The sequence below is a fragment of the Brevibacillus fortis genome, assembly GCF_046196545.1.
GTDB lineage: Bacteria > Bacillota > Bacilli > Brevibacillales > Brevibacillaceae > Brevibacillus > Brevibacillus fortis_A.
The window spans coordinates 4,768,358-4,883,700 of sequence record NZ_CP176370.1 but is presented as its reverse complement, the minus strand read 5'-3'; the positions used below and the strand labels follow the sequence as shown (position 1 = coordinate 4,883,700).

The window sequence follows — 115,343 nt, the reverse complement described above, 5'->3', positions numbered from 1 at the left end:
GAGCTGGACATTTTGCTATCCAAAGCAGAAGAATTGTACCAGCTGCAGACGCGCGTCAAATGGCTAAGCGAAGAGCTGGATAAGCTGTCCGACAGCTACGGTCTGATCGGAAACAGCAAAGCCATGCAACAAATCCTTGATCTGATCGACAAGGTCAAAGACATTGACTCCAGTGTGTTAATCAACGGCGAAAGCGGAACAGGCAAGGAGCTGGTCGCCCGAGCGATCCACTACCAAGGACAACGCAGAAACAAGCGGTTTCAGGCAGTCAACTGCGCAGCTATTCCCGATAATTTGTTGGAATCCGAGCTGTTTGGCTATGAAAAAGGGGCTTTTACCGGAGCCATGCAGAGCAAGCCTGGGCAGTTCGTGCTAGCTGATGGCGGCACGATCTTTCTCGATGAAATCGGGGAAATGGATATGTCCCTGCAAAGCAAGCTACTGCGGGTCATCCAGGAACGAACCGTGACCCCGCTGGGAGGACTGGAAGAGAAATCAATCGACGTGCGGATCATTGCGGCGACCAATCGAGACCTTTGGAAGGAAGTCAAAGCAAACCGTTTTCGCGAGGACTTGTACTATCGGCTCAACGTCATCCCGATTCAGCTCGCTCCTCTGCGCGAACGAGAAGGGGACGTGCCGCTGCTCGTGCATTCCTTTATCAAAAAAATTAGCGAACGAATGGGCAAGCCGATCGACGGTATCTCGCAGGAAGCGCTGCAAGTGATGGAAAGCTACGATTTTCCCGGCAACATCAGAGAGCTGCAAAACATCGTAGAACGGGCGATTGCTTTGACGAGCTCATCCCTGATCGAAAAGCGAGATTTGCCAAAGGAACTGCAAGGGACGCAGCCTAAGCAGGTCACGAGCAAGCAAAAGCTGATCCCTGTCTACGTCGGGGATACGCTGGAGCAGATCGAAAAAAGGGTCATCCTGCACACCCTCGCCCATCAGGAAGGAAATCGCCGTAAAACAGCGCAAATGCTGGATATGGGCGAGCGAACCTTGCGGGATAAGCTGAAAAAATACCAAGATGAACAAGTAGAGGAATAGACGAGGCGGCAGAAATGGCCGGCGGCAATTTTCGCAGGGCGGCGGATTTTGCCGCCTTTTTTGTATTTTCAAAAGACTCTCGCAACTCATGGCAAACGACCTGAGAATGGCTTTAGACAGCCCCTCGTTTGCTATTGCTTCTACTTTTCCTCTTCGATTTCTCGCTTGGCACGATATATGAATATAGCTAATATTCGAAATTACTAAAATATATTTGGTAGGGGGTCTACAACATGAAGGGATTTCGTAAGGGACTGTTCTCTCTGTGTGCACTGCTGGTCACCGGGGCTCTGATCGCTGGCTGTGGTGCCAAGCCTGCAGAGCAGACAGCTGCGTCGGGCAATGGTAGTCAAGCTGCAGCACCAACAGATGAAGTGCTGCAAAAGATCAAAGACACCAAAACCTTGTTGGTAGGAACGGACGCTACTTTCCAGCCGTTCGAATACAAGAATGCACAGAACGAATATGAAGGCTTTGACATCGAACTTGTGAAAGCGATCGCATCTGAGCTGGGCGCGGAGAAAGTCGAATTCGTAGACACCGACTTCAAAGGCCTGATTCCAGGACTGCAAGGCAAGAAGTTCGATATGATCGTATCCGCGATGTACATCACGGATGAGCGCAAACAAACCATCGACTTCTCCCAGCCGTATTATCCAGGCGGTCTGACTATCATGGTGCAAAACGGAAATGACACGATCAAAGGTGCTGATGATTTGAAAGGCAAAAAAGTAGCCGTCCAAATCGGTACCAAGTCTGCCAAATTCCTGAAAGAGAAATACCCGGAAGTAAAACTCGTGGAAGTCGAGAAAAACGTAGAAATGTTCCTCGAGCTGGAAAGCAATCGCGTAGACGCTGTTGTTACTGGAATGCCTGCTGCCAAGGTGTACGCAAAGCAGAGCCAAAAGGTAAAAGTTCTCGATGTTGAGCTGACGCAAGAATACTACGGTTACGGTGTACGCAAGGAAAACAAAGAATTTGTAGCTGCTCTCGACAAGGCACTGAAAACCTTGAAAGAAAACGGTAAGCAAGAAGAAATCGTTAAAAAATGGTTTGGTGAATAACAACATCAGGAGGTGCACCAATGGCGCTTGATTTTATGGTAATTTTTGAAGACAACAATTTATATGCGCTTCTGGAAGGGCTATGGGTTACGGTTTCGATGACTTTCATGGCACTGATTCTAAGTGCGGTTCTGGGTCTGATCATTGGTCTCGGAAGGATGTCCAAGCAAAAATGGATATCTATACTCTGCTCCTTGTATCTGGCATGGTTTCGCGGAACTCCGCTGTTGGTGCAGCTCATGATTCTCTACTATGGCTTGGCGATCGGCTTGCAAGTGGATTTGAGTGCATCTGTAGCTGGGGTGCTGGGACTCGGGATGTACAGCGCCGCTTACGTATCGGAAATCGTGCGCGGAGCGATTCAATCGATTGATAAAGGACAAATGGAAGCTGGACGTTCTCTCGGGATGAGTCATTTCCACACCATGGTGAAGGTTATTTTGCCGCAAGCTGTACGCCGCATGCTTCCGCCGCTGTGCAATGAATTCATCGCGTTGACCAAGAACTCTTCGCTTCTGTCCGTCATTACGGTGTCTGAATTGATGCGCGCAGGCAATCTGATCGTATCGAACAATTTCCGTTACTTTGAGATCTACATCGGCATCGCTGTTCTGTACTTCCTCGTCAACTACTCCATCTCGGTCGGCATCGGCCGTCTGGAACGCAAATTGAGTGTAGAGGGGGCGCGTGCCTGATGATATCCGTCAAACGAATCCACAAATCGTATGGAAGCCTGCACGTCCTAAAAGATGTGAGCCTCAATGTCAGTCAAGGCGAAGTCGTGGTAATGATCGGGCCAAGCGGTTCCGGAAAAAGCACGTTGCTGCGCTGCATGAATTACCTGGAGCAGATTCAAGAAGGCTCGATTGAGATCGAAGGAAAGCCGATCGGATTGATTCAAAAGGACGGAAAGCTCGTGGAAATGCCCCAGAAAGAGCTGGACAAGGTTCGCGCTGAGGTAGGTATGGTGTTTCAAAACTTCAATTTGTTCCCTCATGTGAACGTGCTTGAGAACGTCATGATGGCCCCGATGACTGTGAAAAAAACAAAGCGGGAGGAAACCGAGAAACAGGCACGCGAGCTGCTGCGCAAGGTCGGACTTGCTGAAAAGGCAGATATGTATCCGGACCAATTGTCAGGCGGACAAAAACAGCGTGTGGCCATCGCTCGCGCCTTGGCAATGAAGCCGAAAGTAATGCTGTTTGACGAGCCTACCTCAGCCCTCGATCCTGAATTGGTAGGGGAAGTGCTGGCCGTCATGAAACAGCTGGCTGCAGAAGGGATGACCATGGTGGTCGTCACTCACGAGATGGGCTTTGCCCGAGAGGTAGCTGATCGCATAGTCGTGATGGACGGCGGTACGTTGATTGAAGACGGGCCACCGGAGAAGATCTTCTCCTCACCTGACCAACCTCGAACACAGGCATTCCTGAGCAAGGTCTTATCGCACTAGACAAAAGGAGGACTCTACATGCTTTCGTAATTGACCCAACCTCCATTCCGGTTTACCCAGGGAAAAGGAGACCCCTATGTCACCCGTTTGTTTGAATGGGTCGAGCAGACCTTTCAACCGGGCGAAGCCTATGATTTTGCGGTCATTGGAGTACCTCTCTCGAAAAGCTCCATCAGCTTTTCCGGAGCGCATGCCCACCCGCTGCAATTCCGGCAGCTGCACAGCTCATTTACCACCTACAATTTTGATGAGGATATCGATCTATCCAGCTCGCGTGCTGTCGATCTTGGCGATGTCGCCATGCATGTTACTGACATTGCCTGCTGCCAGAAAAACATCGAATCGGCTCTCGAGGAAATCACCAACGCCTGGTAACACGGGCGTTTTTTGTTTGTGCGAGGGGGAAGTGTTGTGTGATAACATGGAAAATATTGCTGAGTCATTCTGTAGAGAGAAAATTACATTGGCGTATTTGGAAAGGGGAGAAGGAAATGTCCACGATCGAACAGATTACCGAGCATATCTTGATTATGCATGCAAGTCATGACACGGATCGCCCCATCCTAGCAGCCGTTACAGGGGGAAGAAAAACCCTCTTGATTGATGCTGGAAATTCACCGGCGCATGCCGCGTTGTTTCGTCAGGAGTTGCAAAGGCTAGGTGTTCGTCTTCCAGATCTGCTCATACTGACTCATTGGCACTGGGATCATACATTCGGAATGTCAGCATGGGATCTACCTACCATCGCGCAGGCAAAAACCGCACATTCATTGAGCAAACTGATAGGGCTGGAATGGTCGGATGAAGTCATGGAACAGCTCTGTAAGGAGAAGATCATCAATGCCAGCACGATGGCGAACATCAGAAAAGAGTACGGAACGAACCGGGACTTGATCCGAATAGTCGAGCCGGATATCCTATTCGATGAATCGATTACGATCGACCTTGGTGGCGTGACATGTCAGGTGAACCATGTCGGAGGAGATCATTCGGAAGATTCGTGCTATGTGTACGTAAAAGAGGATCAAACGCTGTTCCTGGGAGATGCCTTGGGTCCCTCTGTCTATGGCGGACCGCGCAGTTATACAGCTTCCCGTTTTCTGCGCGTGTTGAAGCAAGCGTACCAGTCTGAAGCAATCCTTTTCGTGGAATCGCACGGCCGGCCATTGGATCGAGCTACCTTTCAAAAGGAGCTCAGTGATTGGGAGCAGCTAGCTCTGCTCACAGAGCAATACGGGCAAAACAGAGAACGGATCGTAAGCGAGATGTGTACCTTCCTCCAGGTGTCAGAGCTTCCTCATGAATTTTCAGAAGCTCTCGAATGGTTCATGGTAGGGGCTGCCTACCAATGATCCGATTCATCGGGTTGGTACATTTGTAACATCACGGCGAAGATCGACACCGTGAAGCTGCGGTTTTTTGCATGGCCGTATACGTGAAATTTCATGTACTGAACTTTAAAAAAGCTTTTTTCTCTAAAGGGTAAAGCTAATCCAAAATAAAAATTCCATTTATGCTAGCGTAGGGGTAAATTGATAGTAAGGTATATTATTGGCAATATTGTACAAACTGATAATAGATACGGAATTGCAGATGTGTTTCCTATAACCCACGGCTGGTTAAGCCTTACACAATTAGTTAGGCCATTTGATTTCGTACGTGACCCGTAATTCTTAATGGAATGATGGGTTTTTTTCGATTTGTAATAGTAATATCGTTTTGATTGTTTCAAGTGAATGCCTGTTGGTTACAAAGTTGGTAGGATTGTAATAAGATGTGCGACAGCTAAAAAATTGAAAGCCTTGGGGTTTACCTATAAATAAGACTTATGAAAACAACGCTTTTTCATAAAGGTGATTGGACTATTTATGCCTCGCTCTAGATGGGGGATAGTGGTATATTGGGTCATAATGGAAATGGAGGGAGACTGCCATGGAGGAACACCGAGTATTGTTGCTCGGGGGAAGCGGCTACTTGGGGAGTCAAATCTATCATGAGCTTTTGCAGGACAAGGCTATTGAACTCCTAGGTACATGCTTTTCGGCATCAATTGCTGGTCATCTGCTCCAAATCGATGTAACTGATACCCCTTCTTTTACAGCGAGGTTGCAAGAGTTTTCACCACATGTTGTCATTTGGGCGTTGATGAGTGCAACAGATGAACGAGGGCTAATAGAAAAAGGCTTGGAAGTTCTGCTTTCTCATTTGCCTGAAGAGAGCAAATTGATTTTCATCTCCACAGACGGTATTTTCGGAAAAGGCACAGGCTCTTATCGGGAAGAAGATCCGTCTGAGCCATTAGATGAGAGAAACCCGTTAGCTACTTATTCGAATGCCAAAATACGAGGAGAAGCACGCATCCGCGAGCGGCATCCCAACCATGTCATCGTGCGAGTGGGCCCGATTTATGGTCGAAATGCGGCTGGACAATGGGATAAACGTATCGCTACGATGTGTGCAGACCTGAAAGCTGGCAGAGAAGTAAGCCGGACAGGCAATTTGTACAAGACGTTTGTCCATGTGGAAGACGTGGGGAATGCCATCCGCGAACTGCTGCATAGTTCTTACCTCGGAACGCTTCATCTCGGTCCTGCAAAGAAAGAGAGCTATTATTCCTTTTACAAAAAGATGGCTCTGGCATTAGGGCTGAATGCCGATGGTGTAAAAGAAACCTTGATAACAGAAGCGGAGGCGCTAGAACGAGGAATTCCGTTGGATACTTCGTTGAATACGAACAAGGCGCATGAACTGCTACAGACCCGTTTTCGTCAGGTGGGATGGGAAAACGCAAATGGCAACGATAACGACAAAGGAGACTAGAGAACAATGAAAACAATCGGATTAATTGGCGGCATGAGCTGGGAGTCCTCCTTGGTCTACTACCGTTTGATCAATGAAACCGTCAAGGAGAGGCTGGGCGGTTTGCATTCGGCGAAAAGCATTCTGTATTCTGTTGATTTTGCCGAGATTGAAGAAATGCAACGAGAAGGACGATGGGAAGAAGCAGCAGAGCGGATGGCGAGTGCGGCTAAAAGTCTGGAAGCGGCAGGAGCCGACCTGATCGTTCTCTGTACAAATACGATGCACAAACTGGCGTATGCTATTGAGGAAGCGACCAGCCTGCCTTTTCTTCATATCGCGGATGCGACAGCACAAGCGATCACGAACCACGGGTATAAACGAGTGGCACTGCTTGCTACGCGATTTACCATGGAGCAGGATTTCTACACAGGGCGTCTGCGAGATGTTCATGGATTAGAGGTACTGCTGCCGGATGAGCAAGAGCGAAAACTTGTCCATGACATCATTTATCATGAGCTGTGCGTCGGAACCATTCGCGAGGAATCCAAACGTACATATCAGGCGATCATTGAGCGACTGGTAAAGGAAGGTGCAGAGGCCGTTATCCTCGGTTGCACGGAAATCGGTTTGCTGATCTCCGCCCAAGATTGCACCGTTCCGGTATTTGATACGACAGCAATTCATGCAGAGGCGGCTGTGGAGGCTGCTTTGCAGTAAACGATAGGCAAAAAACAAAAGACTTAGCGCATCCTATTTGCTACTAGAATGGATGTCTGAGTCTTTTTTTTGTGCAAATGTGCATGTCCTTTATTACCCAGTTGTTTTTCTACTCTCCCAAGGGATTTTATAAAACCAATAAAACACAACTAAAAACACACAAAAACAATCAATTTACGTTGCGTTCACATCCGCTTAACATTTTCCCCGTAAGATTGGTCTCATAGGAACCAAGAAATGAACATTCCGCAAAGAGGAGAGGTTCTCATGAAGAAATGGCATTATCCTTTACTTGCTTCCGTTCTATCAATCGCGTTTTTAGCAGGATGTGGACAATCACCAGGGTCACAACCAAACACACAAGCTTCCACAACGGAAAGTACAACCGCCTCAGGAGAGATTACAGTTTATACGGCGCTGGAGGATGACCAGATCAAAACGTATTTGGAATCCTTCAAAGCGAAATATCCAGATGTAAAGGTCAATATCGTCCGCGATTCTACAGGGATCATCACAGCAAAGCTGCTGGCGGAAAAAGACAATCCACAAGCAGACGTTGTATGGGGAACAGCAGCGACAAGCCTGCTTGTACTTGAACAGCAAGGCATGCTCGAAGGGTATTCGCCAAAAGGAATCGAGAGAGTGTCCCCCGAGTTTAAGGATGCCAAGGAACCTGCAAGCTGGGTAGGAATCGATGCGTGGGAGACAGCGATCGCGGTCAATACCAAGGAGCTGGAAAAACGCAATTTGCCCATCCCGCGCTCATACGAAGACCTGATCAAGCCGGAGTACAAAGGATTGATCGTGATGCCAAATCCGGCGTCTTCTGGAACTGGGCTTTTAACGATTAACGGAATCATGCAACTGAAAGGGGAGCAAGAAGGCTGGGCGTACCTCGACAAACTGCATGAAAATATGGCGATCTACACGCATTCCGGTTCGAAGCCAGCGAAAATGGCCGCATCGGGCGAATATCCAATCGGCATTTCCTTCGGCTACCGTTCGATTACCGAGAAGAAAAAAGGCGCACCCGTTGAAGTCGTCTTTCCAACAGAAGGCTCGGGTTGGGATGTAGAGGCGAATGCCTTGATCAAAAAGAGTGAGATCAAGCCAGAAGCCAAGCTGTTCTTGGACTGGGCTATCTCCGATGAAGTCATGAAAGCTTATAACCAGAACTTCGCCATCGTCAGTGTCAAGCAAGAAGGCGCGACACTCCCGGAAGGCTACGCAGTAGATCCAATCAAGCAATTAATCAAGCTCGACCTGAATCAAGCCGCACAAAATCGTGACAACATCTTGGGTGAGTGGGAAAAACGATACGCAACCAAGAGTGAACCCAAGTAAGCAGCGAGGAGAACAGCATGACACAATCCTATCTATCCATTCAAGGGGTCAGTAAACGCTTTGGTTTGTTTGCCGCATTGGAGCACATTTCCATCGAAATTGACAGGAATGAATTTGTTTGTCTGCTCGGTCCCAGTGGCTGCGGTAAAACGACATTACTGAGAATGCTGGCTGGATTGGAGCAGCCGACGACAGGCAAGATGATCCTGGGAGGCAGGGAGATTACTTCCCTGCCTCCAGCGAAACGAAACATAGCGATGATGTTCCAGTCTTACGCCTTGTTTCCCAATTTGACGGCTGCCGAAAACATTGCCTTTGGCCTGCAAGAAAAGAAGCTGGGGAAAAAAGAGATCGCAGCCAAAGTAGAAGAGGCGCTAGACATGGTTGATTTGTCTCATGCCGGAGCCAAATATCCCAGCCAGCTCTCAGGCGGTCAACAGCAGCGAATTGCCTTGGCGCGAGCGATTGCACTATCGCCGGATGTCCTGCTTTTAGATGAACCACTATCCGCATTGGATGCAAAAGTAAGACAAAAGCTGCGCCGGGAGATTCGGCGCTTGCATGAGCAGTACGGCATGACAACAGTGATGGTCACGCATGATCAGGATGAGGCATTGACCATGGCTGACAAGATCGTCGTCATGGATCACGGCGAAGTCGTTCAGGTAGGTACACCTGAGGAGATCTATAATAAACCAGCCACTCCGTTTGTTGCTGATTTTATCGGAGCGGTCAACTTTTTTGAGTACAGTCGCTTTGAGAATGCGCAATCTGATCCGAATCGCTTACTTGCGATCAGACCGGAGCATGTGCGGATTTTGCAGAACGAGTCCGAATGCGCTATACCTGCGACTATTTCCGAGATAGAATTTCGCGGTGCTTTTTACCGAATCTTTCTGGAGTGGCAAGAGGAAGGTCAGATAAAAAAAGAGCTTCTGACAATCGATTTAATAGCTGCCGAGGCACAAAGACTTGGAATTGCCCGAGGCAAAAAGGTGTGGCTGGAGTTTCCGCTGGAGAATTTGCTGACCTTTGAGCATGCTCCAGCCATAGAGGAACAGGGGTGAGCAGCATGAAGGAAATGACATCGATCTTCGATGGAAAAGCCATGCAAAAGTGGCTCATCGCTCTCGTCGTTCTTGGATTGTCAGCAAGTGTTCTGTTGCCACTTGGCCAGCTGTTTTCCAAAGCATTCTATAACAAGAACGGTCAGTTCATCGGCCTGGACAATTTCGTTACGTACTTTTCCACCCCGGCACTGGCAGGGTCGCTGAATAACACCTTGTACATTTCTGCGATGACGACACTGATCGCAGTCACACTCGCTTTTCTGTTCGCGTATGCCTTGACGCGTAGCGGGATTCGCGGAAAACGAGTCTTTCGGGCGATCGCGCTGCTGCCGCTGTTTGCGCCCACGATGATGCACGGAATCGCCCTGACCTACCTTTTTGGGAATCAAGGGCTGGTGACGACGGGGATCTTCGGGTTGCTCCCGTTTCAATGGGACATCGATCTGTACGGCCCAGTGGGAATTATTTTGGCGGAGATCGTTTATGTTTTCCCGCAAGCGTATTTGATTCTCGCTGTTTCGCTTGCTTTTGCCGACTATCAACTGTACGAAGCGGCGGATACGCTCGGGGCGAACCATTGGCGCAAGTTTTTTGTAGTGACGATTCCCAGCGTGAAATACGGTATCGTCAGCGCCTGCTTTGTCTGTTTTACTCTCTCGTTTACTGACTTCGGAGCACCAAAGGTTGTCGGCGGACAGTTTTCCGTACTGGCGACAGACGTCTACAAGCAGGTTATCGGTCAGCAAAATATGACGATGGGAGCAACGGTTGGGCTGCTTTTGATCATTCCCGCTCTCGTGGCGTTTGTTGTGGACCGGATTGTTGAGCGGAAGCAGCACGCGGCTGTAACAGCCAAATCCAAACCGTATCGAATCAAGGAAAATCGTTTGCGCGACTTGTTTTATTTCATTCTTTGTATGAGCGTCAGCGGATTTTTGCTGCTTCTCATGGCTGCGGTGGTACTGGCTTCTTTCATCAAAGTATGGCCGTACAATCTGACTCTCGGCTTGGATCATTACGACTTTTCCAACGTAGCCGGAGAAGGAATCGAGCCACTGTGGAACAGCATTCTCGTCGCCTTGCTGACGGCAGTGATCGGGACGGCAGTCACGTTTATTACCGCCTACACGATTGAAAAATCCCAAGTGTGGAAGGGGCTTCGCCAAGCTGGATACTTCCTGTCGATTCTCCCGCTGGCATTGCCGGGGATGGTCATTGGACTAGCGTACATTTTCTTCTTCAACAATCCGTCGAATCCATTTCACGGCATGTACGGGACGATTTGGATTTTGATTTTGGCGAACGTTATTCATTTTTTCGCAGTTGGCTTCATTACAGCAACGAGCGCACTGAAAAAGCTCGATCCCGAGTTCGAGCAAGCGGCAGAGTCCATGGGGATCTCACAGACAAAGCTATTGTGGCGCGTCACGATTCCCGTCTGTATGCCAGCGATAGTCGAGATGGCGGTGTACTTTTTCATCAACTCGATGGTGACGATCTCGGCGGTTGTTTTTCTGTATGCAGCGGATTTCAAATTGGCATCTGTCTCCATCGTCAACATGGATGACGCCGGGGATGTGGCTCCGGCAGCAGCGATGTCGGTATTGATCGTCTTCCTCAACATCATCGCACGTACTGGCGCAGAATGGATCGCATCCAAACTTCGCAAACGGACAACAGGGTCCTACCAAGAGAAAGGTCAGGTGGCATAAAGCATGAAAGCAGTAGTATTTGATTGGGCAGGAACGATGGTAGATTACGGATGTTTCGCTCCTTTGGCTGTCTTTTTGCAGGTGTTCAAAAAACGGGGGATTGAGCTGACAGCAGCAGAAGCACGTGAGCCGATGGGGATGCTCAAGCGCGATCATATCCAGGCACTTTGCAAAATGGAGCGGGTAGCAGCGCTATGGCAAGAGCGTTACGGTCGACTTCCGAATGAAGCGGATGTGGACGAATTGTACGCCGACTTCGAACCGATGCTGATGGCGACGTTGCACGAGTACGCTACTCCTGTTCCGGGAGCAATTGAATTGGTAGGACGACTTCGCGAGCAAGGAATCAAAATTGGCTCGACCACAGGCTACACGAGGGAAATGATGAATGTTGTAGCAGCATCGGCTAAGCAACAGGGTTACGAACCGGACGCACTTGTCACCCCAAGTGAAGTGCCAGCTGGACGTCCATATCCATGGATGTGCTATCAAAATGCGATCCTGCTGGACGTATTTCCAATGAACGAGATCGTCAAGGTCGGCGATACGACGAGCGATATGAAAGAAGGAAGAAACGCTGGGATGTGGACTGTTGGCGTTCTGAAGGGCGGAAGCGAGCTCGGCCTGTCCTTGGAGGAAGTGACGAGCATGCCACAGGAAGAGCTGGATAAAAGGCTGACTATCGCAGCGGAGCGATTGATAGCGGCGGGTGCTCACTACGTGATCGAGGAGATCGGATGCTTGGATGAGGTGCTGAAAAAGATCGAGAAGCGTCATGCAGAAGGAGAGAGACCATGAATCAGACACGACCAACGGACAATCCGTACTTGTTGCTCACCCCCGGACCATTGACGACTTCATCAACCGTTCGCGAGGCAATGCTGCGGGACTGGTGCACGTGGGATCGCGATTACAATGAACTGGTACAGGCAATTCGCCAAAAGCTCGTCCGATTGGCAACCTCACAGGTAGGGGAGTATACCAGTGTTTTGATGCAAGGCAGCGGGACCTTTTGTGTCGAAGCGGTGGTGAGCAGTGCGATTCCCGCAGACGGCAAGCTGCTAGTACTCACGAATGGCGCATACGGGGATCGGATCGTGGAAATGGCACGTGTTCATGGAATCGCGACGGAGGTAATTGATTTTGGCGAAGTGACAAAAGCCGATGCAGAGGCTTTGGAACAAAAACTCGTAGCAGATACAACGATCACGCATGTGGCTGTCGTGCATTCAGAAACGACTACGGGTATGCTCAATCCCATCAAAGAAATCGGTGAAGTCGCCAAGAAGTACGGAAAAGTCTATATCGTAGATGCGATGAGCAGCTTCGGTGGCATTCCTCTGGATGCAGCAGAGCTCTCAATCGACTTCCTGATCTCAAGCGCTAACAAATGCATCCAAGGCGTGCCTGGCTTTGGCTTTGTCGTTGCCAAAACGTCAGCGCTCATCCGATGCGAAGGGATTGCCCGTACGCTGTCCCTCGATTTGTACAGCCAGTGGAAAACGATGGAGGAGCACAACGGAAAGTGGCGCTATACTTCTCCGACTCATGTCGTGCGAGCCTTTTATCAAGCACTGATAGAGCTTGAGGAAGAGGGGGGAGTTGAAAAACGGTACGAGCGTTACCAGCGAAATCAACAGCTACTCGCAGAAGGCATGGAGCGTATCGGTTTTCGTATCCTGTTGCCAAAAGAATCGCAATCGCCCTTCATCACTTCCTTTTATTATCCCGAAAGCGAGGCGTTCACTTTCGCGGAGCTGTATGAACGTTTGAAGCAGGCAGGCTTCGTCATTTATCCGGGCAAAATCTCGCAAGCGGACACGTTTCGGATTGGCAATATCGGAGAGGTTTACCCCGAAGATATCGAGAGATTAATCGTTGCAATGGAAAACAATCGTTTCTGGCTGGACTAAAGAAAAGGAGGCTATCGTGATGAAAGTATTTTGCTTGGGTGGAGCGGGAAATATTTGTCGGGAAGCTGTGCTCGATCTCGTGATGCATTCGGATTTTGAGCAGATCACGATCGGCGATTTTAATGAAGAAGAAGGTCGCAAGGTAGTCGAGTGGTTGAACGATCCACGCGTAGATTTTGTTCCTGTAAATGTACGCGATCATGCGGATACGGTCCAAAAAATGCGCGGTTACGACATCGTCATGGACGGAACCACGATCACACTGAACGGCCTGTCTACTGCTGCGATTGCGGAGGCTGGCTGCCATGGTATCAATTTGAACGGTTTTGGGGAAGAAAACGCATCGGATGCGATCTTCCGCGACCATGGGAAGACCTGCCTGCCTGGCTTTGGCATGACGCCTGGACTGACCCAAATGATGGCGATGCATGCAGCGAACCAGCTCGATGAAGTCGACGAAGTCCGCGTCAGCCACGGCTCTTTTCGTCCGATTGCCTTTTCCAAATCGATCACAGAGACGACCACCTATGAGTATGATCCAGACTTGCCAGGGCGTGTCGTGTATGAAAATGGCGCATTCATTCAAGTCCCGCCATTTGCTCGCCCACGCGAGATAAAGCTTCCCGAGCCTTATGGAAAAACCATTCAGTACATCATTCCTCATGCAGAGACAAAAACGCTCGCACAGGCTTTGTCTCCAAAAGGGGTAAAGCTGATCGAGGTGCGGGGAACATGGCCGAAGCAAAACATGGAGCTAGTCAAAGCCCTCTATGATTATGGCTTTTTACGGAACGATTCGATCACGGTAGGGGAAACAAAGGTGGGAATCCTTGATTGTATCTCCCAATACCTCTACAATTCTAGGGAGGGAAAAGAGACGGAATTATACGGGTATTCGCTTCATGTCGAGGTAACAGGTACCAAGGACGGCCGCAAAGTAGGACACACTCTGTACCATACACATCCGGCATCTGACGGCTCTGTAGCTGACTGGGCAGGGCTGCGCGCTTATACCCGCAACGTAGGAATCCCGCTGGCGATTGCGACTGAGCAGATCGCAAAAGGAAACGTAAAAGCTACTGGCGTCATAACACCAGAAGAAGCATTTGATCCGGCTGTGATTTTTTACGAGCTGGCAAAACGTCAGATTTACATCCATGGAGAGAAGATCGAACTGGCGTAAAGTACGATATAGGGGGACATTCGGCGTGTCGTTGTTCGGGGAAGAGCGTAAGCAAATCATTTTGCAGTTGATCAATTCCAATGGCAAGGTGCGGACCAATGAGCTGGTCGAAAAGCTGCAAGTATCGTCTGAGTCGATCCGCAGATATTTGGAAGAGCTGGAAGCGGAGAAAAAGCTGAAGCGCGTTTATGGCGGGGCCGTAAAGCTGACAGTGGAGCGCTCCGAGCCCTCTCATTTTGCCCGTGAAGTCTTGCGAGCGGAAGAAAAGAAACGAATTGGGCGGTTGGCAGCGGACTTGGTGCAAGACAGCGATACCATTGTCATCGATGAAGGGACAACGCCTTTGCAAATGATCAGCTTTCTCGTGACGAAAAAAGATTTGACGATCCTCACTAGCTCGATCACGGCACTGAATCGTTTAATCGAGTACCAAAACAATGGAATGCTTTCGGCAGACATCTATTTCCTGGGTGGAAAAGTGAGCGCCAAGCATCATCGGGTAAGCGGGACCTACGCCGAGAAGATGATGAAGCAATTTTATGTGGACAAGGCGTTTATCGCAGCTGACGGCATCCTGCTCCATAAAGGCTTGACCTGCTATGAACCAGACCGAACGGAACTCGCCCGTTGTTTCATCGAAAATGCCAATGAAAGCATTGTGCTAGCGGACCACTCCAAGATCGGGGTCAGCACATTGTGCAAGATCGCAGACTTGGGAGAGGTCGACATCGTGATCAGCGATACGGCAGCACCCGCAGAATGGAATAAAGGACTCCAAGCAAAAAACGTAGCATGGATGGTAGCAGAGGAGCAGTAGTAAGCAGGCCAGCGATTCCCCACGACAGGGAAGCTGGCCTGTTTGCTTCAGGAAGAATGGTGCAGCAAAAGTGGTAGCATATGCAGCAATCTCTCTCTGGTAAGAGCAGCGCCCCAATTCCATTTATGCGCTTCTACCAAATAGACATAGCCGTTCTGAACGGCAGGCAGACTGTGCCACCTATCACTTTGCATGAATGCGGCGGTAGCCTGACGCGATTCGGGGTCTTCGGACAGCAGCATAAAGATCCGATCGCCTGCGTACAGGGGGATGTCCTCCTCTTGAATTTCGATAAAGCCGTAGCCAGCTTGCAGCACGTCTTGAATTTTATCCACAGGAGAAAAACCGTTTGGATGGTAGAGGGCGGAGGATAGTCCTGAAGTGCCCATTACGAACAGACGCTCGCCATGCTCATGGATAAAGACGGATGCAGTCTCACCCGGCACAAGCTCGGCGTGGAGCTGATTCCACATGGTGACAGCATTCGTGTGGTATTTCCTGAGCCATTCTCGCGCCTCGTTCTTTTTCCCCAGCCAATCTCCGAGTGTATGCAACCGTTCCTCCAGCGAAGCAAATGAATTAAACGTGAGCGTTGGGGCAATTCGGCTCATCTGCTTGTATTTGTCTTCTGCTGCGTTCGCGAAAATGATTAGATCTGGCTTCAATGTCGTCAAATGGTCATAGTCAACGGGAAAGGCAATATCCTGCATGTGTCTTACCCTGTCTCGATAGATCGTTCGTTCCATCCAGGTAAAATTCCCGCCGACGATATTTTCAACATGGAGCGCGAGCAAATCATTAAACGTCTCCCCAATATAAATGATGCGTTGTGGTTGAAGGGGGATCTCGACCTCATGCCCTTTCCAGTCCTGCACGAGCTCCATGCGGTGAGTCAGCCTGGAATATTGCCTTGGCGTGTAACCGGTCGTCTTTCGAAAGCGACGATTGAAATAATACTCATCCGTGAAGCCGACCTGCGAGGCGATGTCCCGCAATGAATCGTTCGAGCTTTTCAGGAGCTTTTTCGCATGATGAATACGCAGCGCTGTCACATATTCCAAAGGCTTTTTACCCGTCAACTGGCGAAAGAGCAGCGTGTACTGCCACGATGGCACATTGGCCTGTTGTGCCAACTGCTTGACCGTAATGTTCTCTTGATAATTTTGTTGGATATAACGAATGCTGTTCTCGACCTCTTTGCTCTTGCTAGGGATAAGGTCAGGAGACAGATTTTGCTCCAACAAAAATCCGAGCAGCTTCTGAAACCGAAACTGTTGCCAAAAGCTGTCCATTTCAGAAGAAGTTGAATTGCCCAAGAGCAAAGCGTCACATAAGCGCAAGAGTCGAGCAGAGGGGTGAGTGGACAGCTCGATACGGCCGTCAAGCAGTTCGTATGGGTACGGCAGGGGGATATTGTCTGCATCGAACTGGATGACGGTAAACGAGATTTGGTAGCACTCAGTCGCGCTGTCGTACAAGGATTCGATAGCAAAAGGAGTAGACGGTGAAAGCAAAAAACACTTTCCTGCCAAAGGTGAAATCGTTTGGTCGTGAATACGGAAGCTACCGTAACCTTTTGTGAAGAAGAGCAGGGTATGGAAGGGAGTGGGTGAAGGGCTAGCCGTCCGCTCTACTTTACACAACTGAAAATGAAGGGAACCGAGCGGGGGATGAGGTGGTATGGAGTGAGGCATCGGTTATGCCCTCCCTTTTTTGAGAATCATTATCATTTTATCTATCAATCGTATACAAAAGAAAGAAGCTTTTCAATCCTTGTTGAAAAGCTTCTCATGTTTCATATAGGCGAACATGAAGGATTACTTCGCCAGGATTTCTGGAATCTTTTGCAGGAGCCATTCTCTTGTTGTCGCATCACTGCTAGATTTTTCGATGTCGATAAAGTAGACAACCCCGTTTTTCACGGCAGGAAGGTCTTTCCAGATGCGTGATTTTAGCAGCTCCTGCGTTGATTTTTCAGCTTCCTCGCTCGGAGTATTCAAAATAAAGACACGATCTCCCGCTATTCGGGCAAACGTTCTACAGAGATGAGTTCAAATCCTTTTTGTGCATCGAGAATTTCCTGAATGGGCGCAGTGGGCTTGAACCCGTTTGTATCGTAGAGGACTTGGGAAAGCCCTGTTCTTGCCATGACAAACAGCCGATCACCCGGATAATAGGTAAAGACGGAGGCGGTTTCGCCTTCTTTCATGATGCCAGACTCCTTCAGCTTCTTCCACATTTCCTCCGATTTGAGTTTGTAATCGGCAAGCCATTTGGTGGCTACTTCCGGTTTCCCAATAATATCACCGAGCTGGGTCATCCGCTCTTCCAACGGCGCGAAAGTATCAAAAATGACAGTAGGGGCGATTTTGGCTAGCTGTTCATATTCTTTTTCTTCGGTATTTGCATGGATGATCAGGTCGGGCTGTAATTCCAGGACCTTTTCGAGATTAATAGGAAAACCGACATTCTCGACATCGTGCAGTTGGTCTTCAAAGATTTGGTTGGCGTACCCGAATCCCCCAATCGGCTTCACGCCCAACGCGAGCATATCGCCAAATGTCTCACCGGAATAGATGATTCGTGCAGGGGAGACCGGGATGTTGCCTGCATGCCCGAGATAATCCGTATATGGACGTGTCTGGCTTTTCTGACTTGCCTCGCTGCTCGTTGCGCTCGTTGTTTCTTGTCCAAGCGTGGGAGCGGTGGTTGCTTGTGAAGCGGATGGACTGCATCCAATGAGCAGGCTGCCAGCCAGTATGAAGATTCCTAGCGTTCCGCTTATGTTGTGCATGTGGTTCATTTCTATTTTCCTCCAGTAGTCGTTTGAATCTGTTTGCTATCAATGATAATCATTATCAGATATACCTTACCAGCTCAATGGACAAATGTCAGATAGTCATCATTGATTTTGTACAAAGGGGAGGATTTCACAACGGACAGTTATGGAGTTTGGACAAAAAATAATGGAGAAAATGCATTGTCAGATAGAGAGGAAACAACTATGATCAGGATGCGAATGATGAGAATGAGAATCAATTCGATAATCATCAACAGATGCGAGAGAGGGTAGAAAGATGGTCAGAACGGTTCGGAATGCAGGAGTGGCATGGATGGCATTAATATTGATCATGATGCTCGTGTTAACTGCGTGTGCAGAAAAAGGAGCAGAGCCAATATCCACTGAGCAGAAAGCATCAACAGAGCAACCAGCATCGACAGAGAACACCGCTGCGAAAACCAAAGTGGTGAAAGACGCCTATGGCGATGTAGAGATTCCGGTAAAGCCAGAGCGGGTAGCGGCCATTTATCAGGAGGACTTCTTGACAGCACTGGGTGTGACCCCGGTTGTTCAGTGGTATCACCCGGCGTGGGGCAAACAGGATTACCTCGGGCTGGACGTGCCGCTTTTTGATATTACAGGAAGTATTGAAGCGTTGCTTGCAGCCAATCCGGATATCATCATTGTGGATGGCTACGCTGATCCCAAGAAATACGAGGAATTCAGCAAGATAGCCCCTACCTACAAGCTGCCGGATGAACTCCGCAACGACACGATTGGAAGGCTCAAGAAAATCGCCGAGGTGCTAGGCATTCCAGAAAAAGCAGACGAAGCGATCCAAAAGTACAATGAGAAAATTGCGGATACCAAGGCAAAGTTGGAAAAGGCGATTGGCAATGAAACGGTGGCTGTCATTCGTTTGAACGTGGGAAATAAGCCGAATTTGGCCCTCTTCGGAGATGGCAATGTTTACACAGGCATGCTCTATAAGGAGTTGGGACTTGCGCCGTATTCCGCTGCCAAAAATCAAGATACACACGTGGTATTATCAGAAGAAGCCATCCCGGCTATCGATGCAGACCATATCATTGTGTTCCCGTCGAACGGTACGTGGACTTCCGAAGAAAACAAGGATGCGCTCAAGATTTTGGAGAGCCCAATCTGGAAATCTGTTCCTGCTGTGAAAAAAGGTCATGTCTACCCAATGGAACGGACACATTGGCAATCCGGTGCCATTACGGCCAATTTGAAGAAGGCAGACGACTTGGTCAAAGCGTTTGTAAAGTAATCGAGTTCAGTAGAGAAAGCGCGTCATATCTGTTGATGCGCTTTCTTTTTCATTTGTGGAGCTTGTCGTCGGGATGTTTACTCATTATAATATTAAATGATAATCATTCTCACGAGAAGGGTGAGGGAGATGAATAACGAAGCATCTGGGGCCAAGCTATCTCCACCATCATTCTTTGCAATGACGGCCATCCAAAAAGTAAATGTGGAAAGATGGCAGGACTATCAAGAGACGGAAGACTACACGATGATTGTAGCAACTGACGGAGAAGGGCTCATTGAAATCGAATCATCGACATGTCGATTCACTCGGGAGCGTTGCTGGATTGCGGCACCGCGTCAGAACGTTCGGATCAGTTGCACGAGTCATGTTCTCGACTATTATTATCTGACTTTTCGTGTCGTCCACACGGGAGCTCCGACGAAGGAACAAGCTTCCGAGGCTTTTTTCTGTGTGGGGGAGTTGGCCTGCACGCCTTTTTCACGTGTTGTTGAATCGATTGCGGAGATTTACAAGCATCGCGATGCCACGGAGGCGCTGCAACTATTTTTAAATCACGTGCGGTTTGAGGAATTGCTATGCGTTTTGGCCCAGCAAAATGTGCCAGGCAAAACGAGTTTGGACCCGAGGCGAGCTGTTGAACGTTCGATTGCGTATGTAGAGGAGCACTATCAGGAGCCGTTGACCGTTGAGCAGTTGGCTGAGGAAGCGCATGTTGCACGTTGGCGATACACACAGCTTTTCAAAGAAATGACAGGACAACTACCGCTTGATTACATCCATCAGCTGCGGATGAACCAGGCGAAGCAGCTACTGCTCATGACAGGTGATCGGATCAACGAGATTGCCCAAAATGTCGGATTCAACAGCGAGTATTATTTCAATCGTCGTTTTAAGAAGAGTGTAGGGCTCGCGCCAGGAAAATATCGCAACATTCATCGGGATGATTTACGAGTCGTCTCTCTTTATATGGAGGATTATTTGCTGGCTCTTGGCATTCGACCCGTCGTTCAATGGGCGCATACATATTGGGGGCAGCAGGATTATTTGGGTCTGCATGATGTACCGACGTACGATGTGCTGACAGATGACGTGCAGCTCTTGTCCAGTCGTGCCCCAGATGTCATTATGCTTCGGGAATGTACAGGCTGGAAGGAGAATGTGTATGCCAAATGTTCACGGATTGCCTTCACATGCGTGATTCGGCAGTTCGGCCCTGAGTGGCGAAAAACATTGCGCACCCTCGGTGATCGGTTGGGCAGAAGTGAATTGGCAGAGCGGTCAATCGAGCAGTATGAACAAAAAGTAAGAGCTGCCAAAAATGTAATAGGACGCGGTCTCAAAGGGCAGAGAGTAGCCTTCTTGCGCATATCGGCCGATCAAATCCTCGTGGAGAAAAACTACACATCGCAGGTGTTGTTTCAAGATTTGGAAATGGAGCAGGCCCCGCTGGTAAAAAAACAATTTGCCAAGCAGGCGAGAGAAGGGGTATCGTGGGAAGAGTTGTCTACGCTGGATGCTGATCATCTTTTCTTCGCCTTTGACAAATGGCATCAGGGAAAACCAGGTGCTGAACAGCTACAGCTCGACCATCCCGTGTGGCAAGCGCTTCCTGCTGTCCAAAATAAGCGGGCGTACCAGGTGGATTTCATGACCTGGATGAATCACGGTGTGATCGCCAACGGGAAAAAAATCGATGATGTCTTGAAAGTATTAGCGTAAATGTACAAAGGCAAAGTACGCGTTTATCCATTGACACTGTTTTCATACATCGCCTAAAATTCTTTTATGATAATAAGAATCAATATCATCAAAAACAACTCAGCTCCATACTAACGAAAAAAAGGTGGCACGTATGAGTCAACACGCACATTCCCTGAAAGAGGGGAATAACGGAAAGCCGGTTACGTTTCGCTCTCGCCCTTGGGCAGCAACGCTAATTTTGACCGGCGGAGTTTTCGCATTAATACTGGGGATGTTTTTGTCTGTGTCATTTGGAGCAGCCGACATCCACTTTGCTGTCGTATGGGAAGCTATTTTTCAATTTAATCCTGATATTACGCAACACCAAATTATTCAGGAGATTCGTTTGCCGCGCTTGCTCGGCGGTGCAATGGTCGGGGCCAGTCTCGCTGTTGCAGGTGCCATCATGCAAGGGATGACACGCAACCCGCTGGCGGATTCTGGATTGCTTGGTTTGAACGCAGGTGCCGGATTTGTTTTGGCACTCTGCTTCGCTTTTTTCCCGGGTCTGCCGTTCATGTACCTGATTCTCTACAGCTTTTTGGGTGCTGGCGTCGGGGCAGGTATGGTTTACGGGATTGGTTCCTTGGCAAAAGGCGGCTTGACTCCCGTGCGCCTCGTTTTGGCGGGTGCCGCATTGACCGCATTATTGTCTGCGTTAAGCGAAGGGATTGCCCTTTACTTTAAAATTGGACAAGATTTGGCCTTCTGGTATGCAGGCGGTGTGGCGGGAACCAAATGGTTTCAGCTCGAAGTCATGTTTCCGTGGATTCTCGCAGCCCTTATTGGTGCCATGATGCTGTCGCGTTCCATCACGATGCTCAGTCTTGGTGAAGATGTTGCAAAAGGATTGGGGCAGCGCACGGCGTTAGTGAAACTGGCAGGCATGATTATCGTTCTGATTTTGGCTGGATCAGCAGTCGCCGTCGTTGGGGCAGTAGGCTTTGTTGGATTGATCATTCCGCATTTGACCCGCTTTTTGGTTGGGGTCGATTACCGATGGATCATTCCTTGCTCAGCCATTTTGGGCAGCTTGCTCGTCGTTTTCGCCGATTTGGCCGCAAGAATGGTAAATCCGCCGTATGAGACGCCATTAGGGGCACTTATTGCGCTAATCGGTGTACCGTTCTTCCTTTACTTGGCGCGTAAAGAAAGGAGGGAGATGTAATCATGCAGCATATTGTTTCCCATTACCAAACCCGCAAAAGAAATAGAGCCTTTGCGGTTATGACGATACTCGCCATCCTCATTTTCATCGCGTTTATCATCAGTATGAACACAGGCTACATACGATTGTCACCGAGCGATCTGCTGATGACGCTGATCGGTTCTGGAACAGACAAACAAAGCCTGATCTTGTTTGAGTTCCGCTTGCCGCGGATTGTTATTTCCCTCCTGATTGGGGCAGGGCTTGCCGTATCCGGGTGTATTATTCAAGGGATTTCCCGCAACGCATTGGCCGAACCCGGTATTTTAGGGATCAACGCTGGTGCTGGCTTGATGGTGATGCTGTTCATTTCGTTTTACCCATCAACGTCTGCGGCACCTGTTTTTTTGCTGCCGGTGTTGGCTTTGCTGGGAGCCAGCGTGACAGCAGCGCTGATCTTCGTATTGTCTTATAAAAGGCACAAGGGATTGTCTCCGACCCGTATCGTATTGACGGGGATTGCTGTGGCGGCTGGGATGAGTGCCGCGATGATCGTCTTGACGCTGAAGCTGAGTCCAGACAAGTACCAGTTTGTGGCGACTTGGCTCGCCGGTAGTATCTGGGGGACCAACTGGAAGTTTGTTCTTTCGCTCTTGCCCTGGATCGCCATTTTAATCCCCTATGTTTTTTACAAAGCACGTGTCATGAACGTGCTCAATTTGGGAGAAGAGTTGGCGAAAGGCTTGGGTGCACCCGTTGCCAAAGAGCAATTGAAGCTGCTGGCTGCCGCAGTCGGGCTTGCTGCTTCTTGCGTGGCAGTGAGTGGAGGCATCGGCTTTGTCGGATTGATCGGTCCGCATTTGGCTCGCAGACTAGTGGGACCAAAGCATGAGATGCTTTTGCCTACATCAGCGCTAGCGGGTGCACTATTGGTCATCGTGGCTGATACCATCGGACGCTGGATCATGCAGCCGTCAGAGATTCCGACTGGTATCGTTGTAGCCGTTATCGGTGCTCCGTATTTCTTGTACTTGCTGGCACGTTCAAAAGCATAGTTTCGCATATTGTGGATATGGCGAGCGTTTTCCTGTCTAGTTACGAGGGAGACGCTCGTTTTTGTATACAGCGAAGTGGAGATCAGGCAATTTGGGAATTGAAAAGAGGGAAATGTTGGAGGACAATGGGGGGGAAGAAGCAACCGCCTTGTGTTTGCTATAATAACAACATGAGCTTGTATCGGGACGAGAAGGAGTAAAGGCCTATGATCGATCGATTAGACCACTTGGTTTTGACGGTAAAAGACATCGAAGCAACCTGTCACTTTTACGAAAAAGTCCTGGGAATGAAGGCAGTAACCTTTGGAGACGGCAGGAAGGCCCTGCACTTCGGCCAGCAAAAAATTAATTTGCATCAAATCGGACAAGATTGGGAGCCAAAAGCGATGCATCCAGTCGCAGGCTCCGCTGATCTATGTCTTGTCACATCGCTTCCACTGGAGCAAGTCATCCAGCATATTCATGCATGCGGCGTCCATTTGGTAGAAGGACCTGTTCAAAAAACAGGCGCCATTGGGCCGATTCGTTCGGTGTATTTACGTGATCCGGACCATAATTTGATCGAGGTCTCCCAGTACTTGCCACAGGAATCAGGGGCGGCTTCCCTTGTTCCTGCAATCAAGGAGATTTCCAAGAGATTGCAAGAACATGAACGAGGGACGAGCGGCGCATACAGTGTCTTGCTCCCGCTCGTCAAAATGGCTGACAACCAGCTAGGCATTTTATTTGAAAAAAGAGCCAGTACGATGCGGCGACAGGCGAACGAGGTATGTTTTCCGGGAGGGCGAGCGGAGAAGAGCGACGAATCCCGTTGGGCGACGGCTGCTCGGGAAACAAGCGAGGAGCTAGGGATTCCCCTGGAGCGGATTCATTATGTAGGCGAGCTCGATCAGGTGATTGGGCCAGGCTCATCTATTATTACGCCCTTTATTGGATACGTGGAAGGAATTCCCGATATGAAGCCGAATCCAGACGAGGTCGGAGAGGTCTTTATCCTTCCACTTGATCGTCTGTTGGCAACACAGCCAGCGAAGTATCTTTCCTCTGTCATGACCGAGCCTGAAGAGGATTTTCCTTATCATCTGATTCCGGGTGGCAAGCGATATCCGTGGCGAAAAGGGACAGTCGAGCATTTGTTTTACGAGATGGACGGGCGTGTCATCTGGGGGTTAACCGCCCGGGTGTTGGCGCAGTTTCTTGAAATGCTTCGCAACGAAGACCAATCAACTAGTAAACAAAGATAGAGGAGTGGATTTACTATGTGGACAAGCAATCCTATCACTTCGCGTTTACATTTGAAATGGCCGATTATTCAGGCACCAATGGCAGGGGGAGCGACCACACCTGCTCTGGTAGCCGCTGTCTCAGAAGCAGGGGGACTTGGAACGCTCGGTGCGGCATATATGTCACCTGAGCAGATTCGTGAGGCGATCAAGTCCATTCGGGCGTTAACGGACAAACCGTTTGGCGTGAATCTGTTTATCCCGGAAGATTTCGATGCCGACCAGCCGATCGCAGAAGGCGTTGCCCAGGCAATGAATGATGTGCGAGATCGATTGGGCATCCCGCACAATCCACAGGTGACGCAATTTACAGAGCCGTTTGCTGAGCAGATGGCTGTTGTCTTGGAGGAACAGCCCGCCGTTTTCAGCTTTACCTTTGGTGTTCTGGATCATCGCTTGATGGCAGAGTTGAAGCAGCGGGGAATCACTGTCATCGGAACAGCGACAACCGTTCGCGAAGCGATTGCTTTGGAAGCGAGCGGAGTCGATATGATTGCGGCCCAAGGCAGCGAAGCAGGTGGGCACCGTGGTTCCTTTTTGCCGGATTCACCAAGCAATATGATTGGAACAATGGCGCTCGTCCCGCAAATCGTGGATCGGGTCAAGATTCCCGTAATCGCGGCTGGAGGGATCATGGATGGGCGAGGGATCGCAGCAGCGCTTTCGCTCGGGGCACAGGCGGCGCAGCTCGGAACGGCTTTTCTGACGTGCAAGGAGAGCGGAGCACATGTCCTGCACAAGAAAGCCATTTTGGAGACGAGCGAAGAGTCCATTGTGATGACACGTGCTTTCTCTGGAAAATGGGCAAGGGGCATTCAAAATGAGTTTATGACAACGCTTGCCCCACTCGATCACGAGCTCCCGACCTATCCGGTACAAAATGCCCTGACGAAAGACATTCGAGCCGCTGCGGGCAAGCAGCAGCAAAGTGCGTACATGTCGATGTGGGCGGGGCAGGCAGCTCCACTCAGTCAGGAAATAAGCGCGAGTGAGCTCGTTGAAAAACTGGCAGCAGAGACGACGAGGATTTGCAGCAATCTGGGGCAACGCAAGTAGAATAAACGCGCAAAGAAAGCCACGCGAAAGACGGAGGAAATCAAATTGAACCAGGAATACGCTCTCAAGGGTAACCTTGTCGTAGATGGACAGGAATTGCATAATGGTCTCGTAGTCGTGGGAAATGGAACGATCAGCTATGCTGGCAAGGCTGATGAGTATGGAAAAGCTTTGCCAGATCATGTGGTGATAGTAGAGGATGGCTGGATTTGCCCTGGATTCGTCGATATGCACATGCATGGGATTGATGGATACGACACGATGGACGGGACGCCGGAATCACTTCAGGCCATCTCGACTGCACTCGCACGGCATGGGGTGACGTCTTTTTTGGCGACGACGATGACGGCTCCTTATGATCAATTGGAGCAGGTGCTGGTAAACATCGCGCATAACAGCAGGGAAGGGCTTCCGGCGGCACAAGCGATCGGGATCCATCTGGAAGGCCCGTGGATCAATCCTCGTTACAAGGGAGCGCAAAAAGAAGAAAACATCGCGATACCCAAGCTCGATGCCGTGCAAAAGCTTTACGGGCTATCAGAAGGTCTGATCAAGGTCGTGACGATTGCGCCTGAACAACCGGAAGCCCTTGAAGCGATTGCATGGTTAAAAGAACGGGATGTCATCGTGTCTGCTGGACATACAGGCGCTACATTTGCCCAAGCGACGGAAGCGGTAGATGCGGGCGTGCGCCATTTTACACACTGCTTCAATGCCATGACAGGGCTGCATCATCGGGAGCCGGGCGTAGTGGGCGCCGCGATGTATCATGAGCAGTTGAGCACAGAGCTGATCGCAGATGGCATCCATGTGCATCCAGCAGTCATGAAGATTTTGTATCGGGTCAAAACGGCTGAACGACTGGCCCTTGTCAGCGATTCCATGCGGGCAGCCGCGATGGGCGAAGGGACTTACGACCTTGGTGGGCAAGAGGTTCACGTCCAAGACAATCAGGCAAAGCTCGCAGATGGAACACTTGCTGGAAGTATCCTGACGTTGAATCGGGCGGTCGGCAATATGGTGACGCTGAGCGGCGTCTCTTTGCCAGATGCAGTGGAAATGGCTTCCCTGACACCGGCAAGTATCCTTGGCTTTGGCGACAGAAAAGGACGTCTGGCAGTAGGGTATGATGCAGATATTACCGTATTGAATACACAATTTGACGTGACCATGACTTTTGTTGCGGGTAAGGAAGTCTATCACCAGTCAAAATAGTTTCTCATTAGAAAAAAGCAGTCCAAGGTCGCTCTTGGATTGCTTTTTTTAGCATGAAAGAATAAAGATGTCCTAGAACGGTTGTGGTCGGGGAGAAGCCCTGCCACATGTTTTCCAGTCGCCTATATCCTCTCTACGTTCGGGCGGTCTCCTTCCAAACATGTGACAGGACTTTCGTACAGCTATTGTCTTCTACCTGGTTAACACCGTTTTCGAAGGTCAACTCAGGGAGAGCTTTCATAACGCCTTTCTTCCAGGATGTCCTTTCAAAATGGTGTTAACAAAAAGCCGCGTAGGAAGAAGGGCATTTCCAGTCCAAGCGCCTCTGGAGCCCTCCCCAGCGTAGAAATGAATGGCGGGGAATTTCAGCTTCACTTATGAGATACTTCCTCGCAACTGTCTACGTTTGAAGCGCTCGCGCCATTCATTTCGGAGCGGACAGTCTTTCCCCCCTACGGGGCGGAGGCCGAAGCGTAGACTGGAAATGCACTTCTTCCTCCACCACAGCTCCTTCTTACAACTGCTGCTGCAACGCATCCGGCTGAAACCATATTTTATGAAAATCCAGCCAGCCCGAGGAATTGATCGACACGCCTCGTAGAGACTTGTGGAACGACGTAAGGGTCTTTTTCTGAACCAGGTACAAGACAGCATAGTTGTCCTTGATCATGGCTTCGATCCTGGCGAGATGGTGTTCCCGAGCGAGCCGGTCTGGCTCCTGAAACGTCAAGCAAATCTCCTTGTTGATCGCCCGAGCCAATGCTTCATCAAATGCGGGGAGAAAGTAATTCTTTTGCAAATACATCTCCAGCTCGCTAATTTGATCGCTGCTGAACACATTGCCGTACAGCTGGCAGTCATGTTCGGGCAAACAATCGCGATTCGAAAATTCCCATGGTTCTCTCACGGCGACTTCCAGATTAATGCCATAAGCGGCGCATCGTTGTTGAATCCATAGTGCATCTTCTTCATGGTAGGCTGTGGTCACAAGACGCAAGGTTTCTCCCTGATAGTCGCTTTCCTGTAGCAGGGACATAATTTCAGCATGGCAGAGCTGCTCGTTCTCTCTCACTCTTACCTCCCTTAAAACAGGGTGATACGTGCGGAAGCCTTTTGCCGGGTAGATGCGATCACCGCCCAAATCGGCAATCATTTGATCCCGATCGATCAGCTGATCAAGTGCTTGACGGAATTTGAGGTGATTATGCGGGCCGCTCTTCCATTGATTAAAAACAAGCAAATTACAGCAGGAAAAAAATGCCTCCGTATCGCACCAGTCCTGCCCGTCCTGAATAACTACCTCCTTCAATGCTTGTGCTTTCGACTGAACCCCGTGCGACACCATCACTGACGCCCAATTTGGCCCCATATCCAACTCGGGGAAGATCAAAATTTCCACACGATCCAACTGCGGTCTCCCGAGAAAATGAGCTGGAAATGCCTCTAGAATACAAATCCCTTCGTCAAGGCGGGTCAGCTGAAAGGGGCCTGTTCCAATTGGTCTTTCTCCAAAGCCTTTCTCATCCTGCCGAACGATTTCTTCTGGAACAATGCTTGCGGGTATCGTCGCCAACAACCTCAGAAGCAAGTAGTTCGGTTCTTTTAGCAGGATGCGTACGGTTCTGTCGTCAATGGCTATAAGCTGTTCTATGTCACGAAACATCCAGCTTGCTTCATACGTGTCTGGATGCAAGCGAAGCCGATTCAGGGAAAAAACAACATCATGAGCAGTCAGTTCCCGTCCGTGATGAAAAAGCACGTTCTTTTTCAAATAAAAGGTCCATGCTGTGGCATCTGGACTACTTTCCCATGAGTGGGCGATGGAAGGTAAAATCGAACGACTATTCAGATCATAATGGACGAGTGTATTGAAAATTTGTCCCGCCAGATGTGCATCGAAGTGGTAGTAAACCAGTCCAGGGTCAAGCGTCACAATCGTGCGGTACACCGGAAAGCGCATGATATCTTGGGAACGGTTCGATACCGAGTGGCGTAAGAAGCCCATTCCTTCCGAGAGCCAATCCATGATCTGGTCTTTGACGGCTGCTTTGCCGTAGCGATTCATGAGCTCCATCGCTTCTTTGACGTCGCCCTTGTCTATTTGCAGCTTGACCTCGGCGAGGAGGATTTCATCGGAATCAGCATGGAGGGTCATGACTGAGACATTCCCTCGCCCGCGTCCTGCCTTCCATTCGACCCAACCCAGCTCGACTAGCTTACGGACAATCAGCTTGGCGTAGCGAGGCGTACAGTGCCAAATCCCAGACAGCTTTTCGATGGTAACAGGGAACGGTTTCCCGATTTCTTCTTGATGAAAAAACGAACGAAGCTCTAAAAAATGCAGAACGGTAACCATGCAGGCCCCCATTTCTCAGATAAGAATGTATGTGCGAAAAGGTGATCGAATTCAATCAAACCGAACCCTTTTTCCCTTTTTTCTAGTTCCCTATACTGAAGATAACACGAGAGATAACAAACGGGAATGGGAAAGAGAGATGGGGAGTATGAGATTTCATCCGGTGGCATGGGGTGTCATTATCGGAACATTTTTGTCACGCACAGGCTTTTTTATGACGCTTCCGTTTTTGGGCATTTATTTAGGAAAGGTAAAAGGAATTGATCCGGCGATCGTTGGCTCGATCCTCGCACTCAGCTTGCTGGTCGGAACGATTAGCAGCTTTGCTGGGGGAGCAATGTCAGACCGATTGGGCAGATATCCAGTGATGATCACGGCGATGGGAGCTTGGAGCATCGTCTTGATCGGATTCGTTTTTGCGACGGAGACGTGGATGTTCTTTGTTTTAAGTGCTTGCAACGGCCTTTTTCGTAACGTATTTGAGCCGACAGCCCGCGCCCTGCTGGCGGATGTCACACCGGATGATCAGCGGGCAGCTGTTTTCAACGCCAGGTATTTCGCGATTAACGTGGGTGGAGCAATCGGTCCGTTAATTGGCTTGCAACTGGGAGCAGGAAGCACATCTTTATTGCCGTTCCTCGTCACAGCTATCATTTTTGCCGTGTACGCAGCCATATTGGTGGTATTTATGGTCATGTTCAAGGAACAGCTGAAGAAGGACGTGGCTGCTGAACCGGTCACCATGAATCAGATGGCACGCATTGTTTTTACAGACAAAGTATTCCTTTACTTGTTGCTCGGGAATTTGTTTGTCGCTGGTGCCTACTCGCATCTGGACACCACACTCTCCCAGTACATTGGGCATGATCGAATCGAGGCGTATTCCTTTTTATTTGTGGTGAATACCATCTCTGTTTTAGCGCTTCAATATCCACTCGCGAAGTTTATGAAGCGGTACTCATCGATGACCGCGTTGAAGCTGGGCTGTCTATTGTTTGGGCTGGGGCTGTTCGGTTTCGGGCTATTTACGAATTTGTTTTGGCTCTCCGTGTCGATGGTGGTGTTTACGATCGGCGAAATCTTGTGCTTTGTCGTCGGAGATATCCTGATCGGGGAGATCGCTCCCCAGCATTTGCGAGGAGCGTATTACGGTGCCAGCGGCTTTGCCTTCCTTGGACAGAGTGTTTGTGCGTGGATCGGCGGGGTGTTGCTTCAGGTACTCGGCTTTGGACAAGGGCCGCTCATCTTCGCGATCCTTATGCTGTTGACCTTTATCGCGCTTCCGTTTTATCAGCGCGGCCAGTACTTATGGGATCAGCGGCAACATCAAAAGAAAAGCTGTGAAAAATCCTCACAAGTTATGATTTAGCTAGTTGTTCTTCTGAATGACTCCCCACATGTTTCCGCTCGGGTCAAAAAACTTGAGCACCCATCCGAAGCCATCGTTTTGGTAGTGGGTAATCGAGACTTCATGGGCCTGCAAATAATCATGGAGTGCATGCACATCGGAAGTGGTGTACAAAAAGACAGGCATGGGTTGATGATCAACGGTAAAGGTTGTGGACGTCTGCTCATCCGTTTCCCATATCATCAAGGTGGGCCCCGCAGACAGGGCAAGAAAAGCGGAAGTACGATACCGCGCCTGTAAGGAAAAGCCAAGGTGATTGCAGTACCAGACAATGGCCTCTTCCAAATTTTTCACGGGAACTTGTACGTGAAGCAACGATTCCAAATGTGCCATGATCAATCATTCCCCTCTCCATACTTTTTCTTTATATTGCCATAATCCCCCATCTTTCGTTATCATTTTTTGAGAGGAAAGATAGGGGAGGCCATGACATGAGACAAGTAGAACGGGAAAGAGGTCTGAAAAAAGGCACGATCCTGCAAAAAGCTTATCGGATCAAAAAGACCATTTCCACAAGTGAGCTGTCGAATGTGTATGTGGTCTACCATATGAAAAGCAAGCGGACACTCATTCTCAAAGAGTTTTTCCCTCAAGCATTAGCTATGCGAGATTTGGATCACGTGAAGGTCATTTGTCGCAGACCATCGTTACAAACCAAATTCGACATGCTGCTAGACAGCTTTTGGCAAGAGGCGTCTCTGCACCAAGAACTGAATCATGCAACTATCATCGGATACATCGACCATTTTGCCGAAAATGGCACAGGTTATCTCGTCGTGGACTATTGCAAAGGGAAGACGCTGGATGAATATGTATTAGCCCAAACCGAGCTTGATCTGGGAGCATTTTTGCATCAGACGGTACTTCCGGTATTTGACGGATTAGACTATTTGCACAAAAAAGGCATCATTCATCGCGATATCAAGCCCAAAAACATCTTGGTCACCGAAGCTGGCCAGCCTGTGCTGATCGATTTTGGCTCCGCGATCTATTTTGAAAAGGATGAACCCAAGCCGATCGTGACGACAGAAGGATATTCACCGCTAGAGTTTTACTCGGGTCAATCCAAGCAAGGAGTAATCTCGGATATTTACAGCCTGGCTGCCACGCTGTATTACTGTCTGACCAAAGAGCGTCCCGTTGATGTGGCGGCAAGAGTGATTGAGGATCGATTGCCATCGCTTCGAACGATCAACCCTGAGGTTCCGCTGCTGCTGGCGAATGTCGTTATGTGGGGATTGGCCGTCGACTCAAAAAAAAGATGCCCCACACTCAAGCTGTTTGCGACAGCGATTCGTGCAGAGCATCTGATTTGGAAGGGAAAGGCGCGCTTCTCTCTTAAGAAGCTTCCTCACTAGACGATTTCTTAAAGCGAATTTCGATCTCGGTCATCCGATCCTCGAAGGTCACATACACCTTGTCGTTGTATTGGAGGACGAGCTTTTTATGTCGGGGCATGGTTTCCTTGCCCCGCTCGACTGTGCAGTGACTATGATTGACCAAGAGCAGCGTATGATTTTTTCCTGGCTGGAAGTAAATCTTCTGCGCTTCGGGCAAATGCTCATTCACATCCAAGCTGGTGAACAGCTCCTGCAACGTGATCCGCTGTTTCTTGCCAAAGGAGGCGAGAGGCCAAAACTTGACAGGGATGTCGTTGCCACTAGCTGTGTGCAGGAAATATCCCTCTAGACGACCCACAAAGGCAGGCTTGGGACGTGTAAGCAGGTAAACACCATAGCCGATCGCTGCTACGAGCAACACAATCATGCCGATGGTGATGTAGCGATCCCATACCGAGTGCACGGTAATGACGAGCGGGCCTGTAACGCTTGCTCCTTCTGCATCCGTGGCGGTGATGGTGATTTCTGATGTACCACTTTTCTCTGGTGACAGATTCAGAGCCGCGTCTTGAATCGTGGCGACAAATCGTTCGTCTGGATCAGCAGTGACGATAGTATAGGTCAGCTTGTCGTTATTGGCGTCCGTGAAGAACGAACCCAAATCAATAGCCTGCTCGCCGTTTCCCTTCTCGATCGTCAAGGTATTTACCGAGGCAGCAACTGGCGCGATATTCGTGATATCAAAAATGCTCGAAGCCGTCTCGCGATAAAAGTCCGGGCCGTTCATAAAAATTCTCCACTCGTACTTGCCTGTGTGAGGGAAGACGTAGTCGACTGTAAAGCTATCGCCAAGGTTCTTCATCGGGATCTCTTCTTCTTTTTTCCCCGCGAGATCGGTTACGATCAGTTCTGCTTGCATGGATGCGTACACATCCTTGTCATCCAATCGTTTGCCACCCTCCAGATGGTGGAGATAGGTAGTAAACGTAGCAGGATTCCCCTTGATAACAGGTTCAGGCTTGACCTCTACACCAGCCGTCAAGCTGTAATTCCCCAGTAAATTGATTTTCACCAAATCCCCGGGTTTGCCTCTAAATTTTACGAGATAGTTCCCCTTCTTCGGCTTTTCTATTTTCATCAGGGAGTATTTTTTCGATTTCATAAAATGCACATTTTGCGATTGATAGTACACTTGCGATTCCAGCAGCGGATTGTTCGACAACAGGATGATGTTCGCTTCCTGCATGCTGGCGTTAGGAATGGTCACGGTCACTTCCTGCAAGCCCCCGGTAGCTGTCATGGCTGCCACTGATACGAGCTGCGATTGAATATGCTTGGCAAAAATCTGATTGAAGATTTCGGGCAGATCATCCGTACTTTGTGTGACAAAGGAAGTTCCGCCTGTTGCCTCTGCGATTTTTTTCAATTGATCCTTTTGGACGGAGCCATCGCTATTGAGGCCAATCGTATAGATCGGATAGCCTTGCGCTTTTGCTTTTGAGATAGCTGTCTCTACGTCCTTGTTGGATGCTGCCACACTCCTGCCACCCGCATTTTGCCGCAAATCGGTTCCCCCGTCTGACAGAAGGATCAAAAATGGCTTGCGAGCCGGGTCCTTTGCTTTTTCAATCATATCTGCCCCTCTGCGCAAACCGAGTCCCAAATCAGAATACCCAGAGTAACGCAACCCTTGAATGGTTCGCTTGAGCTGTTCCCGATTTCTTGCTTCGGCCATGCTCGCTGGAGACTGGGCTTGTACAATTCGATCATTATAAGCGACAAAGCCAATGCGGGTACGCGTGGCTTCACTCATATCAATGAACATACTCATGACCTCTGCGGCTGTTTTGCCAGGGTCCGTTTTGTTCATGGAATTACTCGTATCAATGACAAAGACCGCGTCTACTCCCGCATCTGCTGTTCCATTTGCCCCCGCAGTAAGAGGGGCGGACAAGAAGAGCATGGGAAGGAGCAGTCCGATGACCACCATTCGAAAAAGTGGCTGCAGAGAGAGGGTTGACTGACGATTTTTGTACATACATTCACTGAAGTTTGTGACAGTGGAAAAGATTTCGTTCCTAAGAAGGCTACAGATTTATTTGTAGCTTTATAACCTGTAATGGAGTCATCATGCGGATTGTATGATGAAATTGAGATTCTAAAAATTATGGATACGGCTGACAAAATAGTGGATAGAATCAGAGGATGCATAACATAAGTAGCAGGCAAAACTTAATGAAAATTATGCAACACTAACTTACGTACATAGAAAGTACATTTAGTGACTGGCTTACAAAGAAGAGTTATTCATATAATGAAAAGAAAAAATAGGATCAGGGGGAATAGCCTAATGGAAAAAATAATAGAATTTCTCACGTGGGCTGAAGAAAAAGGATGGGAAGTTAAAAAACGGATCGATCATGAACTAACATGGACGAATGAAATTGTTAATCGATATCCAGTAATACCAGAACAATTTGTTCAATTTCTTAAACTGGTAGATATTTGCGTAGCAGCAGACGAAAAATCTTGGTTTCTATGTGTAAACGATTATAACCGAGAAGTAGAACTAGCGTTTAGTTGGGATGAGTTTGAGAAAATAAGTTTAGAATCGGCGTGCGACGATGACTCGTGGAAACAAGAGATTACTAAATTTTGGGACAGGTATTTGCCTGTAGCTTTATCTGTAAGAAATGGTTATACCTATTATGCAATAGATCTCGGGAGTGAATTTGGTTCAATAGTATGCGGTTATGAACCTGAATTTGAAGAAGTTGAACAAATTGCATCTTCATTTGATCAGTTTTTAGATAAAATCATGAAGAATAGCGTAAACTTTTAATCATTTTAATCTAGCAGTATGAGGTGAGGCTGTAACCTTTGATTGTACACAGTTCATTTCATTTGATTCCGATAATGAAGCTGATGTTGTTGCATCTTTGAAAGAATTTGAAGTTACCAGTTATTTCAAAGTGTTACCGAAAGATAAAATTCTGCCCAATAAGATAGCTCATCTGAGACATTTTCTTCATTCAAGCGTCTTTGAAATGGTGAATCAAGAATTCATTGGAGAGTTTGATGAGTGGTTGGTAAGAGAGGAAGTACCAGCTGATATTCTAAGTTTCAGCCGCAATATTCAACTGTTCACACAAAACAAGCATGTGCAGAATGCCACAGTAATCCTTGTTCGATACGCTAATGATCAAAAGAATGAAGATCGTATATTTGTTGGGGAATTTCATAAAGATCATATTTTGGAAGGACTGTACCATGCTTCTTGTTTTGGAAACGCTGGAAATATTGTTGTTTTGAAAATGAAATCGAACGACTATCGAAGATGATTTTTACCATGAAGCCAAATCATTATAAAATAGGAGCTAAAACATATATAATCTGCTCATCATAAAAGAAAAATGCCCCAGATGTGGCGTAATCGAGCGTGCTGAAGCAGAATTTAAATTGGGCTATATGAAAGTAGATGCTTACAACCTTAGTAGGTTTCAATAAGTGACAATCCAGATCAGTCTAGGACCTTCCTGGGCTTTTTGTGTTTTTCCCAAATCCCACACTTTCCCCTTACTTTTCACGAGGTTATCCCGAACATTATCAATGCTCGTACGGTACGATTTGTTTGTAAGAAAGAAACCATATGAGACAGGGAGTGTTCACACATGAAAAAAATGCTTTCCGTATCTGTAATCGCAGCGAGCTTGCTGGTAACAAGTGCAGTTGGAGCTTTTGCGGCTGAAAAAGAAGGGAAAGAAGCAGGTTGGAAGAGCCTGCCTGAAGTTCAAGCACTAAAAGCATTGCAAGTAGAGCAAAAAGCTTTGCAAGATAAATTGAAAGCACAATCGGAAATCAACAGACAAGCATGGGACGTTCTTTGGGGCGATGTGACGAGAGAAGTACGTGAAAAGGTAAAAACTGCGTTAGCAGAGACAAAGCCACTGCGTGAAGAGAACAAGGCGCTGTCTGCTGAATTGAAAGAAGCGAAGAAAGCTAAGGATAAAGAAAAGGTAGCGAGCATCAAGGCTGAAATGGCTGCAAACCACATCGCTATCGAAGAAAAACTGGCGCATATCCAAACAGAATTGACCCAAGTAAAAGAGAAAAAAGCGTCCTTCAAAGAGATGAACCAAGAATTGAAGCCAATCCGCACAGAAAAGAAAGAGAACAAAGAGCAAGCAAAAGAGCTGAAAACAAATGAGAAGAACACAGTGAAAGAAGCAAAAGAAGTATTCAAGTCCGGCGACAAGGAACAAGCAGCTGCATCCTTGCAAGAGGCTGCTGATCTGTTGAAAGAACTGATCGAGGTACAAAGCGAGATTTTGGAGCAAAAGCAATCAATTTCCGAGATTATTCAATAAGGAACGTCTACGAGAATAGTGACAGCCCGAATCCTGTTATTGACTAGACAGATGTTCCCCCTCACAGAAGAGACAGAAAGCCCGTTGCACGCCAGCGGGCTTTTTTCATTCCCCAATTCGTCAAACTCCTTTGAAACATCTATACTAAAATGGCAGATAAATACATAGGGGTAGGAGGAGTTTCGCATGGAACCAATCTGCGAAACGTCTACTGGGCCATGCAAGTACCTGCTGTAGATTGCCTTTCCATGGAGACGGTGTTTCATTTGAATGGAACGGTAAAGAGGCTTGTATTAGATTCCGATAAGATAAAGGCACATCATTTCTTTAAAGTTCAAGGGATTTTGGAGCCGTATATCGTGGTGAGTCTGGATGCTGCGGAAAGCTTCCTTCGCAGAAGCTTGAACGGATTTGTTTTGCAAAAAGTGGAGCAGGCAATGCGGAGGGAGCCATGACGATCTACTGGGATGAAAAGATTTTGGATGTATGGAACAGCATCCAGGCACAGCGTCAACTTGCTGAGATGGAAGAACAGCAGGTACAATTGACGCTTGAGGAGTGTCTGGATGGAGTGCGAAAAGGCTACCTGGAGTACGAGGGACGCAGATTCGAATTCGAGGAGAATGTCCTCTTTGGCGGACACCTCGTTATTCAGTTGCCCCGTTCGATGCAGCTCTTACCGAGGGGACGCGGGTCAAATAGTGGGGGGAATCATCAGCACGAGCAAATTTCCTATAAAGAGGAAGAGAGCGCGGTCATGCTAGGCATGAATCATATGGCACATCAGTTGCCGATGAGCGGCGTGGAACCGTTTGTGCAGGCGATGACAGCATAAGTCAAAAAGGTGCAGGCAGGCTTGCAGGTCGTACATAATGAGCTGATCGAGCTGGATGAATGCAGAGTTGCCTGCAGCGAATTCATCATTCCGCTCGAGGACAAAACCTACTTTCAAATCTTGTTCGCGACATCAGTAAACGGGCGGGCATTACTCGGGAGCTTTCATTTTGAATCCGAAGAAGTGCTCGTATGGCGGCCTCTGGCCCATGCGTTGATTCGCACGATACGGGTTGAGCAAAATGTGAACATGACATAACAGGGAGGTTTCCAATTGGAACAGCAGCAACATCAACAGCAATGGCAAGTGAACGTACCTGAAAATGAGCGGGTCATGTCGGTCAAGGAATGGGTGATTACTTTTTTAATTATGATGGTGCCCGTGGTCAATCTCGTGATGTATTTTGTTTGGGCATTTGGCAGTGAAGGCAATCTAAACAGAAAAAACTGGGCAAAAGCGAACTTGCTGATCATAGGTGTTTGCATCGGGTTGTACTTGAGCGTCTTCTTTTTAATTCTGATGTTGGCATTCATTGGAGCAGCGGTTGAACAATAGGAAACGGTGATATAGGCAAAAAACGTGGAGGGTGCATAATGGATCACCAAACGTATGTGGAAGGAAGCGTAGCGGAAAACGAAAAGGTCATGACAATGAAAGATTGGATACTCGTCTCGTTGTTCATGATGATTCCGATCGCGAATATTGTATTGTTATTTATGTGGGCTTTTGGTTCAGATGGGAATCTGAATCGTAAAAACTGGGCTAAAGCTACCTTGTTGTTAATGGCCATTCTTTTGGGTTTATACTTCGTCATTGGTACGATAATCGCAATTATCACGTTTATTTTACTCGCCATGGAAGGGCAATAAGGGACGATACTAAGACGTCTACAAGGCATATTCCAACTCGAATCACTGAGGAGGAATATGCCTTGTTTTTTTACGCAGAGCATTACACCAGCTTTGCTTTTTTGACGTGCTTTTTCATCAACAGATTGCCGAAATAGCAGCCAAGCAATCCGCCGACAAACGAAATCGAGCACATAATGAGAATCATGCTAGGGGTCTCAAAGTAATAGAGCATCGCAGAAAGCTGCTCAGGTGTATAGCTTTTTTCCAAGGTCGCGAGATACGATTCGCGGAAGAAAATAAGCGGGACCACCCCGCAAAGCGAATAGCCGACATAAAAAACAGAATAGCTGATCGCATTGCGCACAGGATTCAGATAAGAGCCTTTTCCCCATAGGATCAGTTCGCAGATGAGTCCGATAACAGCTAGGGTAAGTAAGTAATTCGCGTAACCAAAACCGACAAAATACAATCCAGTCAAGACAGCTGTAAAAAATAGAGTCCCGGGCTTGGCGATTTTATTAGACATGACCATATAAATCGGACCGTTGAGTAGCGCGGTAAAGCCGCCAACCAGTAAATGAGAAACAACGGTAATGATCGGGGCAATCGTCATCAGTATCAGCATGACGACGTTAAAGATCGCGAGCGTAATAATATCCCGCATGGTCCATCTGCCGCTTTGGGCAGCTAATGATGTTTGGGCTTGCATGTAACATCCTCCCTCAGACATAAGTAGCCGATCTGCTTGACGAACTCTCTCTACTTGCGATCCCCCTTTTGCAGGAATGCTGGAAAAAAGTTTGCTAGCTGTACACACGGTTGTCAGTATAAGAACACAATATTGATAATGAGAATCGTTGTCAAAATAAAAAAAGCCCAAATTTCAATATTTTGGGATATATTTCGAGCTTTTTCGCCTGTTATCTCCGTATTTTTCCGTTTTTCTTGAACAATCGCCAAAATATTACAAGTTGGAGGTTCTGCAAAATAATCATTCTGGTGAACGTAGGATGAGATAATCGGGGAAAATCACGGAAATGTACCAGAAAACGGAAGAAGGAGAGGCTTGTATATATTTGGCAATTATATGTGAGAATCATTATCATGTACGTTGTGTCAAATCGTTTTAGCAAGAGACGCAATCGAGGAGGAACAATAAGCATGGAAACGATAGCGAAATCTTGGCTGCTTACTCAGCCGCAAGTAAAAGACAGCATTCGCCTGTTTTGCTTCCCATACGCAGGGGGAGGGGCCTCGATTTACAGGGGATGGGCACAGGCTTTTCCTAGTGATATTGGAGTTTACCCTGTTCAGCTGCCAGGGAGGGAAAACAGAATTGCCGAGCGAGCGTACTCAGATATGGGAGCGCTGGTGGAAGAGCTGGCCCAAGTGATTTATCCGTATTTGGATCGCCCGTTTCTATTTTTCGGTCACAGTATGGGAACGCGAATCGCCTTTGAGCTGGCACGTACTGTACGGAGTAAATGGGGGCGTCTTCCGCTTGGCCTCATCGTTTCAGGAGGACGAGCTCCACACTTCCCGGAGCCCAAGCCTATTTACCATTTGCCTGAAGATGAATTTGTCGCAGCGCTGCGACGCTTTTCCGGGACACCAGAGGCGATCCTGCAAAGCAAGGAGCTCATGGAGTTGTTCATGCCGCTGTTGCGTGCGGACTTTACCCTCGACGAAACCTACGTGTATGGCGAGGAGCCTCCGCTTGATTGCCCAATTGCTGCGTATTGCGGGACAGAGGATCAGGAAGCTACGCAGGAAGAAATGGAGGCTTGGGCTAGCCATACAAGTGCTGGATTTACGTTGGAAATGGTAAACGGCGGACATTTTTTCCTGACAACAAACAAAGAGGTGCTCCTGCAATCTGTAACCAAAATGGTCGGACAATACCGGAGTGCGGTAGCAGGAAAAGGGGAGCGCTAACGGGATGCAGCATATGCAGCAGGTGCGAATAACCTACTTGTCTGAGAGGACAAAATCAGCTCTGGAGGAATCGTCCTCTTTGGTACTGGCAAAAGGGGAAGTACATATTTGGCTGACGTTTGTGCAAGCATGGGAACACAGTATGCAGGAGCTGGAAGGTGATCTGTCTGCCGAAGAACTCGATAAACGGGCACGATTTCATTTCCACGCAGACAGGGAGCGCTATGCTGTCGCACATGGACTGCTGAGAAGGATGGCTGGGCGGTACCAAGGGATTTCTCCTCGCGCGGTTCAATACGAGTGCAATTCGAACGGGAAACCGTTTTTATGTGGACCAAACAGTGATACCGAAGCACTTTTTTTCAATCTGTCACATTCGCATGAGCTTGTGGCGGTCGCTTTTTCTCGCGATCGCCTTCTCGGCGTTGACGTGGAGCATTTGCGTCACATCCCGGAAATGGAACAGCTCATAAGCTACTTTCATCCTGTGGAGCGAGAGGGAATCTTGCGTTTGCCCTCTGATGAGCAGCAACAGGCTTTTTTTGATTGCTGGACACGCAAGGAGGCTTTTGTCAAAGCGACAGGGGAGGGCCTGAGCCGTCCTCTCGATTCTTTTTTCATGGAAAAGCAGGATAGCGGCTTCACGGTAAACGGAGATGGAATCAGGAGCGGGGATTGGAAAATTTACGGGTTTACGCCTGTCAGAGGCTATGCGGGAGCAGTTGCAATCGGGATAGGTAGACCGTAAATCGGAGTAATTGAAACGAGAATCTTCTATTATACTGATAAACTTTATCGGGTTTAATCGGACTATATAAGTGTGTAAGAATATGGAAATCTTACAGTGAGAAACGAAGAAATCGTGAGAAAACGGAAGATAATCCAACCTATTTTTCCCAAATGTAGAAAAAACAGCTTACAGATGATATTGACAATGAGAATCACTATCAATATCTTGTTGTTAGACAAACCAACATGATGCGTCACCGACAAGGCAGTACTCTGCATGATCCGGCTTCGGGCGCAAAGAGTGACCCGCAGTTACACAGGAGGAGGACGGAATGAAAGTAAGTACGGAGTGGTATGAGCAAGCTGCAATAGCTTATGAACAGTGTGGTTTTTGGGAGCCGCTGACACTTGGGCAGCAATTGCGCAAATGGGCGGAACAGTACCAAAACAATGAAGCGCTGGTGGAGGACGAGGAGAGACTCACATATAGCGAGCTCGACAGCAAGGTGGATGCGCTTGCTTCCGGTTTTTATCACATGGGAATTCAAAAAGGCGACAATGTAGCCGTCCAGCTTCCAAACCGAATTTCTTTCGTACTGACTTGCTTTGCCCTGTTTCGCATCGGCGCTGTGCCGATTCTCGTATTGCCTGCCCACAGAGAGGCTGAATTGGACGGGATTTTTGCACTCGCGAGGCCAGTTGCCTACATCATTCCAACGACGTTTCTCGGTTTTGATTACACGAAGATGGCAGAAGATTTAGTCAAAAGACATGCGTCTGTCAAATTCGTCATGACGGATGGGGACAGTCCGATCGGGAGGAACTTGGCTGAGATAAGCGGACCGCCAATCGAGCTGGAAGCCCCTTCGTACAAAGACACTGCGCTATTGCTATTGTCTGGCGGTACGACAGGGATACCCAAGCTGATTCCTAGAACCCACGCAGATTACGTCTACAATGCAAAAGCAACCGCAGCCCGTTGCCAACTGACAGAGAAGAGCGTCTATCTCGCAGTTTTGCCGATTGCCCATAATTTTCCTCTGTGCTGCCCAGGCATCTTAGGCACACTGTCCGTTGGCGGCAAGATCGTGCTATGTAAAACGACCAGCTGCGACGAAGCTTTTCCGCTTATTGAGAAAGAGCGGGTGACCATTACCGGCCTCGTGCCTTCGATCGTGCAAGTATGGCAGGAAGTGCTGGAATGGGATACAGAAAGCGACCTGTCGAGTCTGGAGGTTCTTCAGGTGGGAGGCTCCATGCTGGATGGTAATCTCGCCAGCCGTATCACGCGAGAATGGAAATGCAAGCTCCAGCAAGTGTTTGGAATGGCAGAGGGGCTCATCTGCTGCACATCACTGGATGATCCAGAGTCGATCATTACCAGCTGCCAGGGCCGTCCGATTTCCGAAGGGGATGAAGTGCGAATCGTGGATGAGCATGGAAACGATGTCGCGCCAGGTGAATATGGAGAACTGATTGTGCGGGGACCGTATACGATTCGCGGCTACTACAGAGCGGAGGAACAAAACCGCGAGAGCTTCACGCCCGATGGCTTCTATCGCTCTGGGGACAAGGCTAGGATCACGCCAGAAGGAAATATTCAAATCGGTGGGCGGATCAAAGAGCAAATCAACCGAGCGGGTGAAAAAATCATGCCGGCTGAAGTAGAGACGTACCTGCGCATGCACCCAGCTATTAAAGACGCAGCGCTGATTACACTTCCCGATCCAGTATTGGGCGAGAAAAGCTGCGCATTTTTGATCACGGACGGCGAAACGATCAGCCTGGCGGACGTCCATGCCTTCTTCCAGGAAAAAGGGGTGGCACGCTACAAAATGCCAGACCAAATCGAACTCATCGATTACTGGCCGCTAACCAGCGTCGGAAAAGTCAATAAAGCGAAGCTAAAAGAACTGGCGTCAGCGCCAAAGTCAGAGGCGAAGCCAGCGGACATCGCGTATCTGGAAGAGACGTTTGCTTTTGCGGGTGATGCGCATATGGCAGCAGCACTCATTGCAGAGCGCAGCGGGTATGAAAACTACTTGCTCTATGAAAATGGAGATGAGCTGTCGCTGGGAATGGGGATTCATGCGCTTCTCTACGTGGATGGGGAGCAGACGACGTTGACTTATCGCAACGAGACTCTCCGTTTCGACAACAACGAGCTTAGTGAGACGCTCGAAAAAGCAATGGCACAGGTGCCGATTCAAAACTGGCGCGCTTATGGAACTGTCAACTTTGGCATGGCGCGTTATTATCAAGGCTTGCCGCTCATGCCAGAAGAGGATTGCTTGCTCAAGCTGTTTATTCCTGAGGTCGAGCTGCGTTTCAACAAAGGAACGGTCCTATTGAGAGCCTTGCGTGAAGAGAAGCGGAGCGAATTCAGTCAATTGCTGAGTGAGCTGTCGATGAATACGCAAGGTGAGCAACAGCTGACCCAAAGAGTGGACAAACCAAAGCTGTCCGTCCCGCAAGCCGATACATACGACGCGGAAGCCTACATGCAAAACGTGGCCGAAGCTGTACGCGAGATACAGGAACGCAAATACCACAAGGTCATCTTGTCACGAAAAATTCCGCTTGACCACGAGCTGGATCTGGTTGCGAGCTATATTGCTGGCAGACGAGTGAATACGCCGGCACGCTCTTTCCTCGTTAGCTTGGACGGTCTCGGTGCGGCCGGTTTTAGCCCGGAGACGGTCGTAGAGGTCGATAGCGACGGATGGGTGAGTACCTTCCCACTCGCGGGAACACGGGCAAAAGGCAGCAGTGAGGACGAGGCGAACAGACTCAAAGCAGAGCTGCTGAATGACCCGAAGGAAATTGCCGAGCACGCTGTTTCCGTCAAGCTGGCATTCGAAGAGCTGAAAATGGTTTGCGACTCAACAAGTATCGTCTTGAACGATTTTATGTCAGTAGCAAGCCGAGGAACGGTTCAGCATATCGCTTCTCGCTTGAAAGGGAAACTGAAACAAGAATGTAATTCATGGGATGCCTTCCGCGCATTGTTCCCAGCTGTTACCGCTTCGGGAATCCCGAAAAAGGAATCGATCGAGGCGATTGGCAGATTAGAGACTGTGTCACGAGGTCTGTACAGCGGGTGCGTCATGACTTTTGACAGCGACGGTGCCATGGATGCGGCGCTTGTGCTGCGAACGATTTATCAAAAGGACAACCAAGCTTGGCTGCATGCCGGAGCTGGTGTCGTTGAAATGTCTTTGCCGTCCAGAGAACTGGAAGAAACGCGTGAAAAACTAAGCAGCTTCTCCAGGCAGCTGATTGGAAAAGAATAGGGGCTTGCATGAGAGAGGAGGGAACGAGGATGTCCAAAATGCTCAATGACAGTCAGACCGCAAGTCCCGCCGCTTCCTTGAGCTATGAGGAGATGAAGAGGCAAATTCAGGCGTTGCTGCCCGCGCCTGTTGCGTTTTCCGATGATCAAAACCTGATCGAGCTAGGGCTGGATTCCTTGCAAATGATGAGGATGGTCAACAAATGGCGCAAGGAAGGCGCAAAGGTTACGTTTGCCGAGCTAATCGGTGCTCCTACCTTGCGTGATTGGCAGGCGTTGCTGCAAAAAAGCAGCGCCTCGCTTCCACGGGTGGACGAAAGGAAAGCAGATGTGGCAGTGGAGGTGAATGTGCCCTTTCCACTCACAGATGTGCAATACGCTTATTGGATTGGACGCCAGGATGATCAGCCTCTCGGGGGAGTCGGGTGCCATGCGTACTTGGAAATAGATGGTGTGGGCGTAGAGCCGGATCGATTGGAAACAGCGTGGGACAAGCTGCTGATGCACCATCCAATGCTTCGGGCCAGATTTTTGGCGGATGGACAGCAAGAGGTGATGAGTGCCCCTACGGCCACTGGAGTAGTGGTCCATGATCTGCGGTCTTTTTCTGAGGACGAATTGGCACGGAAGCTAGACCGAATACGGGAGCGGCTGTCTCATCGTCGTCTGGCGGTGGAAGCGGGAGAAGTAGCCGGTATGGAGCTGAGCTTGTTGCCAGAAGGCCGCACCCGCATCCATTTTGATCTGGATTTGCTGGTGGCTGACGTACAGAGTCTGCACATCGTATTACGCGATTTGGCGGCAGCATATGCACGAGGCAGCAAGCCTCTTGCCCCGACCAACTGGAGCTTTGCCCATTATCTCGGGCAAGAGGCAGAGCGTCGGGCACAGGACAGACAGGAAGCAGCCCGTTATTGGCAGGAGCGCCTTTCCACATTGCCGGGAGCGCCAGGGCTGCCGCTGAAGGAAAAGCCGGAAATGATTAAGTCGCCTGTTTTTACGCGACGGACGCATTTCATGAATGCAGCCGATTGGGCACTTTTGCAAAAACGATCCGCAGCACAGCGGGTCACACCAGCGATGGTGCTGTTAACGGCTTATGCAGAAGTACTGGATCGTTGGAGCACCCATTCGCAGTTTCTCATCAACATTCCGCTATTCGATCGCCAAACCGGAGACGCTGGCATTGAAGACGTCGTTGCCGATTTTACCAATCTGCTACTGCTTGCGGTTGATATGCGGGAGCAAACCTCTTTTCTGGCGCGGGTGCGAGCTGTCCAATCGCAGTTTCATCAGGATGTAGCACATGCGGCTTATTCCGGGGTTCAGCTACAGCGCGACCTGGCGCGTGTCCGTCAGGGAGAGCGGGATTTTGCCCCTGTGGTGTTCGCGTGCAATTTGGGTACGCCACTGATTAATGACGAATGCCGAGACACACTGGGCAAGCTCTCTTACATGATTTCGCAAACGCCGCAAGTATGGCTCGATTTCCAATCGTATGAAATGGACGGTGGGCTCCTGCTGGCATGGGATGCGGTGGATGAGCTGTTTCCTGACGGGATGCTTGACCAAATGTTCGGCGCTTTTTGCCAGCTGATGGACTCCTTGGTGACCAAGGACAATGACTGGCTAGCCACATCCGTGCTGCTTCCCGATTTGGAACAGAAGAGGAATGATCAGGCAGTATACGATTTACAAATGCAATCGAGTCGATGCTTGCACAGTGCCTTTTTTGCCTATGCAAGAGAGAATCCGCACGAGCTGGCAGTAATCGATAGTCATGCTTCTACTACTTTTTCGTATGGCGAGTTAGCGACGTACGCGTTGCAGATCGCAGCGTATCTCCAAAAGCAAGGCGTTGAAGCTGGAGAACCTGTGGCAGTCAGCCTGCCGCGCGGAATCGATCAATTCGCTGCGGTTCTTGGTATCGTGGCACGAGGAGCATGCTACGTCCCGGTTGGAATCGGGCAGCCATCTACAAGGCGTGAGCGCATTCATCAAAAAGCGGGGATTCGCTATGTGCTGACGGATACGGAGCTGGCGCAGACGCTGGAGTGGCCAGAAGACGCAGTTGTTCTGTCAGTTGCAGATGCGTTGAATGTTTCACCGCTTGCCGAACCCGTACCGATTTCTTTTGACAGTCTTGCCTACATCATCTTTACTTCTGGCTCCACGGGTGAACCAAAAGGGGTAGAAATCAGTCATTCCGGGGCTTGGAACACCATTGCAGAGATAAACAGACGCTACGGAATCGGGCATACGGATCGGATTTTGGCGGTTTCCTCGCTTGATTTTGACCTGTCTGTCTATGACCTGTTCGGATTGCTCAGTGTAGGCGGCTCGATTGTACTCATTGGCGAAGAGTTGCGACGGGATGCGGCTCATTGGGCGAGACTGGTGGATCAGCATCAAGTGACGCTGTGGAACTCTGTGCCCGTGTTGCTCGATATGCTCTTAATTGGTGCGGAGAGCGGACCGTACGAGAGCTTGCCGCTTCGCCTGACCATGCTTTCCGGGGACTGGATCGGCCTCGATTTACCGCAACGATTGAACCAGCTCGCACCGAACAGCCAGCTTGTGGCGATGGGCGGAGCGACAGAAGCGTCGATTTGGTCCAATTTTTTTGATGTGACGCTGCCCTTGCCCGCTCATTGGACATCGATTCCGTACGGTCGACCGCTCGCGAATCAGGCTTATCGGGTTGTCGATGCACATGGACGTGATTGCCCTGACTGGGTAGAGGGAGAATTGTGGATCGGCGGAGCAGGTGTGGCAGTAGGCTATAGGGGTGATCCTGCACTGACCGCAGAACGCTTTGTCAACTGGAACGGTTCACGCTGGTATCGGACTGGTGATCTCGGACGTTATTGGCCGGATGGGACCATTGAATTTCTCGGGCGCAAGGACTTCCAGGTGAAAATTAGGGGGCATCGCATCGAGCTGGGTGAAATCGAATCAGCCTTGAAGCAGCATCCGGGGATTCGCGATGCGGTAGTGACAGCAGTAGGCGATCCGCGCGAGAACAGGCAGCTGGTTGGGTATGTGGTGCCAGAACAAGAAAGCGAATCAGCGCTGTTTGATCGTGTAGAGGCTGATCCGAAAAAGAGCGAAGAACTATGGGCAGATGTTATGGATACGAATCGTATGCAGACCTTGTCGGAGCATTTTGCAAGCATCAGACCGGAAGATTCCACCTCGTTTTGGGCGTACATGGAGCAACTTGCTGTTCAATTCATTTACCGCTCATTGGAGATGGCGGGAGTGAAATTTGAGCAGGATGTCAACTACTCCCTCGATGATTTGATGCAGAGCTGCAGGATTCAAGAACGTTATCGCGGGCTGGTCAGACAGTGGCTTCAAACATTGGAGGACGAAGGTTTTGTCCGTAAAGACAAATCGGATGTCTACAGCATCACGCAGGCGAGCCTGACAGAATGGTTGGAAAAGTCGCAGGCGTCCGCATGGGAACAACAAGCACAAGCCCTTATGCGTTACTTGGAACAAGTCAATGACGAAAGTGTTGCCCTGTTGCGTGGCGAGCTTGAACCATTGGCCCATTTCTTCTCGGAGGAAGTAAGTCTGACTCCGAATGATCTGATGCAGATGCTCCCTGGCGCAAAGCATCGTGACAGCGCAGTGTTGGCGTTGGTCGAAAGGCTGGTCCATCGCCTTGGAGAAAGGTCTGAATCAGAACCGATACGTGTACTGGAAATCGGGGCGAGAAGCCTAGCGCTGACGGAATCATTGCTGGCTGTGCTTCCGGCAGATGCGACACATTTTACATGCACAGACACCTCGACTTTCTTTACGAATGCAGCAAAGACGAGGTTCCGGGAGTACCCGTTTGTGCACGATCAACTGCTGGATATCAATCAAAGTCCACAAACGCAAGGCTTTGAAGCACATCAGTTTGACGTTGTTATTGCCGCTGATTCCCTGCATCGTGCGAAAAACATCGGTATGGCCCTCTCACATGTACAAAGCCTTTTGGCTCCGGGTGGCATGCTGATTTTGCTGGAGATGACCCGCAACAGCCGATTGCAGCAAATCAGTACGGCATTTCTCGAAGATGGCTTTACGCATTTCGAAGATGAGCGGCGTATTGAACAACGCCCCTTGCTATCGGTGGAAGCATGGCAGCAGGCCTTGCAGCAGCAAGCCTTTGCAAAAGTGTCAGTTTTCCCGGAACAGAACGATTTTGGTCAGCATGTACTGGTTGCGCAGGCGCCACTTCAAGCCAAGCGCTTCAACGCTGCACAATTATCGGGCTTCCTGAGTCAAAAGCTGCCTGATTACATGGTTCCGACTGCTTTTCTTTTGTTGAACGAACTGCCGCTTTCTGCAAACGGCAAGGTAGATCGGCAAGCTCTGCCGACTCCTGACAGCCTCATGAAGGCCAAAGCAGAAAAAGCGTATACAGCTCCAACGACACCAATCGAAACAGCACTCGCGGCTATTTGGTGCCAGCTATTTGAAGTGGAACGGGTAGGCGTCACAGACAACTACTTCGAGCTCGGCGGGGATTCGCTATTGGCAACCAGACTCAGTGCGATGGTTCGCAACAAGTTGGAAGTAGAGCTGTCGTTAGGGCGCATTTTTGAAAAGCCGACGATTGCCGGACTTGCCCAGCATGTTCAGATGCTTCTGGAAGAAAAAGGGGCATCGTCAGACTTACCAGCAATTGTACTGGCCCCACAGGACAGGCATCAGCCTTTCCCGCTAACGGATATCCAGCAAGCCTACTGGGTCGGGCGCAGTGGTGTTTACGCCTTGGGTCATGTCTCCACGCATTGCTATTTCGAAATCGAAGGGCAGCACTTGGACCTTGCGCGGATCAACCTGGCTTGGCAACGGTTAATTGACCACCATGAAATGATGCGAGTCGTGATTTTGCCGGATGGCTGGCGTCAGCAGATTTTGGAGCAGGTTCCTGCTTACCGGATCGAGGTCACTGATTTGCGGAACCAATCGGCTGAAGAAGCTGAGTCCGAGCTGCAAGCGATTCGGGAAGAAATGTCCCATCAGGTGTTGTCTACGGATGTATGGCCGTTGTTTGAGGTGCGCGCTTCCCGCTTTGGAGACGAACGGGTTCGGTTGCATATCAGCTTTGACAACCTGATTTTTGACGGATGGAGCATGTTTCACCTCTTGAGCGAGTGGACGAGGCTGTATCATGAGCCGGATGCGCCTCTGACACCACTGGATCTCAGCTTCCGCGATTATGTACTCGCGCAAGAAGCGCTCAAATCTACAGAGCTGTACCAACGCGATCTGGACTATTGGATGGATCGTCTGCCTGATTTGCCGCCAGCACCACAGCTGCCTTTGGCGAAAAATCCTGACACGATTATCGAGCAGCGCTTCCATCGTTTAGAAGCCAGAATCAATCGTCAAGCATGGCAGCGGCTCAAAAAGCGGACAGCAGAGGTCGGTCTAACACCTTCCGGGATACTGCTGACAGCGTATGCCGAAACCCTCGGTGCATGGAGCAAGAGCTCGCGTTTTACGATCAACCTGACCCAATTCAATCGATTGCCCTTGCACGCGCAAGTAGGCGAAATCGTGGGTGACTTCACTACGCTGACCTTGCTAGCAGTCGAGTTGTCCGCTGGCGAGACGATCTTGGAACGCGGCCGTAATTTACAGCAGCAGCTATGGCGCGATTTGGACCATCCTTATGTGGGCGGAGTTCAAGTCCAGCGCGAATTGGCGAAGCAAACAGGAGAGCACAACGGTGTTGCCATGCCGATTGTCTTTACGAGCGCATTGGGTGTAGAGCAGTGGAGTGGGTCTGACTCCGATGGCAAATGGCTGGGCAAGCTCGTCTACAACATCACGCAGACGCCGCAGGTATGGCTGGACCATCAAGTGGTTGAGCAAGACGGAGAACTACTGTTGATCTGGGATGCCGTCGAAGGACTGTTTCCAGAAGGACTCCTTGCTGACATGTTTACGGCTTATTGCGAGCTGCTCCATCGACTGACAGAAGAGGATGCGGTATGGCAAGAGTCAGTACCAAGCCTGATCGCTGTTCCTCGACTGGAAGAAAGAATCGCCGCAAACGATACGGCTGCGCCTGTATCCTCAGAGACACTCGTCGGACTATTTGATAAACAAGCTGCATGCCAAACCGATCAACCTGCCGTGATCTCTACTCAGCGGATGTTGACTTATGGGGAGCTCGCCGATGCTGCTGATCAAATCGCGAAGTGGCTGCGTTCACAAGGAGCTCAACCGAATACGTTGGTCGCTGTCGTGATGGAAAAAGGCTGGGAGCAGGTCGCAGCCACGCTCGGGATTATGAAGTCCGGGGCCGCTTATTTGCCGATTGATCCGCTGCACCCAGAGGAACGACGTTCTCAGCTTTTGCATGATGGACAAGTACAGTTCGTGCTGACGCAGTCTTGGCTGGATGAGCGATTGGGCTGGCCTCTGGATGTGGAGCGGCTGATTGTGGACCAGATGATGGCAAGGGACGAGGCAAGCACGGTGAACCCAGTGGCACCAGTTGCCGGGCAGCCGGAGGATTTGGCCTATGTCATCTATACATCCGGGTCAACAGGCCTGCCAAAAGGAGTCATGATCGACCATCGAGGCGCAGTCAACACGATTGAAGATATCAACCAACGATTTGCAGTGGGGGCGCAAGATCGGGTGCTCGCTTTATCCAATCTGAATTTCGATTTGTCGGTCTATGACATTTTCGGCATGCTTGCCGCGGGTGGAACGATCGTCATGCCAGATGCTGATAAAGCCAAAGACCCTGCACACTGGCTGGAGTGGCTGGAAGCCGAGCAGGTGACGGTGTGGAATACAGTTCCGGCGCTGATGCAGATGCTGATCGAATACGCCGTGGGGAGAAACCTTCACTTGCCGCAATCGTTGCGTCTCGTCTTGCTGAGCGGTGATTGGATTCCACTGGATTTGCCAGACAAGATCAAGTCGTTTTTCCCTCACGTTCAGGTGATCGGTTTGGGCGGCGCAACGGAAGCCTCGATCTGGTCAAACCTTTTCGCAATCGAAGAGATCGACCCTAGCTGGAAAAGCATTCCGTACGGTCGTCCCATGGTCAATCAGCGCTACCATGTGCTGAACGAATCGATGGGGGATTGCCCCGTTTGGGTGCCGGGACAGCTGTTTATCAGTGGCATTGGGCTCGCCAAAGGCTACTGGAGAGATGAAAACAAGACAAATGAAAAATTCATCACGCATCCGCGGACAGGAGAAAGACTGTACCGCACGGGGGATTTGGGCCGTTACTTGCCAGATGGCACGTTGGAATTCCTCGGTCGGGAAGATTTCCAGGTGAAAATCAGAGGGCATCGGATTGAGCTGGGCGAGATCGAGACGGCACTGAAACGCCATGAAGGGCTCAAAGACGTTGTCGTGGCCGTGCCAGATGACGGTGCGGATGAAAAGCGCTTGGTCGGGTATGTGGTGGTGGATCGTGAAAAGGATTCCGCGTTATTCGAAACAGAGCAGGCCGACCCCGCTGCAAGTGCTGCTCGATGGCAGGCGATCAACAGCATGGGTCACGCTCAGGCCGATACCATACCTGCAAGTGTCGATGTGGAAGTCGTTAAGCAATTCCTGATGGAGGCTGATCGTGTAAGCACCACCTACATATGCCGCACGCTGGAGCATATGGGGATGTTCGCGCAAGTTGGAGAAAGCACTTCAATTGCGGAGCTCTTGCATCGTTTTCAAATTCATCCCCGTTATCAGACTTTGCTTGCGCATTGGCTGGGAGTGCTGGCAGAAGAGGGCTTGCTGGAAAAACAAGCTGCGGGTACGTACGTGAGTCTGCGTTCATTGCGTGAAGGTGTGCCGGATGTTGTTCTGTCAGCTTCCCCGCTTCGTACGGAAGCAGCACGTGAACTCGAAGCCGTTTTCCGCCGCGACTATCCGTTGTTTATTGGTCTGTTAACTGGTGAGCTCGATCCGTTGGAGCTCTTTCTGGCAGACGATGCCTTCTTAACACCTGCTGGATTGAGCCGCTTTGACCTGACGCGGGAGTTTTACAGCAGTCTTGCCAGGACGATGTTCGGCAGTATCGTAAACCACCACCCGTCTGACAAGACACTTCGGGTGCTAGAGCTTGGCACGAGGGCCGGAAGCTTGACGCAAACGCTGGTGTCCACCTTGCCTGCAGAACGCAGTCGCTATTTATACGTCGACGAGTCCTCCTTTTTTACCGACAGGGCAAAGCAGGAGTGGGGAGAGCAGGCCCCGCTGGAATACGGTCAGCTTGACATGAACGTAGCACCGCTTGCGCAAGGCTATGATCCGCATTCGTTTGATGTCATTGTTGCGGACAATACGCTGCATCGCTCCCGTGATATTGGGAAAACGATAGCGTACTTGAAAGGGCTGCTCGCACCTGGGGGGCTTCTGTTCCTGGTCGAGTCGACGCGCAACAGTCGTCTGCTGCTGACCACTGTTGGCTTCTTCGAGGATGGGTTTAGCCATCTGGAGGATGAGCGAAAAGCCAATCATCTTCCTCTGCTTACGGTAGAGCAATGGCGAGCGGGCTTGGAACAACAAGGCTTCGCTAACGTCCTCGCCATTCCGGATAAAGCTCAGGTCGCAGAGGCGTTCGAGCGCCATCTGATTGTGGCGCAAGCACCGGAGGCGGTTCGCTTGTTCCAGCCGGAAAGATTGTCCGAGGCCTTGCGAAATAGCTTGCCTGACTACATGGTGCCAAGCGAGTACGTGCTGCTAGATGAACTCCCGCTATCCGCCAATGGAAAAGTAGATCGAAAGGCAATCACAAAGCTTGGCAAAAGAAAGGCAAGTATGCCGAAAAAGACGCATGTACCGCCTTCCACCGAGCTCGAAATCAAGCTCGCCAAGGTCTGGGAAGAGGTGCTTGGTGTAGCGGAAATCGGCATCCACGACAACTTTTTTGCGCGAGGTGGAGACTCATTGCGCGCGATCCAATGCCTCAATCTTATCAAAGAGAGATACCAGATTGATTTGTCTCTGCAAAGTTTGTTTGAAGCTTCCACGATCTGCACCCTTGCCGAGCTGATCAAGACGAGCATACAGGTAACGGAAGATCTCGCAGCGGATTTTGATGAGGGGACCATTTAAATAAAGAAAAACCGCCGAGGAGAGAGGTGGGCTGCGACTCAGTGGCAGGCGCAGCCCCACCTTTTCTTGGAAGAAGAATGCGGAGAGCAGGCCAGGAGGAAGAGAACATTGGGTATCAAAAAGATTGGCATTTTGGGAGCGACAGGTGTTGTAGGCCATACAGCCTTTCAAACGATTTTGTCTAGGACGAACAATCCGATTTTGCTGGGCGGTAGGAATCCTGAGAAGCTAAGTGAGCTTTTTACTGGGACGGATGGTAGGCTGGAATGCCATCAGGTGGATGTATTCAACGAAGAGGAACTGCATGACTTTTGCAGCCGAGTTGATCTCGTCATCAATTGTGCAGGGCCCTCCAAGCAAATCGTTGATAAAGTTGCCGTCGCATGCCTCAAACATGCGGTTCATTACGTAGATGTGTCCGGAGATGAGCATCTGCATCAACAATTGCTCACGCGAAAGCAGGAAATCGAGGAAAAGGGACTGCTGTTTATCATCTCTGCTGGCGTTTACCCGGGGCTGTCGGAAGTTTTCCCAGCTTACGTCGCTGAAAATGATTTGGACGAAATGGATTTGCTCGAGGTCTTTTTTGCAGGACAGGGCGGGTTTTCACTCAATGCGGCATATGACATCGTCTGCAGCATTGAAGAAGATACCGGATGGGGAATGTCTTACTTCAAGCAAGGCGAGGTTAAAAAAATAGACGGGCCGTTCCATCGCAACTACACGCTGCCGCATCCCGCTGGCAAGCGCGACACGTATCCAGTAGTGACAAAGGAATTCGGTCTCATGACCAAGCAGCATAAAATCGAATCCGCTTATTTTTACAACAGCTATCAAAGCAATGCCATCCTGAATCAATTTGTGATGATCAAGGCTTTGCAGCAATACAAAACCGAGGAACAAAAAAGAGCGTCAGCCAAGCTGCTGCTGGAACAGTTTGAGGCGAAGAAGCCAGGTGTGAAAGATTTTACGATGTTCCACTTGCATGCTACCGGAAAGCGTGACGGCAAAAAAGTGCGAGTCTTCTCCACTCTTCTGTACCCGGGCGACTGGAATCGGATATCTGGCATCATCGCGGCTTCAGTGGCCCACTTGATCGCGGAAGATCAAAACAGAAAAACAGGCTGCTTTTTCGTGGCAGAAGGCGTATCGGCGACACGTCTAATTGATGAACTTCGCGGGCAGCAGGTCGAACTCATGCATTCCATCATGGAAATGAAGTAGGGGTGACGTATGACAAAGAATCGTAAGTTGCGTACCGTGGTATGCGGTTCCCGCTTTGGACAGTTCTACTTGGAAGCGGTGAAGGCATTGCCTGAGCAGTTTGAATTGGTAGGGCTCTTGGCAAAAGGAAGTGAACGCTCGCGTCAATGCGCCGAGCGAAATGGCATCCCGCTGTACACCGATGTCAATCAATTACCTGCTGACATTGATTTGGCTTGCGTCGTATTGCGTTCCACCGTGATGGGCGGCAATGGAACAGAGCTGTCGATCCAACTGCTTGCCAAGGGCATTCACGTCATTTCGGAAGAGCCGATCCACCATAAGGATTTGGCGCTGTGCCTAAAGCATGCCAAGCAGAATGGTGTTCATTTTATGACGGGCGATCTCTACGTACATTTGCCTGCTGTTCGTCGCTTTATTGCTTGCGCTCGTACGATGCTGGCTGTGCAGCCTGCCTTGTATATCGAGGCTGCTTGCGCTACACAGGTTTCCTTCCCGCTCATGCACATTTTGCAGGAAGCCCTCCCTTCTATTCGCCCGTGGAAAATCAGTCATGTCATCAAGGATGAGGGGCCGTTTCAAGTGTTGATCGGACAGCTGGGCAAAATTCCGATTACGCTGCGCGCCCACAATGAAGTCGATCCGGATGATCCAGACAACCATCTGCATTTGCTGCATCGTGTGACGATTGGCGTAGCTGGCGGGAGCTTGTCGCTTACAGACACGCATGGTCCCGTCGTGTGGCAGCCGCGTCTGCATGTACCGGATATTCCCGACATTCACGGTGAGCTGACAGTGTCTCCACCCGCATACATGCTGGAAAACAGTACACATATACTGGGGCCGCAGGAGACGCCGACCTATCGGGACATTCTTACGAAGCAGTGGCCGCAAGCTATCGGACGCGATTTACTCATCATGCGAGATTGGATCATGGGGCAGGTCGATAAGGCTGCGATGGAAACACGCGCGCAGCAGGAGCTATTGTGCTCACGACAGTGGCAAGAATGGACGCAGGCATTGGGATATCCCGTGTTGCGCTCGCATGGCAGCCATGAGCCGTTGTCGTTAGCGTCTCTCGAACAAGCAGCCTGGAGCATTCCGGACGACGAATTCCACGGCACTCCATCACCTAATGATACGACTTTGGCGGAAAACAACGATGTCTTTGCATGCACGGCGTCTGCCGAGAGTGAGCTGAAAGGGATCGATGCTGTGCAGGTAAATACGTGCATTGAGCGCCTGGATGCAGCAGCGGTGGCCTCCATGCTGCTTGCGCTGCAATCTCAAGGAGCGCTGACAGCGGGACAACATTCCTATACGACATCAGACATTTTCATTGCTGCAAACGTAGCAGAACGTCATCAACCAGTCATCAAGCGCTGGCTGCACATCTTGACGGATCGTGGCTACCTGAAATATGCCGCTGGGGAGTATCAATGCGGCATTCAGATGTCGCGAGAAGAAGTAGAACGACGGTGGGATTTTGCCAAAAACGCTTGGAATGGCAAGCTGGGCTCACCGCTCGTCATGGACTATCTCAAGGACAATGCGGATCGGCTGCCACAGCTGATGGATGATACACAGCAAGCTGCTTTGCTGCTATTTCCTGAGGGTCGCATGCATGTTGCCAATGCGCTTTATCGGGAGACCCTTGTGGCGCGTTATTTGAACAAGTCAGTCGCAGAAGCCGTAGTGCGGATCGCGTCTACGACCAACTCGCTTCGCATCCTGGAGGTAGGCGCTGGGACTGGAGCAACTAGTGATGTGGTGGTGGACCGCCTGAGGGCGTCTGTTTCCAAAGGACTGAATGTAGAGTATGTGTACACGGATGTGTCCCACTTTTTCTTATCCTCTGCACGTGAACGGTACAAAGATTGCCCATGGATGAAATATCAGGTGGTTGATATCGACAAAGATTTGACTGCACAAGGCCTCACAGAAGGCAGCTTCGACATCGTGATTGCGGCAGGGATGTTGAACAACGCGCGGGACACGGATGAAGTCATCCAAGGGCTGTTGAAGACCCTTGCTCCGGGAGGCTGGATGATTATTACTGAGCCAACTCGAGAATTCGTAGAAATGCTCATCTCCCAAGCTTTCATGATGACTCCACCAGTAGATGACAGGAAAAATACGCAATCGACCTTCATGACTGTCCAGCAGTGGCTCGATGTTTTTGAAAGGGCAGGCGTCAAGGAGCTTGCGGTCTTGCCTGAGGAATCTCACCCATTGGCACCACTTGGACAAAAGCTGTTCCTCATCAAGAACAACATCGATGTTGGCGTACGTCAGCAGCTTTCCCCAAACGAAAACGAAATGGCCAAGCTCATTTAAATAGGAGAGTGTGCATATGCCCCAAAACCTCAAGACGAATAGCGTCGAGCTCTTGATGCGCCTACGCAGAGATGGAATTTTTTTATGGGAGGAAAATGGGAGCCTGCGTTACAGAGCCCCAAGAGGAACACTTGCAGCCGATGATTTACAGGCGTTAAAAGAACAGAAAGCAGGCATTCTCGCTCTTTTGCGAGCCGAATCCCAACCGGTGACAGTCGTACCAGATCCAGCAGCGCGATTTGTGCCTTTTCCCCTGACAGATGTGCAGTCTGCTTATTTGCTGGGTCGGTATGAGCTGTTTGGCTATGGTGGCGTAGCGTGTCATATCTACATGGAGCTGGACTATCCCGAGCTTGATCCGAAACGGGCGGAGGATGCGTGGAACCTGCTCATTGCAAGACATGACATGCTGCGTGCAACTATTGATCAGAACGGTCAGCAATGCATTCTGGAGAAGGTTCCGCATTTGACGATTACCTATACGGATACGAGTCACATGGATGAGCAGGAGGCAGGAAAAAGGCTCGATGACATACGCGAAGCGATGGGACATCGCGTGTATGATACAGCCAAATGGCCGTTGTTTGATATCGGCTTGACGAAAACGAGCGACAGGGCTGTGCTCCATGTATCGATGGAATTTCTCATCGCGGATTGGGCGAGTATTTGGCTCTTGCTAGGTGAGTTTGAGGCCCTTTACAAGGAACCGGGAAAAACATTGCCCGTTTTGCCGATTACGTTTCGCGATTACGTCTTCGCCGAACGCAGCCTAAGAGAGACCACGGCATATGGCAGAGACAAAGCCTACTGGCAGCAACGGATTGATGAATTGCCACAGGCTCCAGACCTGCCAATGACGAGACAGCAGACCCATAATGGAGACGCACGCTTTCGCCGTCGCTTCATTCGCTTACATAACACTTCGTGGGATGCTTTTAAGCAGCGTGCCCAGCAGCGAGGTTTGACGCCAACCTCCGCCGTAATGACAGCCTTTGCCGCTGTGATCGAGCGCTGGAGTCGAAATCGTGCGTTTTGCCTGAATTTGACGTTGCTGAACAGACAGCCGCTTCATGAGCGAGTCCATGAGATTGTCGGAGATTTCACGTCCGTCAATTTGCTTGCGGTTGATTGGGGATTGGAGCGTTCTTTTCAGGGGCGGGCGAAAGCCATTCAAAAGCAGTTGTTTGAAGATTTGGATCACCGTTTGTATTCCGGCGTGGAGGTCATGCGCGAGCTAGCACGGAGGCGCGGGCGTGAAGCCGCTCTGATGCCAATCGTCTTTACGAGCGCGATTGGGTTAGTGGAACCAGTGGAAGGCGGACAGCTACAGGGCAAAATTGCTGGGCACGGAATCAGTCAAACGCCACAGGTTTTCATCGATTGCCAAGCCATGGACAGCTCAGCAGGCTTGCAGGTGAACTGGGACGTACGTGAGGGCGTTTTCCCAGAGCATGTCGTTGACGACATGTTTGATACTTTTGCAAAATTACTGCAATCTTTGGCGGACAGCGAGCAAGTGTGGGAGGGAGTTGACGAAATTACGTTGCCAGACTGGCAGCGGGAAGAGCGTCAGCAGGTGAATGCAACCACAGCACCTTTACCTGAGTACGCCTTGCATCAGCCAATCGTCACACAAGCAATGTCGACGCCAGATCGTCCGGCTGTAATTGACAGTGAAGGACAGATTTCCTACGCGGAACTTGTCAAACGAGCTGCCGCAGTAGCAGGGAAGCTGAAAGACCTGGGCTGCCGAGAGCAGGACCGTGTCGCCATCGTGATGGAAAAAGGTGCGCATCAAGTCACAGCCGTGCTCGGTACTTTGTTTGCCGGAGCCGTCTATGTACCCATTGATCCGAAGCAACCCGAGATGCGCCGACAGGCCATGATGGAACAGGCGGACATCCGCTATGCCTTGACGGTATCTACCAACCAGTTGCAATGGTCTGACTCCGTTCAAACGATTGCAGTGGATCAAGTGAGCCCGCAGCATGAACCATTGATACTGCCTGACCTAAACCCGGATTTGCCTGCGTACATCATCTATACATCTGGCTCCACGGGACAGCCCAAAGGGGTCGTCATCAGCCACCGCGCAGCTGCAAATACGATCGAGGACATGCTACGTCGTTTTGCGATCACGGAAAATGATCGCGTGCTTGGCCTTGCCCAGCTGAGCTTTGATTTATCTGTCTACGATATCTTTGCCACGCTCTCTGTTGGTGGTGCGATCGTGTATCCTCATCCCGACCGTCAAACAGATCCATCCCATTGGACAGAACTGATAGCCGGGCATGACATCACCGTGTGGAATTCCGTGCCGGCCCTGATGCAGATGCTGGTCACGTATTTGGATTCCACGCCAACTGTCAAAGTAGACAGCCTGCGACTGGCCTTGCTTTCCGGCGACTGGATTCCGTTGACACTGCCTGAACGGATGCAAAAATATCTCCCTTCTGCACAGATCGTCAGTCTCGGCGGTGCCACGGAAGCATCGATCTGGTCGAACTACCATCTGTACAAAGGATTGGAAGCAGACTGGAACAGTATTCCGTATGGCCGCCCGCTCGCCAATCAAGGCTTCCGCATCCTCGATTCGCAGATGCGCGATTGCCCGGTGTGGGTGATCGGGGATCTGTACATTACTGGAGCTGGCTTGGCGGAGGGCTATGTGGGAGATCAAAAACTCACGGAGGAAAGATTCTTCTCCCACCCTGTCGATGGAGAGAGATTGTACCGAACGGGTGATTTGGGCCGCTACACACCGGGCGGCGAAATCGAGTTTATCGGCCGCGAAGACAATCAGGTCAAAATCAGAGGGCATCGGATCGAGCTCGGTGAAATTGAATCGGCCCTGCTCAAACACCCTGCTGTCGCCGCAGCTGGTGTCGTGCTGGATGGATCGAGTGACGAGCCTGTTTTGCTAGGGATTGTGGAAAGCGCCCGCAAGATGGATCGGGACCTTGAAGCGGAAAGAGCGGAATCCGCGATGCTCGTAAATGGGATCGGTGAAGAAACGGACATCGAGGTCAATCAGCGCATTGTCATGCTTTTGCAACAGATTGCACGACAGCATACGAGCAAGCCTCTTCGGGTATTACAAGTCGGCGCAGGGAACGGCGCGTTGACAGAGCATGTCTCGCAAGCGTTGGAAGGCTATGATGCAGCGTATATACGCATGGATACAGTTGAAGAAGAGTATCGGGCACAAGGATTGGCGCCGAACTCGTTTGACGTGGTGTTCGCTACGGGATCGATAGATAGCTCCGACATGAACAAGCTGAAAGAACTGATTTGCCCGGGCGGGTGGCTCATTCTTGCCAAGTGGACAGAGGAAGAGAATCATCTGCTCGCTCATCGCGTGAAGCTGGACAGGGTGAGGGTGAGTGCTGCAGAGCTGGAAAATTTCCTTTCCCTACACCTGCCTGCCTATATGCTGCCTGCCCACCTGCAAGTCGTAGACGCACTGCCGCTTACCGGGAATGGAAAAATAGATCGCCGCGAGCTGGCAAAATGGCGTCCTGCATCGTCGTTCGGACAAAGTGCTTCTATGGACGCTACAGAGGGGGCTGAATCTGATCCGTTGGAAGCGCAGCTGGCTCACGTCTGGGCAGAAGCATTGGGAGTCTCAAGAATCGGCCGAACACAAAGCTTTTATGAGTACGGTGCAGATTCTCTCATCATGGCGCAGGTAGCCGGAAAGTTGCGCGACAAGCTGGCGGAGGACCCGACACATGCTGCCATCCCCTTTGATGTCTTGCTCCGACAAATGCTCAACTTCCCCACTGTGGAAGCACTGGCTGGCTTCATACACATGCGCAATCAGGAGATGCAGCAGAGTGAGGAAGTCGCATTGCCGAAAAAACGCAACAAGTCGAGCAATGCCGTGCTGATTCCATATGGCGGTGACGAATCTGGGCCGCTGCGCGTTGTATTCCATGCCGTTTTGGGGACGATGGACAGTTTTCGTCCATTGATTGAACAGCTCAAAGCCCAGCAGACAGGAAGCATCCTCGGGATCGCCATTGACGATAGCGAGCGTTATTGCGCACTAGAGCCGTCTGAGCTAATAGAAACGGTTGCCGATGATTATGCCGAATGCTTGATCGACGTTTTGCGTGAAGGAGATCAAAGGCCTGTACAGCTCATCGGCTATTCCTTGGGCGGATTGATTGCCATTGAAGTGGCGAGAAGACTTGGGGAGCAAGGCGTCCCTATTCTGGACTTGGTTTTGATCGACATTCCCCCGATCCTGACAGAAGTGAATGACGAGCTCTTGATTGAGGCACTGTTTGTTCCAAACCTGAACATCACGCTGGAACAGGCTGATTTTGGAAAAGTGGATGAGCATGATTTTACCCGAGCGATTTTGCAGCTTGTAGAAAAATACGGGGATTGCATCCCACAAGGCTCAGCGTGCACCATCAGTGGAGACGAGGGGCTAGACCAGGTGGGAGAGATTTTCCGCAAATTATCCACGTTTGACAGAAGAGAACGCTTCACTGCTTATGTCCATGCGCAAGGCAAAACATCAGGGGAACAGATGCCAGTGGAAATGGCAGAGGGCTTGTGCAAGGTGTTTGGGCAGAGCTTTAAAGCAGCTCGCTTTACTCCTTTGCCCTATATGGGAGACATTCGCTTCCTGCTGGCTCGCGAGCCGTTTCAATTTTTGCCAAGCACGAGCGAACAGACCATCGCTTTTTGGCAAGATATATGCATTGGAGAACTGGAAGTGACAGAAATCGCCGGTAACCATTACAGCTGCATGGTAGGAGAGAATGCGGTCAAGCTGGCGGAGCTGTTGGCAATACCACTTAGCACCAAATAACTTCTTTGGTAACAATCAAGACAGCGGTAGACAAGGAGGACAAAACAACGTCCTTTGTCTACCGCTGTTCCTTTTCCTCTCAGCAAGAATCATTCCTAAAAAATAGAAACCCTTCTTTGTTCATCACGTATTACTACAGTGAAATCCAGCCCGAACAAAGTGAGGTGCCGTACAATGGCAATAGAGATATCGAAAGTAAGTACTTCAAAAGGGAAGATTCAATATCATTGTAGCGGAAACGGCAAGCCCAATATCGTTCTCATTAACGGTGGCTCAGGACCCATAGAAGGTTGGATGAGAATACTACCTGATCTTTCAGAGACGTCATCTGTATTTTCCTATAATCGATTTGGTGTTTCGGGTAGTGATAAGCCGCAAGAACCCCAAGATGGACTCACGATTGTAGAAACGTTACGGGAGACATTAAAGATAGTAGGTTTTGAACCCCCATTTTTGCTAGTCGGACATTCATTAGGGGGACTATATGCAAATTTGTATGCCAGGCGTTACCCAAACGAAGTAGCTGGAGTCGTCTTTTTAGAATCCAGCCATCCGAAAGATATCGGCCTTGAAAAATATCAAGGTAAGGTAGTCAAAACCATTAACAAAATGTTCGCCATGTTTGATTCCTGGTCTTCCCATAAACAATACAATGAAGTTCATTTTGTCAAAAAAACAGTGGAACAAATCCATGCCATCGATTATTTTCCCGACATACCTGTTTATGTGATTACAGGTGGAAAAGAAAATCGTATGATGCCAGAAGAAGTACGCAAAAAACGAATCGAGCATCAGTTGGAACTGCTTTCATTATCAAGCAACAGCAAACATATCCTCGCTGAAAAAAGTGGGCATTTTCCTCAATTTACCGAGCCAAGAGTTGTCATAGATACGATCAAAGACTGTGTTAAACAAATCCAACAAAGAACGTTGTAGCGCCAGTTTTTCCATATCCGTTGTAGCAAATGTGTAACGGAGTTTTTCCCCCTATTCGTGGTATCCTGAAGATAGCAGCAATTCCGATCACACAGAAAGGAAGAGGTCCATGTCAGCTGAGAAAGAGTCCCGACTCTGCCAACGCTCCAAACAGATTCATAACCGCACGTTTGTCGTGACCTGCAAAGAGTTTTTGGTGAAGCAAGCAGACTTTCTGTTGGACGTATTCGCCGATGTAGAAGACGAGATTGGTCCTATCAAGAACGGTGCGAAAATTCAGGTAGGATGGACCATTCTGCTGGTTCTTGAACGGGATGGGTATATGGAGATCGCGGCACCGGACTACGACGCAAATCCTTTTTCCGAAACAACTTCTGACCTGTCTGTGTCCTTGGTCGTGCAAATGGCGCAAAACAACTGCTTGCAAACCGTGCGAGCAGAAGGGGAAGCTGCTTTGTTCCAAGATAAAATTGTGGTGGCAAAAGGTGCATTTGAACAAGAACGCGTCTATTTGCAGCGTGCAGAAGATGTTCGAAAAGGTGACTCCGGGTGGTATCTTGGGCCGGTGGAAGGCGAAGTAGACAGTGACCAGCTAGAGTCCTACTACGTTTACCAACTGCTAAAGCTACGTCCGTCTCTTTTGCAAGCATTGGCTCTTCCACGAGGGTATATCGTCGTGTTCCAAGGAGATCAGATTGAAGCAGTTTTGGATGAGCACGATGAAAATGTATGGCCGACACTCCATTAGCGGCTGCTATTTAACTGTGCCGATACTTTATTCACGAGCTGATCCGCTTGCCGCGTCGTTTCGGGCAAACGATATTTGGGAGAGAGCCTGGTGATCCATGCGCATGCAGTTGGTAATGAGATTCCGTGTCCGATCGAGACGAATATCGGTTTAATATTCGGTTGTGTGCGCAAGACTCCACCGATGATCTCACCCTGATCGATCAAAGGGGAATACGCACCTCTTTCCTGTGCGGGTTCTTCGTATTCACCTAACAGTCTCGTTTTTCCACAACCGATGGTAGGCATGTCAAACAGGACGCCCAAATGACTGGCTAGTCCGAATCTTCGCGGGTGAGCGATCCCTTGCCCATCGCAGACGACGAGCTGCGGTGTTGTTTTGAGCTCCTTGAATGCACGCACCAACGGAGGGAGCTCTCGAAAAGAGAACAAGCCGGGAATATACGGGAATTCGACGGTGTCTTGAATGACGACAGACTCGACGACTTGCAGGGAAGTGGAGTCGAGGATCACGACACCAGCGACTAACAAATCAGACTCGGCATGATAGGCGACATCTACTCCGGCGATAAAGCGTACGTCCGCTAGTTGATCTTCTTGTTTCACTTGCTGGGCGAGTTGTCGCTGCAGGTTGATGGCCTCTTGCTCATCAATGTTCCAAGGATGTTGGATAATCGGCTCCATCTGGTTACCTCCGGATGATAGAAGATTTGTTCATTATATCCAATAGAAGCATTGCGCTCCAAGTCTTAGGAACAATCCTGAGAAAATACGTTGACTTCTCGGATGAAAAGCACTATTTTGTAACCGACAGAATGATCATGTTCGAGATGGAACTAGGAGGGCTCGTCGTGAAAATCGCAGTAGTAGGAAGCATCAATATGGATCTCGTAACCCATGTACATCATTTGCCCAAAGCAGGAGAAACGATCGCAAGCCATCACTTCGAGCTGATCCCGGGTGGAAAGGGAGCGAATCAGGCAGTAGCAGCATCTCGCCTGGGGGCGCATGTCTCCATGATCGGAATGGTAGGAGAGGATGAGAACGGCCGAGTTATGCTGGGAGGGCTAACGGATGCGCACGTTCACATAGAGGGGATCAAATGCTCGGGTACAACAGGCATGGCTTTTATCAATGTAAGTGATGATGGCGAAAATAACATCGTGCTCGTACCTGGTGCGAATGCGCTCGTCAGCACCGAGCATATTGCAGACAATGAGTCTATTTTAAAGGACAGCGACGTCATATTGCTCCAACTGGAAATCCCGATGCCTGTCGTGGAATATACAGTCAAAGAGGCTGCTCGACTCGGCAAGCTGGTCATTTTAAATCCGGCACCTGCACGCGAGCTATCCAGTCAGCTATTAACCCATGTACATACCTTAACCCCAAATGAAACAGAGCTATCTATTCTCACGGGAATGCCTGTATCCACGATAGATGAAGTGCAGGCCGCAGCCAAAAAGCTTTTGTCTGGCGGACCAAAGCGCGTCATCGTGACGTTGGGGGAAAAGGGCGCTCTCTTGGTAACCGCTGATGAGGCGACCCATATCCCAGCTTTCCGTGTAGAGCCAGTGGATACAACTGCGGCAGGCGATTCCTTTACCGCTGCTTTTGCGGTCGGGATCACGCAAGGAATGACAGAAACCGAAGCGGCCACTTTCGCCAGCAAAGTAGCAGCGATTGTCGTTACACGGAACGGCGCTCAACCATCCTTGCCTACTTTCGATGAAGTACAAGCATACTCTTTTTAATGGGGGAGAATAATGGAGAAGGTCAATTTAGCTGAAAAGTTTACGTTATTCCATGAGTATTGGAATCCCAAAATTGCAGGAGAAATGAATGATTCCTATGTAAAGCTAGCGAAATTAAAAGGAGAGTTTGTCTGGCATCAGCATGAAAACGAGGATGAGATGTTTTTCGTAGTGAAAGGGCAACTGCTTATTAAGTTTCGTGATAAAGATGTTTGGTTAAATGAAGGAGAATTTCTCATAGTTCCAAAAGGTGTAGAGCATATGCCAGTTGCAGAGGAAGAGGTTCATGTATTATTGATTGAACCAAAGACGACGTTGAATACAGGAGATCAAGTAAACGAAAAAACAGTAACAGATTTAGAGTCGATATAATCAATGATCAAGCCTATTTTGAGAGATGATTTTCAAAATGGGCTTTTTCTATAGGCATGGTCTACAGTTTCAGATGTTTCAATTGTTGACCGAACGGTACATAATGTGTAAGATTTCCATAACAGTTGGAAACGAAAGGAGGATTCCGGTGAGCAAACGCGGCAGACCTCGTGATTTTGATTACAAGTCCATCGTAGATGTGGCCATGAAAACATTTTGGTCAAAAGGCTACAATGGTTGTTCAACACATGATTTATGCAGTGATACTGGATTAGGAAAAGGCAGCTTGTACAATACGTTTGGCAGCAAACAGGACCTTTATCTGGCGGTGGTGGAACACTATCACGATACCGGGATTCGTGAACAGCGGGCATTATTGGAAAGTACGGGTTCCGTGAAAGAACGGTTGCAAAATTTTTTAGCTTGGGCATTGGTGGAAGACTTTGAATCTACGAATCCAAAGGGATGTTTGCTGATCAATGCGGGATTGGAACGGGCAAAAGACGATCCCAAGATTGAAGAAATAGTCTCCAGACATGTTGAGCTTTTAAAGCAAGCCATGGAAAAAGTGATGGAGGAAGGCTTGCGAACGGGCGAAATCTCCAAAAAACGATCTGCTGTGGATTTGGCTAGCCTATTTTTAAGCAGTTACTACGGCTTCCGTGTGTTGAATACATCCACACAAAATCGGACATTGGCTGAACAAATCATGAACGGCACTATGGAATCAATCTTCGGCGCGTAAAGCGCTCTTTTTTTGAGTGATTTTTTTACCGATTGTTACAATAATAAGTGAGGAGTGTTCCTTCATGCCGTCGATGATTTATTTGTTAGCGGTAGCGATTTTTGCGATGACAACTTCAGAATTTATGGTGGCTGGGATGATGAATGAGCTTGCTGATGATTTCGGCGTATCGATCCCATCCATCGGGTATTTCATTACGGCGTACGCAGGGGCAATGGTGGTAGGAGGTCCCATCCTGACAGCAGCTCTCTTGCACATTCGCCGAAAACAAGCGCTGCTTTCATTGGTTGCCGTCTTCTTTATTGGTCAAGCGTTAGGAGCAATGGCTTGGAATTACGAGTCGATGATGCTTGCGCGTATCCTAACGGGTATCGCCTCATCCGCAGCGTTTGGCATCTCCGTCAGTATTTCAGCCAGCTTGGTTCCCCCTCATTCACGGGGAAAGGCCGCTTCGATTGTTTTGGCAGGCTTAATGATTGCTACTGTCATCGGGCTCCCTCTGACAACCGTGATTGCACAATATTTCGGCTGGAGAATGAGCTTTTGGGCTGTTGCGGTAGTCGTATTATTATCAGGGACCTTGATTCAATGGTTGCTCCCTTCCTCCGCACAAAAAGACCAGATGAACGGAAAGGATGAGCTTGCCAGTTTTCAAAATCCACACCTTTGGGCCGCGTATGCGACAAGTATGCTAATCATTGGCGGTACGTTCGCAGCGTTTAGTTATTTTACTCCGATTCTTACCGGTGTAACGGCATTTTCGGATGCGAGTATCCCGTATTTGCTTGCCCTTTACGGCATCGCGACCGTGATCGGAAATGTCCTGATTGGCAGACTTGCTGACCGTTTTACCATGCGAATCCTTGTAACAGGATTAAGCATACTTTTAGCGGCATTAGTTCTGTTTGCCGTAGGTGCCGAAAATAAATGGATCGCTGTGCTGTCCATTGTTCTGATTGGGTTGACGGGTGTAGCGATGAATCCGGCCATGATCGCACGCGTCATGAATACAGCAGGCAGTGGGACGATGGTAAACACGGTGCATACTTCCTTTATTACACTGGGTGTTGCCATTGGTTCTTCCTTAGGCGGGATCGGGATCAGCAGTGGCTATGGACTTGTCTCACCATTGTGGGTAGGTGCTTGTTTAGCTGTTATCGGGTTACTTTCAATCGTTCCCTACCTGCAAAAGAGCAAAGTGTAAAAAACCATACAATCCCTCTTGAAAGTCAAAAAAGGTCAAACTATAATAAGATCAACGAAGGTCAGAAAAGGTCAAAGATCTTCTGAATTCCAAAACAACGCTTTTGGGGGGATTGAATATGCATTGTGAAATCTGCAAACAACGAGAAGCAACTGTGACTGTCCATATACGCGTACAAAATCAGCAACAAAAATACGATCTGTGCAAAGACTGCCAGACAAAGCTGACCAACAAAATGGGAGTGGGTATGGGCTTTAGTCCGTTCTCCTCCTTCTCTGGGCTGGATGAGTTCCTGCAAGGCTTTGCCCAAGGCCGGGTGAATCCGGGCAAACCTTCCAGTCAGCCGCAGCCACAAGCACCAGAGCGTGGCGGAGGTATTCTCGATGACCTGGGCCGTAATCTAAACGATGCGGCACGTGCCGGACTAATTGACCCTGTGATTGGACGCGAACAGGAAATTGAGCGTGTCATTGAGATTTTGAACCGACGCAACAAAAATAATCCGGTTCTGATCGGGGAGCCAGGGGTCGGGAAGACGGCAATTGCGGAAGGCCTCGCCCTGCGTATTACGGAAGGGCAGGTACCGACCAAGCTGAAAAACAAGCAGGTGTACATTTTAGATGTCGCCTCTCTGGTAGCAGGAACGGGAATTCGCGGACAGTTCGAGGAAAAAGTGAAGCAAGTGATTGCCGAGCTGCAAAAGCGTAAAAACGTCATCCTGTTTGTGGATGAGATTCATCTCTTGGTAGGGGCAGGCTCTGCGGAAGGATCCATGGATGCAGGGAACATCCTGAAGCCCGCACTGGCTCGCGGTGAGTTGCAGCTGATTGGGGCAACTACGTTAAAAGAGTATCGCGTGATTGAAAAAGACGCTGCTCTGGAGCGCCGCCTGCAGCCAGTCATGGTCAAGGAACCAACCGTAGAACAAGCCATCGAGATTTTAAAAGGATTACGTCCGAAATACGAAGCATTCCACCAAGTCGCTTACTCGGATGATGTCATTCGTGCCGCCGTGGAATACTCCCATCGTTACATTCAGGATCGATTCTTGCCGGACAAGGCGATTGATCTCATGGATGAAGTAGGCTCGCGTTTGAACCTGCGCTCCTCCACAGTTGATACGGCAGAGCTGCATAAGCGGCTGGCGCAAATCAATCAGGAGAAAAAGGAAGCGACGGAGCAAGAGGCATACGAGCGAGCTGCCCGTCTGAGAGACGAGGAAGCGGGCATTTTAGAGAAGCTGGATCAAATCGAGGGCAAGGAACAACGCGTCCAGGTTGACGTCACGGACATCCAGGCCTTGATCGAGCAAAAGACTGGGATTCCTGTTACGAAGCTGCAAAGTGATGAGCAGATGAAAATGAAAAACCTGGCAGCTCATTTGGAAGCCAAAGTCATTGGTCAATCCGAGGCTGTCACACAAGTAGCAAAGGCGATTCGACGCAGTCGTGCAGGTCTGAAACCGAAAAACAGACCGATTGCTTCCTTCCTGTTCGTCGGTCCGACAGGCGTAGGGAAAACAGAACTGTCCAAAGCTTTGGCAGAGGAGCTGTTTGGTACCCGCGATTCCATGATCCGTCTCGATATGAGTGAGTACATGGAGAAGCACTCGGTATCCAAATTGATCGGTTCTCCTCCTGGCTACGTCGGTCATGAAGAAGCAGGTCAGCTGACAGAACGCGTACGCCGCAACCCGTACAGCATTATTTTGCTGGATGAGATCGAAAAAGCACACCCGGACGTGATGCACATGTTCCTGCAAATTCTGGAGGATGGTCGTCTGACAGACAGTCAGGGCCGTACGGTGAATTTTAAAGAGACGGTCATCATTGCGACGAGCAATGCCGGTGTGAGCGAGCGTAAAATCTCCGTTGGCTTTGGAGCACAAGCGCCCGAGCCTGCCACCGTGCTGGATTCTCTGGGGGCGTACTTCAAGCCGGAGTTCCTAAACCGCTTCGACTCGATCATTTCCTTTGCCCATCTGGAAAAACAGGATTTGGTCAAAATCGTCGATCTGTTGCTGCAAGATGTCATGGGCAATCTGTCTGAGCAAGGAATGGAGATCAGCGTGACAGCTGCCGCAAAGGAAAAGCTGGCTGAACTGGGCTACAACCCTTCCTTCGGGGCACGTCCATTGCGCCGCGTGATTCAGCAATACGTAGAGGATGGCATTGCGGATCTGGTGATGGAAGAGGACAATGTGACATCGATGCTGATTGATGTAGAAGAGGAAGGCATTCGTGTCAAAAAAGCATAACAGGCGTAAAAAAAGAAACCCCAATGTGTGGTCATAACCCTGTCAAGTAGACTGCCTAAAAACCCATAGTTACGCGGCGATCGCTTTCCGATACTCAATCGGGGAACGGTCGCCTAGTTTTTTCTGAAAACGACTCTGATTATAAAATGCAATGTATGTTTCAACAGATTGATTTAATTCCTCAAATGATTTTGCCGAGCATCGATACATCATTTCTGTCTTCAGATGAGAAAAGAATGACTCGATACAGGCATTATCCAGGCAATTTCCCCGTCTCGAATGACTTCCTAGTACTCCGTACTCATCCAAACGTTTATTGTAGTGTCTGGAAGTGTATTGAAAACCTTGGTCCGAATGTAGGACGGAACCGTTCATCTCTCTTCCCTTACAAAGACTATCTACGGTGCTCATCACGAGTGACAAATCGTTTTGGGAAGAGACATGCCAAGCAACGATTTCGTTATTAAACAGATCCTGCACAGCAGATAGATAAAAAAATCGTTCTCCGACTCGTAGATAGGTGATGTCGGTTACCAGCTTCTTTAGAGGTGCTTCTGCTTTAAACTGTCTTTCCAGACGATCCGGGTTTACAACTGATGCCTGTCTGCCGAAGAATCGTCTTTTTTTACGAATTACTGAGCGGATGCCTAATTCCTTCATCATTCGATAGACACGTTTGTGATTGATTTGTAAACCTTCTTTGCGAAGGGCAACTGTCACTCGTAAGTAACCATAATAAGGATGCAAGCGATGGATACTTAGGATATGTTCTTTTAGGTTGGCTTCCTTTTCGCTACGTCGAACAGATGCCTCTCTGGACTTTCTCCATTTGTAATATCCCGCACGGGATACTTTTGCAAAACTGAGCAGCCATGATAATCGATATTTGGTTTGCATTTGTTCAATAATTGAGAACCTTGCTTTCTTCGAAGTCACTCCCCGTTTAGATTTGGATATCGCTTTTTTAGATATTCATTCTCCGCTTTTATGTATGCTAACTCTTCCTCAACGCTTGTGAATTTGGTTTTTGGACGCCCTTTTCGCCATGCCTGATTTGATCGAGAAGCTGTTAGTGCCTCCCCATTACGAACCTTATTAACCCAGTCCAACACCTGTCTTTTTTCTGGAATGCCTAATCTTCTGGCGACTTCTCTAGAAGATACTCCGGACTCGTAAAGACGTACGGCTTCCATTTTTTCCTCTTCCGTATAAACTCTAAATGTTTGTCCTTTTTTAGCCATAAAAAAATCCCCTCTGATCAATTGTGTCTTACCCAATTGTAACAGTGGGGTTTTAAACACAGTCAACCATGAGGGGATATTACCAGTGTGAATTGGGGTTTCTTTGCTATTTATTCATGACTTTCTCATTGATGCCATTGCTGACGCCAGTACTTTCCATTTTCAGCTGGCGGCGCTTGGTGACGATTTTCTTCACCCATAAACCGACCAAGATGAGCGGCACCACGATGAGGAAAATATAGAGAGAAACGTCATGGACCATATTTTCCGCCATTTTGCCGTAAAAATAAAACAATAATCCGACAGCGTAAAATTTGACTGCCCGTCCAATTGCCGCATACCCAATCAATTTCCACAATGGGAAGTTCAAGCAACCCGACATGATTGTAAAAACTTTAAACGGAATTGGTGTAAACGAACCGATGAAGATCGCGACTTCGCCCTTCTTTTGAAACATCGCTGTGGCAGAATCAATCCATTCCTTTTTGAGGATTTTGTACAGAACGGATTTGCCTAGTACTTTACCGAGAAAAAAGCCGACGGGTGTCCCTAAGAGACAAGCGATGTAGCCTACTGTTGCAATCCACAATGCCTGCGAAGGATCAACGAGGCTGAGTGGCACTTGAAGAAAGAAGGCAGGAACAGGAAAGATGACTGCGTCTGCAAAAGAATGGATGAACATTCCCATATAGCCGTATTCCATTAAGAAATCTAAAATGTTCTGAAACATCTATTTCTCCTTTTTCATTCTATCGTTAACTGCCAGTCATCAACTTTGGAGGCCTTTTTGCGCCTTATCGGAATATTCAGCATCACACCGAGTAAGCCCAACAAAATATATGTGTCTAGATGCGATTCTACTTCAAACTGGCCGACTATGGAACGAATTTTTTTGAATTGGGATTCACTTACTATACAACGATATACCGCAATCGATGCATTTTGAAACAATTTTCCGAGCCAATCATTCTGGTAACCCATGTTCCTGTATTTGTAATACGTTGTAGATCGTTAATAGGTTACGTAACAATCATTTCAGATCCACCTGGACTATAGATCAACTCAACAGCTCTATTATGGAGATTTTTTGGTTGTCCAAGAACGCACCTTCGCCGGATTTTATCTACGACTTAAGACGGATAGGTTATCGGTGCATGCGGCGTAACACATCCATCAACACCTCAATCCCTTGCTCAATCTCTGCTTCCTTGGCATAGGACACATTCAGCTTCAAAATATTTTCTTGCGGAAAGCCCACCAAGTAATTTTTGTCAGTTGTATCCACGAGAATCGAGCGCTTTTTGAGCTGGTTGATAATAGCAGGGACCGGGATGGAATCATTCAAAACAATGTGCGTATGAATCCCCGGATACGCAAAGGGCTGAAAGGTGAACAGATGCTCTTCATTCGCCGCGAAATGGTTCAAGGACGCCATCAGCAGGTTGGATCGCCGTTGATAGGAACTGCAAATTTTTTGCTTGTGACGCTCGAACATTCCGCTTTTTAGGTAAATCTCCAACGCAGCTTGAGATAGCATGGAGCTGTCGATATCCATGAGTCGCTTGTGTTGGTTGAAGGAATCCTTTAGCGGGTCAGGTATAACGGCCACACCCAAACGCAGCCCGGGAAAAATAATTTTGGAATAACTTTTTAAATAGATGGTGCGAGAATAGCGATCATAGGTAAAGAGGGGATCGGCTTTGCTGTCATGCTCAAGGTCTGCCATGTAATCGTCTTCCACGATATAGACGTCGTACTGCTGGGCAAGCTCTACAATGCGCTGTTTATCCTTTCGACTGTACGTCGTACCGAGCGGACTATGATAGCGAGGCATCGTATAGAAAAACTTGATCTCTCCCTTTTGGAAAACAGACTCCAGCTCTTCTAAATCGATTCCTTGGGCAGTGCGCTTGATCCCGACGACAGGATGCTTGCGTACTTGCAAGCTTTCAATGAAAAGATGGTAGCTGGGCTGCTCAATCAGAATCGTTTCCTTTCCATTTGGAAAAGGAAGACTGCACAGCAAGGATAGAGCTTGTTGGACACCAGAGGTTATGAAAATATTACCCGGGTCCGTAAAAACCTGATGGTTCCCAAGCAGCTTGGCGATGACAGCAATGAGCGATGGCAAGCCTTGTGTGGTTCCGTATATGAAAAGATCGTTTTTATAGGTTTCAATCGCTTTATTGATGCAATGTTGAAAGTCGACATAAGGAAAGAGGTCAGGATCGGGAGCAGAGGTCGCAAAATCGATTATGGACGTATCTGCGGGTTGGATCTTTCTTTGTTTTTTCACGACGTAGTAACCGCTTCGGTCGACCGAGTAGATGAGGTGACGCTTTTCGAGCTCATCCAAAGTGCGGATTACAGTGCTCTTGCTGCATTGGTAGCGAGAGGCGAGCTCTCGAATGGAGGGAAGCCTGTCTCCGTCTCGATAGGAGAGGCTTTCAATCAACGTTTCGAGTTCATTTTGAAGCTGCAAATATTTGTGCATCCAAAAAACATTCCCTTACTGCCGGATTTGTATCGGTACAGTTACTCCTTTTTTGCATTGTAGCACGATTGTTCCCTCATTACTATTAACCTAAGACGGTCGTCTGTAAAAAGTCCCCAGTAGGAGAGATACATACGATGAAAGACCAACAAAAAGCGATTCTTGCGGCATTGCTGAATGCAGGGATTACCGGCTTGTCGTTTTTGTTTCTGAAAATGGCACTCACTGTAACCAACCCGGTTGATACTTTGGCACACCGTTTTACCGTGGCATTTATCGCTGCATCCATACCAATCGTGTTTGGGTGGATCAAGCTGTCCATCAAACCAAAAGACATGCTCACGATTATACCGCTTGCCATGCTGTATCCCATTCTGTTCTTTACCCTTCAGGCGTTTGGACTGGTGTATACTACTTCATCTGAAGCGGGGATTATTCAAGCAACCGTTCCGATTTTTACTATGATTATGGCGTCATTCTTTTTGGGAGAGTCTTCTACGTGGCTGCAAAAGCTGTCCACGCTTTTATCCGTAGGTGGTGTCGTGTACATTTTTGCAATGAAGGGGTTGAGTGTAAGCTCAGGCTCAGGGAGCAGTATCGGTACCATTCTCATCCTGTTATCCGCATTTTCTTTGGCGGGGTATAGTGTTCTGGCGAGGAAAATGACAAAGTCCTTTCATTATATAGACATGACGTATATGGTGGCGTTACTCGGATTTTTGTTTTTTAACGGCTGGTCAGTCATTCGCCATAGTGCAGAGGGGACCTTGTCGTCGTATTTCGCCCCTTTCGCCAGCTCGTCGTTTATCATCTCCATTGTATTTTTGGGGATACTGTCCTCGCTCATGACGTCTTTTATGACCAACTTTGCCTTGTCCAAGATGGAAGCATCCAAACTCAGCGTGTTTAACAATTTGTCTACACTGGTTACCATCGTGGCAGGCGTCATCTTTTTGCAGGAACAACTGGCATACTACCATCTTATTGGCGCGGTGATGATTATTATCGGGGTGATTGGGACGAATTTCCTAGGGGCAAAATCGAAGAACCAGAATCGCACGCCTCAATCGAAATCCACCTCTGTGTGAGAAAATAAAAAGGATACGCAACAGAGCGAATGTTTATTCATTCGCTTTGTTTGTTTTTTTGGAGGAATCGCTCATCCTTGCTGGTCGCAAAAAAATCGTTCCAGACTTGGTGAAACTGTTTACAAATCCTATCATACACGATATAGTTACCTAGATTGTGAGTATAATGACATATGGTGAGATGACGGAATGAAAAAAATTATACATCTGGATTCGATTGAAAAGAGATTTGCAGATACTATCGTCGTCCCCTCTTTTTCTCTCTCCATTGAAGAAGGGGAGTTTTTGACGTTACTCGGCCCGAGTGGCTGTGGGAAAACGACACTGCTGCGAATGATTGCTGGCTTTGAGCAGCCAACGACTGGGGAAATTTTCCTGGATGAAAAACCACTTAAGGCTGTACCGCCGTATCAGCGCGATATGAACATGGTGTTCCAGCAATATGCTTTGTTTCCACACATGACAGTGGAGCAAAACATCCTGTTTGGTTTGAAAATGAAAAAAGTGAACGCAGCTGAACAACAAAAGCGTTTGGAGGAAGTACTTCAGTACGTCCAGCTGACAGAATTGCGGAAGCGCACGCCAAAGCAGCTGTCTGGCGGACAACAGCAACGCGTAGCAATCGCACGGGCGATTATTAACAACCCACGCGTTCTGCTTCTGGACGAGCCTCTAGGTGCTTTGGACTACCAATTGCGAAAAAGCTTGCAGCTCGAACTGAAAAACTTGCAGAAAAACTTGGGAATAACGTTCATTTACGTCACACATGACCAAGAAGAAGCGATGGCGATGTCCGATCGAATCGCAGTTATGAACAAGGGACGAATTGAACAGATTGCTTCTCCAGCAGAGATTTACAACTCCCCGCAAACCTTGTTTGTGGCTACCTTTATTGGGGAAAACAACATTTTCCGGGAAAACGGAACGAATGCAGCCGTACGTCCGGAAAAGATCAAGTTGTACCCGGTTGATTCCGACAAGGACAAGCACAAGAAGCTGGGCATCATTGCTGACGCGGTGTTCCTCGGCAATTTGCGCAAGGTATTTATCCGCCTTGAGGGGCAGGATATGACCGTAATGGCACACCAGTACGCAGGTGACGGTCTGGACTGGCAGGTGGGAGATCAGGTGGCCATTGGCTGGGCACAGACGGACGAGGTGATTCTTCCTTGTTAAACAAGAAGCCGGTAAAACTGCTCGCGCTTCCCGCCCTTTTGTGGATGGGTGCGCTTTTCGTCCTGCCTATGCTTATGATCGCCATACTGTCTTTCCTAAAAAGAGGCACGTACGGGCAAGTTGTCTATGAGTTTACACTGAACAATTACATCCGAATTTTCGATCCGCTGTATGGCCAAATTTTTTGGGATACGCTGGTCGTAGCGGTTTTTACAACGGTATTTTCGATCTTGTGCGGTTATCCGTTAGCGTATTACATTTCACGACTGGAAAAATCGACTCAGCAAATATGGCTTTTGCTCGTGATGATTCCGTTTTGGATCAATTTCTTGGTCCGCTCCTATGCGTGGGTAATCATCCTTCGTTCGCAAGGCGTGATCAATACGTTCCTGCAATCGCTGGGCATTATTTCGGAGCCGCTGCCGCTTCTGTACAATTCGGGTTCTGTCCTGCTCGGGATGGTGTACACACTCATGCCGTTCATGGTACTGCCGATTTATGTGTCACTGGAGCAGATGGACCGTCGTAAGCTGGAAGCAGCGTATGATCTGGGCGCAACACCTATGAAAGCGTTTTGGCACGTGACTCTGCCGATGACCAAGACAGGTGTCGTCACTGGGTCGATTCTCGTATTTGTTTCTTCCATCGGGATGTTCGTCGTTCCGGATGTCATGGGAGGAGCGAAATCGGCTCTGATCGGAAACGTCATTCAGAATCAATTTTTGTCTGCGCGTGACTGGCCGTTTGGTTCTGCCTTGTCCATTGTGCTGATGCTATTGTCCATGCTGTTGATTCTTCTTTATTTCCGCGCTACCAAAGCGAGCGAGACAAAGGAGGGATCAGCATGAAAACATTACGTCGAAACGCACTATCTGGATACTCGTGGCTGATGCTGGTCTTTTTGTATCTGCCAATCTTGATCCTTGTCCTTTATTCGTTCAATGATTCACGGATCAATGCTACGTGGACTGGTTTTACGTGGAAGTGGTACGTTTCTTTGTTTGAAAACAGGCAGGTCATGCAAGCGCTGATGAACAGTTTGACGATTGGGGTTATCAGCAGCGTTATTGCAACGGTTTTGGGTACGGCTGCCGCTCTGGCAGTTAAGCATTATTCAATTCGTTGGAGCAACATCTTCAACGGGCTGATGTACTTGCCGATTGTCATCCCGGAGATCATGATGGGGTTGGCTTTGCTCGTGCTGTTTAGCCAGGTACAGATGGAGCTGGGGAAAGTGACCCTGATCCTGGCGCATGTAACGTTTAGCATGCCGTATGTGATGGTCATTATCTCTGGACGTTTGGCTGATATGGGCAAAGAATTGGAAGAAGCTTCTCAAGATTTGGGAGCAACTCCATGGGAGACATTGCGCTATGTGACGCTGCCTCTGATCATGCCAGGGATCATCGCAGGCTTCCTGATGGCGTTTACCCTGTCGCTGGACGATTTCATTATTTCGTTCTTCGTGGCTGGTCCGAATTCGACCACATTGCCACTCTACATTTATGGGTTGGTCAAACGAGGTGTCTCGCCAGAAGTGAATGCACTCTCGACACTTTTGATTGTGAGTACAGTGCTGTTGGTTGTGGTGGCTGAGATTTTCCGCCGTAAAGACTCGAAAAATAATCAATCCATCTTTTAGATACATCATGGTGTTTTCATAAAAGCAATCCTATAACTGATTTGGAGGTTGAGAGGAAAAAATGAAACGTTTCAAGTCCTTGATGATCGGCGCTTTGACCGCCGTACTTGCGGTGACTGCTGTAGGCTGCTCATCGTCATCTGAGCAAGAGCAACAAGTATTGAATATTTATAGCTGGGCAGACAACTTCGACCCAGACGTCATCAAAGATTTTGAGCAAAAATTCAACGTCAAGGTTAACTATGATGTATACGGCAGCAACGAAGAAATGCTGGCAAAAATTCAAGCGGGTGCATCCGGCTACGACCTGATTCAACCTTCCGACTACATGGTAGGCACCATGATTCAGCTGGGCCTCCTGGAAGAGTTGAACAAAGCCAACATCCCGAACATGGGCAATATCGTGTCTACGTTCAAGACACCTCCTTTTGACAAAGAAAACAAGTATTCACTCGTATATACATGGGGAATTACCGGGATCGCTTACAACAAGAAATATGTAAAAGAAACCCCGACAAGCTGGAATGATCTGTGGAATGAAGCTTACAAGGGCCGTGTCATCATGCTGAACGACCCACGTGAGGTTATGGGAATGGCACTGATCAAGAATGGCTTCTCCAATAGTACGACGAACACAGAGGAACTGGAAAAGTCCTTTGCTGATTTGAAAAAGGTAGTACCGAATGTCGTTGCCTTTGATACAGACAACATCAAGCAAAAGATGATTGCGGAGGAAGCATGGATTGGAACGGTTTGGTCCGGTGACGCCGCTTTCATTCACGCACAAAATCCAGATGTTGAATACGTCATTCCGAAAGAGGGCGCAACGATCTGGGCAGACACGCTGGCAATTCCAAAAGGCGCTAAGAACAAGGAAATGGCTGAGAAGTTCATCAACTACCTGATGGACCCAGAGGTCAGTGTGAAAAACTACGAGTCAATCGGCTACAGCAACCCGAACGAAAAAGCATACCCACTGCACAGTGAAGAATATCGTTCCAACAAGATGGTCTTCCTGGATACAGCAGACATTGACCGTGCGGAGTGGCTGGTGGATGTAGGAGAAACCTTGCAGCAATATGACCGCTACTGGACTGAAATGAAGAGCGGCAGATAAATAGTGGTGAACGAACCGAGATGGAGTATTTCCGTCTCGGTTTTTTCTTTTGGAATAGAGCGAGGGCATTGGAAAAATAATAAGGGGACACCATATATTGGGGTAAACATAAGATGACAACTAACATGATTTCCGAATCCGTTAACGAGACGCGAGAAATATTATGGGATCACATGCGAAATCCGCGAATGGTGTTTCGCAACCTTTCTTGTGGAACCAATAGCTTGTTGCTAGCCTACCTCCCCTATCTAGTGGATACGGTCATTCTCCAGCAGGTGTTGCTTCCCTATTTCGAAAGGTTACCTGAGGAAAAGATCGTTCCTGATACGATTTTGGGGAATGTTCCTGTTGCTCATGTCACCCAAACCATGGATTACAGCCAAGTAAGCGATTATCTCGTGAGGGGATGGATTTACCTTCAAATAGAGGGAATGGCGTGCGGGATTCTTCTCTACGTAGCAAAAATGCCGAGCCGTTCTTTGGGAGAGGCTCAGGTCGAAACCCAGATTTTCGGTCCCCAGGTTTCTTTTACTGAAGCCTTGGAAACCAACTTAGGGGTTCTACAGGGATATCTGTCGACTGATTTGCTTACCAACGTATCCATTACGGTTGGGAAACGTAGCAGGACGAATGTGGAAATATGTTACATGGAGGAACTAGCCGATCCTGAAAATGTTCAAACCGTCATTCAGCGTATAAGCGATCTAGATATAGACGGCGTGATTGACAGTGGAAAATTGGTTCAACTGATTGATGACAATACGCTCTCTATTTTTCCGCAGCTAATCCTGACAGAACGACCTGATCATGTAAGTGAAGCCCTGTTGGAAGGAAAGGTTGTCGTGTTTGTGGAGGGGAGCCCGTTTGCTATCGTCGGTCCCAGTTCCTTCGTTGACTTTTTCAAGGCCAATGAAGATCTCTATATCCGGTGGCAAATGGCTTCCTTCATTCGATTGTTACGTTTCTCGGCCCTTTTTGTCTCTTTGTTTTTTACAGCTATTTATGTGGCTGCACTTACGTTCCATTATGAAATGATTCCATCTGCTCTCCTTGTATCGCTAGTAAAGTCTCGTTCCAAGGTACCTTTTCCCCCATTGTTTGAAGCTTTGCTGCTTGAGATGATTATTGAATTCTTGCGGGAGGCTGGAGCGAGACTTCCTTTCAAAGTTGGGCAAACGATAGGGATCGTCGGCGGTATCGTAATTGGACAGGCAGCCGTTGCAGCGGGTTTTACCAGTAACATTTTGATCATGATTGTGGCACTCAGTGCATTAGCTTCGTTTACTTTTCCTTCTTACATGATGAGTACGGCAGTACGTATCCTCCGCTTTCCGATTATCCTGTTAGCTGGAATTTGGGGAGGCTTTGGTATTATGCTTGGCGCGTCTTTTCTATTGATACACATCCTACGTCAATCAAGTCTGGGACGCCCGTTTTTTCTTCCCTTTTTTCCTTTTCGCTTGCAGGATTTTAAAAACAGTCTGATCCGGTTTCCTTTTTACTCTCTCGGCAAGCGTCCGGTTATGACACGTTCTTCTGACGATACCCGTGTGCCTGATGAAGTCGGGAAAAAAAGACCAGTTCAGTAGTTAGGTGTTGAATGTAAATGTCAGTGTCCACTTTTCGTCGGAATAGCCATATGGCTATCAGCGTATCGCTTGCGTTATTTATTGTTCATGGCAATCAGGTTGGAATCGGCATAGCAGGCGTACAACGCTTTATTTATGATAGGGTGCAGCAAGACGCCTGGATTGCGGTCATATTAGCAGGCATTATGACACATATAGCAGCGTGGTTCATGCTAAAAATCTTAGCGAAATACAAAGACATGGATTTGTATGACATCCACCAAATGGTGTTTGGAAAATGGCCAGCCAAAGTGCTTAATTTGATATTTATCATCTATATCATGGGTTCTGCATTAACGATCCTGCGGGGATATATCGAGATCATTCAGTCATGGATGTTTCCAGAAGTGCCATCCTGGTTATTGAATGCTTCCTTGCTTTGTCTGGCCATTTATGGAGTGACGGGTGGAATTCGAGTGTTGGCTGGGATCAGTTTTTTTTCGGTGGGGCTGACGATTTGTCAGCTATTGTTGATGGTTTATCCGATGCAATACGCCGATTTTAACTTATTGCAGCCTGTCTTTCATCATGACCTTGTAGAGCTGTTGGACGGTGCCAAGAAGATGTCTTTTAGCATTATTGGATTCGAGATTATTTTGTTCATCTACCCTTTTGTAAAGGAAAAGGAATTACTCTCTCGCTATGTACATGGTGGACTGTTGATGACCACCCTTTTGTATGTTGTAGTCATGCTGGTTACACTCCTGTATTTTCAAGGGGATCAGCTTAAACATCTGATCTGGGCAACTCTGATGATGATGAAAATTGTAGAGTTTCCGTTTTTGGAGCGGTTTGAGTTTGTTTCCATCTCATTATGGATGCTGATCATGCTGGATAATTTGCTTTTGAACTTGTGGGTAGCCATGCGGGGGGTACACCATATTGGTGGTTTCAAGGAAAGAAAAGCACTTATCGGGATTGTTATTGTCATGTTTTTCGCCAGCAACTTTTTGGAGACGCGCCAGTCGATTAACTGGATCACGGATGTTTTCGGAGCGGTAGGCTTCTATATCATATTTGTTTATCCGTTGGTACTTTATATCGTTATTCTGCTGTTTCGGAAAGGAACGGTCCGGACATGAAAAGGACACGTCTGCTTGCTTATTATTTGCTAGTGGCCGCTTTGCTACATGGTTGTGGGGAGGAACAGGTACTAGAAAAATTGGGACTAGCGGTTGCCGTGGGTTACGATCAAATCAGAGACGGAAGGTTGTTGGGTACCACGGTGTTTTATCAAATTGATCCGGAGGCACGTCAACTCGTGACTGTGATTGCGGGAACAGCCAATACAAGCAAAGGACTCAAAATTACGCATAACAGGGAGTCTTCCAAAAAAATAGTAGGGGGGCAAATTCGTGTCGCTGTCTATCAGGATGAGCTGGCACGCAAAGGAATATTGCCGCTTGTGGAAAACTTGAGCCGAGATGCTTCCATTGGCAGCAATGTCTATTTGACCGTGGCGAAAGGAAGGGCTTCTGACATCTTGACGCATCGCTACCCCGAAACGAGCAACATCGGAATTTACCTCTATCAAGCCATACGGCAGAACGTCAATGGTGAGAACATGATTTCCTCTAAACTCCATGAGTTTATGAAAGATTATTATGCGGTCGGGAAAGATGCCGTGATGCCTTATATCGAAAGAGTAAAAAACGAACTGCATATTGACAAAATTGCTCTGTTTCGAGATGAACGATTGGTGGGGGAGATTTCCTCAAGGGAGGGGTTTTTCCTTAAGATATTACGTGAGCGTTACAATAAAGGAGAATTGGAAATAAGCTTGACTGTTGATAATAAGCGTTTTTTTACTGTAATTGAACATATCTCAAGCAAAAAGCAAATCAAACTGCTGGATTTGGATAAACCAAGGTTTTCGGTGAAGGTCAAAATGACAGCACAGATTCAGGAAATGGCTGAAGAAATAGATTTATCAAAGCCGGAGGAGTTGCTTAAGGTACAAAAAGCAATCGAGCTGGCAGTTACAAAAGAAACGGAAGATTTATTGGAAAAGTTAAGAAAGCACCAAGTAGATCCTGTAGGATTTGGGGAAATCTACAACATAGCCCGTCAAAAGAATGGAAAAAAGAAATTGAGTAAAGACGAGTGCCGTGAAGCCATGAAAAGGGCGCAATTTGATGTTGATGTTCAGGTCAAGATTTTACGGACAGGCGTCATTGGGTAAATGGACCATGCACGTGAAGAAATATCTGGACAAGCAAGAAATGGGGGTGAGATAGTGAGGTATGAGGTGAGAAAAAATGGAAAACAGGCAGGCTGTACAAACGGGCTTTCTCGAAGCCAATGGCGCACGGATTTACTATGAAGTAGCAGGGGAAGGCGAGCCGCTCCTATTGATCCACGGCTTCAATCTGGATACAAGGCTATGGGATGCCCAGCTGCAAGCATTTGCACAGATGTATAAGGTCGTTCGCTTTGATATCCGCGGGTTCGGTAAAACACTGGCGACTGACGTTTCCTTTACCTTGTACGATGACGTGAAAGCAGTCCTGCTAGGGCTTGGTATCGATAAAGCGCATGTAGTTGGTCTTTCGTTTGGGGGAATGGTCGCGCAGGAGTTCGCCCTTGCTTATCCGCAGATGGTGAGCAGCTTGATTCTAGTCGCTTCCGGCTTGTTTGGTCACCCAAGAAGTGAGCAAAGGCTGCACGATGTGGAACGGTTCAATCAAGTATGCCAGCGTGGTACGACAGAGGAAGCGTTGGAAATGACGACACAAATGTGGTTTGACGGTCCTGGTCAGCCGGTAAATGAGCAAGCTCGCGAAGCACGAAACCGCTTTAAAGAAATCAACAGACACGCCTTTTCGCTGCCGGAGTTTGGCGCTGGATTGGAAACGTTATCCCCCTCGCCAATCGAGCGTTTGGAAAACATTAAAGCGCCGACACTCGTTATTGCAGGAGCGCGGGATTATCCAGATTTTCTACAGATCGCCGATGTGTTGACTGAGCGGATTACAGGCGCACAAAAAGTCATCTTGCCTGACTCAGCCCATATCCCACCGATGGATCAACCAGAGGTATTCAACAAACTCGTCCTGGAATTTCTCGCACAAAGCATTGTAAAATCATCCTAATACAGTTTGAAAAGGCATGGATCGGAGAGAATTTCCGTTCATGCCTTTTTTTGTTTTCAACACTTTGCCACATCAGATAGCCCGATGGAGCCATATAGATTCTCGTACTATTTTGATAGGATTAAGGACGAAATAAGGAAGCAGGTGATAGGGTGACATACAACATCAGACATTATGCGGTTGTGTTTTTGCTCGCCTTCTTACTTGTACTGACAACGGGTATGACAACTGCTTACGCCCATGCTGGCTTGATGAGCAGCTCACCGCAAGATGGTGAGGTACTGAAGGCGAATCCAGGACAAATATCTGCGCGGTTTACCGAAACATTGGAGCCCGATCTTGTTAACGTGCGTCTATTTGACTGGGATGGCAAGGAAATAAAAGTGGAGCGGCCGACATTGCAGCCAGGCGACGCCTCGCAGCTGAATGCGAAACTGCCGAGCGATTTGGCTGAAGGGACGTATTCAGTTATCGTGTCAGTCGTTTCTGAGGACGGACATCCGATCGAAGAGAAGCTCACGTTTTCCATCGGACAAAAAAGTGCGGTTGTGGTTCCGCCAAGTGAGCAAAAAGCAGATTCAAGCTACTTGATCATGTACCGCTATTTGGCGCAAGGAATTATTCTCGTAGGTGGCGGCTTGTATCTGGTAGCGTGGGCAGCACAGCGTCATGGCTTGCCTTCGCTTGCCCAGCTCATCGGGATTGGCAGACAAATCGGATGGAGTTTGGCGATCATCGGACTTATATTTTTGTGGTTCTTGTATGACGAATCGTTAACCGCTGTATCACTTACGCAAGCATTGTGGCAGATGGACGGGAACTTGCTCAGTCAGTCTCCGTTTGCGATCATGCTGCTGGTGTCCTTTGCATTACTGCTATTAGTCGCGATTCCCAATATGGTGTCCGCCTGGTATGTGGGAATCTGGATTCTCGTGATCAGCACACAGGCTTTTGGTGGTCATGCATGGGGCATTGCGCCTGTCTGGCTGTCCATTTTGCTGAGACTGCTACATGTATTGACGGTCGCCGTGTGGATGGGGGCACTTGTCTACTTGCTACTTACAGTCAAAGCGGCTGAACGAGGACAGGAGTCATTCAAGAGGTTCTTTTTGCAGACAGTTGCTGTGGCGGCTGTGCTTGCCATCGTGACCGGTGTTGTCATGCTCATCGTGCAGACGGATGTCATGAACATTTTCCAGAGTGCAACGACATGGAGCTATCTGTTATACGGAAAAATCGCAAGTGTCTGCCTCATGCTGCTTCTAGCCTTTAGGCAAACAAGACGTTGGCGAACGAAAAATTCCTTGCAGCCAGCTTACTTGCGTTGGGAGATTGTATTCGGGATTATCGCAGTTCTGGCTGGAATTTGGATGAGCCAAATCAACTACCCGACTGCGACGACAAATAATCAGGCCGTGATTCAAACAGATTCAAACTAGGGAGGATTTCATACGATGAAAATGACAAAATGGATGAGCAGTATACTGGTAGCAGGTGCAGTTTTGACGTTGGCGCAAGCAGCACAAGCACATGTGAACGTATATCCGAAAGAGACTACTACAGGCTCCTATGAAAAATACACAGTGCGTGTCCCAGTAGAAAAAGACGTCAACACGACAAAAGTGAAGCTGGAATTCCCAGCAGGTGTAAAGGTAAATACCGTACAACCGATTCCGGGCTGGAGCTATGAGTTCGAAAAGGATAAAGAAGGTGTGAACACAGCGCTTGTGTGGACAGCAACAGAAGGCGGAATCAAGGCGCATGAGTTCCAAGAGTTCACGTTTGTCGGGGCAAACCCGAAAGAAGAGGGCCAATTGGCTTGGAAAGCTTATCAGACCTATGCAAATGGCGAGGTTGTGGAATGGACAGGGGACAAGGATTCCAAAACCCCAGCGTCTGTCACTACCATTAAGGCTGGTGTAGGCGAAGCAGGCCATGAGCATGGACAAGAACAAAAGCCAGCAACCGCTCCTGCCGGGGAAGCGGCGAGTGCAGGCAGCAACAATACCTTGCCATTGGTACTTTCTGGTTTGGCGTTGCTGATCTCCATCGTTGGTCTGTTTAGAAAAAAAGCGTAAGTGCTTCATAATCAAGCTGTGCAGTGTATCCAAACATGCTGCACAGCTTTTTCCATTGTGTGGCAATTAAAATAATTCTATAATAGCTGTAATTACTTTCGGAGGTGTATAGCACATGTTAAAAACACTATTCAGAGCAAGCAAGTACACAGGAAGGAAAAATATAACGGCAGCATGACGCTTACGCATTTTGCACAGTAGAGGATTGTAGAGTAACGATCAGTATGTGAAAACGGAACGCGTCATCTGCCTAAAAAAAGGTGGATACTGCTTCCATGTTCATGAATGCGACAAAAGTATATACGATCAAAAGTTTTTTGACTTCCCTGGCCAATACGACCATGTTCACGACCTATGCGCTTTACTATATTGTGACACTGGGTTTTAACCCGTTTGAATTGCTTTTGATCGGGACGGTATTGGAGTTATCCGTGTTGGTGTTTGAAGGGATAACAGGAGTCGTTGCGGATACGTACAGTCGCCGTCGCTCCGTCATTATCGGGATGTTTTTGCTGGGAATCGGGTTTGCGATGCAGGGGATCGTTCCCGCGCTTGATGCTTGGGTACCGTTGATTTCTGTCTTCGGCTTGGTGCTGTTTTCGCAAGTCGTCAATGGTCTCGGGTATACGTTTATCAGTGGAGCGGATACTGCATGGATCGTGGATGAGGTTGGAGAAGAGAAGATCGGTACGATTTTCATGAAGGCCAAGCGCTACTCCTTGTTTGGGAATCTGCTCGGGATTCCACTAAGTGTGGCTTTGGCAACACTCGCTCCCCATTTGCCTTACCTCATAGGTGGCCTCATGTATCTAGGGCTTGGTGTCTTTCTGATTCTGTTCATGAAGGAGACCAGTTTTGTTCCTCGTGAGCGTGAGCAAGGTGCTTCACACGTGAAGGAAATGATTCAGACATGGACTTTGGGTGCGAAAGTGATTGGCAGTCAGCCGATTCTAATGTTGATCTTGTTCGTGACACTATTTACGGGTGCAGCTTCTGAAGGATATGACCGTTTGTGGGAAGCGCATTTGATCGCTGAAATTGGCTTCCCAGAGCTCGCTGCTATTTCGATGCCAATGTGGTTCGGAATCATTGCCGTACTCGCAAGCTTACTTGGCCTCATTGTCGTAGGCGTTGTGGAAAAAAGGCTGGATGTGAACAATGAGCGTGTTGTCCTTGTGGGCATGTTCACGTTGACAGGACTCAAAATTGCAGCGATGATTGCTTTTGCCTATTCCCCTAGCTTTAGTTGGGCATTAGTAGCCTTGCTGTTGATCGGTGTAATCCAGTCATTAAGCAGTCCACTGTATGATACGTGGCTGAATCTGAACATTGAGAGCAGTGTGCGAGCGACGGTTTTGTCGATGATGGGTCAGTCCAATGCCTTGGGACAAACGGCAGGTGGTCCGGCTGTCGGATGGATCGGGACCCGTTTTTCGATTCGCGCTTCGCTGGTTGCGGCGGCCATCTTGTTGGCACCGATTCTGATTGTGTTCGGACGTGCGCTTAGAAGGCGCTGAGTTGTAACAAGCATAAGGCATGTGTCCATTTTTAGGGCGCATGCCTTTTTTTGAGGCAATCGTTGGGTGTTGCAAACAAACTTGCGAACGGATGTTCTCTTTTGGTATGATGATCTCAACAACAAGAAGACACATTTTGTGGTGGTGACAGCATGATGATTCTGGAGTTGAGAAGGTACGCAGCCCGGCAGCAAGCAGTGGAGATCATCTATTTGAAGAAGGATGGAGAGGCTAGCAGGCGTACGATCCGTATCGTGCATATCGATGAGCACAAAGGGAGTCTGAAAGCATACTGTTATATGAGGAAGGCGTATCGTGTATTTGTGTTGGATAACATTTTGGCGATCGCACCTGTATCTGGACATTTTGCCGGATGAAAAGGAATCACCCTCCACGCCTCCAGCCTATTCCAGCCATACTATGTTATACTAAATAGGTAAACAACTTCAAAAAAGAGGAAGGGCGGGGACAACAATGGAGTTCTTCATTGTCATCGTCATCATGTTTTTGATCGTAGTATTTGTCTTGGCGTCCAAAGCCACAAAAGGCGGAAGTGGACGCACTCATTCCTCTTCAGACAGTGGAGGCGGAGCCTTCTATGTCGACAGCAATCACAATCACAATCACCATCATCGAAATCACGACTCAGGCGATCGTTGGGATAGCTATGACAGCGGAAGCGATAGCGGTAGTGGTGGAGACAGTGGTGGCGGAGATAGCGGAGGCGGCGGCGGGGGAGATTGACGCTGTTGCATTTTGTTTCATTATGGTACAATAACTGGGAAATATGATTCCAAACCTGAATGGTAGGTTTGCTAAAGGAGAGATGTTTTATGGTAGCCATCAAATTTGTTCAGAGTGTCGTAGTCGGGGTCACAGGAATCCTCCTTTCAAGCGAACAGTAATACCGTTCACCAAATGAGGATTCGACTGTGACTGGTTCTGGCTGATAGCCATATATTTAACCAATTGCAGGGGGAATCCGCAGTGAATCAACTAACCAATCAACAAGTATTGCAATCTATGGGCTGGAATGAGTATTTTGCTAATCATTTTGCCCCTTATGCCGAGCAAGGCTACAGTGTGGGACGTATCACACTCGAACATAAACGTATTTATCGTCTGTGGAGTGAGCATGGCGAGCTCTTGGGCGAAGTAACGGGTAAGCTTCGTTATGAAGCCATCGGACGAGAAGATTTTCCGGCTGTCGGGGACTGGGTAGTGATCAGTGCTCGTCCAGAGGAAAAGAAAGCCTCCATCCACGGACTTCTTCCACGTAAGAGCAAGTTTTCCCGCAAAGTAGCTGGGGATACAGTGGAAGAGCAGATTGTGGCGGCAAACGTCGATACGGTTTTCCTCGTGAATTCCTTAAATAATGATTTAAATCTGCGCAGGCTAGAACGCTATCTCATTCTTGCGTGGGAAAGTGGAGCCAATCCGGTGATTATACTTTCCAAAGCCGATTTGTGTGACGATCTGGATGCGTGCATGGCAGAGGTAGAATCAGTTGCGATCGGCGTACCTGTTCACGTAGTCAGTGCTGAGCAGGGAGAAGGACTGGATCAGCTCGCGCCCTATCTGGGCGAGGGCCAGACGATTGCCTTGATGGGTTCCTCTGGTGTTGGCAAATCCACGTTGATCAATAAATTGAGCGGGGCGGAGATGCAAAAAGTCAGTGGCGTGCGTGAAGGTGATGATCGTGGCCGCCATACAACGACACATCGCGAACTGTTCCGATTACCGAGTGGTGCTCTGATGATCGATACACCGGGTATGAGGGAGCTGCAGCTCTGGGAGGCAGATGAAGGCTTCCGCGGTGCCTTTGACGATATCGAGTCCATTGCGGAAACATGCCGTTTCAATGATTGCAAGCATATGCGCGAGCCTGGCTGTGCTGTTCAAGCTGCCATCCAAGCTGGATCATTGGAAAAGGCACGCTTTGACAGTTACCTGAAGCTTCAACGCGAATTGGCACATCTGGCGCGTAAGGAAGACGCAAGGCTTGCAGCCGCTGAAAGGGATAAATGGAAAAAGCTCAACGTTCAAATGCGGCAGAAAAAACCGAAGCGATAAACACGAGAGCCCTTGAGAAATCAGGGCTCTTTCCTTTATATGGACAAGTAAGCGCTTCTTTTTGTTTTCCAAAATTAACGCTTGCTCACAACGCGGGAGTTATGATAGATTTGGTCAATACTCGTTATTACACTTCAAAATAAATAGATAGGTAGCTCGTATAATTTTGGGAATAAGGCCCAACCGTTTCTACCAGGTGACCGTAAATCACCTGACTACGAGTGAAAGTGCGTCTAGGGTTCCGTCTCTTTCTTTCCTATTCCAATAATAGGGTTGGAAGAAAGCTGGTCCGAGCGACGCAGGCACGAATGATGTGTCACACCTAAGGGATAAAAGCCCAGAGGGACAGTTTCACTTGGCGTTGGTTTGTTACGTAGCCCGCTTGTGACACTGTCCGCTCTGGGCTTTCTATATTTCAGCAGGCCGCATGTAAAAATGGCCGGAACCATATCCGAGGAGGAAGAATTAATGAAAGAATTACAAGAGCGCATCGTACAGGACGGCAAGGTACTGTCGGCATCCGTTTTGAAGGTGGATGCGTTTTTGAACCACCAGGTAGATCCACAATTGACGATGAAGATCGGACAGCGCTTTGCCGAGCTGTTCGCTGGTGAAAAAATCACAAAAGTCGTGACGATTGAGGCAAGTGGAATTCATTTTGCTATGGCGACTTCCTTTGCGTTGGGTGTTCCCTTTATCTACGCGAAAAAGAAAAAAGCTGTCACGTTGACAGAGGAAGTATACTCTGCTCCAGTTCATTCCTTTACCCGTCAGGAAACGTATCAAATCAGTGTTTCCCGTCAGTATTTGTCCAAAGAAGACCGCGTATTGATTGTCGATGACTTCTTGGCTACCGGAGCTGCTCTCGTGGGACTTACGAACATTGTCAAAGATGCCGGTGCTCATCTTGTAGGGGTTGGCGCTGTTATTGAAAAAAGCTTCCAGGAAGGCCGCGGTCTCTTGGAGCAAGCTGGCGTACGAATCGAATCTTTGGCACGTATTGAATCGATGTCACCAGAAGGCATTCACTTTATTGAAGAAGAGCCTGTACGCGTATAATCAAAAAATCAATAGGAGGTAAGGGTTCACTCATGCTAGCCAAACATAAGATTGTTACTTTGGGCTTACAGCACATTCTTGCCATGTATGCAGGAGCCGTCGTCGTACCGTTGATTATCGGTGGTGCTTTGAATCTGACTCCTACGCAAATCGCTTATTTGATTGCTGCCGACCTTTTCACATGTGGAATCGCGACGCTTTTGCAAGTCCTTGGCACACGCTATACAGGGATTCGCCTTCCCGTTGTACTAGGCTGTACGTTTACAGCAGTAGGACCGATTATCGCGATTGCTTCAACGAGTAATCTAGCGACCGCTTACGGTGCCATCATCATATCGGGTATATTCGTTGTCTTGGCAGCTCCGCTGTTTGGCAAGCTGCTGCGCTTTTTCCCAACCGTGGTACAGGGTTCAGTCGTTACGATCATTGGACTGTCGCTCATTCCCGTTGCGATGAACAACGCGGCTGGCGGACAAGGTATGCCGGACTTTGGACAACCGCACAATTTGCTTTTGGCTTTAGGAACGTTGGTTATCATCTTGCTTATTAATCGTTTCTTTACCGGGTTTATTCGTGCGATTTCCGTATTGCTCGGCTTGATTGTTGGTACAGCTGTAGCTTACATGATGGGTATGGTCAGCTTCGCGAGTGTTGCGGAAGCCTCTTGGTTTAGCGTGGTTGAACCGTTTTACTTCGGTACACCACAGTTCAGTATTGTGGCCATTGTAACCATGATTCTCGTCAACATCATCAGCATGGCTGAGTCCACAGGCGTTTACTTTGCACTCGGTAAAGTGACCGATACAAAAGTAACAGATCAAGATGTAGTCAAAGGATTGCGCGGGGAAGGGGTCGCAATTGTACTGGGCGGCATTTTCAACGCATTCCCTTACACGGCTTTTTCGCAAAACGTCGGTCTGGTTTCCTTGACTGGCATTAAATCACGCGACGTGATGATTGGTGCCGGGGGAATCCTGGTAGTTCTCGGATTACTGCCGAAGCTGGCTGCTTTGACAACGGTCATTCCTAATGCAGTATTAGGTGGAGCAATGATCGCGATGTTCGGGATGGTTGTTGCATCTGGTATCAATATTCTCTCGCAGGTTGACCTGAACAAAAACGAAAATCTGCTGATCGCTGCTTGCAGTATCGCTGTTGGACTAGGCTCTGCTGCCGTTCCGGCGATGTTTGATCAACTGCCTACGTTGGCAAAAATGATGCTGCAAAATGGTATCGTGACAGGTTCTTTGACGGCAATCATCTTGAATATCTTGCTTGTTCACACGAATAAAAAAGCATCTCAGACTGCTCCGGCAAATGTAACTGTTTCGGAAGCGTCTTAAGCTTATCAAAACAATGAACCGCCATTTCCTGATTAGATAGGAGGTGGCGGTTTTTGCGTTGGAAATGTGGCTGTGGTGAAGAGAAGAATATTTCCAGTCTAGGCTCCAGGCTCCGTCCCTCGGGGGAGTGTGAACTGCCCGCTCCGAAGGGATTCGCGGGGAAACGCAAAAGTGGTAGCCGCTTCGTCGCGTGGGCACGGTTGCGTTTCTGTTGCCCGCGAATCCCTTCTCCGCTAGGTAGGACTCCACAAGTCGCTACGTCTGGAAATATTCTTCTCTGTCGTTCCTGATGATATCCTTACATTCTTTTAAGGCTTTTAAAAACCGATTAATACGGAAAGCTCGTAGAGGAAACAGGAGAAATAAGCGAAGATCTTTGGGACACAACCGAGGCGCAATGGAAAAAGAGAAACACGCCTTTAAGCGTCCACCTCTGAGAAGCCTCCTTGAACCTCTACTTTGGACGCGGTTTCGCTTTTTCCATGGAGCCGTGCAGTCAATCCCCCTAGCAGGTGGTCCAAGAAGCTGGAGCGTTTTCTCCTGTTTCCTCCCACCACGACAGCTCGAATAACAGATCTTAAAAAAGGCTTCCCCGCCATGACAAGCGTCCAACAGTGCTGGCCAAGTTTTACATACGATGACCATGTAAAACAAACTACCTCCAGAAAGGAAGGGGTGCCATGGCAACCTTTCAGGAAGCGCTCCTGGCCAAGAAGCATTTGGTTAAAAGGTGGAAGCGAATGCCGGGCGTAATTGGCATCGGGATTGGCTACGCAAACGGAAAAAACAAAAAAGGCGGCGCCTGCATTGTGATGTATACCGTCAATGCGAGTGCCGCGGTGAAGAAGGTATGCCCGAGTTGTGTCCTTGTCAAAAGACAGATGGCGACAGCCCATGTATCCGTTCCTGTTCGAACTGTCACCTCTGGACGGTGCCATTGTCATCCTGCTGTACGTCCCTTTGCAACGAATTATCGCAGCAGAATCAGACCTGTGATCGCTGGATACAGCGTCGGCTACCCAGGGGCGTCCGGAACGGCTGGTTTAATCGTTGCGCGAGGAGGCCAACGGTTTGTGTTGAGCAACAATCACGTCCTGAATCGTAACAATACGAGCGGCTATACCGAGACCATCCAGCCTGGTGGAGCAGACGGAGGCCGTTCAGGAAGAGATCGAATCGGACGCTTGTATCGCTATGTTCGTCTTCGGAAAAATGCAGTGAATCGAATGGATGCAGCGATTAGTATCCCTACGTCCAATCGCCTCCTTGCCCCTCGCTATGCAACAGTGGGCAGAGTACCAGGTGTTATTCGCTCGTATGGCATCGGGCGCAGATTGAAAAAAGTGGGCCGTTCATCAGGGCTGGCATGGGGAACGGTTGAATCGATCCACACCGATATTGATGTCAGTTACGGGAACTACGGAGGACTAGGGACCATTCGTTTTCGGAATCAGACAGTCATCAGAAGTACGGTTCCCATCTCCTTGCCTGGAGATTCCGGCTCAGTTTGGCTGACCGCGGGCAATTACGCTGCAGCAGTGAATTTTGCTGGTTCGGCAAATGGCAGACTCTCGATTTCGTATCCGGTTGTCTGGGCATTGCAAGCGTTTGGCGTCGGGGTAGCAAGATCAGCAGGGACAACTGGCAGGGCAGTTGCCAAAGCCAAAAGAGTCAGGAGAAACAACGCTCGTACGAGACCGCTATCTACCGCAGAGTTAAATCGTGTCCCAACAAAAAAAGCTGCCTCAAAAAGGCAGCCGGGCAAGAAAAAGACGAATAAATAATGGCATTAGGAAACTTCTTTGGCTAACTGATCCAGTACGTTGAGAATGCGTTGTGAGATATCTTCTAGCGTATCAAACGTAGCTTCTGCTTCCTCTAGTTTTCCTTGCTTGACGAAGTGGTAAATCCGCCGAACAATTTCGTGGAACTGTCGATGAGGCGCTTCTAATTGCTTGAAAGAGGGCAAGGTGCTCACAGATGGATTGTTCAGGGCCTCGTCATACCAAATCCCCAAGCGGCATTGATGATGGTCAACGAGTTCTTTTTCATCAATGTGGTGATACCCAAGCATGAAGTTGTACAGCCACCATTTCCATAAGAGATGGTCGGTTTTGACGATTCGCAAGTAATGCTTGGTCTTTAAGTGGCTCGTTTGTGTGATGCTCAGCTTGTGCAGGCTGTTAATGCCAGCGCCAACATCATAGACGTTTTTACCTACATTCGAGACGTGCGAAGAGACTTGCTCCATATTCGTCAGAACTTGCGATATGCGCATCGAAATATCATCCGTGGCAGCAGACTGCTCTTGTGCCAATGCTGCGATGTGTCCGGTGGAATTCCCGACAGTCTCAATATTTTGCACAATCTCTCCTAATATCCCAATCGCATCCCGTGTCTGACTCACTTTATCGCTAAAATGGTCGCTCATGAGAGTGGCCGTTTCTTTTACCTGGACAGCTTCATTTTGGACATTGTTGATTGTGGCTGTAATGCTTTGAACGGATTGCTTGGTCTGTTCAGCGAGCTTTCGCACTTCATCTGCCACGATAGCAAAGCCGCGCCCGTGTTCGTTCGCTCGCGCTGCCTCAATCGACGCATTCAATGCAAGAAGATTGGTTTGATCGGCAATATTACGTATGACTTGGACGACCTGGGAAACTTCTGCAATGGACGTCATTAACTGCGAAATTTTTGTTTGCATCTCTTGGAATTCATCTGCCATGGAAAGAAAGCTGGTCAATGACTCTTGGATAATATCTTTGCCCATCGTCGCTTGCTCGATTGTAGTGGAAGCACTCTCTGCAACAGAGACAGCTGATTGAGCCACTTTTTGCACAGATTCGCTTAGTTGCTCGGCAGCAGATCCCACATTGCCAGCTTCTTCTGTCGTATCCTCAAGCGTGTCCAGCACATGCTTGAATTTATCGATCTGAATCACTAACTCCAGAACTTCGCCCAGGCGATCAATGACTTTGTAATCATTATCTTCCTGATACGATTGGAGGACGACTTGCGAATCAAGCGTGATGATCTTCATGAGTGCCAACAGGACGGAAGATAGTTCTTGGGGACGTTTCGAATAGGTGTTGACGATTGCGGGAATCAAATATTCATAGACCCGCAAGTAAGAGCCCGTATACCATTCTGGCGCAAGTCCAATCTTGCTGTGAACCTCTCCGATTTTCTTGCGCCCAGCTACATAAGCGTCATCTAGCTTTGCATGTGGAAGCGATTGCAAATAGTGACGAAAGGATACGGCCAATCGATCAACCGTCGTATGCGTTTCGATGATTTGCATAAGATGGGAGTATTGGCGAAGCATGTGGTAATGACGCTCTGTAATAGCCTCTAGGTGTTGGGTTAGGAGTGGTTCAATTTGTTTCAACCGATCAAGGTCTGTCTGATTCATTTGCAAAAAATGAACTTTTCCCTGTAGCTGATCGGGCATTTGGACATCGCTTTTTTGAATTGAGGCGGTAACGGTTTGAGCGCCACGCTTACCAAACATAAAATCCCTCCATATTTTTACGGAAAACGGGCCTATTCATAAAAAGAATAGGCCATAAGTGCTTTTTAGATTATAGCATCCACGAATGGAGTTGAATCTTTGGAACTATTGTGATTTTGTGAAAAGTATATTAAGAAATGGGCAGCGTCATCCATTATTCAAAAAAGGTCATGTGATGCTTTTCGTCCCGGTAATAAGCGAGACGGTCGTGGAGAGTGCCTGTATGTAATTCGAACTTATGCCCATCAGGGTCGGTGAAATAAATGGAGCGCTTATCCCGCTCCGAACGATCCCGTCCATGCAAAATGGTAACGCCGTGCTTTTCTAAATGAGTGTACCACTCATCAAATGACTCTTCTGTGATCGTGAAGGCCATGTGCGTATAGGAGTGAGCAATTTCATTGCGTGGGATGTCTGGTTCCTCATTCAGCGCCAACCAGTAGCCATTCAGGTCAAAGTAAGCCAGTTTGCGACCTCGTACAAGTGGTTTGGCATGCAGTACATCCCGGTAAAAACAAAAAGATACCTCTAGATCAGAGACAGAAAAAAGTAAATGATTCAATCCTTGGAGTTGCGGCAATACGTCCCCCACCTTTTTAGCAATAATCTTGCAACTATTGCTATTGTATGGGGAAAACAGGCAAACCACCAGTCTTCGCGGGTCTGCCTGCAATTCGTTTAGGATTTGCTTTGTTGAGCTTGCGCTTGGGATTGCAATGTGGATTGGACCTGAGAAACCATCGTTTGCGCTTGGGCAATTTCTTGAGATGCTTGCTTCAAGGCTTCTTCCGCGAGCTGTGGATTGGCTGCAGATTGTTCGATCGCTTGCGTAATCATATTTTTCGCTAGAGTGCTGGCTACCTCTGCTTTTTTAAGCGAGTCGGTGTTAATTTGGCTAGGCATAGTATACCTCCTGCGGTTTTTGGATGAATGGAACACCGTATTAATTTGCCCCGCACGCAACGGTTTATGTATATAGATAGCGTCCAACCGTTTTCCTCCCGCGATGCATAGTCTGACAGGGGGAGGGACGTCAGATGAAAAAGCAATGGGTGCAAGTCATTCGATTGGCAGAGCAAGCATTCTTTACGATTATCTTTTCAGCGCATAAGCGGGTGGGGGATCGCGGAATCATTTTGCCAAAGCGGTTTCATTCCAAGTTGAAAATTCGCCGTTTCCTGCAAAAATTTATGACCCCTTGTCTGGCAAATCGAGTGATCGGCAATCTTGATTTGCGGCGAATTAACGGACGACTCGCAATCCCTGTAGGTGACACGATAGGGGCACCACCAATTGTAAAATCAAAGGTCCTGTCTTCGGGCAGCAGGTGTGCGACACTTGTGGTATGGTTTGCCTTTGATTCAAGTGATCGATTTTTCCGTGTGTACCAGTTGAAAAAGCTTCCGAATGGGCGCTGGATCGTTGTAGGGCGTCATCCGCTGGACTATCCGTTTAACCTTCCGCAGGATTTCCTGAAACGACAAATACCATGCGGAAAAATCTTTACAACATGGTGAGAGAAGTTAAAAACCAGGAAAAAATGACTATCTTCCAAAAAAATCCGGTATTGATATTGGTTCAATTTGCCTGTATAGTATGTAAGTGTTGCAATACTTATCGGAAATTGTCGAATGAGAGAAGGTCCGATATTGCTGGCAATCGGGAAGTAGCTCAGCTTGGTAGAGTACTTGGCTTGGGACCAAGGGGTCGCAGGTTCGAATCCTGTCTTCCCGACCATGTTTTCATTTGAATAGGCCGGTATGGCGGAATTGGCAGACGCGCGCGACTCAAAATCGTGAGGGAAACCGTGGGGGTTCAAGTCCCTCTACCGGCACCAGCAATCTATACATATGGTTTTCGTTATAAGGTGGGGAACAGTGAGTAGGCCTGTTTCTCACTTTTTTTTTGCGGTCATTACATCAAGGTCATGCTTGATCGACGTACCTGCTGTCTTTTCCTTTTGTACCTGCTACAATAGCTTAGTATAGAAGGAAAAGGAGGCGAGAACGTTGAGACTTGCAGGAAAACAAGTGGTTTGCTTCGTCGAAAGTGAATTTGAGGATCTCGAGCTCTGGTATCCGGTGATGAGACTGCGAGAAGAAGGCGCTACCGTCCATTTCGTCGGCCCGAAGGCGAATCACGTCTACATAGGGAAGTACGGTGTACCGTGTGAGGCTGACAAAGCGATGGCAGAGGTCAATCCTGCCGACTATGCAGGTGTACTCGTTCCAGGAGGGTGGGCACCTGATAAGCTGCGCCGCTATCCAGAAGTGCTGTCGTTTGTTAGTGCGATGCACGAGGCAAAAAAACCGATTGGACATATTTGTCATGCGGGATGGGTGCTTGCTTCCGCAAAAATTTTGCGAGGGGTAACCACGACATCGACGCCAGGCATTAAAGATGATATGGAGAATGCAGGCGCGATTTGGGTAGATGAAGAGGTCGTGGTAGACGGTCACATTGTTGGTTCACGAAGACCGCCTGATTTGCCTGCGTATGCCAAAGCGTTTGCTGATTTGCTGGCACAACAATAGGAAACGGAAAATAAGGGCTTGCTCAAGATGATGAGTAAGCCCTTGTTTTGATATTGATAGAGGTTTTGTTACGAATTGGAGTTATTCCGTTTCTTCCACGGCGGATCGCCTAACTCATGAATTTTGTTGTTGATTTTGTAAAAAAGATAGGGAATCAAAAACGCCAACACCGTCCCTGCGAAGGTCAAATATGGAGGGACTACACCTAAAAATTTGAACATGGGATCACCTGCTGGTTTGGCGTTCGGTACGGTTGATCGCACCGATATTGCGTAGATAAACCTTTGCTTGAACGGTTATCTCACTTTTTTCATACAAACGCTGCCCTATTTCCCAATCCTGCTGAATTTTTTTCCACAACGAGAAATGATGCTGCTTGAGATAGCTGCCAAGCTTGATGACATCCACTTTCATTTGATTATGGACTTTCCTGATGGTGTCATTGCTCATTCGCTCGATTTCTTGGGCAAACACTTGTTCAAGCTTCTCCATCGCAATGTTATTCAAGTAATCCATTGTGGCATAAGACTCGGCCAATGTGCCTTCACATTCGATTTCTATCGTGAATTTCATGTGCTGCCGATCTCGTAAATCTGCCTTAATGCTATGCTTGATCCCTTGGATGTTCATCGAGACGAGATTGTTTTTAAACTTACCTTTTAGCATGCCGCCGTTAATATTTCCCGTGAGAAAATTCAGTCCCTCCGTCTCTTCTTCCCCGAGAAAACCCACCATCTGATTGTCATAAGAAAAAACGGCCGCACCTGCTAATTTTACCTCTTGCTCTTCGGGTCTGATTCGCGGAACCACAAAACTGTAAGGGCTGAGAAGCTCCTCGTGGACATCGCCCAATCGGACATCTGAAAGCATGCGGGAATTTTTATCGTCATTCTCCGCGACAGAGTTGACGTAAATTGCTGGTAGCTTTTCTGTTTTCGGTTTGACTTCCAGTACTTCTTTGGCAAGACCTTTTGAGATAAAGACCTTGCTGCTTCGTCTTGAGTCTGGATCACGCAGATAGAAATCGAGTGCCTTGGCAAAACCGTCTTTGGTGCGGGCGACATCCTCAGAAACGATCAGGATCTTCATATGCTGATAAAACGGGGATCGGCTGGTTCGGGTAGCCAATTCGCGGGAAATCTCAAAGAGGGAATCCCCTTCGGATATGAGATTGTGAAAAGCCTCATTGGCTGTGTTTTGCCCGCCTCCGCTTCCTTGACCTCCGGAGACCAATCCACCGGGAACGACAAATTGATGTGTGACGAGAAAGCGCTCTTTTACGGGGGGTTTGTCTGGAGCCTCTTGCTTGGCTTGCTGCTCGGTTTCCTTCGTACGAGGTGTATCAACCGCTACGCCTACCACAAATCCTCGTTCCTCAATTTGAACCTGATCCCAGCATCCAGCCAGCAACGTCGAGAGAAGCAGGTACATACAAAAGGCAGTGAGCTTTCTATTCATGTCCCTTTACACCTCGTATGACAGCGATGAGGAGCAGAAAAATCGGACATAAATAGACGACGATCATTCCGAAATAGGTGATGCTGTCTGCAAACGTGAAGAAATCAACCAGGTTTTGCGGGAGCATCGCGACAAAATAAATCAGAGGGGAAAGAATGAGCACCCAAACCGTTTTGCGCACCTTGTGGAACATGGACTGCAAGTTGAGCACCGTAATATCGAGCCACATCGCACAGGTGTTGAAGATCGTCATGATCCAGATGGTAAAGAAGATGGATTCCACCCGTTCAAAGAAGCCGCCAGGGATTTCTACCTCTTTTGCCAGCTCGATGGTTGGATAGGTCAAGTTCGTTGCAACGTCAGCAGAGAAGACCCCGATGACAAACATGTAGATGGTCAGGTAGAGCAGAATGGGAATCGAGAGCCCTAACGTTACGGCCCTTGCCCCTTCCTTAGGCTTTTTCATCAGCATGGTGTAAAACAGGATAATCTCGAAGCCTGAATAAGAAAGTCCGACCGCTCTGGTGCCTTCCAAGAGAGAGCGCCAGTCTGAAGAAAAGAAGGGACGAATATTTTCGATCTCAAATAACTGGGTGGTAAACAACAGGACGACGAACATGACGACAAGGACCACAGGCAAAAACAGCAAGTTGAGCCGCAGCATGGAAACGCGTGTTCCAACTACGGCATATTGAACGATCAAGAGAAAGGAGAGCGTGATCATTTCAACCGGGGTATTGTAAAACAGGTATTGCTTCGCGATGTTTCCGATCGCCCTGATCTCAAACGATACAAAAAGCATGGCGTAAATACAGACGAGAAAGGTCAGGATGTAGCCGATAGGCTTGCTCGCGATGATGGAGGTGTAATCAAAGAAGGTTTGTCTGGGAAACCGAGCAGCCAGCTTGGCAAGCAGCCAGCCAATCACGCACACACAAAAACCGCTGATCACGACGGAAATCCACCCATCGAATGCTCCAGTTGCCTTGGCTAAGGAGCGGGGAAAGGTCAGGATGCCGACGCCAATTGTCATCGAGGCAATGTTAATCCCCATATGATTTTTGCTGATCATTTTCTCCGCCAAGGTTTGTGAACTCACTTACGACCCTCCTCTATTCATTCGATTTTCGTCTTTCGGGTGAAGAGCATCTGGTCGAGTTTTCAAAAAGGTAACAGGTGCACGCAAAATCATATCCTTCCAATCCCGTGGCATCTGTGGAGCAAGAGGTGCCAAATAAGAGTACCCGATGCTGGTCAGATTGGATAAATGAGTCATGATGACAATCAAGCTTAACACCACGCCATAAATACCAAAAATGGCTGCCATAAACATCGCAAAAAAACGGATCATCCGAAAGGCGATGGCGAGGTGATAAGCTGGGATGGCGAACGAAGCGATAGCAGTAAGAGCGACGACGATGACCATGACAGGGCTGACGATGCCCGCAGAAACCGCAGCGTCACCGATGACGAGACCGCCGACGATCCCGATTGTCTGGCCGATCGGCTTCGGCAAGCGCAATCCGGCTTCCTGCAACAGCTCCATCGTTGTCACCATCATGATCGCCTCTACGAATGCGGGAAAAGGAACCCCATCACGTGTGGCCGCAATCGAGAAGGCGAGATCAGACGGGATCAAGCCGGGATGAAAGGTGACGAGAGCAATATAAAAAGCAGGTGAATAGACGGCCAGAAAAGCTGCCAAATACCGTAAAAGCCTTGCTAAACTACCTACAATCCAACGCTCATAGTAGTCTTCTGGCGAATGCATCAGCAAGCCGATGGTAACAGGCAAAATGAGCACCATGGGAGTCCCGTCGAGCAAAATCGCAACACGGCCTTGAAACAGCGCAGCGCTCACTTTATCGGGACGCTCCGTGTTATGAACCTGAGGAAAGGGAGACAGAAAATCATCCTCAATCCATTGCTCGATAAAACCCGACTCTTCTACCTCGTCGACATCGATGGTGGAGATTCGCCGTCTCACTTCATTCAATAATTCTGAATCAACGATGTTCTCAATGTAGGCGATGATCAGGTCTGTCCTGCTTCGTCTCCCCACGATGGCCCCTTCAAAGCGCAAGTTCGGGTCTTTGACACGTCTGCGTATATGAACGGTGTTGTCCCGGATACTCTCCGAAAAGCCATCCCGGGGACCTCGAACCAGTCCTTCGGAGACCGGCTCCTCGACAGAACGGGTTTTCCATCCCTTGCTGTCAATAATAATGACTTCGGCCGATCCATCTACGAAAAGAGCTGTATCCCCAGAAAGAATGCTTTCGAGTGTTTTTGTCAAATCGGTTGCTCTCGATATCTCGACGACAGAAAGGACTTCCTCATAGAGCATCTGGACAATCTCATCTGGTTCAGTCGGCACCATTTTGGAAGCAGTCGAGATCATCAACTGGATATGTCTGAGTACTTGCGTATCCAGCATATCGCAGTTCGCCAATCCATCAATCGCAATAACGGCACAGGAATGGTTGGTGTTGCCGATAAAAAAGGAACGAGTTAATAAATCGTGTGGGCTGCCCAGCACGGTCTTGAACGTCTCTATGTTTTGCTGCAAACTGGTCGATAGCGTAAGCGCAGGATCATTTCGCTGCTGTAAGCGCTGCGCGATAAGAGAGGGAGTTTTCTTTTGGCGACGCTGGGACAAAAATCTGCGCATCATTTGAAGTTCCTCCCGTTCAGAATGCGAATATCATGTTAGTGCGATTTTTTCCAGATGAGAGGAAAATTATGCGGAAGAATAGGCGAATGCTAAATCTTTCATAGTTTTGAATTGAACTCATCTGTGACCTATGATACATTCGGCATGGTAGAATAGAGTGTAGTTCGTCTTTTTTGAACAGGTATTAAGTAGAGAGAGTAGGAATGATGGAGAAGGGTGGAATAGAAGTGCTTGACAGTCAAGTATTGATCCGGGAAACGGACTTTTCCCGACTGGCACATACATGGGAAGAACTCGCGGAAGTAATGAAATCGCAGGGAGACGAAACGACGCCTCACAAGCTCATTCAACTGGCTGCGAAAACAAAGCGCGCTGAGCTGAATATTGCGTTTTGCGGACATTTTTCTGCTGGAAAATCTACGATGATTAACACGCTTTTGGGTGTCAATTTGCTGCCGTCCAATCCGATTCCGACTAGTGCGAATGTCGTCAAGATTCGCGGTGGAGAAAAAGCGGCTCGCGTTTTCACCATGAACAGCGGAGTCCTTACATTTGATCCAGATACGGAGATGGAGAAGCTCAAGCAGTTTGCTGTTGACGGAGATACGGTAGAATCCGTAGAGGTTTCCTATCCGGGAACATTCCTTGACGAATACGCCAGCTTGCTCGATACACCGGGTATTGACTCCACGGATGCGGCACACAAAATCGCTACGGAATCTGCGCTGCATTTGGCTGACGTCGTCATTTACATGATGGATTATAACCATGTTCAAGCCGAAGAGAATTTCAACTTTACGAAGACGTTGAAGGACCGTGGCAAGCCAGTCTATCTGGTTGTGAACATGATCGATAAACATATTGATTTTGAATTGGATTTCGATAGCTATAAGGAAAGTGTCGAGGAGGCATTCGCGACCTGGAATATTCATCCGGATGGTATTTTTTACACGTCGCTTGCGGAACCAGATCATCCTGAGAACATGTATGAGGAATTTAAGGGCATGCTTGCGCAGTTGATCGCTGATCGTGAAAAGCTGGTAGGCAAGAGCGTCCGCAGTGCTGCCGAGCATTTGATCGACGAACACATCCAAGTAGTAAGAACAAGCCAGGCAGATCAACGCCAGCAGTGGGAAGCCCAGTTGGATACTATGGAGGTGGAAGGCATCGACAGTCGTAATGCAGCGGCTGTGCAGAAAGCGCTTGAGCAGGAGGAAGCGACAGCAGCGGCTCTCGAGCAGCGTGCCGAGGATGCCAGAATGCAGATGGAAAAAGAACTGAGTGTACTTTTGGACAATGCTCGTTTGACTTATTTCAGCACGAACGAAGCAGCACGAAGCTACTTGGAGAGCCGCAAACCGGGCTTCAAGGTGGGATTGTTGTTTGCAGGCAAGAAGACAGAGGAAGAACGCGCACGTCGCGAAGAAGCGCTTCTCGTTGAGTTCCGCGAAAAAGTGGCGGGAAATCTCGACTTCCATTTCAAAGAATGGCTAGGCAAGCAGCTGCAAGTGTTTGATTTGCGGAGCGAAGAATATCATGCAAGCGTTCACGCGACCAAGATTGATATTACGGGCGAGTTCCTGAGCAAGCACATCAAAGAGGGTGCTGCCTCGAGTGAGTACGTTCTGAACTACTGTGCGGATATTTCCAGCGGGATGAAGCTGGAGTACAGACGCGTGGGTCTATCCTTTATTGCACAAGTGGTTGAGATGATCAAGGAACATGTGCGTGTAGAAAGTGCAGCTCAAAGCGAGCGCCTTGGCGTATTGCGCGAAATGGCAGCACTGCATCAAAAGCTGGCAGGACTGGCAGCGAGAGAAGAAGAAACCAAGGGTCGTCTGTTGGCGATTATGCGTGAAGGAGAACAAGTAGCATGAATCAACTACGAGACAAACTAATTGCGGCAGCAGAGCGTCTGCGGCGCGCAAGTGAAGAAGTCGTTTCTGTACCAGGGATGCAAGCACAGGCACAGGCGATGCTGGATCGAGCAGATCGCCTGACTGCCAATCGTTTTACTGTCGCACTGTTTGGTGCATTCAGTGCAGGGAAATCGTCTTTTGCGAATGCCTTGATGGGCGATCTCGTGCTTCCAGTATCACCGAACCCAACAACAGCAGCTATCAACAAAATCATGCCGCCAACGGATACACACCCGCATGGCACTGTTCGTGTCGTCATGAAAGAGCGTGAAGCCATTGAGCAGGACGTGATCCGTTCCCTTGCTGTCTTTGGTATGATTGCTACTGATCTCGAAGGGGCACTGGCAGAGCTGGGCAAGATCGACGTCGCCCAAATTCCTCCGACGGCAAAACCGCATTACACCTTTTTGAAAGCTGTTACAAAGGGGTTGCCAGAGATGTCGGCTCATCTGGGCGGCGAGCTGCTGGTTGATATGCAAGCGTTCAAAGGGTTTGTGGCAAAGGAAGAAAAAGCTTGTTTCGCAGAGTACATCGAGCTGTTCTATTCTTGTCCACTGACCGATCAGGGAATTGTTCTGGTAGATACCCCTGGTGCTGACTCCATTAACGCACGTCACACAGGTGTGGCGTTCGAATACATGAAAAACGCGGATGCGGTCCTGTTCGTGACGTATTACAACCACGCCTTTGCACAGGCTGACCGCGAATTTTTGCTGCAAATGGGGCGCGTCAAGGATACGTTTGAAATGGACAAAATGTTCTTTATCGTCAATGCTTGTGACCTCGCAGCGAATGAAGAAGAATTGCAGGGTGTCCTTACCCACGTAGAGAAAAACCTCCTCTCGTGCGGCATTCGCCTCCCACGTATTTATCCGGTGTCCAGCCAGACTGCTCTGTTGGCACGGATGCATGAAAAAGGCAAGCTGGCAGCTTCTGCGGAGAAAGTATACCGCCAGCGCACGAATACGGCTGAAGGCGAGCCGCTGATGCCGGCAGATGAAGCATTCAAGTTCTCGGGAATGGCTTCGTTTGAAGCAGAGTTCCTCCGCTTTACGATTGAAGAGCTGACGCAAATTGCTGTGAATGCTGCAATCGGTGAAATCCGTCGCGCCCATGATACCTTGACAGAGTTCATGCGTATGGCACAGTCCGGGGAAGACGAGCGTCTTTCGCGCAAAGAAGCAGCAAGCAATGCCAAGACACAGGCTCTGTCAGCTGTTGAAGCACTGTCTACCGCTTCGTTCGAGCGCGACTTGGCAAAAGAGCGCGAGGAGCTGCTCTACTACGTTCGCCAGCGCTTGTTCTTCCGTTTCAACGAACTGTTCAATCTCGCTTTTAACCCGGCTGTCATCAAGGACGATGGACGCAACATGAAGCAAGCGCTGCAAGGATGCTTGACTGATCTTCTGCGTTCGATCAGCTACGACTTGGCGCAGGAACTGAGAGCGACTACCCTTCGTTTGGAGAAATTCACGAACAAGCAAGGGACATCACTTGTTGCGGCGTGGCAAAAGGATGCACAAGGCTACGCAGCAGGGTTGACCTTGGCACCTTATCAGCAGCGACAGGTGGAAACATTGTCTTTTGCTAACGAACTGCCAGTAGCCGAATCTTCATTTGCATCAGCGATTTCCTTGTTCAAAAACACCAAAGACTTTTTCGAGCAGGATGGCAAAGTGAAAATGCGTGAAGAACTGGAGAAGCGCATGCAAGAACCAGTGAGCGCGTATGTAGAAATCGGAAACAGGCAGCTGGATGAGCAGTTTTCTACACTGTTCCAAGAGCTGGTGGCAAGTGAGCGCAATCGCGTCATCGACCAGATCAACGAGTATTTCACAGGTCTGTTTGCGGCTCTTGAGATGAACATCGATCTCGACGAGCTGGCGGCAAAAGTAAGTCGTGTGGCGGCTGAGTTGGAGTAGTCGGAACATAATAGCGAAAAGGGCAGTCCCCAAGTCTTGTACAGACCAGGGATTGCCCTTTTTTCAGGTATCTATCATACTACCCGCAGCAAAATATGTTCGAATCCGTCTTCGTCTTCCTCGGGCTGAAAAATAACAGTCCACGTCAATGTCTCATCAAAAATGTACATATCGATAGTGAAGCGCCCATAGTTTTCCAGCAGATATTTTGCGTCCATCTTCATTACTTTGTCGCGTATCATCTCTTTTCCGAACGTACTAAAACCTTCCCAAAAAACGAGTACCTCACCTTTTTCAAGCAAAAACGTTTCCGCTTCATTTTCGGACATACCCTCTCTGACGATACCTTTATCGTTGTTATTGAATCTCGCTAAGTCCCAGAGGCAACCTTGGTACTGTGTGATATATCGGTTATATACAAATCGGCGAAAGCTACAGCTTTCTACATCGTAAAATATGGAAATATATCGTTCTTTTAATGACTTTGAAAAGTCTTTCTCTAAAGATGGAATCGTACGTGTATTCACGACATCAGGACTATATTGAACTGGTCGATAGAAAAATTCTTGTGTATCACCATTTTTTTTGGTCTCTTTGGTAGAAAATCCATAGCTCATTTCTTCGATATAATTTGTCCTAGCAAACATATCTAGTTCGTACTGCAATTGACTCTTGTGAAGCTTGGCAAATTCTCCTGCTGGTATCGTTTTCACATAGCACCCATCTGGAATGTGTTCAATATGACTCACTCTTTTCCCGATGATCGTGCCATCTGAATCCCACACCTCAAATATTTTTTCTGGCTCAAGTACATGCTCGATCCCCGTAAGCCGAGGATTGTAAAATTGTGCGTAATCATCGCCGTGAGAATCGAAATCCAAATCCTCTGGGACCCCAATGACGATCATCTCGTCGAGTTTACATATGTCCAGCCTCATGGTTCCTCCTGTGGTATTATTTCCGATTCTCCCATTCCTCGCGCAAAATCCCCATCTTTATTGCATCGTAATACTCACCGCGAACAATCCTTGCTTTGCGTACCCGCGCTTCTTCCATCATTCCCATGTGAGCAGCCAGCTTGATCATCCGTTCGTTGCCGGACCACGTACCAATGCCTAAACGGACAGTATCCATGTGGGTAAACAAGTAGTCGATCCACATCCGAAACGCTTCCCGGCCATAGCCATTCTGCCAGTAGCGGGAGTCGTAAATGACGATTCCGATTTCGCACCAGTTCGTCTCTTCGGACACCCAGTAGCGACCGACACTGCCTTTTAGTTCCCCGTCAATCTCAATCATCAGCTGGGTTCTTGGTGCATCTGTCCCGACGAGAGCCAAAGACTCCTGGTGGCGTGGGAGGGCACGATACTCTTCTTTTGTGTACGGATCAAGCGGTTTGTAAGGACCATTCCAATTAAGATGTTCACGATCTTCTGCTTCGTATTTCCAATAGTAGATCGTATCAATATCTTCTGCTCGAATATCTCGCAGAATGACCTTTTCTCCTTGCAAATGAATACGCATGACTTGTTCTCCTTTCGTTTGGGTGAATCTGGTACAATCATTGTAAAAGAGAACTGCTCCTATACACAGTGACAGTTTGAGGAAAATAGATAGGGACAGAATGGAGGGCCGCTGATGGAGTACATGCCGATTATGGATGCACAGAGCAAGGAACCTCTGTATCAGCAGCTATACAAGCAATTGAGCAAACGAATTGCATCAGGAGAGATACCGTCCGGAACCAAAATGCCGTCGATCCGTCAGTTGATGAAGGCAAGCGGTGTCGGAAAAAATACGATTGAGGCCGCCTATCAGCAACTGCTCGCAGAAGGCTATATCGTGAGCCGGGAGCGAAGCGGCTTTTTTGCTGCTGAAATCGAGAGATGGTCAGAGCCAGTGGACCAGGATGAGGAGAACGCCCTGTATTCGTCCATCTTGAAAAAGAAAAAAGGGGAGCATCTCACCTGTCGCTACAACTTTCACGGTTCGGTCATCGATACGAAGTCGTTTCCTTACGCTGCATGGCGCTCTTGCATGCTGGAAGCGCTGGATGTCTATCCCGAGGATTTTTCTTTTTACGGGGATGATCAAGGAGAGTGGGAGCTCCGAGAAGAGCTCAGTAAATATTTGCGCAGAGCACGAACGCTTATTTGTCGGCCCGAGCAAATCATTATCGGCACCGGATTACAGCAGGCTCTCAGCTTTTTATGTCTGCTCTTGGCGGATCGGCATCGTGTGGTTGCGATTGAGGAGCCTGGCTATGCAGATGCACGGATCGTCTTTTCCCATCACGGCTATGAGGTTGTGTCAATCCCGCTTGGGGAAGATGGGCTGTCCATTGAAGCCTTGGAGAAAAGCAAAGCAACGGTCGTGTACACGACGCCTGCCCATCAATTTCCGTATGGGATGGTCATGCCAGTCGGTCAGCGTCAGCAATTGCTACAATGGGCTAAGAGAAAGAACGGAATCATCATCGAAAATGATTACGATGGCGAATTCCGCTACAATGTACACCCTACGCCGTCTTTGCAAGGGATGGATCGGGACGGATGTGTGGTTTATATCGGCAATTTTTCCAAGGCATTTTCTCCAGCACTTCGCTTGGATTATACGGTACTCCCGGGGCAATTGCTCGGGCGATATTTGGAAGCATTCCAGGCGTATCCTTCGCCGGTTTCCCGCCATTTGCAGCGGAGCATGCAGTTGTTCATGGAAAAGGGCTACTGGGAAAAGCATGTCCGAAAAATGCGTACCGTCTATCACCGCAAGCACGATGCACTGCTTCGGGCGATACAGACGTACATGCCCCAGGAAGTCCGAGTATTGGGACAGTCAGCAGGGCTGCATATTTTGCTGGAGGTGGATATTTCCCGAACGGAGAAGGAGCTGATCGAGCTGGCGCGTGCGGCCGATGTTCGCGTTTATCCGAGCGGCCATAACTGGGCTAACGATCCGACGAATGCACGGCCGCGAATCATAGTTGGATTTGGTGGAGTGGAGGAACAAGACATTGCGGTAGGAATCAGACGTTTGGCAGAAAATTGGTTTTCATTATGATCTGCGCTTTTGCCGGATCTTCTCGTTCTTATCCTTGTCGTCACCTTCTTCTTCCTCTGATTCTTTCTTTTCGATCTTTTGCTCATGGAATTCAACTGGCGTTTGCCCGAACACGCGATCTAGCGGGGTGTAGTAATGCTCGACCGGTTTCTTTTGGACAAAAAAGCGGTAGCAAGCCATCCCGAGCATGCCAAAAATTAAAAGGGATACGCCAATAATCAAGCCGGACATTATCATCATCAGTTTTTTCTCCCTCCTTTTTTGAGGTTATGGATGATTTACGGTAAGGGTTCCAAATAGTTTCAACAGAAAAAAGCAGCCTATGGCGTGGGACAGGGCAGTTGTCCAGCGCATAGGCTGCTTGGCTTTTATCGGCAATGATTATTTCATGCTTTTTTGGTACTCATCAAACTGAGCGGTTACCTCATTCGAAGGCTTACTGGTCAAATGGCTGACAACCACGATGGCGAGCAGGCTAATAGCAAAGCCGGGAACCATCTCATAAAGGAAGTCCTTCAGCACATCAAAACGAGTCCAGATGATTACGGTAAGCGCACCAGCGATCATACCCGCAAGAGCACCCCATTTGTTCATGCGCTTCCAATAGAGGGAGAGCAGAATGACAGGCCCAAACGAAGCGCCGAATCCGGCCCACGCATATCCGACGAGATCGAGGATCGTGTCATTTTTATTCAAGGCAAGCAAAAAGGCGACGACAGATACGAGCAAGACGGACAGGCGGCCAATTGTGACTAGTTCTTTGTCGGTTGCAGAACGCTTGAAAAAGGTTTTGTAAATATCCTCGGTCAAGGAGCTGGATGTGACGAGCAGCTGAGAGGAAATCGTACTCATGATCGCTGCCAAAATCGCCGCCAGCAAAAAGCCGGTAATGAGTGGATGGAACAGGATCGTACCCAGCTGGATGAAGATCGTCTCAGGATCGCTCAACGTCCAGCCTTGTTTGGAGTACAGAGCGATACCAACCAGACCTGTCAGCATGGCGCCAGCTACGGAGAAAATCATCCAGCCCATACCGATGCTGCGTGCTTTTTTGATCTCACTGGTAGATGTGATCGCCATAAAGCGAACGATAATGTGCGGTTGTCCGAAATAGCCGAGACCCCATGCAAATAAGGAAATGACGCCGAGCAGGCTCGTCCCTTTAAAAATATCGAGCAAAGAGGGATCGACAGCGTGGATCTCTGTAAACGTTTCTCCCAATCCGCCTGCTGTAAGAACGGTCACGAGCGGAACGAGAATGAGAGCAATCACCATGATGAGTCCTTGAACAGCGTCCGTCCAGCTTACAGCGAGGAAGCCGCCAAACAACGTGTAGGCGATGGTGACCAATCCGACAATCCATAGTCCCGTTTGATAACTCAAGTGAAAGGTGTTTTCAAACAACACGCCTCCAGAAACGAGACCAGATGAGACGTAAAAGGTAAAAAAGATCATAATAACAAGTGCCGAGACAAGACGAAGCATCCGAGACCCGTCCCCGAAACGATTTTCCAAAAATGCGGGAATCGTAATCGAGTTGTTGGCAACCTCCGTATACGAACGAAGGCGGGGAGCGACATACAGCCAGTTGGCATAAGCGCCGAGAGTCAGACCGATGGCAATCCAGGATGCGCTAAGACCTTGGGCAAACATGGCGCCTGGCAGGCCCATCATCAACCAGCCACTCATGTCGGATGCACCCGCACTGAGAGCGGTTACAGTTGGACCGAGCGACCGACCGCCGAGCATGTAGTCTGTCAGATTGGAGGTACGCTTGTAGGCATAATAGCCGATTAACAGCATACCTGCCATGTACACAATAATAGATGCGAGCAGCATATTCATTGGCATCACCTCGTTGTGTTTAGTATTTATGAATTTTATATGAACATCTTACACGTTATCATGCCCAATTATAAAAATCTATAAGTAAACGCAGAAAATTTTGTAGAGCCTCAATAAAAAGTTTTTTAATAACACGAAAAAGCCCGCGATGATTGATCGCAGGCTTTTCTTGAAATGTTTTCCAAGTTACTGAACTTGAACCTGACCGTTTCCGTCGAGTGTTACTTTGAATTCCTTTACGACAGTAGGCTCCGCACCTTGGTTGTTCAAATCGTGCTTGAGCACTTTGAAAGTACCATCGGCAGAGAGCGTGCCTGTATATTCAACACCGAACATGTCAGATTTGTAAAAGCTGAAGTTCGCGAGCTCGGTCTTTTGCAATTCTTCTACGAGCAACTGACCATCTCCACTGAACATGGCATTACGCAATGCCTCAGAGGATTCGTATTTTTGCTGGAGGTATGTTTGCAGCTGTTTGGCGACTTCAGACTCAGCCAATTGCTTGCCAGCTTCGAGAACTTGTTGTCCCGCTTCGACAGCCTGTTTACCTGTCTCAATCGCTTGCTGACCTGTTTCTACTGCTTGCTGGGCGGTTTGTACTCCTTCGGATATTTCGGAGCAGGCAGTGAGCAGCAGAGCGCACGCAATAATCAAAACTTTTTTCATGTGGTTCACTCCTTTCTGGCGTGACGATTCTTACTTTATTTATTTTACCGTATATCCACTGACTTCGCATCAGCATATGATGAGGTAAGCGTAAGAGCTGCACTGATTACAGGGAGGAAACACAATGATTCAAGGGAAAGTAAAATGGTTCAGCAAAGAAAAGGGCTATGGGTTTATTGAGCGCGATGGAGGACCTGATGTATTCGTACACTATTCTGCGATTACAGGGTCAGGTTACCGGAATTTGGAGGAAGGCGAGCAGGTGGTTTTTGAGATCGTGAATGGACAGCGGGGGCTACAAGCCTCGAATGTAGCGAGGAAAGTTGTGTAAAAGAGGTATTATCTTCTAAAAAAACATGACGAAGGGTTTCCTTCGATTCAAAAACGCCGTCATACCTGTACAAGGCAGACGGCGTCTTATTTATGTCATGTTGCGTTCGGGAGTGATCAAAGGTTGTTGTAGAGAAAGACTGACAATGCAATGACCAGAGCGATCGTAATGATGCCGTAAATGATCAACAGATTGCGAGAACGTTGTTTAAAGCCCCGCTCTTTGGATTCGGAAGGGTTAATCCCGATTTTAATCGTAACGACGAGAGCTATAAGAACAAGTACAATAATAGCAATAATGAAAGGCAAAATACTCATAACAGCCAGTCCTTTCTGTATGGCACAGTCATCCTGCAGGATATACACGAGGATGCATACGGTAGCTTACTTCGATCATATACCGACCGCACAAAAATGTTGCCATCCACTTGGGGATTATTTTGCCCATCCACTTGCCATGAATGCATCTGCTAAGCGTGAAACTGCCTCAGGGATCTGATCCAGAGTAGCTCTGCCAAAGGTGAAGCGGACATATCCTTGATCTGCCCCGAAAAGATGTCCCGGAACGAAGACAACTCCCCGTTTGACTGATTCTGTGAGAAGAGTTTCGCCGCTCCATTCTCCTTTGAATTTACACCACAAGTGAATGCCACCTTCTGAACCGACCATTTCTACTTGGTCACCGAACTTGTCTTGAAGCGATGAGACAAGCTGATCGTGCCGCAAGGATAGCTCTGTTCGCAAAAGATCGATGTGACTCGCAAACTGAGGCGATCCGAGAAAGCGATTCGCTAGCCACTGCGGAAAAATGCTGTGTCCAAAATCAAACTGTTGTTTCGCATCTGCCAGTCTTTCCATGACAGTAGGGGGCCCGACGATCCAGCCGATCCGCAGACCTGAGGCTACGATTTTGGTCAAAGAGCTGATGTAGAGTACTGTTCCGTGTTGATCCAGCGATTTTAAGGTGGGGACGGGTTCTCTCGAAAAACTGGTCAAGCTGTATGGATCATCCTCGATGATCGGAATCCCGTTTTCATAGGAGAACGCGAGCAATTCTTGGCGCCGCTCCAATGAAAGCAGTGTCCCTGTCGGGTTTTGGTAATTCGGATTGAGAAAAACCATTTTGATGCGGTGCTGGCGGTGCAGCTGGGCCAAGTGCTTCGGGTCGATTCCGTCCCGGTCGACAGGCAGCGAGAACGTACGCAAGCCAGCGGAATGAAAAAGCGGCAAGGAATAACAATAAGACGGCTCCTCAATGGCGACCGCATCTCCTGGCTTTAATAAGCATTGAACGACGAGATGAAGGGCCTGCTGCGCTCCTGACGTGATCATGATCGAGGTAGCAGGTGCTTTGATGTTTCGCCATGTTTTCATATGGAGACTCAATGTCTCTCGCAAAGCCCAATTGCCCTGCGGATGCTCATAGCCGAGATGAGCCGGGAAGCCATCGGGGGTCATGAGCTGCTGGAGTGTTTGATTGGGGACGAGATCGGTCGAGAGCTCGCCACTCGCCAAATCGATCAAGTCATTTTCCTGTGTTTCACGACGGATTTTGCGAATCAACGGTAAATTCGGGCGAAACGATCCTGACTCCGTCAAATGACGCCAGTTTGGAACACGGGTCCGTGCCAGTCCCCAAATATCTTGGCTGACAATGGTGCCACTTCCTTGTATGCGCTCGATCATACCTGCTGCTTGCAGCTCATCGTATGCAGCGACAACGGTCGAACGGTTGACGTTCAGTTCCTTGGCCAGGGTGCGCTCCGAGGGCAAATAGCTGCCAGGACCGAATTCACCACTGCTGATTCTTTGCTCGATTTGCTCTGCTATTTGTTTATATAAGGGCTTTGTAGCCGTAGAATATATGCCATCCATCACGAATCCCGCTTTCTACATTTATCCATTTATTATATCATGACATTCCGATCTTTCATTTTCGTCTGGGTCAGGTAAAATAGATGAGATGGAAGGAGAGATGGACGATGAAACAATACCTGGATTTGTGCCAGCGCATTTTAGATGAGGGTGTCACAAAAGAGGATCGGACAGGCACCGGAACGACCAGTGTTTTTGGGCATCAGATGCGTTTTGACCTGAGTGAAGGCTTTCCAATGGTCACAACGAAAAAGCTGCATATGAAATCGATCATCCACGAATTGCTCTGGTTTTTATCGGGAGATACCAATGTCCGCTACTTGCAGGAAAACGGCGTGCGGATCTGGAACGAATGGGCCGACGAAAATGGAAATTTGGGCCCGGTATACGGAAGCCAATGGCGTTCCTTTACTGGACGCGACGGCAAAACAGTGGACCAGATTCAATGGGTCATTGATGAGATCAAACGCAATCCGGACTCTCGCCGCTTGATCGTTAGCGCGTGGAATCCAGCTGAATTGGACAAGATGGCATTGCCGCCTTGTCACCTGCTGTTCCAGTTTTACGTAGCGAATGGCAAGCTGTCCTGCCAGCTGTATCAGCGCAGTGGCGACACGTTTTTGGGTGTGCCGTTTAATATCGCTTCCTACGCTTTGCTGACGCATATGGTGGCGCATGTCACTGGACTTGAAGTGGGCGATTTTGTTCATACGATCGGAGATGCTCATCTGTATCTCAACCATATCGAGCAGGTCAAGCTACAGCTCACGCGCGAGCCGAAACCACTGCCGAAGCTCGTGCTCAATCCAGAAGTGACTTCGATTTTTGACTTCAAATACGAAGATATTGAAATCGTCGGATACGAATCCCATCCGCACATCAAAGGCGAGGTGGCCGTATGATCAGCCTGATTGTTGCCTATGCCCGCAATCAAGTCATCGGAAAAGATGGTGACATGCCGTGGCACCTTCCAGCCGACTTGAAAAATGTGAAGGAATTAACGACAGGCAAAACGATCGTAATGGGACGCAAAACGTTCGAATCGATTGGCAAGCCGCTGCCTAACCGCAGAAACGTCGTCCTGACACGCAGCCTGGACTTTCACCCTGAAGGTGTAGATGTCGTTCATACGAAGGAAGAAGTGCTCGCGATGGGTGATGTCATCATCTTTGGCGGCTCGGAAATTTATCGCCAGTTCCTCGATGTCGTTGATCGTTTGTACATTACGGAGATCGATTTGGAAACTGAGGGCGATACGTTTTTCCCAGCATGGGATCGCGATGCTTACACCTTGGTGGACAAGCGTGAAGGTATCGTGGATGAGAAAAACGTTCATCGGCATGCGTTTTACGTGTATGAGCGAAAAAATAGCTGATAATCGAAAATGCCTCGTTGCTGGGGCATTTTTTTGTTCCTTTTTCACCACTTTGGCTAGGTCGTTCGTCATGTGAATACTCGACATATGTGTGGAAACACATGCATATAAACGATAGAAAATAGCAGGGACGAACCCAAGGAGGTGATCGGGATGAAGGTAGACTTTCACGTCCATCTGGAGGAAGGGCCGTATTCGCTGGACTGGTTGCTCAAGCAAGCGGAATCATTGCGCCCCCTCGTGGAGCATGCCGAAGTGAAGGGGAGCCGAAAATGGGCAAGTATGCTGACGAATGGGTTGGCAGAGCGCCTTCAACAAGGCCCGTATTCACGGGACTGGCTTGAATTGTATCGAGTACGTGCCAAACAGGCGGGGATTCAGCAAGTTTGCGTGGTCGAGCACTTATACCGTTTTCTTGAGTATCGGTCTTACTACGAACAGCATGTGCACATCGGCTCAGATCGATTAGGGACCGCGCAGCGCAAATGGTTGAGCCAGGTCGCAAATGACTCACTGGACAGCTTTGTTGTTTTCCTGCAAAAAGAGCGGCTTCGTTGGGCGGAGTACGGGATTGAGCTGCGTGTCGGGATTGAACTGGATTATTTTTCGGGTGGAGAAGAGACACTGCGGCATGTCATCAATCAATATCCTTGGGATGTGTGCATAGGGGCCGTGCATTTTCTGGAAGGCTGGGGCTATTCGATCCAGGATGCACGAGAACGTTTTGGAAGACAGGAGCTAATCGGATTGTACAGCCTTTATTTTGATAAGCTGGAGCAGGCGATCGAATCGCAATTATTCGATGTGATTGCCCATATCGATGGCATCAAAGCGTTTGGTGTGCGACCGGATGAAACGGCGCTATTGCCGTATTATCAGCGTGTGGCCCGAGCACTTGGACGCAGGGGGATTGCGACGGAAATCAATACAGGCTACGGTCTGGCGTGTCAGTTCCGGGAATTTTCGCCCAGTTATCGCTTTCTGGAAATTTTGTTCCAGAATGAGGTGCCTATTACTTTGGCGTCTAGCGCTACTGCACCTGATCAAGTCGGTCAGCAGTTGGACGAGGCTCGGGCGCAGTTGAAGCGAATAGGCTATACGAGCTTTGCGGTTTTTGAGAAGCGTAAACGCAGCATGCTCGCTCTGGATTAGTCAAGCTCCCCATTTGTCCCATGATTCTGCTATGATGAAAGAAGAATGGTGCATCCAGGGGGAGGAGTAAGAACCATGTCCTTGCAGGAACAATTAAAAGAGCTACTCAAAGAGATGGAGCCGCAAATCATTAGCTGGAGGCGTCATCTACACCAGCATCCCGAGCTTTC

The 115,343-nt window shown here is 48.7% G+C and carries 97 protein-coding genes, 2 tRNA genes, 1 pseudogene and 1 riboswitch (2 of these 101 running past the window's edge); of the genes and pseudogenes, 76 read left to right on the top strand and 24 right to left on the bottom strand.

Annotated elements, in window-relative coordinates:
* From ACKKE8_RS24020 to ACKKE8_RS23950, 15 genes are all read left to right on the top strand, one after another.
* Positions 1 to 1,053, top strand: the 3' portion of a protein-coding gene (locus ACKKE8_RS24020; protein ID WP_390235534.1) for a sigma-54-dependent transcriptional regulator. The gene continues 318 nt to the left of window position 1, outside the view; 1,053 of the gene's 1,371 nt are visible here — the last part of the coding sequence; its start codon lies off the left edge, out of view; it ends in the stop codon at positions 1,051 to 1,053.
* 233 nt (positions 1,054 to 1,286) lie between these two features.
* Entirely contained in the window at positions 1,287 to 2,117 is an 831-nt protein-coding gene (locus ACKKE8_RS24015; RefSeq protein ID WP_327951711.1) for a transporter substrate-binding domain-containing protein, read from the top strand.
* A gap of 20 nt (positions 2,118 to 2,137) precedes the next feature.
* Positions 2,138 to 2,812: an amino acid ABC transporter permease gene (locus ACKKE8_RS24010; RefSeq protein ID WP_007726620.1), complete on the top strand. Its 675-nt coding sequence runs from the start codon at positions 2,138 to 2,140 to the stop codon at positions 2,810 to 2,812.
* Positions 2,812 to 3,570, top strand: a complete 759-nt coding sequence (locus tag ACKKE8_RS24005; protein WP_409175229.1) for an amino acid ABC transporter ATP-binding protein — start codon at positions 2,812 to 2,814, stop codon at positions 3,568 to 3,570. Before ACKKE8_RS24010 ends, ACKKE8_RS24005 begins: the two co-directional genes overlap by 1 nt.
* A gap of 30 nt (positions 3,571 to 3,600) precedes the next feature.
* Entirely contained in the window at positions 3,601 to 3,945 is a 345-nt protein-coding gene (locus ACKKE8_RS24000) for an arginase family protein (RefSeq protein WP_409175228.1), read from the top strand.
* A 116-nt stretch (positions 3,946 to 4,061) separates the two neighbouring features.
* Positions 4,062 to 4,922 (top strand): MBL fold metallo-hydrolase, encoded by an 861-nt coding sequence (locus ACKKE8_RS23995; protein ID WP_409175227.1) that lies wholly within the window; start codon positions 4,062 to 4,064, stop codon positions 4,920 to 4,922.
* A gap of 580 nt (positions 4,923 to 5,502) precedes the next feature.
* Positions 5,503 to 6,390 carry a sugar nucleotide-binding protein gene (locus ACKKE8_RS23990; RefSeq protein WP_409175226.1) on the top strand — a complete coding sequence of 296 codons (888 nt, stop codon included), beginning with the start codon at positions 5,503 to 5,505 and terminating at the stop codon, positions 6,388 to 6,390.
* A gap of 6 nt (positions 6,391 to 6,396) precedes the next feature.
* On the top strand, positions 6,397 to 7,089 hold the full coding sequence (locus ACKKE8_RS23985; protein ID WP_409175225.1) for an aspartate/glutamate racemase family protein: 693 nt from the start codon (positions 6,397 to 6,399) through the stop codon (positions 7,087 to 7,089).
* A gap of 267 nt (positions 7,090 to 7,356) precedes the next feature.
* Complete coding sequence (locus ACKKE8_RS23980; protein WP_409175224.1) at positions 7,357 to 8,433, top strand: putative 2-aminoethylphosphonate ABC transporter substrate-binding protein; 1,077 nt, start codon at positions 7,357 to 7,359, stop codon at positions 8,431 to 8,433.
* Between the two features lie 17 nt (positions 8,434 to 8,450).
* Positions 8,451 to 9,500 carry a putative 2-aminoethylphosphonate ABC transporter ATP-binding protein gene (locus ACKKE8_RS23975; RefSeq protein WP_409175223.1) on the top strand — a complete coding sequence of 350 codons (1,050 nt, stop codon included), beginning with the start codon at positions 8,451 to 8,453 and terminating at the stop codon, positions 9,498 to 9,500.
* A gap of 5 nt (positions 9,501 to 9,505) precedes the next feature.
* Entirely contained in the window at positions 9,506 to 11,215 is a 1,710-nt protein-coding gene (locus ACKKE8_RS23970; protein WP_409175222.1) for a putative 2-aminoethylphosphonate ABC transporter permease subunit, read from the top strand.
* Between the two features lie 3 nt (positions 11,216 to 11,218).
* Positions 11,219 to 12,013 (top strand): phosphonoacetaldehyde hydrolase, encoded by a 795-nt coding sequence (gene phnX / locus ACKKE8_RS23965; protein WP_409175221.1) that lies wholly within the window; start codon positions 11,219 to 11,221, stop codon positions 12,011 to 12,013.
* Positions 12,010 to 13,128, top strand: a complete 1,119-nt coding sequence (gene phnW / locus ACKKE8_RS23960) for a 2-aminoethylphosphonate--pyruvate transaminase (protein ID WP_409175220.1) — start codon at positions 12,010 to 12,012, stop codon at positions 13,126 to 13,128. Before phnX ends, phnW begins: the two co-directional genes overlap by 4 nt.
* 19 nt (positions 13,129 to 13,147) lie before the next feature.
* Positions 13,148 to 14,311 carry a saccharopine dehydrogenase family protein gene (locus tag ACKKE8_RS23955; RefSeq protein ID WP_409179186.1) on the top strand — a complete coding sequence of 388 codons (1,164 nt, stop codon included), beginning with the start codon at positions 13,148 to 13,150 and terminating at the stop codon, positions 14,309 to 14,311.
* Positions 14,312 to 14,336: 25 nt separating this feature from the next.
* Entirely contained in the window at positions 14,337 to 15,128 is a 792-nt protein-coding gene (locus ACKKE8_RS23950) for a DeoR/GlpR family DNA-binding transcription regulator (protein WP_409175219.1), read from the top strand.
* Between the two features lie 47 nt (positions 15,129 to 15,175).
* Here ACKKE8_RS23950 and ACKKE8_RS23945 read toward each other — a convergent pair whose 3' ends face one another.
* Together ACKKE8_RS23945 and ACKKE8_RS23940 are read right to left on the bottom strand one after the other, a co-directional pair.
* Positions 15,176 to 16,822 (bottom strand): helix-turn-helix domain-containing protein, encoded by a 1,647-nt coding sequence (locus tag ACKKE8_RS23945; RefSeq protein WP_409175218.1) that lies wholly within the window; start codon positions 16,820 to 16,822, stop codon positions 15,176 to 15,178.
* Between the two features lie 123 nt (positions 16,823 to 16,945).
* Positions 16,946 to 17,931 (bottom strand): annotated as a pseudogene (locus ACKKE8_RS23940) (ABC transporter substrate-binding protein).
* A 274-nt stretch (positions 17,932 to 18,205) separates the two neighbouring features.
* On the opposite strand from ACKKE8_RS23940, the gene ACKKE8_RS23935 reads away from it, so the two are divergent.
* From ACKKE8_RS23935 to nagA, 7 genes are all read left to right on the top strand, one after another.
* The gene (locus ACKKE8_RS23935; protein WP_409175217.1) at positions 18,206 to 19,198 is read left to right on the top strand and encodes an ABC transporter substrate-binding protein; all 993 of its coding nucleotides are present in this window, start codon (positions 18,206 to 18,208) and stop codon (positions 19,196 to 19,198) included.
* Positions 19,199 to 19,327: 129 nt separating this feature from the next.
* Positions 19,328 to 20,920, top strand: a complete 1,593-nt coding sequence (locus ACKKE8_RS23930) for a helix-turn-helix domain-containing protein (protein ID WP_409175216.1) — start codon at positions 19,328 to 19,330, stop codon at positions 20,918 to 20,920.
* A gap of 133 nt (positions 20,921 to 21,053) precedes the next feature.
* Positions 21,054 to 22,109 carry a FecCD family ABC transporter permease gene (locus ACKKE8_RS23925; RefSeq protein ID WP_409175215.1) on the top strand — a complete coding sequence of 352 codons (1,056 nt, stop codon included), beginning with the start codon at positions 21,054 to 21,056 and terminating at the stop codon, positions 22,107 to 22,109.
* 2 nt (positions 22,110 to 22,111) lie between these two features.
* Positions 22,112 to 23,143 (top strand): FecCD family ABC transporter permease, encoded by a 1,032-nt coding sequence (locus ACKKE8_RS23920; protein ID WP_409175214.1) that lies wholly within the window; start codon positions 22,112 to 22,114, stop codon positions 23,141 to 23,143.
* Positions 23,144 to 23,349: 206 nt separating this feature from the next.
* Positions 23,350 to 24,387 carry an NUDIX domain-containing protein gene (locus tag ACKKE8_RS23915; protein ID WP_409175213.1) on the top strand — a complete coding sequence of 346 codons (1,038 nt, stop codon included), beginning with the start codon at positions 23,350 to 23,352 and terminating at the stop codon, positions 24,385 to 24,387.
* 15 nt (positions 24,388 to 24,402) lie between these two features.
* Positions 24,403 to 25,482 (top strand): NAD(P)H-dependent flavin oxidoreductase, encoded by a 1,080-nt coding sequence (locus ACKKE8_RS23910; RefSeq protein ID WP_409175212.1) that lies wholly within the window; start codon positions 24,403 to 24,405, stop codon positions 25,480 to 25,482.
* Positions 25,483 to 25,527: 45 nt separating this feature from the next.
* A complete protein-coding gene (gene nagA, locus ACKKE8_RS23905; RefSeq protein ID WP_409175211.1) occupies positions 25,528 to 26,697 on the top strand; it encodes an N-acetylglucosamine-6-phosphate deacetylase in 1,170 nt (389 codons plus the stop codon).
* Between the two features lie 514 nt (positions 26,698 to 27,211).
* On the opposite strand, the gene ACKKE8_RS23900 is transcribed toward nagA, so the two are convergent.
* Positions 27,212 to 29,053 carry an ABC transporter substrate-binding protein gene (locus tag ACKKE8_RS23900; protein WP_409175210.1) on the bottom strand — a complete coding sequence of 614 codons (1,842 nt, stop codon included), beginning with the start codon at positions 29,051 to 29,053 and terminating at the stop codon, positions 27,212 to 27,214.
* A gap of 148 nt (positions 29,054 to 29,201) precedes the next feature.
* Here ACKKE8_RS23900 and ACKKE8_RS23895 point away from each other — a divergent pair, with 148 nt between their 5' ends.
* Positions 29,202 to 30,422 (top strand): MDR family MFS transporter, encoded by a 1,221-nt coding sequence (locus tag ACKKE8_RS23895; protein WP_409175209.1) that lies wholly within the window; start codon positions 29,202 to 29,204, stop codon positions 30,420 to 30,422.
* Here the strand turns inward: ACKKE8_RS23895 and ACKKE8_RS23890 are convergent, their stop codons facing one another.
* Positions 30,423 to 30,794, bottom strand: coding sequence for a VOC family protein (locus ACKKE8_RS23890; protein WP_392429161.1), 372 nt, complete (start codon positions 30,792 to 30,794; stop codon positions 30,423 to 30,425).
* 98 nt (positions 30,795 to 30,892) lie between these two features.
* On the opposite strand from ACKKE8_RS23890, the gene ACKKE8_RS23885 reads away from it, so the two are divergent.
* Positions 30,893 to 31,819, top strand: a complete 927-nt coding sequence (locus ACKKE8_RS23885) for a serine/threonine protein kinase (RefSeq protein ID WP_409175208.1) — start codon at positions 30,893 to 30,895, stop codon at positions 31,817 to 31,819.
* Here the strand turns inward: ACKKE8_RS23885 and ACKKE8_RS23880 are convergent.
* A complete protein-coding gene (locus ACKKE8_RS23880; RefSeq protein WP_409175207.1) occupies positions 31,800 to 33,839 on the bottom strand; it encodes a VWA domain-containing protein in 2,040 nt (679 codons plus the stop codon). The two genes, ACKKE8_RS23885 and ACKKE8_RS23880, sit on opposite strands and share 20 nt — an antisense overlap.
* A gap of 312 nt (positions 33,840 to 34,151) precedes the next feature.
* Here ACKKE8_RS23880 and ACKKE8_RS23875 point away from each other — a divergent pair, with 312 nt between their 5' ends.
* The 8 genes from ACKKE8_RS23875 to ACKKE8_RS23840 all read left to right on the top strand — a co-directional run bounded on the left by ACKKE8_RS23875 (position 34,152) and on the right by ACKKE8_RS23840 (position 37,872).
* A complete protein-coding gene (locus tag ACKKE8_RS23875) occupies positions 34,152 to 34,643 on the top strand; it encodes an SMI1/KNR4 family protein (RefSeq protein ID WP_409175206.1) in 492 nt (163 codons plus the stop codon).
* Between the two features lie 97 nt (positions 34,644 to 34,740).
* A complete protein-coding gene (locus ACKKE8_RS23870) occupies positions 34,741 to 35,142 on the top strand; it encodes a hypothetical protein (protein ID WP_409175205.1) in 402 nt (133 codons plus the stop codon).
* 330 nt (positions 35,143 to 35,472) lie between these two features.
* Positions 35,473 to 36,168, top strand: coding sequence for a hypothetical protein (locus tag ACKKE8_RS23865; RefSeq protein WP_409175204.1), 696 nt, complete (start codon positions 35,473 to 35,475; stop codon positions 36,166 to 36,168).
* A 149-nt stretch (positions 36,169 to 36,317) separates the two neighbouring features.
* Complete coding sequence (locus ACKKE8_RS23860; RefSeq protein ID WP_409175203.1) at positions 36,318 to 36,623, top strand: hypothetical protein; 306 nt, start codon at positions 36,318 to 36,320, stop codon at positions 36,621 to 36,623.
* Entirely contained in the window at positions 36,620 to 37,003 is a 384-nt protein-coding gene (locus tag ACKKE8_RS23855) for a hypothetical protein (RefSeq protein ID WP_409175202.1), read from the top strand. The genes ACKKE8_RS23860 and ACKKE8_RS23855 overlap by 4 nt, the downstream gene beginning before the upstream one ends.
* A 21-nt stretch (positions 37,004 to 37,024) precedes the next feature.
* Complete coding sequence (locus ACKKE8_RS23850; RefSeq protein ID WP_409175201.1) at positions 37,025 to 37,261, top strand: hypothetical protein; 237 nt, start codon at positions 37,025 to 37,027, stop codon at positions 37,259 to 37,261.
* 15 nt (positions 37,262 to 37,276) lie between these two features.
* Entirely contained in the window at positions 37,277 to 37,558 is a 282-nt protein-coding gene (locus ACKKE8_RS23845) for a hypothetical protein (RefSeq protein WP_409175200.1), read from the top strand.
* Between the two features lie 38 nt (positions 37,559 to 37,596).
* Positions 37,597 to 37,872: a hypothetical protein gene (locus tag ACKKE8_RS23840; RefSeq protein WP_409175199.1), complete on the top strand. Its 276-nt coding sequence runs from the start codon at positions 37,597 to 37,599 to the stop codon at positions 37,870 to 37,872.
* Between the two features lie 82 nt (positions 37,873 to 37,954).
* Here ACKKE8_RS23840 and ACKKE8_RS23835 read toward each other — a convergent pair whose 3' ends face one another.
* Complete coding sequence (locus ACKKE8_RS23835; RefSeq protein WP_047071504.1) at positions 37,955 to 38,563, bottom strand: MptD family putative ECF transporter S component; 609 nt, start codon at positions 38,561 to 38,563, stop codon at positions 37,955 to 37,957.
* 452 nt (positions 38,564 to 39,015) lie between these two features.
* On the opposite strand from ACKKE8_RS23835, the gene ACKKE8_RS23830 reads away from it, so the two are divergent.
* From ACKKE8_RS23830 to ACKKE8_RS23790, 9 genes are all read left to right on the top strand, one after another.
* On the top strand, positions 39,016 to 39,789 hold the full coding sequence (locus ACKKE8_RS23830) for a thioesterase II family protein (protein WP_409175198.1): 774 nt from the start codon (positions 39,016 to 39,018) through the stop codon (positions 39,787 to 39,789).
* Positions 39,790 to 39,793: 4 nt separating this feature from the next.
* Positions 39,794 to 40,537 carry a 4'-phosphopantetheinyl transferase family protein gene (locus ACKKE8_RS23825; RefSeq protein WP_409175197.1) on the top strand — a complete coding sequence of 248 codons (744 nt, stop codon included), beginning with the start codon at positions 39,794 to 39,796 and terminating at the stop codon, positions 40,535 to 40,537.
* A gap of 313 nt (positions 40,538 to 40,850) precedes the next feature.
* Positions 40,851 to 43,811: a salicylate synthase gene (locus ACKKE8_RS23820; RefSeq protein WP_409175196.1), complete on the top strand. Its 2,961-nt coding sequence runs from the start codon at positions 40,851 to 40,853 to the stop codon at positions 43,809 to 43,811.
* 29 nt (positions 43,812 to 43,840) lie between these two features.
* Positions 43,841 to 52,903, top strand: coding sequence for an amino acid adenylation domain-containing protein (locus ACKKE8_RS23815; protein WP_409175195.1), 9,063 nt, complete (start codon positions 43,841 to 43,843; stop codon positions 52,901 to 52,903).
* Between the two features lie 108 nt (positions 52,904 to 53,011).
* Positions 53,012 to 54,127, top strand: a complete 1,116-nt coding sequence (locus tag ACKKE8_RS23810; protein ID WP_409175194.1) for a saccharopine dehydrogenase family protein — start codon at positions 53,012 to 53,014, stop codon at positions 54,125 to 54,127.
* Positions 54,128 to 54,136: 9 nt separating this feature from the next.
* On the top strand, positions 54,137 to 56,464 hold the full coding sequence (locus ACKKE8_RS23805) for a Gfo/Idh/MocA family oxidoreductase (RefSeq protein WP_409175193.1): 2,328 nt from the start codon (positions 54,137 to 54,139) through the stop codon (positions 56,462 to 56,464).
* A 16-nt stretch (positions 56,465 to 56,480) separates the two neighbouring features.
* Positions 56,481 to 61,289: an amino acid adenylation domain-containing protein gene (locus ACKKE8_RS23800; protein ID WP_409175192.1), complete on the top strand. Its 4,809-nt coding sequence runs from the start codon at positions 56,481 to 56,483 to the stop codon at positions 61,287 to 61,289.
* Between the two features lie 174 nt (positions 61,290 to 61,463).
* Complete coding sequence (locus ACKKE8_RS23795) at positions 61,464 to 62,225, top strand: alpha/beta fold hydrolase (RefSeq protein ID WP_409175191.1); 762 nt, start codon at positions 61,464 to 61,466, stop codon at positions 62,223 to 62,225.
* Between the two features lie 109 nt (positions 62,226 to 62,334).
* Positions 62,335 to 62,973 carry a hypothetical protein gene (locus ACKKE8_RS23790; RefSeq protein WP_409175190.1) on the top strand — a complete coding sequence of 213 codons (639 nt, stop codon included), beginning with the start codon at positions 62,335 to 62,337 and terminating at the stop codon, positions 62,971 to 62,973.
* Here ACKKE8_RS23790 and nfi read toward each other — a convergent pair.
* The gene (gene nfi / locus ACKKE8_RS23785) at positions 62,970 to 63,656 is read right to left on the bottom strand and encodes a deoxyribonuclease V (protein ID WP_409175189.1); all 687 of its coding nucleotides are present in this window, start codon (positions 63,654 to 63,656) and stop codon (positions 62,970 to 62,972) included. The two genes, ACKKE8_RS23790 and nfi, sit on opposite strands and share 4 nt — an antisense overlap.
* A 167-nt stretch (positions 63,657 to 63,823) precedes the next feature.
* Between nfi and rbsK the strand changes: the two genes are divergently transcribed.
* From rbsK to ACKKE8_RS23760, 5 genes are all read left to right on the top strand, one after another.
* Positions 63,824 to 64,726: a ribokinase gene (gene rbsK / locus ACKKE8_RS23780; protein ID WP_409175188.1), complete on the top strand. Its 903-nt coding sequence runs from the start codon at positions 63,824 to 63,826 to the stop codon at positions 64,724 to 64,726.
* A 9-nt stretch (positions 64,727 to 64,735) separates the two neighbouring features.
* The gene (locus ACKKE8_RS23775; protein ID WP_409179185.1) at positions 64,736 to 65,098 is read left to right on the top strand and encodes a cupin domain-containing protein; all 363 of its coding nucleotides are present in this window, start codon (positions 64,736 to 64,738) and stop codon (positions 65,096 to 65,098) included.
* Positions 65,099 to 65,246: 148 nt separating this feature from the next.
* Positions 65,247 to 65,843 (top strand): TetR/AcrR family transcriptional regulator, encoded by a 597-nt coding sequence (locus ACKKE8_RS23770; RefSeq protein ID WP_409175187.1) that lies wholly within the window; start codon positions 65,247 to 65,249, stop codon positions 65,841 to 65,843.
* A 64-nt stretch (positions 65,844 to 65,907) separates the two neighbouring features.
* The gene (locus tag ACKKE8_RS23765) at positions 65,908 to 67,047 is read left to right on the top strand and encodes an MFS transporter (protein WP_409175186.1); all 1,140 of its coding nucleotides are present in this window, start codon (positions 65,908 to 65,910) and stop codon (positions 67,045 to 67,047) included.
* A 118-nt stretch (positions 67,048 to 67,165) separates the two neighbouring features.
* The gene (locus ACKKE8_RS23760; protein ID WP_409175185.1) at positions 67,166 to 69,304 is read left to right on the top strand and encodes an AAA family ATPase; all 2,139 of its coding nucleotides are present in this window, start codon (positions 67,166 to 67,168) and stop codon (positions 69,302 to 69,304) included.
* A 69-nt stretch (positions 69,305 to 69,373) separates the two neighbouring features.
* On the opposite strand, the gene ACKKE8_RS23755 is transcribed toward ACKKE8_RS23760, so the two are convergent.
* The 3 genes from ACKKE8_RS23755 to ACKKE8_RS23745 all read right to left on the bottom strand — a co-directional run bounded on the left by ACKKE8_RS23755 (position 69,374) and on the right by ACKKE8_RS23745 (position 73,039).
* Positions 69,374 to 70,545, bottom strand: a protein-coding gene (locus tag ACKKE8_RS23755) for an IS3 family transposase (protein WP_409174781.1) whose coding sequence is annotated in 2 segments (ribosomal slippage) — positions 69,374 to 70,272 and positions 70,272 to 70,545 — 1,173 coding nt in all. Because the reading frame shifts where the segments join, the coding sequence is not laid out codon by codon here.
* A 106-nt stretch (positions 70,546 to 70,651) separates the two neighbouring features.
* Positions 70,652 to 71,275, bottom strand: coding sequence for a YqaA family protein (locus ACKKE8_RS23750; RefSeq protein ID WP_409175184.1), 624 nt, complete (start codon positions 71,273 to 71,275; stop codon positions 70,652 to 70,654).
* 414 nt (positions 71,276 to 71,689) lie between these two features.
* Entirely contained in the window at positions 71,690 to 73,039 is a 1,350-nt protein-coding gene (locus ACKKE8_RS23745; protein WP_409175183.1) for a PLP-dependent aminotransferase family protein, read from the bottom strand.
* A gap of 137 nt (positions 73,040 to 73,176) precedes the next feature.
* Between ACKKE8_RS23745 and ACKKE8_RS23740 the strand changes: the two genes are divergently transcribed.
* The 18 genes from ACKKE8_RS23740 (at position 73,177) to ACKKE8_RS23655 (ending at position 92,636) form a co-directional block, all read left to right on the top strand.
* Positions 73,177 to 74,127: a DMT family transporter gene (locus ACKKE8_RS23740; RefSeq protein WP_409175182.1), complete on the top strand. Its 951-nt coding sequence runs from the start codon at positions 73,177 to 73,179 to the stop codon at positions 74,125 to 74,127.
* 189 nt (positions 74,128 to 74,316) lie between these two features.
* Positions 74,317 to 75,303 (top strand): ABC transporter ATP-binding protein, encoded by a 987-nt coding sequence (locus ACKKE8_RS23735; RefSeq protein ID WP_409175181.1) that lies wholly within the window; start codon positions 74,317 to 74,319, stop codon positions 75,301 to 75,303.
* Between the two features lie 44 nt (positions 75,304 to 75,347).
* Complete coding sequence (locus ACKKE8_RS23730) at positions 75,348 to 76,151, top strand: ABC transporter permease (RefSeq protein ID WP_409179184.1); 804 nt, start codon at positions 75,348 to 75,350, stop codon at positions 76,149 to 76,151.
* Positions 76,148 to 76,945, top strand: coding sequence for an ABC transporter permease (locus tag ACKKE8_RS23725; RefSeq protein ID WP_173618698.1), 798 nt, complete (start codon positions 76,148 to 76,150; stop codon positions 76,943 to 76,945). Before ACKKE8_RS23730 ends, ACKKE8_RS23725 begins: the two co-directional genes overlap by 4 nt.
* Positions 76,946 to 77,006: 61 nt before the next feature.
* Positions 77,007 to 78,062 (top strand): PotD/PotF family extracellular solute-binding protein, encoded by a 1,056-nt coding sequence (locus ACKKE8_RS23720; protein WP_056489822.1) that lies wholly within the window; start codon positions 77,007 to 77,009, stop codon positions 78,060 to 78,062.
* A 113-nt stretch (positions 78,063 to 78,175) separates the two neighbouring features.
* Positions 78,176 to 79,651 (top strand): spore germination protein, encoded by a 1,476-nt coding sequence (locus ACKKE8_RS23715; RefSeq protein ID WP_409175180.1) that lies wholly within the window; start codon positions 78,176 to 78,178, stop codon positions 79,649 to 79,651.
* Positions 79,652 to 79,668: 17 nt separating this feature from the next.
* Complete coding sequence (locus tag ACKKE8_RS23710) at positions 79,669 to 80,772, top strand: GerAB/ArcD/ProY family transporter (protein WP_409175179.1); 1,104 nt, start codon at positions 79,669 to 79,671, stop codon at positions 80,770 to 80,772.
* On the top strand, positions 80,769 to 81,872 hold the full coding sequence (locus tag ACKKE8_RS23705) for a Ger(x)C family spore germination protein (protein ID WP_409175178.1): 1,104 nt from the start codon (positions 80,769 to 80,771) through the stop codon (positions 81,870 to 81,872). The genes ACKKE8_RS23710 and ACKKE8_RS23705 overlap by 4 nt, the downstream gene beginning before the upstream one ends.
* 76 nt (positions 81,873 to 81,948) lie before the next feature.
* Complete coding sequence (locus ACKKE8_RS23700) at positions 81,949 to 82,782, top strand: alpha/beta fold hydrolase (RefSeq protein ID WP_409175177.1); 834 nt, start codon at positions 81,949 to 81,951, stop codon at positions 82,780 to 82,782.
* 152 nt (positions 82,783 to 82,934) lie between these two features.
* Positions 82,935 to 84,221, top strand: coding sequence for a copper resistance CopC/CopD family protein (locus tag ACKKE8_RS23695; protein ID WP_409175176.1), 1,287 nt, complete (start codon positions 82,935 to 82,937; stop codon positions 84,219 to 84,221).
* Positions 84,222 to 84,236: 15 nt separating this feature from the next.
* The gene (locus ACKKE8_RS23690) at positions 84,237 to 84,860 is read left to right on the top strand and encodes a YcnI family protein (RefSeq protein WP_409175175.1); all 624 of its coding nucleotides are present in this window, start codon (positions 84,237 to 84,239) and stop codon (positions 84,858 to 84,860) included.
* A gap of 275 nt (positions 84,861 to 85,135) precedes the next feature.
* Positions 85,136 to 86,377: an MFS transporter gene (locus tag ACKKE8_RS23685; protein WP_409175174.1), complete on the top strand. Its 1,242-nt coding sequence runs from the start codon at positions 85,136 to 85,138 to the stop codon at positions 86,375 to 86,377.
* Between the two features lie 152 nt (positions 86,378 to 86,529).
* Positions 86,530 to 86,754: a WYL domain-containing protein gene (locus ACKKE8_RS23680; RefSeq protein ID WP_409175173.1), complete on the top strand. Its 225-nt coding sequence runs from the start codon at positions 86,530 to 86,532 to the stop codon at positions 86,752 to 86,754.
* A gap of 97 nt (positions 86,755 to 86,851) precedes the next feature.
* On the top strand, positions 86,852 to 87,121 hold the full coding sequence (locus tag ACKKE8_RS23675; RefSeq protein WP_409175172.1) for a hypothetical protein: 270 nt from the start codon (positions 86,852 to 86,854) through the stop codon (positions 87,119 to 87,121).
* Positions 87,122 to 87,364: 243 nt separating this feature from the next.
* Complete coding sequence (rsgA, locus tag ACKKE8_RS23670; protein WP_409175171.1) at positions 87,365 to 88,450, top strand: ribosome small subunit-dependent GTPase A; 1,086 nt, start codon at positions 87,365 to 87,367, stop codon at positions 88,448 to 88,450.
* Between the two features lie 136 nt (positions 88,451 to 88,586).
* Positions 88,587 to 88,688, top strand: a riboswitch (purine riboswitch).
* A gap of 230 nt (positions 88,689 to 88,918) precedes the next feature.
* Positions 88,919 to 89,509, top strand: a complete 591-nt coding sequence (locus ACKKE8_RS23665) for a xanthine phosphoribosyltransferase (RefSeq protein WP_409175170.1) — start codon at positions 88,919 to 88,921, stop codon at positions 89,507 to 89,509.
* A gap of 32 nt (positions 89,510 to 89,541) precedes the next feature.
* Positions 89,542 to 90,852: a nucleobase:cation symporter-2 family protein gene (locus ACKKE8_RS23660; RefSeq protein WP_409175169.1), complete on the top strand. Its 1,311-nt coding sequence runs from the start codon at positions 89,542 to 89,544 to the stop codon at positions 90,850 to 90,852.
* A 680-nt stretch (positions 90,853 to 91,532) separates the two neighbouring features.
* Complete coding sequence (locus ACKKE8_RS23655) at positions 91,533 to 92,636, top strand: hypothetical protein (RefSeq protein ID WP_409175168.1); 1,104 nt, start codon at positions 91,533 to 91,535, stop codon at positions 92,634 to 92,636.
* 5 nt (positions 92,637 to 92,641) lie between these two features.
* Here ACKKE8_RS23655 and ACKKE8_RS23650 read toward each other — a convergent pair whose 3' ends face one another.
* The 3 genes from ACKKE8_RS23650 to ACKKE8_RS23640 form a co-directional block, all read right to left on the bottom strand.
* Positions 92,642 to 94,363 carry a protoglobin domain-containing protein gene (locus ACKKE8_RS23650; RefSeq protein ID WP_409175167.1) on the bottom strand — a complete coding sequence of 574 codons (1,722 nt, stop codon included), beginning with the start codon at positions 94,361 to 94,363 and terminating at the stop codon, positions 92,642 to 92,644.
* Positions 94,364 to 94,517: 154 nt separating this feature from the next.
* The gene (gene fosB, locus ACKKE8_RS23645; RefSeq protein WP_409175166.1) at positions 94,518 to 94,943 is read right to left on the bottom strand and encodes a metallothiol transferase FosB; all 426 of its coding nucleotides are present in this window, start codon (positions 94,941 to 94,943) and stop codon (positions 94,518 to 94,520) included.
* Positions 94,944 to 95,041: 98 nt separating this feature from the next.
* Positions 95,042 to 95,266, bottom strand: a complete 225-nt coding sequence (locus tag ACKKE8_RS23640; protein ID WP_409175165.1) for a hypothetical protein — start codon at positions 95,264 to 95,266, stop codon at positions 95,042 to 95,044.
* A 134-nt stretch (positions 95,267 to 95,400) separates the two neighbouring features.
* Between ACKKE8_RS23640 and ACKKE8_RS23635 the strand changes: the two genes are divergently transcribed.
* From ACKKE8_RS23635 to ACKKE8_RS23620, 4 genes are all read left to right on the top strand, one after another.
* On the top strand, positions 95,401 to 95,880 hold the full coding sequence (locus tag ACKKE8_RS23635) for a hypothetical protein (RefSeq protein ID WP_409175164.1): 480 nt from the start codon (positions 95,401 to 95,403) through the stop codon (positions 95,878 to 95,880).
* Positions 95,881 to 96,023: 143 nt separating this feature from the next.
* Positions 96,024 to 96,100 (top strand) — tRNA-Pro (locus tag ACKKE8_RS23630).
* 17 nt (positions 96,101 to 96,117) lie between these two features.
* A tRNA-Leu gene (locus ACKKE8_RS23625) sits at positions 96,118 to 96,200 on the top strand.
* Positions 96,201 to 96,372: 172 nt separating this feature from the next.
* On the top strand, positions 96,373 to 96,897 hold the full coding sequence (locus ACKKE8_RS23620; RefSeq protein WP_390299076.1) for a type 1 glutamine amidotransferase domain-containing protein: 525 nt from the start codon (positions 96,373 to 96,375) through the stop codon (positions 96,895 to 96,897).
* A gap of 68 nt (positions 96,898 to 96,965) precedes the next feature.
* On the opposite strand, the gene ACKKE8_RS23615 is transcribed toward ACKKE8_RS23620, so the two are convergent.
* The 4 genes from ACKKE8_RS23615 to ACKKE8_RS23600 are packed head-to-tail and all read right to left on the bottom strand — an operon-like array spanning position 96,966 to position 101,029.
* Complete coding sequence (locus ACKKE8_RS23615) at positions 96,966 to 97,118, bottom strand: hypothetical protein (RefSeq protein WP_409175163.1); 153 nt, start codon at positions 97,116 to 97,118, stop codon at positions 96,966 to 96,968.
* Between the two features lie 4 nt (positions 97,119 to 97,122).
* A complete protein-coding gene (locus tag ACKKE8_RS23610; protein WP_409175162.1) occupies positions 97,123 to 98,355 on the bottom strand; it encodes a Ger(x)C family spore germination protein in 1,233 nt (410 codons plus the stop codon).
* Positions 98,348 to 99,454 (bottom strand): endospore germination permease, encoded by a 1,107-nt coding sequence (locus tag ACKKE8_RS23605; RefSeq protein ID WP_409175161.1) that lies wholly within the window; start codon positions 99,452 to 99,454, stop codon positions 98,348 to 98,350. Before ACKKE8_RS23605 ends, ACKKE8_RS23610 begins: the two co-directional genes overlap by 8 nt.
* On the bottom strand, positions 99,455 to 101,029 hold the full coding sequence (locus ACKKE8_RS23600) for a spore germination protein (RefSeq protein WP_409175160.1): 1,575 nt from the start codon (positions 101,027 to 101,029) through the stop codon (positions 99,455 to 99,457).
* A 203-nt stretch (positions 101,030 to 101,232) separates the two neighbouring features.
* On the opposite strand from ACKKE8_RS23600, the gene ACKKE8_RS23595 reads away from it, so the two are divergent.
* Together ACKKE8_RS23595 and ACKKE8_RS23590 are read left to right on the top strand one after the other, a co-directional pair.
* On the top strand, positions 101,233 to 102,906 hold the full coding sequence (locus ACKKE8_RS23595) for a dynamin family protein (protein WP_409175159.1): 1,674 nt from the start codon (positions 101,233 to 101,235) through the stop codon (positions 102,904 to 102,906).
* A complete protein-coding gene (locus ACKKE8_RS23590; RefSeq protein WP_409175158.1) occupies positions 102,903 to 104,870 on the top strand; it encodes a dynamin family protein in 1,968 nt (655 codons plus the stop codon). The genes ACKKE8_RS23595 and ACKKE8_RS23590 overlap by 4 nt, the downstream gene beginning before the upstream one ends.
* Positions 104,871 to 104,944: 74 nt before the next feature.
* Here ACKKE8_RS23590 and ACKKE8_RS23585 read toward each other — a convergent pair whose 3' ends face one another.
* The gene (locus ACKKE8_RS23585; protein WP_409175157.1) at positions 104,945 to 105,808 is read right to left on the bottom strand and encodes a hypothetical protein; all 864 of its coding nucleotides are present in this window, start codon (positions 105,806 to 105,808) and stop codon (positions 104,945 to 104,947) included.
* 16 nt (positions 105,809 to 105,824) lie between these two features.
* Complete coding sequence (locus ACKKE8_RS23580; RefSeq protein ID WP_409175156.1) at positions 105,825 to 106,394, bottom strand: GNAT family N-acetyltransferase; 570 nt, start codon at positions 106,392 to 106,394, stop codon at positions 105,825 to 105,827.
* Positions 106,395 to 106,508: 114 nt separating this feature from the next.
* Here ACKKE8_RS23580 and ACKKE8_RS23575 point away from each other — a divergent pair, with 114 nt between their 5' ends.
* Positions 106,509 to 107,930: a PLP-dependent aminotransferase family protein gene (locus ACKKE8_RS23575; RefSeq protein ID WP_409175155.1), complete on the top strand. Its 1,422-nt coding sequence runs from the start codon at positions 106,509 to 106,511 to the stop codon at positions 107,928 to 107,930.
* Here ACKKE8_RS23575 and ACKKE8_RS23570 read toward each other — a convergent pair.
* The 3 genes from ACKKE8_RS23570 to ACKKE8_RS23560 all read right to left on the bottom strand — a co-directional run bounded on the left by ACKKE8_RS23570 (position 107,925) and on the right by ACKKE8_RS23560 (position 110,441).
* The gene (locus ACKKE8_RS23570) at positions 107,925 to 108,170 is read right to left on the bottom strand and encodes a DUF3951 domain-containing protein (RefSeq protein WP_409175154.1); all 246 of its coding nucleotides are present in this window, start codon (positions 108,168 to 108,170) and stop codon (positions 107,925 to 107,927) included. The two genes, ACKKE8_RS23575 and ACKKE8_RS23570, sit on opposite strands and share 6 nt — an antisense overlap.
* Before the next feature lie 141 nt (positions 108,171 to 108,311).
* Complete coding sequence (gene putP, locus ACKKE8_RS23565; RefSeq protein WP_409175153.1) at positions 108,312 to 109,775, bottom strand: sodium/proline symporter PutP; 1,464 nt, start codon at positions 109,773 to 109,775, stop codon at positions 108,312 to 108,314.
* Between the two features lie 186 nt (positions 109,776 to 109,961).
* Entirely contained in the window at positions 109,962 to 110,441 is a 480-nt protein-coding gene (locus tag ACKKE8_RS23560; RefSeq protein ID WP_409175152.1) for a hypothetical protein, read from the bottom strand.
* 124 nt (positions 110,442 to 110,565) lie between these two features.
* Here ACKKE8_RS23560 and ACKKE8_RS23555 point away from each other — a divergent pair, with 124 nt between their 5' ends.
* Positions 110,566 to 110,772: a cold-shock protein gene (locus tag ACKKE8_RS23555; RefSeq protein WP_409175151.1), complete on the top strand. Its 207-nt coding sequence runs from the start codon at positions 110,566 to 110,568 to the stop codon at positions 110,770 to 110,772.
* A 116-nt stretch (positions 110,773 to 110,888) separates the two neighbouring features.
* Here ACKKE8_RS23555 and ACKKE8_RS23550 read toward each other — a convergent pair whose 3' ends face one another.
* On the bottom strand, positions 110,889 to 111,089 hold the full coding sequence (locus ACKKE8_RS23550) for a hypothetical protein (RefSeq protein ID WP_409175150.1): 201 nt from the start codon (positions 111,087 to 111,089) through the stop codon (positions 110,889 to 110,891).
* Between the two features lie 117 nt (positions 111,090 to 111,206).
* Positions 111,207 to 112,646, bottom strand: a complete 1,440-nt coding sequence (locus tag ACKKE8_RS23545; RefSeq protein ID WP_409175149.1) for a PLP-dependent aminotransferase family protein — start codon at positions 112,644 to 112,646, stop codon at positions 111,207 to 111,209.
* A gap of 107 nt (positions 112,647 to 112,753) precedes the next feature.
* Between ACKKE8_RS23545 and ACKKE8_RS23540 the strand changes: the two genes are divergently transcribed.
* From ACKKE8_RS23540 to ACKKE8_RS23525, 4 genes are all read left to right on the top strand, one after another.
* The gene (locus ACKKE8_RS23540; protein WP_409175148.1) at positions 112,754 to 113,548 is read left to right on the top strand and encodes a thymidylate synthase; all 795 of its coding nucleotides are present in this window, start codon (positions 112,754 to 112,756) and stop codon (positions 113,546 to 113,548) included.
* A complete protein-coding gene (locus ACKKE8_RS23535; protein WP_409175147.1) occupies positions 113,545 to 114,021 on the top strand; it encodes a dihydrofolate reductase in 477 nt (158 codons plus the stop codon). Before ACKKE8_RS23540 ends, ACKKE8_RS23535 begins: the two co-directional genes overlap by 4 nt.
* A gap of 153 nt (positions 114,022 to 114,174) precedes the next feature.
* Positions 114,175 to 115,173, top strand: a complete 999-nt coding sequence (locus ACKKE8_RS23530; protein ID WP_409175146.1) for a histidinol phosphate phosphatase domain-containing protein — start codon at positions 114,175 to 114,177, stop codon at positions 115,171 to 115,173.
* Positions 115,174 to 115,248: 75 nt separating this feature from the next.
* Positions 115,249 to 115,343, top strand: partial view of a M20 family metallopeptidase gene (locus tag ACKKE8_RS23525; protein WP_409175145.1) — the start only. It continues 1,099 nt past the right edge of the window; 95 of the gene's 1,194 nt are visible here — the first part of the coding sequence; it begins with the start codon at positions 115,249 to 115,251; its stop codon lies off the right edge, out of view.

Coding starts and splice junctions, on each gene's coding strand:
- ACKKE8_RS24015 (WP_327951711.1), top strand. CDS start 1,287: ATGAAGGGATTTCGTAAGGGACTGTTCTCTCTGTGTGCACTGCTGGTC.
- ACKKE8_RS24010 (WP_007726620.1), top strand. CDS start 2,138: ATGGCGCTTGATTTTATGGTAATTTTTGAAGACAACAATTTATATGCG.
- ACKKE8_RS24005 (WP_409175229.1), top strand. CDS start 2,812: ATGATATCCGTCAAACGAATCCACAAATCGTATGGAAGCCTGCACGTC.
- ACKKE8_RS23995 (WP_409175227.1), top strand. CDS start 4,062: ATGTCCACGATCGAACAGATTACCGAGCATATCTTGATTATGCATGCA.
- ACKKE8_RS23990 (WP_409175226.1), top strand. CDS start 5,503: ATGGAGGAACACCGAGTATTGTTGCTCGGGGGAAGCGGCTACTTGGGG.
- ACKKE8_RS23985 (WP_409175225.1), top strand. CDS start 6,397: ATGAAAACAATCGGATTAATTGGCGGCATGAGCTGGGAGTCCTCCTTG.
- ACKKE8_RS23980 (WP_409175224.1), top strand. CDS start 7,357: ATGAAGAAATGGCATTATCCTTTACTTGCTTCCGTTCTATCAATCGCG.
- ACKKE8_RS23975 (WP_409175223.1), top strand. CDS start 8,451: ATGACACAATCCTATCTATCCATTCAAGGGGTCAGTAAACGCTTTGGT.
- ACKKE8_RS23970 (WP_409175222.1), top strand. CDS start 9,506: ATGAAGGAAATGACATCGATCTTCGATGGAAAAGCCATGCAAAAGTGG.
- phnX (WP_409175221.1), top strand. CDS start 11,219: ATGAAAGCAGTAGTATTTGATTGGGCAGGAACGATGGTAGATTACGGA.
- phnW (WP_409175220.1), top strand. CDS start 12,010: ATGAATCAGACACGACCAACGGACAATCCGTACTTGTTGCTCACCCCC.
- ACKKE8_RS23955 (WP_409179186.1), top strand. CDS start 13,148: ATGAAAGTATTTTGCTTGGGTGGAGCGGGAAATATTTGTCGGGAAGCT.
- ACKKE8_RS23945 (WP_409175218.1), bottom strand. CDS start 16,822: ATGCCTCACTCCATACCACCTCATCCCCCGCTCGGTTCCCTTCATTTT.
- ACKKE8_RS23935 (WP_409175217.1), top strand. CDS start 18,206: ATGGTCAGAACGGTTCGGAATGCAGGAGTGGCATGGATGGCATTAATA.
- ACKKE8_RS23930 (WP_409175216.1), top strand. CDS start 19,328: ATGAATAACGAAGCATCTGGGGCCAAGCTATCTCCACCATCATTCTTT.
- ACKKE8_RS23925 (WP_409175215.1), top strand. CDS start 21,054: ATGAGTCAACACGCACATTCCCTGAAAGAGGGGAATAACGGAAAGCCG.
- ACKKE8_RS23920 (WP_409175214.1), top strand. CDS start 22,112: ATGCAGCATATTGTTTCCCATTACCAAACCCGCAAAAGAAATAGAGCC.
- ACKKE8_RS23915 (WP_409175213.1), top strand. CDS start 23,350: ATGATCGATCGATTAGACCACTTGGTTTTGACGGTAAAAGACATCGAA.
- ACKKE8_RS23910 (WP_409175212.1), top strand. CDS start 24,403: ATGTGGACAAGCAATCCTATCACTTCGCGTTTACATTTGAAATGGCCG.
- ACKKE8_RS23900 (WP_409175210.1), bottom strand. CDS start 29,053: ATGGTTACCGTTCTGCATTTTTTAGAGCTTCGTTCGTTTTTTCATCAA.
- ACKKE8_RS23895 (WP_409175209.1), top strand. CDS start 29,202: ATGAGATTTCATCCGGTGGCATGGGGTGTCATTATCGGAACATTTTTG.
- ACKKE8_RS23890 (WP_392429161.1), bottom strand. CDS start 30,794: ATGGCACATTTGGAATCGTTGCTTCACGTACAAGTTCCCGTGAAAAAT.
- ACKKE8_RS23885 (WP_409175208.1), top strand. CDS start 30,893: ATGAGACAAGTAGAACGGGAAAGAGGTCTGAAAAAAGGCACGATCCTG.
- ACKKE8_RS23880 (WP_409175207.1), bottom strand. CDS start 33,839: ATGTACAAAAATCGTCAGTCAACCCTCTCTCTGCAGCCACTTTTTCGA.
- ACKKE8_RS23875 (WP_409175206.1), top strand. CDS start 34,152: ATGGAAAAAATAATAGAATTTCTCACGTGGGCTGAAGAAAAAGGATGG.
- ACKKE8_RS23865 (WP_409175204.1), top strand. CDS start 35,473: ATGAAAAAAATGCTTTCCGTATCTGTAATCGCAGCGAGCTTGCTGGTA.
- ACKKE8_RS23860 (WP_409175203.1), top strand. CDS start 36,318: ATGGCAGATAAATACATAGGGGTAGGAGGAGTTTCGCATGGAACCAAT.
- ACKKE8_RS23855 (WP_409175202.1), top strand. CDS start 36,620: ATGACGATCTACTGGGATGAAAAGATTTTGGATGTATGGAACAGCATC.
- ACKKE8_RS23840 (WP_409175199.1), top strand. CDS start 37,597: ATGGATCACCAAACGTATGTGGAAGGAAGCGTAGCGGAAAACGAAAAG.
- ACKKE8_RS23835 (WP_047071504.1), bottom strand. CDS start 38,563: ATGCAAGCCCAAACATCATTAGCTGCCCAAAGCGGCAGATGGACCATG.
- ACKKE8_RS23830 (WP_409175198.1), top strand. CDS start 39,016: ATGGAAACGATAGCGAAATCTTGGCTGCTTACTCAGCCGCAAGTAAAA.
- ACKKE8_RS23825 (WP_409175197.1), top strand. CDS start 39,794: ATGCAGCATATGCAGCAGGTGCGAATAACCTACTTGTCTGAGAGGACA.
- ACKKE8_RS23820 (WP_409175196.1), top strand. CDS start 40,851: ATGAAAGTAAGTACGGAGTGGTATGAGCAAGCTGCAATAGCTTATGAA.
- ACKKE8_RS23815 (WP_409175195.1), top strand. CDS start 43,841: ATGTCCAAAATGCTCAATGACAGTCAGACCGCAAGTCCCGCCGCTTCC.
- ACKKE8_RS23805 (WP_409175193.1), top strand. CDS start 54,137: ATGACAAAGAATCGTAAGTTGCGTACCGTGGTATGCGGTTCCCGCTTT.
- ACKKE8_RS23800 (WP_409175192.1), top strand. CDS start 56,481: ATGCCCCAAAACCTCAAGACGAATAGCGTCGAGCTCTTGATGCGCCTA.
- ACKKE8_RS23795 (WP_409175191.1), top strand. CDS start 61,464: ATGGCAATAGAGATATCGAAAGTAAGTACTTCAAAAGGGAAGATTCAA.
- ACKKE8_RS23790 (WP_409175190.1), top strand. CDS start 62,335: ATGTCAGCTGAGAAAGAGTCCCGACTCTGCCAACGCTCCAAACAGATT.
- nfi (WP_409175189.1), bottom strand. CDS start 63,656: ATGGAGCCGATTATCCAACATCCTTGGAACATTGATGAGCAAGAGGCC.
- ACKKE8_RS23765 (WP_409175186.1), top strand. CDS start 65,908: ATGCCGTCGATGATTTATTTGTTAGCGGTAGCGATTTTTGCGATGACA.
- ACKKE8_RS23760 (WP_409175185.1), top strand. CDS start 67,166: ATGCATTGTGAAATCTGCAAACAACGAGAAGCAACTGTGACTGTCCAT.
- ACKKE8_RS23750 (WP_409175184.1), bottom strand. CDS start 71,275: ATGTTTCAGAACATTTTAGATTTCTTAATGGAATACGGCTATATGGGA.
- ACKKE8_RS23745 (WP_409175183.1), bottom strand. CDS start 73,039: ATGCACAAATATTTGCAGCTTCAAAATGAACTCGAAACGTTGATTGAA.
- ACKKE8_RS23740 (WP_409175182.1), top strand. CDS start 73,177: ATGAAAGACCAACAAAAAGCGATTCTTGCGGCATTGCTGAATGCAGGG.
- ACKKE8_RS23735 (WP_409175181.1), top strand. CDS start 74,317: ATGAAAAAAATTATACATCTGGATTCGATTGAAAAGAGATTTGCAGAT.
- ACKKE8_RS23730 (WP_409179184.1), top strand. CDS start 75,348: ATGGGTGCGCTTTTCGTCCTGCCTATGCTTATGATCGCCATACTGTCT.
- ACKKE8_RS23725 (WP_173618698.1), top strand. CDS start 76,148: ATGAAAACATTACGTCGAAACGCACTATCTGGATACTCGTGGCTGATG.
- ACKKE8_RS23720 (WP_056489822.1), top strand. CDS start 77,007: ATGAAACGTTTCAAGTCCTTGATGATCGGCGCTTTGACCGCCGTACTT.
- ACKKE8_RS23715 (WP_409175180.1), top strand. CDS start 78,176: ATGACAACTAACATGATTTCCGAATCCGTTAACGAGACGCGAGAAATA.
- ACKKE8_RS23710 (WP_409175179.1), top strand. CDS start 79,669: ATGTCAGTGTCCACTTTTCGTCGGAATAGCCATATGGCTATCAGCGTA.
- ACKKE8_RS23705 (WP_409175178.1), top strand. CDS start 80,769: ATGAAAAGGACACGTCTGCTTGCTTATTATTTGCTAGTGGCCGCTTTG.
- ACKKE8_RS23700 (WP_409175177.1), top strand. CDS start 81,949: ATGGAAAACAGGCAGGCTGTACAAACGGGCTTTCTCGAAGCCAATGGC.
- ACKKE8_RS23690 (WP_409175175.1), top strand. CDS start 84,237: ATGAAAATGACAAAATGGATGAGCAGTATACTGGTAGCAGGTGCAGTT.
- ACKKE8_RS23685 (WP_409175174.1), top strand. CDS start 85,136: ATGTTCATGAATGCGACAAAAGTATATACGATCAAAAGTTTTTTGACT.
- ACKKE8_RS23680 (WP_409175173.1), top strand. CDS start 86,530: ATGATGATTCTGGAGTTGAGAAGGTACGCAGCCCGGCAGCAAGCAGTG.
- ACKKE8_RS23675 (WP_409175172.1), top strand. CDS start 86,852: ATGGAGTTCTTCATTGTCATCGTCATCATGTTTTTGATCGTAGTATTT.
- ACKKE8_RS23665 (WP_409175170.1), top strand. CDS start 88,919: ATGAAAGAATTACAAGAGCGCATCGTACAGGACGGCAAGGTACTGTCG.
- ACKKE8_RS23660 (WP_409175169.1), top strand. CDS start 89,542: ATGCTAGCCAAACATAAGATTGTTACTTTGGGCTTACAGCACATTCTT.
- ACKKE8_RS23655 (WP_409175168.1), top strand. CDS start 91,533: ATGGCAACCTTTCAGGAAGCGCTCCTGGCCAAGAAGCATTTGGTTAAA.
- ACKKE8_RS23650 (WP_409175167.1), bottom strand. CDS start 94,363: ATGTTTGGTAAGCGTGGCGCTCAAACCGTTACCGCCTCAATTCAAAAA.
- ACKKE8_RS23640 (WP_409175165.1), bottom strand. CDS start 95,266: ATGCCTAGCCAAATTAACACCGACTCGCTTAAAAAAGCAGAGGTAGCC.
- ACKKE8_RS23635 (WP_409175164.1), top strand. CDS start 95,401: ATGAAAAAGCAATGGGTGCAAGTCATTCGATTGGCAGAGCAAGCATTC.
- ACKKE8_RS23615 (WP_409175163.1), bottom strand. CDS start 97,118: ATGTTCAAATTTTTAGGTGTAGTCCCTCCATATTTGACCTTCGCAGGG.
- ACKKE8_RS23610 (WP_409175162.1), bottom strand. CDS start 98,355: ATGAATAGAAAGCTCACTGCCTTTTGTATGTACCTGCTTCTCTCGACG.
- ACKKE8_RS23600 (WP_409175160.1), bottom strand. CDS start 101,029: ATGATGCGCAGATTTTTGTCCCAGCGTCGCCAAAAGAAAACTCCCTCT.
- ACKKE8_RS23595 (WP_409175159.1), top strand. CDS start 101,233: ATGATGGAGAAGGGTGGAATAGAAGTGCTTGACAGTCAAGTATTGATC.
- ACKKE8_RS23590 (WP_409175158.1), top strand. CDS start 102,903: ATGAATCAACTACGAGACAAACTAATTGCGGCAGCAGAGCGTCTGCGG.
- ACKKE8_RS23585 (WP_409175157.1), bottom strand. CDS start 105,808: ATGAGGCTGGACATATGTAAACTCGACGAGATGATCGTCATTGGGGTC.
- ACKKE8_RS23580 (WP_409175156.1), bottom strand. CDS start 106,394: ATGCGTATTCATTTGCAAGGAGAAAAGGTCATTCTGCGAGATATTCGA.
- ACKKE8_RS23575 (WP_409175155.1), top strand. CDS start 106,509: ATGGAGTACATGCCGATTATGGATGCACAGAGCAAGGAACCTCTGTAT.
- ACKKE8_RS23570 (WP_409175154.1), bottom strand. CDS start 108,170: ATGATGATAATGTCCGGCTTGATTATTGGCGTATCCCTTTTAATTTTT.
- putP (WP_409175153.1), bottom strand. CDS start 109,775: ATGAATATGCTGCTCGCATCTATTATTGTGTACATGGCAGGTATGCTG.
- ACKKE8_RS23560 (WP_409175152.1), bottom strand. CDS start 110,441: ATGAAAAAAGTTTTGATTATTGCGTGCGCTCTGCTGCTCACTGCCTGC.
- ACKKE8_RS23555 (WP_409175151.1), top strand. CDS start 110,566: ATGATTCAAGGGAAAGTAAAATGGTTCAGCAAAGAAAAGGGCTATGGG.
- ACKKE8_RS23550 (WP_409175150.1), bottom strand. CDS start 111,089: ATGAGTATTTTGCCTTTCATTATTGCTATTATTGTACTTGTTCTTATA.
- ACKKE8_RS23545 (WP_409175149.1), bottom strand. CDS start 112,646: ATGGATGGCATATATTCTACGGCTACAAAGCCCTTATATAAACAAATA.
- ACKKE8_RS23540 (WP_409175148.1), top strand. CDS start 112,754: ATGAAACAATACCTGGATTTGTGCCAGCGCATTTTAGATGAGGGTGTC.
- ACKKE8_RS23535 (WP_409175147.1), top strand. CDS start 113,545: ATGATCAGCCTGATTGTTGCCTATGCCCGCAATCAAGTCATCGGAAAA.
- ACKKE8_RS23530 (WP_409175146.1), top strand. CDS start 114,175: ATGAAGGTAGACTTTCACGTCCATCTGGAGGAAGGGCCGTATTCGCTG.